At 35.2% G+C, this 115343-nt stretch carries 109 protein-coding genes and 1 other RNA gene (2 of these 110 only partly in view); 23 read left to right on the plus strand and 87 right to left on the minus strand.

Annotated elements, in window-relative coordinates; translation table 11 throughout:
• The 8 genes from H6W53_RS01595 to H6W53_RS01630 form a co-directional block, all read right to left on the minus strand.
• Positions 1-2738 carry the 5' portion of a multicopper oxidase domain-containing protein gene (locus tag H6W53_RS01595; RefSeq protein WP_228457733.1) on the minus strand. It extends 52 nt beyond the left edge of the window, so the window shows 2738 of its 2790 coding nt (coding positions 1-2738); its start codon is at positions 2736-2738; its stop codon lies beyond the left edge, outside the window.
• A 276-nt stretch (positions 2739-3014) separates the two neighbouring features.
• On the minus strand, positions 3015-3488 hold the full coding sequence (locus H6W53_RS01600; protein ID WP_185204598.1) for a DUF3347 domain-containing protein: 474 nt from the start codon (positions 3486-3488) through the stop codon (positions 3015-3017).
• A gap of 100 nt (positions 3489-3588) precedes the next feature.
• Positions 3589-3966 (minus strand): HYC_CC_PP family protein, encoded by a 378-nt coding sequence (locus H6W53_RS01605; RefSeq protein WP_185204599.1) that lies wholly within the window; start codon positions 3964-3966, stop codon positions 3589-3591.
• Between the two features lie 107 nt (positions 3967-4073).
• Positions 4074-6320, minus strand: coding sequence for a TonB-dependent receptor plug domain-containing protein (locus tag H6W53_RS01610; RefSeq protein ID WP_076390179.1), 2247 nt, complete (start codon positions 6318-6320; stop codon positions 4074-4076).
• A 235-nt stretch (positions 6321-6555) separates the two neighbouring features.
• The gene (gene kdsA / locus H6W53_RS01615) at positions 6556-7365 is read right to left on the minus strand and encodes a 3-deoxy-8-phosphooctulonate synthase (RefSeq protein ID WP_185204600.1); all 810 of its coding nucleotides are present in this window, start codon (positions 7363-7365) and stop codon (positions 6556-6558) included.
• Positions 7366-7475: 110 nt separating this feature from the next.
• Complete coding sequence (locus H6W53_RS01620; protein WP_185204601.1) at positions 7476-7820, minus strand: hypothetical protein; 345 nt, start codon at positions 7818-7820, stop codon at positions 7476-7478.
• Positions 7820-8344, minus strand: a complete 525-nt coding sequence (locus tag H6W53_RS01625) for a DUF1697 domain-containing protein (protein ID WP_087710245.1) — start codon at positions 8342-8344, stop codon at positions 7820-7822. The genes H6W53_RS01620 and H6W53_RS01625 overlap by 1 nt, the downstream gene beginning before the upstream one ends.
• A 112-nt stretch (positions 8345-8456) precedes the next feature.
• Positions 8457-9944 (minus strand): hypothetical protein, encoded by a 1488-nt coding sequence (locus H6W53_RS01630; protein WP_185204602.1) that lies wholly within the window; start codon positions 9942-9944, stop codon positions 8457-8459.
• A 214-nt stretch (positions 9945-10158) separates the two neighbouring features.
• On the opposite strand from H6W53_RS01630, the gene H6W53_RS01635 reads away from it, so the two are divergent.
• Entirely contained in the window at positions 10159-10926 is a 768-nt protein-coding gene (locus H6W53_RS01635; protein ID WP_185204603.1) for a hypothetical protein, read from the plus strand.
• A gap of 34 nt (positions 10927-10960) precedes the next feature.
• On the opposite strand, the gene H6W53_RS01640 is transcribed toward H6W53_RS01635, so the two are convergent.
• On the minus strand, positions 10961-14446 hold the full coding sequence (locus tag H6W53_RS01640; protein WP_185204604.1) for a DUF2723 domain-containing protein: 3486 nt from the start codon (positions 14444-14446) through the stop codon (positions 10961-10963).
• A gap of 222 nt (positions 14447-14668) precedes the next feature.
• Between H6W53_RS01640 and H6W53_RS01645 the strand changes: the two genes are divergently transcribed.
• From H6W53_RS01645 to H6W53_RS01655, 3 genes are all read left to right on the plus strand, one after another.
• Entirely contained in the window at positions 14669-15706 is a 1038-nt protein-coding gene (locus tag H6W53_RS01645) for a PLP-dependent cysteine synthase family protein (RefSeq protein ID WP_185204605.1), read from the plus strand.
• 72 nt (positions 15707-15778) lie between these two features.
• A complete protein-coding gene (locus H6W53_RS01650) occupies positions 15779-17053 on the plus strand; it encodes an aminotransferase class I/II-fold pyridoxal phosphate-dependent enzyme (protein ID WP_185204606.1) in 1275 nt (424 codons plus the stop codon).
• Between the two features lie 116 nt (positions 17054-17169).
• A complete protein-coding gene (locus H6W53_RS01655) occupies positions 17170-19365 on the plus strand; it encodes a B12-binding domain-containing radical SAM protein (RefSeq protein WP_185204607.1) in 2196 nt (731 codons plus the stop codon).
• 158 nt (positions 19366-19523) lie between these two features.
• Here H6W53_RS01655 and H6W53_RS01660 read toward each other — a convergent pair whose 3' ends face one another.
• The 3 genes from H6W53_RS01660 to atpD all read right to left on the minus strand — a co-directional run bounded on the left by H6W53_RS01660 (position 19524) and on the right by atpD (position 22300).
• Positions 19524-20345, minus strand: a complete 822-nt coding sequence (locus H6W53_RS01660) for a hypothetical protein (protein WP_185204608.1) — start codon at positions 20343-20345, stop codon at positions 19524-19526.
• An 80-nt stretch (positions 20346-20425) separates the two neighbouring features.
• Positions 20426-20707 carry a FoF1 ATP synthase subunit delta/epsilon gene (locus H6W53_RS01665; RefSeq protein WP_076390168.1) on the minus strand — a complete coding sequence of 94 codons (282 nt, stop codon included), beginning with the start codon at positions 20705-20707 and terminating at the stop codon, positions 20426-20428.
• A gap of 84 nt (positions 20708-20791) precedes the next feature.
• Positions 20792-22300, minus strand: a complete 1509-nt coding sequence (atpD, locus tag H6W53_RS01670; RefSeq protein ID WP_185204609.1) for a F0F1 ATP synthase subunit beta — start codon at positions 22298-22300, stop codon at positions 20792-20794.
• 205 nt (positions 22301-22505) lie between these two features.
• On the opposite strand from atpD, the gene H6W53_RS01675 reads away from it, so the two are divergent.
• Positions 22506-23426 (plus strand): bifunctional riboflavin kinase/FAD synthetase, encoded by a 921-nt coding sequence (locus H6W53_RS01675; protein WP_185204610.1) that lies wholly within the window; start codon positions 22506-22508, stop codon positions 23424-23426.
• Here H6W53_RS01675 and H6W53_RS01680 read toward each other — a convergent pair.
• Positions 23423-23776 (minus strand): MmcQ/YjbR family DNA-binding protein, encoded by a 354-nt coding sequence (locus H6W53_RS01680; protein ID WP_185204611.1) that lies wholly within the window; start codon positions 23774-23776, stop codon positions 23423-23425. The genes H6W53_RS01675 and H6W53_RS01680 overlap by 4 nt on opposite strands.
• A 94-nt stretch (positions 23777-23870) precedes the next feature.
• Between H6W53_RS01680 and H6W53_RS01685 the strand changes: the two genes are divergently transcribed.
• Complete coding sequence (locus H6W53_RS01685; protein ID WP_185204612.1) at positions 23871-24527, plus strand: NAD(P)H-binding protein; 657 nt, start codon at positions 23871-23873, stop codon at positions 24525-24527.
• 73 nt (positions 24528-24600) lie between these two features.
• Here H6W53_RS01685 and H6W53_RS01690 read toward each other — a convergent pair whose 3' ends face one another.
• The 13 genes from H6W53_RS01690 to H6W53_RS01750 all read right to left on the minus strand — a co-directional run bounded on the left by H6W53_RS01690 (position 24601) and on the right by H6W53_RS01750 (position 35658).
• A complete protein-coding gene (locus H6W53_RS01690; protein WP_185204613.1) occupies positions 24601-25395 on the minus strand; it encodes a tetratricopeptide repeat protein in 795 nt (264 codons plus the stop codon).
• Positions 25396-25456: 61 nt separating this feature from the next.
• Positions 25457-26035 carry a glutathione peroxidase gene (locus tag H6W53_RS01695; protein WP_185204614.1) on the minus strand — a complete coding sequence of 193 codons (579 nt, stop codon included), beginning with the start codon at positions 26033-26035 and terminating at the stop codon, positions 25457-25459.
• A gap of 21 nt (positions 26036-26056) precedes the next feature.
• Positions 26057-26719, minus strand: coding sequence for a histidine kinase (locus tag H6W53_RS01700; protein WP_076390160.1), 663 nt, complete (start codon positions 26717-26719; stop codon positions 26057-26059).
• A gap of 90 nt (positions 26720-26809) precedes the next feature.
• On the minus strand, positions 26810-27532 hold the full coding sequence (kdsB, locus tag H6W53_RS01705) for a 3-deoxy-manno-octulosonate cytidylyltransferase (RefSeq protein ID WP_185204615.1): 723 nt from the start codon (positions 27530-27532) through the stop codon (positions 26810-26812).
• A gap of 16 nt (positions 27533-27548) precedes the next feature.
• Positions 27549-28100 (minus strand): hypothetical protein, encoded by a 552-nt coding sequence (locus H6W53_RS01710; RefSeq protein WP_185204616.1) that lies wholly within the window; start codon positions 28098-28100, stop codon positions 27549-27551.
• Positions 28101-28205: 105 nt separating this feature from the next.
• Entirely contained in the window at positions 28206-29459 is a 1254-nt protein-coding gene (locus H6W53_RS01715; RefSeq protein ID WP_116099159.1) for a pyridoxal phosphate-dependent aminotransferase, read from the minus strand.
• A gap of 20 nt (positions 29460-29479) precedes the next feature.
• The gene (locus tag H6W53_RS01720; RefSeq protein WP_185204617.1) at positions 29480-30388 is read right to left on the minus strand and encodes a hypothetical protein; all 909 of its coding nucleotides are present in this window, start codon (positions 30386-30388) and stop codon (positions 29480-29482) included.
• 15 nt (positions 30389-30403) lie between these two features.
• Positions 30404-32119, minus strand: a complete 1716-nt coding sequence (locus tag H6W53_RS01725) for a phospho-sugar mutase (RefSeq protein ID WP_185204618.1) — start codon at positions 32117-32119, stop codon at positions 30404-30406.
• 77 nt (positions 32120-32196) lie between these two features.
• A complete protein-coding gene (locus H6W53_RS01730) occupies positions 32197-32553 on the minus strand; it encodes a four helix bundle protein (RefSeq protein WP_185204619.1) in 357 nt (118 codons plus the stop codon).
• 73 nt (positions 32554-32626) lie between these two features.
• Positions 32627-33328, minus strand: a complete 702-nt coding sequence (locus H6W53_RS01735; RefSeq protein WP_185204620.1) for a GIN domain-containing protein — start codon at positions 33326-33328, stop codon at positions 32627-32629.
• A gap of 6 nt (positions 33329-33334) precedes the next feature.
• On the minus strand, positions 33335-34063 hold the full coding sequence (locus H6W53_RS01740) for a DUF3667 domain-containing protein (protein WP_185204621.1): 729 nt from the start codon (positions 34061-34063) through the stop codon (positions 33335-33337).
• Positions 34064-34090: 27 nt separating this feature from the next.
• Positions 34091-35041, minus strand: a complete 951-nt coding sequence (locus H6W53_RS01745) for a glycosyltransferase family 2 protein (protein ID WP_185204622.1) — start codon at positions 35039-35041, stop codon at positions 34091-34093.
• 17 nt (positions 35042-35058) lie between these two features.
• Positions 35059-35658, minus strand: coding sequence for a DUF4199 domain-containing protein (locus H6W53_RS01750; RefSeq protein ID WP_185204623.1), 600 nt, complete (start codon positions 35656-35658; stop codon positions 35059-35061).
• Between the two features lie 131 nt (positions 35659-35789).
• Here H6W53_RS01750 and ffs point away from each other — a divergent pair.
• Positions 35790-35887: signal recognition particle sRNA small type (ffs, locus tag H6W53_RS01755), an RNA gene on the plus strand.
• 105 nt (positions 35888-35992) lie between these two features.
• Here ffs and H6W53_RS01760 read toward each other — a convergent pair.
• From H6W53_RS01760 to gyrA, 6 genes are all read right to left on the minus strand, one after another.
• Positions 35993-36679: a metal-dependent hydrolase gene (locus H6W53_RS01760; protein WP_185204624.1), complete on the minus strand. Its 687-nt coding sequence runs from the start codon at positions 36677-36679 to the stop codon at positions 35993-35995.
• A 29-nt stretch (positions 36680-36708) separates the two neighbouring features.
• Positions 36709-36990, minus strand: a complete 282-nt coding sequence (locus H6W53_RS01765; RefSeq protein ID WP_185204625.1) for a hypothetical protein — start codon at positions 36988-36990, stop codon at positions 36709-36711.
• Positions 36991-36999: 9 nt separating this feature from the next.
• Complete coding sequence (gene menA / locus H6W53_RS01770) at positions 37000-37929, minus strand: 1,4-dihydroxy-2-naphthoate octaprenyltransferase (protein ID WP_185204626.1); 930 nt, start codon at positions 37927-37929, stop codon at positions 37000-37002.
• 72 nt (positions 37930-38001) lie between these two features.
• On the minus strand, positions 38002-38838 hold the full coding sequence (locus H6W53_RS01775; RefSeq protein WP_076390536.1) for a 1,4-dihydroxy-2-naphthoyl-CoA synthase: 837 nt from the start codon (positions 38836-38838) through the stop codon (positions 38002-38004).
• 623 nt (positions 38839-39461) lie between these two features.
• Positions 39462-40499: a tetratricopeptide repeat protein gene (locus H6W53_RS01780; protein WP_087710290.1), complete on the minus strand. Its 1038-nt coding sequence runs from the start codon at positions 40497-40499 to the stop codon at positions 39462-39464.
• Between the two features lie 33 nt (positions 40500-40532).
• On the minus strand, positions 40533-43124 hold the full coding sequence (gene gyrA, locus H6W53_RS01785) for a DNA gyrase subunit A (protein ID WP_185204627.1): 2592 nt from the start codon (positions 43122-43124) through the stop codon (positions 40533-40535).
• Between the two features lie 147 nt (positions 43125-43271).
• Here gyrA and H6W53_RS01790 point away from each other — a divergent pair, with 147 nt between their 5' ends.
• Positions 43272-43586, plus strand: coding sequence for a DUF4286 family protein (locus H6W53_RS01790; RefSeq protein ID WP_185204628.1), 315 nt, complete (start codon positions 43272-43274; stop codon positions 43584-43586).
• 198 nt (positions 43587-43784) lie between these two features.
• Here H6W53_RS01790 and H6W53_RS01795 read toward each other — a convergent pair whose 3' ends face one another.
• The 8 genes from H6W53_RS01795 to uvrA form a co-directional block, all read right to left on the minus strand.
• Positions 43785-44081: a hypothetical protein gene (locus H6W53_RS01795; protein WP_185204629.1), complete on the minus strand. Its 297-nt coding sequence runs from the start codon at positions 44079-44081 to the stop codon at positions 43785-43787.
• Between the two features lie 107 nt (positions 44082-44188).
• Positions 44189-44683: a GNAT family N-acetyltransferase gene (locus H6W53_RS01800; protein WP_185204630.1), complete on the minus strand. Its 495-nt coding sequence runs from the start codon at positions 44681-44683 to the stop codon at positions 44189-44191.
• 2 nt (positions 44684-44685) lie between these two features.
• Positions 44686-45183, minus strand: a complete 498-nt coding sequence (locus tag H6W53_RS01805; RefSeq protein ID WP_185204631.1) for a DUF421 domain-containing protein — start codon at positions 45181-45183, stop codon at positions 44686-44688.
• A gap of 394 nt (positions 45184-45577) precedes the next feature.
• Positions 45578-45712, minus strand: a complete 135-nt coding sequence (locus H6W53_RS01810) for a bacteriocin-like protein (RefSeq protein ID WP_087710302.1) — start codon at positions 45710-45712, stop codon at positions 45578-45580.
• A 146-nt stretch (positions 45713-45858) separates the two neighbouring features.
• Positions 45859-46263 carry a hypothetical protein gene (locus H6W53_RS01815; protein ID WP_185204632.1) on the minus strand — a complete coding sequence of 135 codons (405 nt, stop codon included), beginning with the start codon at positions 46261-46263 and terminating at the stop codon, positions 45859-45861.
• Between the two features lie 186 nt (positions 46264-46449).
• Positions 46450-47430, minus strand: coding sequence for an HNH endonuclease (locus H6W53_RS01820; RefSeq protein ID WP_185204633.1), 981 nt, complete (start codon positions 47428-47430; stop codon positions 46450-46452).
• Entirely contained in the window at positions 47430-49961 is a 2532-nt protein-coding gene (locus H6W53_RS01825; protein WP_185204634.1) for a hypothetical protein, read from the minus strand. Before H6W53_RS01825 ends, H6W53_RS01820 begins: the two co-directional genes overlap by 1 nt.
• 77 nt (positions 49962-50038) lie before the next feature.
• Positions 50039-52870, minus strand: coding sequence for an excinuclease ABC subunit UvrA (uvrA, locus tag H6W53_RS01830; RefSeq protein ID WP_185204635.1), 2832 nt, complete (start codon positions 52868-52870; stop codon positions 50039-50041).
• Between the two features lie 529 nt (positions 52871-53399).
• Between uvrA and H6W53_RS01835 the strand changes: the two genes are divergently transcribed.
• The 3 genes from H6W53_RS01835 (at position 53400) to H6W53_RS01845 (ending at position 55925) form a co-directional block, all read left to right on the plus strand.
• Complete coding sequence (locus H6W53_RS01835) at positions 53400-53972, plus strand: Crp/Fnr family transcriptional regulator (RefSeq protein WP_087710313.1); 573 nt, start codon at positions 53400-53402, stop codon at positions 53970-53972.
• Positions 53973-54922: 950 nt separating this feature from the next.
• Positions 54923-55603: a type 1 glutamine amidotransferase domain-containing protein gene (locus H6W53_RS01840; protein WP_185204636.1), complete on the plus strand. Its 681-nt coding sequence runs from the start codon at positions 54923-54925 to the stop codon at positions 55601-55603.
• Between the two features lie 22 nt (positions 55604-55625).
• Entirely contained in the window at positions 55626-55925 is a 300-nt protein-coding gene (locus H6W53_RS01845) for a putative quinol monooxygenase (RefSeq protein ID WP_185204637.1), read from the plus strand.
• 476 nt (positions 55926-56401) lie between these two features.
• Here the strand turns inward: H6W53_RS01845 and H6W53_RS01850 are convergent, their stop codons facing one another.
• The 4 genes from H6W53_RS01850 to H6W53_RS01865 form a co-directional block, all read right to left on the minus strand.
• Complete coding sequence (locus H6W53_RS01850; RefSeq protein ID WP_185204638.1) at positions 56402-58276, minus strand: type VI secretion system baseplate subunit TssF; 1875 nt, start codon at positions 58274-58276, stop codon at positions 56402-56404.
• A gap of 24 nt (positions 58277-58300) precedes the next feature.
• Positions 58301-58741 (minus strand): GPW/gp25 family protein, encoded by a 441-nt coding sequence (locus H6W53_RS01855; RefSeq protein WP_185204639.1) that lies wholly within the window; start codon positions 58739-58741, stop codon positions 58301-58303.
• 900 nt (positions 58742-59641) lie between these two features.
• A complete protein-coding gene (locus tag H6W53_RS01860; protein WP_185204640.1) occupies positions 59642-59977 on the minus strand; it encodes a hypothetical protein in 336 nt (111 codons plus the stop codon).
• 4 nt (positions 59978-59981) lie between these two features.
• On the minus strand, positions 59982-61397 hold the full coding sequence (locus H6W53_RS01865; RefSeq protein WP_185204641.1) for an APC family permease: 1416 nt from the start codon (positions 61395-61397) through the stop codon (positions 59982-59984).
• Positions 61398-61859: 462 nt separating this feature from the next.
• Here H6W53_RS01865 and H6W53_RS01870 point away from each other — a divergent pair, with 462 nt between their 5' ends.
• Entirely contained in the window at positions 61860-62366 is a 507-nt protein-coding gene (locus H6W53_RS01870) for a DUF4920 domain-containing protein (RefSeq protein WP_087710325.1), read from the plus strand.
• 109 nt (positions 62367-62475) lie between these two features.
• Here H6W53_RS01870 and H6W53_RS01875 read toward each other — a convergent pair whose 3' ends face one another.
• Entirely contained in the window at positions 62476-63585 is a 1110-nt protein-coding gene (locus tag H6W53_RS01875) for a M14 family zinc carboxypeptidase (protein ID WP_185204642.1), read from the minus strand.
• 824 nt (positions 63586-64409) lie between these two features.
• Here H6W53_RS01875 and H6W53_RS01880 point away from each other — a divergent pair.
• Positions 64410-64955: a helix-turn-helix domain-containing protein gene (locus H6W53_RS01880; RefSeq protein ID WP_185204643.1), complete on the plus strand. Its 546-nt coding sequence runs from the start codon at positions 64410-64412 to the stop codon at positions 64953-64955.
• Positions 64956-65060: 105 nt separating this feature from the next.
• Here H6W53_RS01880 and H6W53_RS01885 read toward each other — a convergent pair whose 3' ends face one another.
• From H6W53_RS01885 to H6W53_RS02055, 35 genes are all read right to left on the minus strand, one after another.
• Positions 65061-66233 (minus strand): proline dehydrogenase family protein, encoded by a 1173-nt coding sequence (locus tag H6W53_RS01885; RefSeq protein ID WP_108410153.1) that lies wholly within the window; start codon positions 66231-66233, stop codon positions 65061-65063.
• 65 nt (positions 66234-66298) lie between these two features.
• Positions 66299-67228, minus strand: a complete 930-nt coding sequence (locus H6W53_RS01890) for a UbiA family prenyltransferase (RefSeq protein WP_185204644.1) — start codon at positions 67226-67228, stop codon at positions 66299-66301.
• 12 nt (positions 67229-67240) lie between these two features.
• Positions 67241-68167: a mevalonate kinase gene (locus tag H6W53_RS01895; protein ID WP_076390124.1), complete on the minus strand. Its 927-nt coding sequence runs from the start codon at positions 68165-68167 to the stop codon at positions 67241-67243.
• A gap of 236 nt (positions 68168-68403) precedes the next feature.
• A complete protein-coding gene (locus H6W53_RS01900) occupies positions 68404-70575 on the minus strand; it encodes a T9SS type A sorting domain-containing protein (RefSeq protein WP_185204645.1) in 2172 nt (723 codons plus the stop codon).
• A gap of 195 nt (positions 70576-70770) precedes the next feature.
• Positions 70771-72300 (minus strand): MFS transporter, encoded by a 1530-nt coding sequence (locus H6W53_RS01905; protein WP_185204646.1) that lies wholly within the window; start codon positions 72298-72300, stop codon positions 70771-70773.
• Positions 72301-72748: 448 nt separating this feature from the next.
• Entirely contained in the window at positions 72749-73930 is a 1182-nt protein-coding gene (locus tag H6W53_RS01910; protein WP_185204647.1) for an acetyl-CoA C-acyltransferase, read from the minus strand.
• Between the two features lie 57 nt (positions 73931-73987).
• On the minus strand, positions 73988-74419 hold the full coding sequence (locus tag H6W53_RS01915) for a hypothetical protein (RefSeq protein ID WP_116099199.1): 432 nt from the start codon (positions 74417-74419) through the stop codon (positions 73988-73990).
• 7 nt (positions 74420-74426) lie between these two features.
• The gene (locus tag H6W53_RS01920) at positions 74427-74816 is read right to left on the minus strand and encodes a hypothetical protein (RefSeq protein ID WP_185204648.1); all 390 of its coding nucleotides are present in this window, start codon (positions 74814-74816) and stop codon (positions 74427-74429) included.
• Positions 74817-74888: 72 nt separating this feature from the next.
• Entirely contained in the window at positions 74889-75974 is a 1086-nt protein-coding gene (locus H6W53_RS01925) for a coiled-coil domain-containing protein (protein WP_185204649.1), read from the minus strand.
• 80 nt (positions 75975-76054) lie between these two features.
• Positions 76055-76762: a hypothetical protein gene (locus H6W53_RS01930; RefSeq protein WP_185204650.1), complete on the minus strand. Its 708-nt coding sequence runs from the start codon at positions 76760-76762 to the stop codon at positions 76055-76057.
• Complete coding sequence (locus tag H6W53_RS01935; RefSeq protein WP_185204651.1) at positions 76740-77285, minus strand: RNA polymerase sigma factor; 546 nt, start codon at positions 77283-77285, stop codon at positions 76740-76742. Before H6W53_RS01935 ends, H6W53_RS01930 begins: the two co-directional genes overlap by 23 nt.
• 115 nt (positions 77286-77400) lie before the next feature.
• Positions 77401-78783, minus strand: coding sequence for a nucleoside permease (locus tag H6W53_RS01940; protein ID WP_185204652.1), 1383 nt, complete (start codon positions 78781-78783; stop codon positions 77401-77403).
• A gap of 22 nt (positions 78784-78805) precedes the next feature.
• The gene (locus H6W53_RS01945; RefSeq protein WP_087710346.1) at positions 78806-79405 is read right to left on the minus strand and encodes a bifunctional nuclease family protein; all 600 of its coding nucleotides are present in this window, start codon (positions 79403-79405) and stop codon (positions 78806-78808) included.
• 189 nt (positions 79406-79594) lie between these two features.
• Complete coding sequence (locus tag H6W53_RS01950; RefSeq protein WP_185204653.1) at positions 79595-80542, minus strand: electron transfer flavoprotein subunit alpha/FixB family protein; 948 nt, start codon at positions 80540-80542, stop codon at positions 79595-79597.
• Positions 80543-80624: 82 nt separating this feature from the next.
• Entirely contained in the window at positions 80625-81371 is a 747-nt protein-coding gene (locus H6W53_RS01955) for an electron transfer flavoprotein subunit beta/FixA family protein (RefSeq protein ID WP_116099204.1), read from the minus strand.
• A 184-nt stretch (positions 81372-81555) separates the two neighbouring features.
• Complete coding sequence (locus H6W53_RS01960; protein ID WP_185204654.1) at positions 81556-82263, minus strand: SDR family oxidoreductase; 708 nt, start codon at positions 82261-82263, stop codon at positions 81556-81558.
• A 140-nt stretch (positions 82264-82403) separates the two neighbouring features.
• A complete protein-coding gene (locus H6W53_RS01965) occupies positions 82404-83321 on the minus strand; it encodes a T9SS-dependent choice-of-anchor J family protein (RefSeq protein WP_185204655.1) in 918 nt (305 codons plus the stop codon).
• A 160-nt stretch (positions 83322-83481) separates the two neighbouring features.
• Positions 83482-83835, minus strand: a complete 354-nt coding sequence (locus H6W53_RS01970; protein ID WP_185204656.1) for a T9SS type A sorting domain-containing protein — start codon at positions 83833-83835, stop codon at positions 83482-83484.
• Positions 83836-83964: 129 nt separating this feature from the next.
• On the minus strand, positions 83965-85344 hold the full coding sequence (locus H6W53_RS01975; RefSeq protein WP_185204657.1) for a dipeptidase: 1380 nt from the start codon (positions 85342-85344) through the stop codon (positions 83965-83967).
• Positions 85345-85634: 290 nt separating this feature from the next.
• Entirely contained in the window at positions 85635-85907 is a 273-nt protein-coding gene (locus H6W53_RS01980; protein WP_108410379.1) for a hypothetical protein, read from the minus strand.
• 117 nt (positions 85908-86024) lie between these two features.
• Positions 86025-87173, minus strand: a complete 1149-nt coding sequence (locus H6W53_RS01985) for a THUMP-like domain-containing protein (RefSeq protein ID WP_185204658.1) — start codon at positions 87171-87173, stop codon at positions 86025-86027.
• Positions 87174-87179: 6 nt separating this feature from the next.
• Positions 87180-87620, minus strand: coding sequence for a DinB family protein (locus H6W53_RS01990; protein WP_185204659.1), 441 nt, complete (start codon positions 87618-87620; stop codon positions 87180-87182).
• Between the two features lie 82 nt (positions 87621-87702).
• Entirely contained in the window at positions 87703-88854 is a 1152-nt protein-coding gene (locus H6W53_RS01995) for a methylmalonyl-CoA mutase family protein (RefSeq protein WP_185204660.1), read from the minus strand.
• 170 nt (positions 88855-89024) lie between these two features.
• Positions 89025-89378: an FtsB family cell division protein gene (locus H6W53_RS02000; protein WP_076390069.1), complete on the minus strand. Its 354-nt coding sequence runs from the start codon at positions 89376-89378 to the stop codon at positions 89025-89027.
• Between the two features lie 2 nt (positions 89379-89380).
• Complete coding sequence (udk, locus tag H6W53_RS02005; protein WP_076390068.1) at positions 89381-89995, minus strand: uridine kinase; 615 nt, start codon at positions 89993-89995, stop codon at positions 89381-89383.
• Between the two features lie 129 nt (positions 89996-90124).
• Entirely contained in the window at positions 90125-91963 is a 1839-nt protein-coding gene (locus H6W53_RS02010; protein WP_185204661.1) for a T9SS type A sorting domain-containing protein, read from the minus strand.
• Between the two features lie 130 nt (positions 91964-92093).
• Positions 92094-92399, minus strand: coding sequence for an ATP-dependent Clp protease adaptor ClpS (locus H6W53_RS02015; RefSeq protein ID WP_185204662.1), 306 nt, complete (start codon positions 92397-92399; stop codon positions 92094-92096).
• 21 nt (positions 92400-92420) lie between these two features.
• Positions 92421-93779 carry a hemolysin family protein gene (locus H6W53_RS02020; RefSeq protein ID WP_076390065.1) on the minus strand — a complete coding sequence of 453 codons (1359 nt, stop codon included), beginning with the start codon at positions 93777-93779 and terminating at the stop codon, positions 92421-92423.
• A 102-nt stretch (positions 93780-93881) separates the two neighbouring features.
• The gene (gene atpG / locus H6W53_RS02025; protein WP_185204663.1) at positions 93882-94745 is read right to left on the minus strand and encodes an ATP synthase F1 subunit gamma; all 864 of its coding nucleotides are present in this window, start codon (positions 94743-94745) and stop codon (positions 93882-93884) included.
• An 85-nt stretch (positions 94746-94830) separates the two neighbouring features.
• The gene (atpA, locus tag H6W53_RS02030) at positions 94831-96408 is read right to left on the minus strand and encodes a F0F1 ATP synthase subunit alpha (protein WP_185204664.1); all 1578 of its coding nucleotides are present in this window, start codon (positions 96406-96408) and stop codon (positions 94831-94833) included.
• A gap of 27 nt (positions 96409-96435) precedes the next feature.
• Positions 96436-96975: an ATP synthase F1 subunit delta gene (gene atpH / locus H6W53_RS02035; RefSeq protein ID WP_185204665.1), complete on the minus strand. Its 540-nt coding sequence runs from the start codon at positions 96973-96975 to the stop codon at positions 96436-96438.
• A 2-nt stretch (positions 96976-96977) separates the two neighbouring features.
• Positions 96978-97475, minus strand: coding sequence for a F0F1 ATP synthase subunit B (locus H6W53_RS02040; protein WP_185204666.1), 498 nt, complete (start codon positions 97473-97475; stop codon positions 96978-96980).
• A gap of 88 nt (positions 97476-97563) precedes the next feature.
• The gene (gene atpE / locus H6W53_RS02045) at positions 97564-97755 is read right to left on the minus strand and encodes an ATP synthase F0 subunit C (RefSeq protein WP_027384648.1); all 192 of its coding nucleotides are present in this window, start codon (positions 97753-97755) and stop codon (positions 97564-97566) included.
• Between the two features lie 44 nt (positions 97756-97799).
• On the minus strand, positions 97800-98903 hold the full coding sequence (atpB, locus tag H6W53_RS02050) for a F0F1 ATP synthase subunit A (RefSeq protein ID WP_185204667.1): 1104 nt from the start codon (positions 98901-98903) through the stop codon (positions 97800-97802).
• A gap of 53 nt (positions 98904-98956) precedes the next feature.
• The gene (locus H6W53_RS02055; protein WP_185204668.1) at positions 98957-99100 is read right to left on the minus strand and encodes a hypothetical protein; all 144 of its coding nucleotides are present in this window, start codon (positions 99098-99100) and stop codon (positions 98957-98959) included.
• A gap of 431 nt (positions 99101-99531) precedes the next feature.
• On the opposite strand from H6W53_RS02055, the gene ffh reads away from it, so the two are divergent.
• Together ffh and H6W53_RS02065 are read left to right on the plus strand one after the other, a co-directional pair.
• Positions 99532-100893, plus strand: a complete 1362-nt coding sequence (gene ffh, locus H6W53_RS02060) for a signal recognition particle protein (protein WP_100375478.1) — start codon at positions 99532-99534, stop codon at positions 100891-100893.
• A 32-nt stretch (positions 100894-100925) separates the two neighbouring features.
• A complete protein-coding gene (locus tag H6W53_RS02065; protein ID WP_076390057.1) occupies positions 100926-101192 on the plus strand; it encodes a TM2 domain-containing protein in 267 nt (88 codons plus the stop codon).
• Positions 101193-101270: 78 nt separating this feature from the next.
• Here H6W53_RS02065 and H6W53_RS02070 read toward each other — a convergent pair whose 3' ends face one another.
• The 5 genes from H6W53_RS02070 to H6W53_RS02090 all read right to left on the minus strand — a co-directional run bounded on the left by H6W53_RS02070 (position 101271) and on the right by H6W53_RS02090 (position 105197).
• Entirely contained in the window at positions 101271-101894 is a 624-nt protein-coding gene (locus tag H6W53_RS02070; RefSeq protein ID WP_185204669.1) for an outer membrane protein, read from the minus strand.
• Positions 101895-101981: 87 nt separating this feature from the next.
• The gene (locus H6W53_RS02075; RefSeq protein ID WP_116098899.1) at positions 101982-102590 is read right to left on the minus strand and encodes an outer membrane protein; all 609 of its coding nucleotides are present in this window, start codon (positions 102588-102590) and stop codon (positions 101982-101984) included.
• A 212-nt stretch (positions 102591-102802) separates the two neighbouring features.
• The gene (locus H6W53_RS02080; protein ID WP_087710386.1) at positions 102803-103312 is read right to left on the minus strand and encodes a hypothetical protein; all 510 of its coding nucleotides are present in this window, start codon (positions 103310-103312) and stop codon (positions 102803-102805) included.
• A gap of 113 nt (positions 103313-103425) precedes the next feature.
• Positions 103426-104097: a porin family protein gene (locus H6W53_RS02085; RefSeq protein WP_116098898.1), complete on the minus strand. Its 672-nt coding sequence runs from the start codon at positions 104095-104097 to the stop codon at positions 103426-103428.
• A gap of 140 nt (positions 104098-104237) precedes the next feature.
• Positions 104238-105197 carry a PhoH family protein gene (locus H6W53_RS02090; protein WP_087710390.1) on the minus strand — a complete coding sequence of 320 codons (960 nt, stop codon included), beginning with the start codon at positions 105195-105197 and terminating at the stop codon, positions 104238-104240.
• A 135-nt stretch (positions 105198-105332) separates the two neighbouring features.
• Here H6W53_RS02090 and H6W53_RS02095 point away from each other — a divergent pair, with 135 nt between their 5' ends.
• Complete coding sequence (locus H6W53_RS02095) at positions 105333-106160, plus strand: S-adenosyl-l-methionine hydroxide adenosyltransferase family protein (RefSeq protein WP_185204670.1); 828 nt, start codon at positions 105333-105335, stop codon at positions 106158-106160.
• Between the two features lie 63 nt (positions 106161-106223).
• Positions 106224-107534, plus strand: a complete 1311-nt coding sequence (locus H6W53_RS02100; RefSeq protein WP_185204671.1) for a dihydrolipoamide acetyltransferase family protein — start codon at positions 106224-106226, stop codon at positions 107532-107534.
• A 111-nt stretch (positions 107535-107645) separates the two neighbouring features.
• Here the strand turns inward: H6W53_RS02100 and H6W53_RS02105 are convergent, their stop codons facing one another.
• Positions 107646-108566, minus strand: a complete 921-nt coding sequence (locus H6W53_RS02105) for a hypothetical protein (protein WP_185204672.1) — start codon at positions 108564-108566, stop codon at positions 107646-107648.
• 395 nt (positions 108567-108961) lie between these two features.
• Here H6W53_RS02105 and H6W53_RS02110 point away from each other — a divergent pair, with 395 nt between their 5' ends.
• The 5 genes from H6W53_RS02110 to rplI all read left to right on the plus strand — a co-directional run bounded on the left by H6W53_RS02110 (position 108962) and on the right by rplI (position 112473).
• Positions 108962-109585, plus strand: coding sequence for a hypothetical protein (locus tag H6W53_RS02110; RefSeq protein WP_185204673.1), 624 nt, complete (start codon positions 108962-108964; stop codon positions 109583-109585).
• Between the two features lie 40 nt (positions 109586-109625).
• Positions 109626-110984, plus strand: a complete 1359-nt coding sequence (locus H6W53_RS02115; RefSeq protein ID WP_185204674.1) for a chloride channel protein — start codon at positions 109626-109628, stop codon at positions 110982-110984.
• Positions 110985-111155: 171 nt separating this feature from the next.
• The gene (gene rpsF, locus H6W53_RS02120) at positions 111156-111497 is read left to right on the plus strand and encodes a 30S ribosomal protein S6 (protein WP_029293501.1); all 342 of its coding nucleotides are present in this window, start codon (positions 111156-111158) and stop codon (positions 111495-111497) included.
• 30 nt (positions 111498-111527) lie between these two features.
• Positions 111528-111830, plus strand: a complete 303-nt coding sequence (gene rpsR, locus H6W53_RS02125; protein WP_002979091.1) for a 30S ribosomal protein S18 — start codon at positions 111528-111530, stop codon at positions 111828-111830.
• A gap of 133 nt (positions 111831-111963) precedes the next feature.
• Positions 111964-112473, plus strand: a complete 510-nt coding sequence (rplI, locus tag H6W53_RS02130) for a 50S ribosomal protein L9 (RefSeq protein ID WP_185204675.1) — start codon at positions 111964-111966, stop codon at positions 112471-112473.
• Between the two features lie 678 nt (positions 112474-113151).
• Here the strand turns inward: rplI and H6W53_RS02135 are convergent.
• Positions 113152-113955, minus strand: a complete 804-nt coding sequence (locus H6W53_RS02135) for a helix-turn-helix domain-containing protein (protein ID WP_185204676.1) — start codon at positions 113953-113955, stop codon at positions 113152-113154.
• Positions 113956-114149: 194 nt separating this feature from the next.
• On the opposite strand from H6W53_RS02135, the gene H6W53_RS02140 reads away from it, so the two are divergent.
• Positions 114150-115343 carry the 5' portion of a TolC family protein gene (locus H6W53_RS02140; protein WP_194304434.1) on the plus strand. The gene runs 87 nt beyond the window's last position, so only the first 1194 of its 1281 coding nucleotides appear in the window; its start codon is at positions 114150-114152; the stop codon falls past the right edge of the window.

A 115343-nucleotide genomic window follows, 5' to 3' on the forward strand; every position in this document is an offset into this window, starting at 1 on the left:
CCGGAAACAGAAAGCCATTTCTGTAAAATATAGCGCAAACCTGTATTGAATTCGCCATCAGAATTAACCGTAAAATTTCCGCGAAGCCTTCTTGAAAGCGGGATATCTTCTCTGCTAAACTCCAGTAAAACCTTTCCGTTCTGGTCTACACTTGCATCCGCTGTAATGAGCATCGGCAAAAGATACTGCATTCCGACCGTAAATGCACCCTGAGTTTTGGAAGCTTTCCGCTGTCCGAACCATGTTTTTTTACCCTGAAAATCCATTCCCATTTCTTCTGCCATTTTTCGTTCCATAATTTCATGATTTTTCTGAATTCTGAAACCCACGTAAGGAATTGCCCACTGGAATTTCCCTAAAAATCTGCCGACTTTAAAATTACCGTCAAAATGATTGAAATCCCAGTTCGAATGAAATTCATTTAAATTTGCCCATCTCGGTCCGAACATCGTCATGGTTTCTGCATGTATTTTATTGCTGTTAAGATTAAGCATTGCCATTGAGCTTATCATCCTGTTATCTTTCAGAAAATTTTTCCAAGCCAGTTTTCTGTCGGGTAGTTGTGGATTCGGTTTAGAATTTTCATAGCTGAAAATTCTTCCCATTCCCGCCATCATATGATACAGAATGTGGCAGTGGAAAAACCAGTCGCCATCCTGATTGGCAGCAAATTCAATCGTATTGGTTTCCATCGGCATGATGTCTACCACATTTTTCAGCGGAGAATATTCACCTTTTGAGTTGATTAATCTGAAATCATGTCCGTGAAGATGCATCGGATGGCGCATCATCGAATTGTTATACATTGTAATCCTCAGAATTTCTCCTTTTTTGACTAAAATTTTATCGGTTTCCGTCACCGTTTTATTATCTAAAGTCCAGAGATAATGATTCATATTTCCTTCCAAAGTAAATTTCAGTTCGCGGACGTTTTCTGTCGGAAGAATGGTTTTCTCAGGAGACTTCAATAAATTATAATACAGTCTTTTAATTGATTTTTCTTCCTTCATTTCCATCGAATGACCGGAATGCTCTTCGTTTTCCTCTTGGGTTTTGATGCCCATCATCTCATTCATGTGCTTCATGGTCATTTTTCGTTGACTTTCAGAAAGTTCGGGGTACATCACTTCGTTCATATCCATCATCTGATTGCCCATCGTCATGTTCATCGGCTTCATATTTCCGCTCATTTCCATCATTCCGTTCATCATTTTCATGCCTTCAAAAAGCTTTAACCGTGGTAAATTTGGAGCTTCAATTTTTTCCCCTGAACCCAGCCAAAGCGAAGCATGACCAATTCTGTCCTCCGAAGTTGCCCTAAATTCAAAACTTTTATTTTCCGGGATGGTGACTTCAATATCATACGTTTCAGAAACTCCCACAATCAGTCGGTCGACTTCTACCGGAACCACATCGTTTCCGTCATTTCCTACTACTTTTATCTGTCCGCCTCCGAAATTCAGCCAGAAATAAGTGGATGAACCTCCATTTGCCACTCTCAGCCGAACTTTATCGCCAGCTTTCAAACTTGAATAGTCAGAACTTGGCTGTCCATTGATGAGAAATTTATCGTAGAAAACATCACTTACATCCATAGCTTCCATCCTTTTCCATTCATTCAGCACTTTTGTTCTGAAGTTTCCTGATTTTATAGCTTCCCAGTAACTCTGCACAGCATTTTTCTTAATGGCATACCAATCTGTATTCGCCATATGAAGTCTTCTTGCAATCTGCATCGGATTTTCATCACTCCAATCGCCGAGTAAAACAGGGATTTCCTGAGTATAATTTACTTTTGGCTCTCCTTCTCGTTTCTGAAAGACTAAAATTCCGTTCATCCCGATCTGTTCCTGCAAACTTTCATGAGAATGATACCAATATGTTCCGTTTTGGGAAACTTTAAATTTATACAGATGCGTTTCTCCCGGTTTTACTGGTTTTGTTGTTAAATACGGAACTCCGTCATGTTCATTCGGTAAAATTACGCCGTGCCAGTGAAATCCTGTGTTTTCTTTGAGCATATTGTGAAGATAAATTTCGGCAGTATCGCCTTCCGTAAAATATAAAGTCGGAGCCTGTAATTTTCCGTTGACAGCAATTGCTCTGCGGTTTTTTCCTGTAAAATTTACGATTGTATCTTTGACATATAAATCATAACGAACTGTTTTTCCTCCAAAACTTACTCTGCCGTTTTCCGAATTTCTTTTTAACTCAGAGTTATCAGATTTTGGTTTCGGATCAGATTGATGCTGTGAATGATTTTCAATTTCTATCAGATCCATTCCGCATTTCGGACATTTTCCGGTTTTGTCTGAAATGATTTCCGGATGCATCGGACAGGTATATTTTTGAGACTGAGATTGGGTTTTAGAATGAGACTTTGACTGTGTTAAAACTTTAGTCTCAGATGTATTTAAAACAGGTTTAGAAACATTTGATTTATAAGCTTTGTCTGCCTTTTTAGAATCATTCTTTTTCTCAATCTTAGCCTTACTCTTATTATTAATTTCTTTTGATTTTATTTCTGTTTTCTGTGCAAATTTTCCCTCCGGCTTTGAAATAGTCTTCGGTTTTACAGCAACTACTTTTTTCCTTAAAGTCATTCCGCATTTCGGGCAGTCTTCCGGTTTTGAAGAAACGATTTCAGGATGCATCGGACAAGTGAAATAGGTTTTTATAACCTGTGAAAAACTGAAAACAGAGAATAAAAACAGCAGAAATATTATTATCTTTTTCATAATATTTCGAAGTTTTTTTAAATTGTATAGCCTGAATTAAATTTTAAAAACTTTCATTTTGAGCAAAACGATGTGAAGTAGAAAATCTAAAATCACTTAATTTTTAACGTAAAGCTCGCAAAGATTTTGTTGAAATTATTGAGAATATTTTTAAGTTCACAAAGGCGTTTCACTTAACTAAGATCTCAAATTTTTGGAATACCCTCCAAATCAATATATTAAAGTAAATTTTAATTTAAGCTATACAACTTATTATATTATAATAAAATAAGAATATTATTTAATTGTTGTATTTACATTTCCGCAGGAAAGCATAGATTTTCCGTAGTAAGGATTTACAATCTTGGATTCATCACTCAGCCAGCTTCCATCCGCCATCGGACAATACTGAACATAAACCGGATTTTCAGAAACTTTGAATTCTTTTGCCAGAGCGATCATATTATCGGAAAGATTCATAAATGTTTCTCTTTGTGTACTGATGTTTCTTGCTTCAGAAATTACAGTAGCATCTTTTCTTAGAATATTTAAATTTCCTTCCGAAACCTGTTTGTAATCAATTGTAGAAGCTGTTTTAATGAATTCCGTAGCTGCTTTTGATGTTTTATCGGCATCGTCTGAAGCCAAAGCAGATTTTATAGCAATATATTTCTGATATAGTTTTGTAACCTGTACGTCTTTTTTAGATTGCGCTGAAATTGAAATAATTGAGAATAATGAGAATATTGCTGTAATGATATATTTTTTCATTGTTTTAAATTTTAGAATTAATTTTTAAGAAAGAATTGGTAAATTGATCGCGTAAAGCGACAAGCCGTGTCGTTCGTAAAGATCAAACGACTGACAGATTTTAAATTCTAAAATTACAATGACTGATAAAGATCGGAACGGAGCGTTTTTCCGGCGGCGCATTGATCTGAATCTGAGTAAATTTTGTAGCTGAAAAAGAATGATCTACGAAGAAAAAAACGTTTTTGTGAACATCATGAATCTGCTTTAAAAAATCAATTTTAAGAAAATCTGACTTTTGAGAATCATCAACTTTTACGATTTTGATCTCGGTTTTGCAGCAGTTCTTTTTGGTTTTTACGCCACATTTGTTGCAGACATCATCCACTTTCTGACTGATGGAAGCCAGTTCATTCATGCAATAATGAACACTGAAAACCGCTCCGGAAGAAAAACCGAAGTAGAATACAGAGAACAGTATGGCAAGAATCTTTTTCACTGAAACAAAGTTAAAAATATGAAGACAACCTTCGTTATAAAATTCTGTAAAGATGTTATAAAATTCAGGAAATAAAAAAACTCCCGAAAAATTTCAGGAGTCTGTATTTATTTTATTCTAAATTCAAGTTTTACATTGAAGAAACGCCCTGTTAAACGTACAGGAACGGGATACATCAGATTGGTATTCGCATCGGTAATCCACTGATTGGAAACTGTATTTCTGATATTGAAGGCATTGAAAACCTGAACGCCCAAAGTTAGTTCATCAAAATTTCCCCAAAAACCATATGCCTGATTTTTTTCTTTCGGATCAATAAAGGCGTAAGAAAGTCCTAAATCTACTCTTTTATAAGATGGCAATGTCTTTTGATAGGAATATCCTGCGAGATAATCTATTTTTCTGTTTTCATCCAGAACAATCGGCGATCCTGTAGGCAATCCCATCGCATAGGTTAACGTAAGATTGACGCGCATTTTCGGGAATCTCGGCATATAATCCTGATAGAACATCGCAAATCTTAACCTTTGATCCGTTGGTCTCGGAATGTCTCCTCTCCCATCAATATTTTCATACACTCGGGCATAACTTGCCGATAACCATGAATCCACTCCGGGAACAAATTCTCCGAACAATCTGGTATCAATTCCGTATGCGTATCCTGAAGCATTATTTTTTCCGGAGTAACGAATTCTCACGTTGTCCATGAAATACGGAATCAGATCATTCATTTTCTTGTAGTACAATTCCGTGGTCAGTTTAAACGGTCTGTCATACATCTGGAATTCGTAATCATTCGCAAGAATTGCCTGAATAGACCTCTGGGATTTTATATTTGAATTAAAATTTCCGTCTAAGTCTTTGATTTCCTTGTAAAAAGGAGCCTGATAATAGATACCTCCGGAAAGCCTGAACAACATATCGGTATCCCAATCCGGCTTGATTGCAAACTGAGCTCTCGGAGAGAAAATAGTTTCGTTATTGAAACTCCAGTGCGAAACTCTTGCTCCGGCGTTTACAAACACTTTATTGCTTCCCCAGAAAAATTTCTGAGAATACTGGGCGTAAGCAGACATTCTTGTCGGCTGAATATCATTTTTCCCTGCAATGCTGTAATATAATTTTAAATCCGGCGGATTTCTGGGATCTAAAAGTGCGGAAATCGGCGTGCTGTATCCCGCAGAATCTACCAGTTTCCATTCGTTGGTAAGATCTTTCAGGTTTTCTTTTTCATATTTAAATCCGACTTCAATATCTGTATTTACGTTAGGCGAAAAACGGGTTCTGAACTGCGTTCCGTATGTTTTTACATATAAATCATTTCGTGCATGCTCTATTTGTCCGCCAGTATCGTATGAAGTAACGGGTTCTCCCGTGATCGGATCAAAAGTCTGTAAAACGTAAGCCGAAGCAATGGTATAATATTCTCTTTCACGGTTTTGGTAGGCAAAAGCGTCTAAAGTAAATCTCCATTTATCGGATGGCTTATAATTCAGGGAGAATGTTCCCATCATATTTTTATACTTATCGTCTTCACGGCCACCGTAATTTACTGTTAAATTAATCGGTTGCTGTAAAGATCCGAAGTCTACACTCCTTGCTTTCGGGATCATTTCGTAATCATTCTTGGAATAATATCCGATGAATGAAGCCGTAAATTTCGGACTGAAATGATAATTCAGATACGTCTGAAAATCCATGTATTTCGGATTGAAGTCTGTATCTTCTTTTAGGGTATTAAGAACAAGGTTGGTATTTCTGTATCTTCCTGAAAATAAGGCGGTAAATTTCCTGTTTCCTTCTTTGTCTTTTCCGACAGCAAAACCGGTGGATAATCTTCCTCCGATTAAACTTCCTTCTCCGGAAACTTCAAATTTTTCAGGTTCACGGTAATAGATATTTAAAGCAGATGACATTTTATCACCGTATCTCGGCTCGAAACCTCCGGCTGAGAAATTGACGGTGGAAACCATATCGGGATTGATGATGCTTAACCCTTCCTGCTGAGAATTTCTGATGAGGAATGGTCTGTAAATTTCGATATCATTAATATAGATCAGGTTTTCGTCATAGTTTCCGCCACGAACCATATATTGTGAAGAAAGCTCCGTATTTGAGTTTACGGAAGGTAAAGTCTTAAGGATTCCTTCGATCCCACCGGAAATACTCGCCACATTCTGAGCATCTTTTGCCGAAATTTTTACGGCGGTGATGTCATTGGTTTTTCCTGTTACTTTTTTCTGGAAAACTACTTCTTCAATAGTTGCGGTCTTCATTGTATCCTTCTTCTTCTTTACCTGAGAGAATACTAATGCAGGAACCATAAGGCTCAATGGTAAAACTAGTTTTTTCAAAAGAAATGCTTTAAAATTTCAAACGTGAATATATAAATTTTATTTTAACTTATTTAAACTTTATTTAACATTTCTTATCTGAAGTTTTTTGAAGATTTGTATCTGTTTCTGTCCTTGAAATACAGACTGCAATCCTAGCCCCGATTGTAATGAAAATCCTTTTTTGCAAAAAAAGATTGTAATGGAAAGCGGGAAAGAGCTTCAAATAAAAAATAAAAGTTTTAACAGAATTTAATTATAAAATTGCTTCCCGAACTCTGGTTAGTTTTTGCAGTAAATCTTCCAGAAGATCCAGTCTCAACATATTGGCTCCGTCGGACAAAGCGGTTTCGGGAGTGGGATGCGTTTCGATGAAAATTCCGTCTGCGCCGACTGCGATTCCGGCTTTTGCGATGGTCTCAATAAGATCCGGTCTTCCTCCTGTAACTCCTGAACTTTGATTCGGCTGTTGCAGGGAATGCGTAACATCCAGAATGACAGGTGCATAGTTTCTCATGGTTGGAATTCCTCTGTAATCTACCACCAAATCTGTGTAACCAAAGGTATTTCCTCTTTCAATGATCGCCACTTTCTGATTGTCTGAGTCTGTAATTTTTTCAACGGCAAATTTCATGGATTCCGGAGAAAGAAACTGTCCTTTTTTTAAGGTGACACATTTTCCTGTTTGTGCTGCGGCAACCAAAAGGTCTGTCTGGCGAACCAAAAACGCAGGAATCTGCAACACATCTACATATTGCGCCGCCAAAGCTGCGTGCTCGTTTTCGTGAATATCTGTTGTTGTGGGGATATTGAATGTTTCTCCTACTTTTTTAAGGATTTCCAGAGATTTTTCTTCTCCGATTGTGGTAAAAGAGTCTACTCTGCTTCGGTTGGCTTTTTTAAAACTTCCTTTAAAAATGTAGGGAATATTATATTTATTGGTTAATTCCACCACTTTTTCGGCAATTTTCAGCGCCATATCTTCGCCTTCTATGATGCAGGGACCGGCAATTAAGAAAAAGTTTTTGGAATCTTTGTGATGAATATTATCTAAATACTGAATCATTTTATTTTTAATTAAAAAGTTCAGTAAAAATAGGGAGAAAGTTCGGAAATCCGAAATTATTTGGCGGGTTTTGCTACGCTTCCCCAAAAGATTTATTAAAGCAAATTATTTTAGGAATACCTAAAAATATCCTGCATTAAGGCCGTGAAAAATATGGTTACAAATGTTGCCATCAGTAAAAATAAAAGATGATAGATCCAGTAATTATTTTTCTTCAGAATTTTGATAATGATCCAGTGAACAAGAAAAAGTAATAAATAATATCCGGTAATAGTTACGATGCCTTCAATAATAAAACTTTTTCCTTCAAACAAAGAAATGATGATTGAAATTGTAATGACAATACCTAAACTTATCAAAAATCTCTTTCCGATTTTTGAGCTTTCAGGATAGACGAAATAAAAGAAATTGGCTAAAGCAAAAATTATCAGAAAGTAAACTATACCTGTAAGCATTAAAATTTCTTTAAAATCTTCTCAAAAGTATTAATATTTCTGCTTGTAAACTGGTCTTTCATGCTTTTTTTACCTAAAATTTTCCCGAAAGCAGAATCTAAAGTATTTCCTTTCGGAACCTGCCAATAAAAGATGTTATTGACGATTTTAGCGATTTCATTTTCTGTTTTTGAAGCGCTTTCGAATTCCTTGATTAAACTATTTTCGACACCATCATTCGTTACGAAAGCATAGATATGGAGATCATCATTTTTTTCAAAGGGATTTCCGTTCCAAAACTGTTCTGTTTCCTCCTGAGATTTGATGAACAGATAAGCTTCGTAAGAAAAATGTTCTGACATTGCCTTTTCGAGGATTGTCTTTAATTCATCGGCTTTTTTATCGGAGGAAAAAACAATATTTCCTGATGCTAAAATTGAAATAACGTCATTCATTCCTGCATTATTGAAAACCTGACAGACTTCCGCCATTTTCATATTGGTTCCTTTTACGTTGACGCCACGGAGAAATGCACAGTATTTCATAGTTTTAGTTGTTTTAGTGTATTAGAGCTTGAGGGTTTTGGAGTTGATGAGTCTTTACAATAAACTTTAAACTTCCTGCATCCTTACTTCTATCTTCCAGCAAAATCTAAAATTAATCAATTCTTTCGTATAAATTATAATCCGTTCCGGAGGGTTTTAAAATATAAATCTTTTCTAAAATCTTATTATCACTTTTCAGATGATCCTTTACACGGAATTCTTTAATCAGTTTATAATGAATTTTCAGATACTCAGCATTTTTAGATTTAAAAAGATCATCGTAAGAAAGTAGATATTTGGGCTTTCTGTTTTTCACGGTATTGATCCAGAAATTCGGCTTGTCTTTTTTAATTTCTTCCTGTACTTTTTTATCGACCAAACCTACTTCATCGATGGTTTTTAACCCTGAAAAATACGGAACATACCCTGCAGGTTCAAGGAAAATCCATTGATTTTTGTCTTTTTCGTACTGATTTAAAAATGTTCCGATTGTTCTTCTGTAATTCCATTCTCCGTTTCCTGTAGCAATTGAGTGCACCGTCTGGAAAGCCAGCATTGGAATGATATAAATGACAATTAATAAGGACAGCCAAAGATTTCTTTTTACTTTTTGCTCCAAAATAAAAATTACAACCGGAACGAAAAGTAAAATCTGCGGCACCCAGTAATACCAGTCGAAAAGACTTTTTTGGGAAATAAAAATAAGCTGTTTTACCCATCCGAAAATAAAGATCATCCACAAAAATACATTTCTTCTGTCTCTTTGTCTTACCAAATAAATGAAGCTTAGCAATTCGAAAATCAGCAGTAAAACAGTCAGTGGATTGAAGTCTCCGGGAAGTTTCAGCATTCCCCAGAAGTTTCCGAAGTTCAGCCAGAAATATTCTGCATTTTGCTGGAATGTAAAGTTTTTATCATATGCCAATTTTTTAGCAATAATGGTATTGTTAACCAACTCTCCAAAGTAGAACCAGTTGAAAGCCAAGACCACTGAAATTCCTAAAATACCACCTAAAATATAGCTCCATCTTATTTTTTTATTCCACAAAAGATCGATTAAAAATACAATTCCTAAAAATATAATTGTATCAATTCTTGTGAACAAAATAAGGATCGGCAAAACAATGAAAGCCCATTTTTTTCCTTTATGAAAGCCATAATACAGCAATGCCATTTCCAGTAAGAAAAGAATTCCGTACTCCATTCCGAGGATGGAAATTTTGATTGCCGGAGGTAAAATTCCGATTAAAAAGATAAAAATAGCTTTGTGCCATACATTTTTTAAAACCAGATGCGAAAGCAATAAACTTCCTATGGTAAAAAGTATTGAGTTAAAAACAAGAAGCGGTTCTATAAAATTTTCTTTTCCGAAAATTAAATTAAACAGATACGAAACAAAAACATAAAGATGCGTTGTAGAAGCAGATATCTTTGTATCGCCGTTGAAGCCGATCACTCCGTAATCCAGAAGGTTTTGTGCAACTCTCCACGTAATGAAAGCATCTTCCTGAATATAATTTGTAAGTAAAAATAAAAGTTTAAAAACGACTGTAAAAATTACAGCATACACCGGGATTTTGTTATTTCTCGTCTCTACCATTGTGCTTCTTTGATATCGCAAATATAATCTTAAAATTTCTGAATCCCAATATATAAAAAAAACGGAACCGAAGTTCCGTTTTAAGTTTTGTTATTATTGCGTTGCTTTAATAATCGAATTGGTGTTTCCGTATATAAATCATTAACAAATATCTTTTTACTACATTTAGTGAAAATTAATTAAATTAAAAATAATTATCGTAATTATTAAAACCATGGAAGATATTGAACTTACAAATAGACTTGAGAAATTTGATTTATTTTTTAATAATAATAAAGTAAAAGTTGAAGAACTTTTCCAATCTTGGTATTTCAACAGAGAAAATTGCCAGATGTTTATTGATAATTCAAAACATAAAAATTTAGGATTTAAAACAGTTGATATCTATGAAGCGAAAAAACATTTGAAATTAATAGAATTGTATAAATTTATTGCCTCAAATGATTATAAATTTTATCTTGAATGGGAGTATAAGAAACGTGATTATTTTTTTTCATCACATAAAGAAAATTTTATTGAAAAATATAATCGAATACTTCAAACTTTAGAAATCTGTAATCAAACTTTAAATTCTCTTAATATTGATCAGAATTTTGACACATTATATAATGACTTTTATGGAAAAAGATTTTTTATGAAAGAAATATTTAAAGAAATATTTTTAAAATATGGAATCTCACTAACAGAAAATGCTTTAAAAGTTATTTTTGGGAGATTCCGATATCATAATAATAAGACAATTGATGCAATTCAAATAATTACTTATAAAACACATTTTTACAAACCCCTTTCAAAACAATTTGATATTTCTATTAATTATGCTCGGGGTATTTTTAGTATTTTTTTCATGAGAGCATCAGGTTTATTAAATGAGAATAATAACTATATTAATTACAGTAAAGAAATTCCAAATTTTCATGATCCTTTTTTACAGGAAAAGAAGATAATAAAAATTTTTGCTAAAGCATGTTTATTAAAATAAAAACGGAACCGAAGTTCCGTTTTAAGTTTTGTTATTATTGCGTTGCTTTAATAATTGAATTGGTGATCTGTGCCTCTTTTTCTTTGGTGTAAGTGGAATCAAAAGGTTCCATTACATCGAAAAGATACTGGTAAAAAGGAGTGATCTTCTGTACCTGCTCAGATTCCTTCATCGCTTTTTCTTTGCCCATTTCTTTAAGATTTTCTACAAAAGTGTTGAATTTCTTATCAATCGGCTCGATGGATTTTATCAGATAATCATACGCTTTATCTTTCTTTCCAATCTTCGAGTAAGCATCTGTAACGGCAGAAATGACTAAAGAATATTCCATTGGTTTTGTTCTGATCTGTCTTTTCAGATAACTCTGGTCAGATTTGCTCAGACTCATGTAATAATCGTATTCTTCAAATATTCCTTTTTTCAGAACTTCAGCAAGCTGCAATCCTTTTTTCTCCTGTCCTGCCACAATGTATCCGTAAACCATTGAGCTTAGAGAACGAGGATCGTTGTATTTTTCAGCAGGAATTTCTTTAGAAGCTAAATCCAATAGTTCCAGTGCTTTTCCTTTTTGCCCCATCGTTGCCAAAGCTGCTGCAGCTCTGCTTGCGGAAGATCTGTAGCTCATGATGTTGGAAGTGGCTGTTTCGTCAAAGTGCGTATTTAAATTCTTGAAGTTACCCCATCTGAAATTTTTAACCACGTTGTAAAGAGAATTGGCATCTACTCTTCCCATATCTCCGCCTTGTGATGGTGGAGTATGAATTGGAACCAATCTGTAACTGAAACCATCAAACTGAAGATACTCGTCTAAGAAGAAAATATTTTCGCTGTCGTAGATTCCTCCTGAAGAGAAGTTGATTGGTCTTTTCCAGTCGAAATGTGCCAAAACATCAAGTAAAATTAAATTGTTTTTATACAGCGTATTTCCTTTATATGTAATCATGATCTGATTAACTGTTTCCGGAAGATCTGCTGCTTTAATAATTCCTGATTTTACTGCATTTTCTTTATTTACCGGTAAAATGAATTTGTTTACAGGTAAGATATTGTATTTCTCGAATTTCTCTTCCCCGAAATACATTTTAAGAAGTTCGTTTTTCGCGGGAGAAGTATATTTCAGGAAGCTGATTGCTTCTTTCATCGTCATAGAATCCTGAGTAAGATATTTTCTGAATTCCGCAAATTCCGTTGGAGGTGCTCCCTGTTCTTTTAACATTGAGAAAAGTCCCTGCCAGTCTTCCTTCTTCATCATATAGATCTGGTCGTTTACACCGTCTCTGTAATCATCATGCGTTAAAACTCCCGGAACCGGAGCAGCATTGTACGTTCTTCTTTTAATCTGATCGATATTCCAAGGTGTGGAAGCTAATGTAAAGTTAACTACTTTTACATCATCTCTGAAGTTTTCAGTCTCCTGAATTGCCCAAACCGGATAGGTGTCGTTATCTCCGTAAACGAAAACAATGTCGTTTTTAGGCAGAGATTTCAATACAGAATATCCGTAATCATAAGAAGTATATCTGTCGTGTCTGTTATGTACATTATAATTCTGGAAGCCCATCATGAAAGGAACTCCAAGAAGAACCACTCCTGCAACAATGTTTGCTGCATTCGATTTTATTTTAGACTGTAAGAACCAAAGAATTGCTCCGGCTCCCAATCCGATCCAGATGGCAAAAACGTAGAACGAACCTACCATTGCATAATCTCTTTCTCTTGGTTCGAAAGGTTTTACTCCGGTATAGAAAACGATTCCCACACTCATCAATACAAAGATTGAAAGCATTGCATAGAATCTTCCGAAATCTCTGTTAAGCTGGAAAAAGAATCCGATTAATCCTAAAATTAAAGGTAAAAAGAAGAATTTTACGGTACTTTCATTTTTAAATTTCGCAGGCATTTTTTCCTGATTTCCCCATAAAGCATCATCAATGAAAGAAATTCCTGAGATCCAGTTTCCTCTTGTGCTTTCCATATTACCTTCAAGATCATTCTGGCGACCTACGTAATTCCACATCAGATATCTTACAAAATAATAACCGTTCTGGAATGTGATGAAATAATCCATATTCTGAGCCAGAGAAGGCTTCTGAACATTGATTAAGTTATAAGGTTTTACTTTTAAATAGTCTGCAGCCGTGATAGATCCGTCTTCATATTTCTTTCTTAATTCGTCGAAAATCTGCTTTGCTTCAGGGCTGTCTGCAACATCTTCATTACTGTAATTAAAGGTGAAATCCGGCGCACCGTACATTGAAATGTAGTTAGCCATTACATCTTTGTCTTCATTGAACATTCTAGGCATAAAACCTACGTGTGCTTTATTGAAAACATAATTGAATCGGTCTCCTGTTTTTCTGTACGTTCCTGTTTTCTCGTCTTTTTCGTAGATTTCTCCCGTTTTCACAGTATTAAAACTTCCGTCTTCTTTTTTCTCAATTCCGTTTGCATCTAAGAAAGCGGTATAATTCTGACCATAAATTGTAGGCCAGTCTCCGTATTGTTCTCTGTTATAATAATCCAGCATTCCGATGGCGTTGTCCGGATCATTAAGGTTCATTGGAGGATTTGCGTTTGCTCTGATAGGAATTACCATCCAGCATGAAAAACCGATCATCATGAAAACAATGGATAAAGCAATTGTCTGATAAACATTTTTCTTCATCTTTCCAGCGTAAGAGATCAGGAAGTAACAGATGACAACCATTAAAACAAAAGCAGCAATAGTTCCGGAATGGAAAGGAAGACCTAAACCGTTCACGAAGAAAATCTCAAGTTTCCCGAACATCGTCATGATCAATGGGAAAATCCCTTTAAAAACGATTGCTAAAATTACCAGCGTAATCACATTTGCCCAAAGAAAATTCTTCCAGGTAAAAGTGTAGTTTCTCGCGTAGTACACAAGACAGATCGCAGGAATTGCCAACATACACATCATGTGAACCCCTACTGAAAGCCCTAAAATGAAGAAGATTAAAATAATCCATCTCTCGCTGTCCTTCGCCTGATATTCATTCTCCCATTTGGTAATTAACCAGACCAAAAGTGCGATAAACATAGATGCCATTGAGTAAACTTCCCCTTCTACCGCAGAGAACCAGAAGGTATCTGAAAAGGTGAAGCATAACGCTCCTACAACTCCTGCAAAAAGAATAGAAATCTCCTGATGTTTTGTAATCTCATCAAAATCTTTGTTTAAAAGTCTTCTTACGAAATGGGTAATTGTCCAGAACAAAAACAAGATCGTAAACGCACTAAACAATGCAGACATCGCGTTGATCACGATAGAATAATTTTCGCCCTTCCCTAAAGCAAAAATGGCTGCCACAGCACCCACAATCTGGAATAAAGCCGCTCCCGGAGCGTGCGTTACTTCAAGTTTTACCGCCGAGGAAATATACTCGCCACAATCCCAAAAACTGAAATTCGGTTCTATGGTGGACAAGTACGTGAAAAATGCAATGACGAAAACTACCCATCCGAGAACGGTGTTCCATTGCTTAAAAGTCCAATTTTTCATAGTATTAAATCAATTACGCGAAAATAAGGCTTTTATATGATTTTAGACGGTTTTTAACAAAATTTAAAGATTTTGGCTCGCTTTTTGAAAACTTTCATCTTTAGATAGTAACAGAAAACAATTTTTTATCTATTTTAGAGGTTAGAAATCAAACAAAAGTTTAGAAATAAATTTATTTTTTTGTATTTTTGCCGTCAGATTTTTATTGAAAAATAACAAATAATGAGTAATGTTTACGATAATATACTTGGCCTAATAGGAAATACTCCTATGGTGAAGCTTAACACTGTGACGAAAGATATTCCTGCAACCGTTTATGCCAAGTTAGAATCATATAATCCTGGACATTCCACAAAAGATAGAATCGCACTTCATATTATAGAAAACGCTGAGAAAAAAGGTTTATTAAAAGAAGATTCCGTAGTGGTAGAAACTACTTCAGGAAATACAGGATTCTCTATTGCCATGGTTTGTATCATCAAGGGATATAAATGTATTCTTGCGGTAAGTGACAAGACCAAGCCTGAAAAAATAGCCTACTTAAAGGCTTTAGGAGCTACTGTTTATATCTGTCCCGCGAATGTTCCCGCAGATGATCCGAGATCTTATTATGAAGTAGCCAAAAGAATTGCTTCAGAAACTCCAAATTCCGTTTATATCAACCAATATTTCAACGAGTTGAATATTGATGCGCATTATCAGACTACAGGTCCTGAAATCTGGGAACAGACTCAGGGAAAGATAACTCACCTGTTTGCGTGTACAGGAACAGGGGGAACTCTATCAGGTTCAGCAAAATTTTTAAAAGAGAAAAATCCGGATATTAAAATCATTGGTGTGGATGCAGACGGATCTATCCTGAAAAGCTACCACGAAACCGGAGAAATCCACAAAGAAGATGTTCATCCTTATCAGATTGAAGGAATGGGAAAAAATTTAATTCCTTCTGCCCTTCTTTTCGACAAAGTAGATGAATTTGTAAGAGTAAACGACGAAATGTCTGCTTACAGAACCCGTGAAATCGCTTTGAAAGAAGCAATTATGGGAGGTTATACAACAGGAGCCGTTACACAGGCTTTAATGCAATATGCGCAATCTCATGAATTTTCTGAAAATGATTTGGTTGTTTTAATTTATCCGGATCACGGTTCAAGATATATTACTAAAGTATACAGTGATAAATGGATGGCTGAACAGGGTTTTGTAAACAACTGTGTGCACAACTACGATGAAGTTTTTAAAACTGAATTCATTAAATAAGGACGAAAAATTTATACAAATCAAGCCTTTTTGTAACCGCAAAAGGCTTTTTTACTTAAAATATTAATAAAAATGTTGGATATTTTTGACAGAATAAAAGAAAATCCAGGACCTCTTGGACAATTTGCAGATTATGGTGAAGGGTATTTCATTTTCCCCAGATTAGAAGGACCTATCGGACCGAGAATGCAGTTTCAGGGAAGAGAAGTTATTTTCTGGAGTGCTAATGATTATTTAGGAATGTGTAATCATCCTGAAGTTCTGGAGGCTGATGCAAAAGCGGCTGCAGAATTCGGAATGTTTTATCCGATGGGTGCAAGAGCAATGTCGGGAGAAACTGAGCAGCATTTGCAGTTAGAAAGAGAACTGGCTGATTTTGTTCAGAAAGAATCTGCATATTTATTAAATTTCGGTTATCAGGGAATGGTTTCTACCATTGATGCTTTGGTGGGTAGAAATGATGTAATTGTTTATGATGTTGATTCTCACGCTTGTATCGTAGACGGTGTAAGACTTCACGCAGGAAAAAGATTTACGTACAGACACAACGATATTGCAAGTCTTGAAAAAAATCTTGAAAGAGCTACCAAAGTAGCGCAAGAAACAGGAGGTGGAATTTTAGTGATTACCGAAGGTGTTTTCGGAATGAGAGGACAGCAGGGTAAATTAAAAGAAATCTGTGAATTAAAATCAAAATACAAATTCAGACTTTTAGTTGATGATGCACACGGATTCGGAACTCTTGGAAAAACAGGAGCCGGAGCCGGTGAAGAACAGGGTTGTCAGGATCAGATCGATGTTTACTTCTCTACTTTTGCTAAATCTATGGCAGGTTTTGGAGCATTCATCGCGGGTGATAAAGAAATTATCAGATATCTGAAATTCAATTTAAGATCTCAGATTTTTGCTAAATCTTTAACGATGCCAATGGTAATCGGAGGTTTAAAAAGACTGGAACTGTTGAGAACAAGACCGGAAATCAAAGCAAAACTTTGGGAAAATACGCATAAATTACAGAATGGTCTTAAAGAAAGAGGCTTCAACATTGGTGATACAAATACTTGTGTAACTCCGGTGATGATGCAGGGAACTCCGGTGGAAGCAACACTTTTGGTGAAAGATCTAAGAGAAATCTACGGAATCTTTACTTCGGTAGTGGTCTATCCTGTAATTCCGAAAGGAATGATTTTATTAAGATTAATTCCTACAGCTTCTCATACCGATGCTGAAATTAATGAAACTCTTGCTGCGTTTGAAGCCATTCACGACAAACTGGTAAGTGGCTATTACAAAGAGCAGGAACAAAAACTGTTGGCAGAACAAGGTTTAAGTTTCAAAGAAATTTAATCTGAATATAAAATAAATTTAAGAACCACTGACATTCGATCAGTGGTTTTTGTTTTAAAACCTATCATAAATTTTCAAAATCTGAATATTTAAAATAACTTTGCAAAAATTTTCTCTTGAAAGATCTACTTCTCATTACTCCGCCTTTCACACAGCTCAACACGCCTTATCCTGCAACAGCTTATATTAAAGGTTTTCTGAATACCAAAAATATTTCCAGCTTTCAGACAGATTTGGGAATTGAGGTCATTTTGGAATTATTTTCGAAAGACGGACTTCAGAAAATTTTTAATCAGGAAATTGAGCTTCATATCATTTCAGAAAATGCTCAAAGAATTTACGTTTTAAAAGAAGAGTATATCAAAACGATCGATCAGGTTATTGCTTTTTTGCAGGGTAAAACCCCAACATTGGCAAGACAAATCTGTTCGATGAACTTTCTTCCGGAAGCCTCCCGATTCAATCAGCTTGATGATATGGAATTTGCTTTCGGAAATATGGGACTTCAGGATAAAGCCAAACATTTGGCGACTCTATATTTAGAAGATCTTTCGGATTATATTGTTGAAAATATTGATCCTGATTTTGGATTCAGCCGTTATGCGGAAAGATTAGGAAAAAGTGCCAATTCTTTTGATGAACTTTATTCTAAAATTTGCGGCGAAGCTACTTTTATAGATAATTTTACTTTAAAAATTCTTCATGAAAAATTAGAGTTTGTTCAGCCAAAACTGATTTGTTTTTCCATTCCTTTTCCCGGAAATTTATATTCTGCTTTTCGTTGCGCGAAATATATCAAAGAACATTATCCGCACATTAAAACTGCAATGGGCGGCGGATTTCCGAATACTGAACTCAGAGAATTAAAAGATAAAAGAGTTTTTGAGTTTTTTGATTTTATTACTTTGGATGATGGAGAACTTCCAATTGAATTACTTTATGAAAATATTTGTCATTCTGAACAAAGTGAAGAATCTCAGTTCAAAAGAACTTTTTTACTTGAAAACGGAGAAGTTACTTATAAAAATAATTCCACAAGACACGATTATAAGCAAGCCGATATCGGAACTCCCGATTATACAGATTTACAATTAGATAAATACATTTCGGTAATTGAAATTGCCAATCCGATGCACAGTTTATGGAGTGACGGAAGATGGAATAAGCTCACAATGGCACATGGATGTTATTGGGGTAAATGTACTTTTTGCGATATTTCTTTAGATTATATTAAAATTTACGAACCGATTTCAGCTAAAATTCTGGTTGACAGAATGGAAGAGTTGATCCGGACAACTGGAGAAACAGGATTTCATTTTGTAGATGAAGCGGCTCCTCCTGCATTGATGCGTGAAGTTGCTTTAGAAATCTTAAGAAGAAATTTAGTCGTAACGTGGTGGACGAATATTCGTTTTGAAAAAAGTTTCACCAAAGATCTGTGTTTTCTTTTAAAACTTTCCGGTTGTGTTGCTGTTTCAGGTGGACTGGAAGTTGCGAGTGACCGACTTTTGAAATTGATTGACAAAGGAATTTCTGTGGAACAGGTTGCTAAAGTGACAAGAAATTTTACAGAAGCCGGAATTATGATTCATGCTTATTTGATGTATGGCTATCCTACTCAAACTATTCAGGAAACAGTGGATTCTTTGGAAATGGTTCGTCAGCTTTTCGAGATGGGAATTTTACAAAGCGGATTCTGGCATCAGTTCGCTATGACGGCTCATTCACCGGTGGGTTTACATCCTGAAGAATTTGGCGTTACTCCGATTAAGCAGGAAATTCTATTTGCGAACAACGATGTTGATTTTACAGACAAAACTGGAATCGATCATGGAAAGTTCAGCTTCGGTTTGAAAAAATCTCTGTTCAATTATATGCACGGAATCAATTTCGAACTTCCTCTTCAGGAATGGTTTGATTTTAAAATTCCGAGAACGACCGTTCATCCGGATTATATTCATGACTGTCTTCTGGAAGATGATGATTTTGTTTTTAAAGGAAATTCTAAAGTTCTATTTTTAGCCAAAAATGTAATCGCTGAGAATCGCGTAAAAAATAAAAAGAAATATATTTATACGTACACGAAAATTACAGCGCACTTAAAAACCAATGTTGTGAGTGTAGATTTAGAGCAGGAACACGCAGAATGGCTTATGAAAATGTTTGGTGAACATCCAATTGAAAATTTAAAAAAGCCAACTCTGCAACAATTGAAAACTCAATTCGAAGAAAATTTTGAAGATTTTGAATTATTCTGGTTTTCTAAACCGATGCAGCAATTGAAAGAGAATGGAGTGATTTTGAGTTTGTAGATTAAAAAAATCTCAGGCTTAAATTATTTACAAGTTCTAACCAGAAAAATGAAATAGGAAAAGCTTCAAAAAAATATGAAGCTTTTTTATATTTTGGCTAAAACCAATTGAATTTTTATTAAACTAAATGGGCTGAAGCCCGTTCCTATTGATGATTTTTACTTTTGAACACCGTCTTTTGTGACTTCACCCACAACTACTTTTTCCTGAATTTTAATAAAATTCGGATCCATAATGGCCATTCTTTCGGCAATAGCTTTGTAGGTTGGGAATTTTAAAATCGATGCCCTTCCGGACATTTCGCGGTACAGAGTAAAGATTTTTCCTCCGGCAGTTTTAATCTGTTTAGTTGTTGTGATGTATTTTCCGATGTATTTGCTGTTCGCATCATAAATTTCAATATCAACAAAAGTTTTATCCGTGATGGTATCATCAGAACCAAAACTTGCCGGTAAATTAGTGAAATAACCGACTGGTTTTCCGTTACTTAAAATTTCACCTACATTATTGACCGTAATATTTAATTTATCAATTTTAGTTCGGATGGTATAAGCATCTTTTGTTTTGGTATCTAGCTTCCTTTTAGGTGAATTTTTAAAAAGCTCGTCTAGGTTTTTGATGTTGATCCCTCTTTCATCAATGATCTTCAGACTTTTAACACAAGTGTAAGCTGCCGATTTTTCTTCCCCAGAAAATGCAGATGGCGAAATATAGTCCAGATCGAGCGTTTTGTCCTGATTATAAATTCTTTTAAGCTTAATGTAACTGTCGCGTACAGAATCCACTACACTTTTATCTACAAATTCGATGGTATAAATCGGAGTTTCTTTAAGATCCATAAAAGTATATATTCCTCCTTTATAAGACAGTTTTGCGACATGAATTCCTTCAAGATCCACAATTCCTCTTTTAATTTTAACCGTCTGAGCATTGAAAAGCAACCCGAAAACTGAAAATAAAATAATTAAAAATCCCTTCATAAAACCAAATTCATACAAAAATAAAAAAAGTGTAACGAATTGTTACACTTTCTTGAAAATATATTTAGCTTTTCATTTAATTATTCACAAAGGATAATTCCTTTATTATGATTAAATTCTACAACACCGCTTTTGATAGGATAAGAAAAAACTGAATCTTTCTCATTTTCTTTCGTAAAATATTTGGAATAAGCTTCATCGATAGATTTAGCATATAATTTTACTTTACCACCGATTAAAGAAGAAACAATTCCTGCGTGGTTTTGCATGATGTGGAATTCACCATTTTTTCCCGGCAGTAAAACTGAGTCTACTTCTCCTTCAAAAACTACGTATTCTGGTGTTAAAATTTTTATATTCATTTTTATGAAATTATAGATTATAGATTTTAAATTATAAATTATTGAAATTCAATCTAAAATCTAAAATTTAACATTTAAAATTTCTTAAGCGTTATCAGCTAACATTTTTTGTCCTGCTTCGATTGCTTCTTCGATAGTTCCTTTCAGGTTGAAAGCAGCTTCCGGCAAGTGATCCAATTCACCATCGATGATCATGTTGAATCCTTTAATGGTATCTTTGATGTCTACCAAAGATCCAGGAATACCTGTAAACTGTTCTGCTACGTGGAAAGGCTGAGAAAGGAATCTCTGAACTTTTCTTGCACGGTAAACAACAGATTTGTCTTCTTCAGAAAGTTCTTCCATACCAAGGATCGCGATGATATCCTGAAGCGCTTTGTATCTCTGAAGGATTTCTTTTACTCTCTGTGCACAGTTATAATGTTCTTCACCAATAATTTCAGGAGCAAGGATTCTTGAAGTAGAAGCCAATGGATCTACCGCAGGATAAATACCCAATGAAGCAATTTTTCTGTCTAGTACCGTTGTAGCATCCAAGTGAGCAAACGTAGTTGCAGGAGCCGGGTCAGTTAAGTCATCCGCAGGTACGTAAACCGCCTGCACTGAAGTAATTGAACCATTTTTAGTTGAAGTAATTCTTTCCTGCATCGCTCCCATCTCAGAAGCAAGTGTCGGTTGGTAACCTACCGCAGATGGCATACGACCTAAAAGTGCAGACACCTCAGAACCAGCCTGTGTAAAACGGAAGATATTGTCTACGAAGAAAAGTACGTCTCTACCCTGTCCGCTTTCTCCGCCGTCTCTGTAGTATTCAGCTAATGTAAGACCGGAAAGTGCTACTCTCGCTCTTGCACCAGGTGGCTCGTTCATCTGTCCGAAAACGAATGCTGCTTTAGAATCTTTCATTGCTTCTAAATCTACTTTAGAAAGATCCCAACCTCCGTTTTCCATAGAGTGCATGAAATCTTCACCATACTTGATGATTCCAGATTCCAACATCTCTCTCAAAAGGTCATTTCCTTCTCTCGTTCTTTCACCTACTCCGGCAAAAACTGAAAGACCTCCGTGTCCTTTTGCAATATTGTTAATCAACTCCTGAATCAATACGGTTTTACCTACGCCCGCACCACCGAACAAACCAATTTTACCTCCTTTTGCGTAAGGCTCGATAAGGTCGATTACTTTGATACCAGTAAATAAAACTTCTGCAGAAGTTGAAAGCTGATCAAATTTCGGAGCTGGTCTGTGAATTGGCAGACCACCTTCGTTAGATATATTTTGAAGTCCGTCGATAGCATCACCAACAACGTTGAATAGTCTTCCGTTTACAGCCTCACCGATTGGCATCATAATAGGATTTCCGTATCCGATTACGTCCTGCCCTCTTTTAAGACCGTCAGTAGCATCCATTGCGATACATCTTACTGTATCTTCGCCAATATGCTGTTCTACCTCTAAAACTACTTTTTCACCGTTTTCTTTTGTAATTTCTAACGCGTCATAGATCGCTGGAACTGCTTCCACATCACTGAAGACAACGTCGATTACCGGACCAATAATTTGAGAAATTTTACCTTTAATTTGGTTTGCCATTGCTAAATTTTTTCTTGGTGCAAATATAATGATTCTTCATAAACCTGCAATTGGTAAAAAACAGATTTTTATCATATCTTTTTATAAGTCTAAAAAACTGTTCGTTTAGCAATATACCAATAAGTATAGATTAAAATATTGGCAAACTGTTATATTGATACTTTGTTACATTATTTCCTATATTTGCAGTCAAAATTTTTCCGGTTTGAAAGTTTTCAAAAATTTTAAAGATTATACCTCTCAGAAGCCATTAGCATTGTCTTTAGGAATGTTCGACGGGGTTCATCTTGGGCATAAAAGTATTATTGATGAATTAATTAACGTAGGTTCACAGAACGATCTGGAAACTGCAGTCCTTACTTTCTGGCCACATCCGAGATTTGTTTTTAATCCTGATGAAAATCTTAAACTTCTGAATACGTTGGAAGAAAAAAAATTTCTGATGGAAAAATACAATATTGAGAATTTATTTCTAAAAGAATTTGATGAAGAATTCAGAAATTTAACCGGAGAAGAATTTGTCCGCCAGATTTTAATTGAAAAACTGAATGTAAAATATCTGATCATCGGTTACGATCATTCTTTCGGAAAAAATAAAAGCGGAAATTTTGAACTGCTTCAGAAACTTTCCAAGGAACTGGATTTTGAAGTTGAACAGATGGAAGCCATTAATATTCATGAAAATAACATCAGTTCTACAAAAATCCGCAATGCACTTTCTTCAGGAAATATTAAAGAAGCCAATGAAATGTTGGGATACTCCTACTCTGTTTCTGGAACAGTGGTTCACGGGAAAAAAATAGGAAGAACAATAGGTTATCCCACCGCCAATATCGAAACGGAATCCATTAAACTTTTGCCTAAAAAAGGAGCTTATATTGTTGAAGTTTTTGTTAAAAACCAACAGTATAAAGGTATGTTAAGCGTTGGAACCAATCCGACCGTAAATGGCGAAAAACTTACTGTGGAAGTTTATATCCTTGATTTTGATGGTGATATTTACGATGAAAAAATTACCGTAAAATTCAGAGATTTTCTTCACGATGAAATTAAATTTGAAGGGCTTGAAAAATTAATTGAAAGATTAGATGAAGATAAAAGATTGACGGAAGGGTATAATTTTTAACTGTTTAAAATTTCTTCTTTAACTTTTTTCGTCAAAGATTTAAAGACCAGTTCATACGACTGATCGATCATTTTCAAAATTAAATCTTTTCTTAAACCGTCTATAACCACAGAGTTCCAATGGGTTTTGTTCATGTGATAAGCGCCCGTAATCTGAGGATGCTGCTCGCGAAGTTCTGCGCTCCATTCCGGATCGGTTTTTACATTGATTCCGAGAGGCTGTCTTTCAAGACCCATCAATAAAAATACTTTCGTTCCTACTTTTAGTACAAGGGTTTCATTATCAAAAGGAAAACTTTCGGTTACTCCTTTTTTCGATAAACAATAGTCCAGAATTTCGTTAGCGTCCATGCAGATTGGTTTAAAAATTGAGAGTTCAATATTATTAAAATTTTGTAAATTTAGTAGGGAAATTCTTCAATTATTAATTAAAATCAAATTCTTTATGAAAGCTTTAGTTATCGGCGCAACAGGTGCTACAGGAAAAGACCTTGTAAATCAGTTACTTCAGGATAAAGATTTTGAAGAAGTAAATATTTTTGTGAGAAAACCTCTTGAAATTGAAAATGATAAACTTAAGGTGCATATTGTAAATTTTGAAAAACCTGAAGAATGGAAAGGTGAAGTAAAAGGTGATGTTGCATTTTCCTGTCTCGGAACAACTCTAAAAGCAGCCGGAAGCAAGGGGGCACAGAGAAAAGTAGATTTTGATTACCAGTACGAATTTGCAAAAGCAGCCAAAGAAAATAATGTAGACGATTACATTTTGGTTTCTGCTTACGGAGCGAATCCAAAATCTAAAATTTTCTATTCTAAAATGAAGGGAGAATTGGAAGATGCTGTAAAACAGTTACATTTCAACAAGATTACTATTTTCAAACCCGGAATGCTTGAAAGGAAAGATTCCGACAGAGCTGGTGAAGTTTTGGGAAGCCGTATTATTAAATTTGCCAATAAATTAGGACTGTTGGAAAGTCAGAAACCTTTACCGACAGATGTTCTGGCAAAAGCAATGATTAATTCTTCCAAGATTAAAAGCAATGGATATTCCAGTATAAAATTGGGAAATATTTTTTGTTTTGCGGAAAAGAGCAATGATTAACTTTTGATTTCGACTCTATTTAACTATATTTTAACCAAATAGAGCCGAATACATTTTGAATCAGTTATACAAATTAACCAAACTCTGAATTTAACTTTTTTCTGATTTCCGGAACTACAACTTTATCTTTAACCTTATCATAAGTTTTTTGAGCTTTTTTGATAAGTTTTTCGTCATTTTTACTTTTGCCTACTTTTATCAGTGCAAGAGCATATAAAGAAAGATATCCGTCATCTTTTTTATATGTTGGGTAAACGTCTTCAAGGTACGGTAAAGCTACATCGTAGTTTTCTTTTAAGGTATACAACATTCCGTACATATAAATAACATCATCCTTAACTTTTCCTGAAGTATTGTATAAATTTTCGGCTTGCTTCAGATTTTTTAACCCATTATCATAATCTCCCATAACAATAGAAGTATTGCCAATTCCGTAATAGCCTTCAGGATTCTCGGGGAAATATTTTATCATTTCCTCATACTTTTGTCTAGCCTTATCCACCTTTCCGAATTTCATAAATTCTATTGCTAAATTCTGTTTGAAAATCGGAGCCTTATTTTGAGCGAGGCTATCTGCAACATAATATAAAGTAAGTGCTTCTTTGTGCATTTCCTGCAGTCTGAAAAAATATCCAGCCATAAAATAAGCATCACAGTATTTAGGATCTTTTTCTACTATTTTCAGAAGTAATGCCGTGACTCCTCCATAATACTGAGGATATTTTAATCCTAAAAAAGCGGTCTCAAAGTTCTTTTTAGAATCTGCATGTTCCGGAGTGCAGTAATTCATTTTACCGGAAAAATAAAAATCCTGTGAAAATGTTTTAACTGAAAAAATCAGAATAAAAATGGTTAGTAGTTTTTTCATAAATTTTAAAAATAAAAAAAGTGGATCAAAATCCACTTTACAAAAATATATTTTTTTGATGTTATTTCAAATATTTCGTAATCGCTTCGTCCGTTGGTTTTGTTGTACTTACGAAAGAATCGATTAGTTTTCCGTTTTCATCTACCAAAAATTTGGTGAAATTCCAAAGGATCGTTGTATTTTTTACTCCATTTAAATCTTTTTCCGTTAAATATTGGAAGATTGGAGCTGTGTCGCTTCCTTTTACTGAAACTTTGGCAGCCATTGGAAATGTTACACCGTAATTTTTCTGGCAGAAAGCTCCGATTTCTTTATTACTTCCCGGTTCCTGACCTCCGAAATTGTTGGCAGGAAATCCTACCACGACCAATTTGTCTTTATACTCTTCAGCAACTTTTTCAAGATCAGCATATTGAGGAGTGAATCCACATTCTGAAGCAGTATTTACAATAAGGATTTTCTTTCCTTTAAAATCTGCAAAATTAATCTGCTTTCCTTCTTCCAAGGCATCAACCTTGAAGTCGTATATTGATTTTCCCATAAGTTCTTTGGTTTTGGCTTTATATTCTTCACTTTTTTTCTGAGCGCAGCTGTTGAAAAATGCAACAACTGATAAGAACATTAAAAATAACTTTTTCATAACTCAATTTTATTATCTGATTTAAAATTTAAATGTATTGGCAGGAAATACCTTATTAATATCAATCCTGTTGATGAGCATTACGTAATCTCCGTCTTTCTTTGCACTGGAAGATTCTATCCTGAAAGGCATGGATAAATTTCCGACTTTTTTATAATCTGAATACGATAAAGTTTCATCTTTTTTTACTTCTTTCAGCAACATATAGTTTTTTGTGTCAAAATAATAGATGTTTTTGTTAACATTTTTCGTTAATTCCACTTTATGACAGTAAATATTTCCTACCACTTCTTTGCCTAAATATTTCGCCTCAAAACCTTTATTTTCCCAGTCTATGAAATCATTATCAAAGCTTTCTGCGACATATCCTGCATATTCCTGAACTTTGTTGGTCGCATAATTCATGGCATATCCTTTTGATCCGTCGTAGCCTTCAATGGCTGTATCTTTTCCGCTAATGGTAATGACGGTTTTGGTAAGATTCGGACGCTGCTGATAAATTTTGATAGGATATTCATCCTTGATTCCCAGAATAACTCTTCCCTGCAGCAATACTGAATTTAATAGTTTCCAATTGGTTAATCCTCCGGATAATTCAATGTTTTTATCAATAATTTCTTTGGCGGTCTGCGCAAAAAAGGACTGTGAAATAATCAGGACGAATACTAAAAGTAACTTCTTCATTAATTTTATTTTATCAATTCAAATATAAGGCTTTTTTAATTTGAAAAATTGAAAATGAAGCAATTTGAAAATGTGAATTACATCACGCTTTTAAATTAATCTTCTTGCTTTTTCAAGATCTTCCGGCGTATCTATTCCTACGCCAACGAAATTGGTTTCTATCATCTTGATTTTCATGCCATATTCGAGATAGCGGATGCATTCTATCTTTTCTGAAATCTCCAAAGGTTTCATTTCCAGTTTTGAGAACTGGATCAAAGCGTGCTTTCTGAAGGCATAGACTCCAATATGTTTAAAATAATCAACATTATACGAAATTTCACGATGGAACGGAATCACAGAACGGCTGAAATACAATGCAAAACCATTGTTGTCGGTAATTACTTTCACGTTATTCGGATTCTCAATCTCTTCTCTTTCAGTGAGTTTTATTTTCAATGAAGCCAAAGAAATCTCGTGATTGTCATCCTGATGAAAAACTTCAATTAATTGTTGTAAAGGTTCTAATTTCAGGAAAGGTTCATCTCCCTGAACATTAATCACGATATCACAGTCGATATTCTGCACCGCTTCGGCAATACGGTCGCTTCCGGTTTCATGTTGACCGGTCATTACGGCTTTTCCACCATTCTGAATGATTTCATCAAAAATAATTTCAGAATCTGTTGCCACAAAAACTTCATCAAAAAGACCTGTTTCTACAACATTCTGATAAGTGGTTGTGATAACGGTTTTATCTCCAAGCAACTGCATCAGTTTCGCCGGAAAACGGCTTGCTTCGTATCGTGCGGGAATAACTGCGATAATTTTCATTGATATTGTGATAAATTTAGTTTAAGTAATTAGCTAAAAAAATAATTCCGTAGATCCATGAAATGTAAAGAAACGAATAAAAAAATCCGAAACCGAAACTTTTCAAAAGATTTCCTCTGCAATGTTTTGAATTTTTAAATACCAACCGCAAAGCACGGAAAAAAATCCAGTACAGCATGGCTGCAAACAGTAGAATAACAACCCAGAAAAAGACCCCCAGAATATACAGGAGAAAAGTAAAAAGTATGGTAATAATCAACCACAAAATAATTGAAAGAATAATTTCTCCTATTCCATCGCCTACATCAGGCGGATCGAATTCAAAACCATCTAGTAACGGCATTTTATCTGCTGCCGTTTTCACTCTTTTTTTATTCAGAATATTTCCTACATTTTCTTTAAGCTTCAAGCCAAAATACAAACCTAAACTGATAAAAAGAAAAAAGGCAACGGCTAAAATTGAAGTTGATAAAATAGAGTTCTGAAACAAAGATCTGTGAGAACCAACTCCGGAAATCCAGACACTTAAAACCACTAAAATAACAATTCCTAATGTGGAGTAGCTCAAAAATTGAGTTTCGAGAAAGTATCTTTTAGGTAATCTCATTAAGGCTATAAGTCAAAAAAAGCTTCGCAAAGTATATTCACGAAGCTGTTTATTATATTTAATATTTTATTTTAAAGCATTTAAAGCATTTTCCAGTTTTGGCATCATCACTTCAATTTCATCGATTGCCAAACCTCCTACAGAAGCTCTGAACCAAGGTTCTGATTTTTCTTCTCCGAAAGCAGAGAACGGAACCAAAGCAACACCTGCTTCATTGATTAAATAGAATACGAGATCAGAAGAGTTTTCAATCACCGTTCCGTCCGGTTTTGTTTTTCCTATATAATCTAATTTAATGGTAAGATAAAGCGCTCCCATTGGCTCGATGCTGTCAACAGAAAGTCCTTTTCCTTTCAAATCCTGAATTCCGCCGTGAAGTACTTTCAGGCTTGCTTCCAGTTTACCTTTAAAATCTTCAACAAATTCATTCACGTCCTCAGGATTTTCGTAATATTTTGCTGTTGCTTCCTGTTCTGGTTTTGGTGCCCAAGCTCCAACGTGCGTTAAAAGAGCTTTCATTTTGTCCATGATATGAACCGGACCAAATCCCCATCCTACACGAACTCCTGTTGCGGCAAGACATTTTGAAATACCGTCGATATACACCGTAAATTCTTTCATTTCAGGGAAAAGAGAAACCGGATCTACGTGTTCTGCCCCAAAAGTAAGGTTAGAATAAATCTGGTCGTACATTAAATATAGAGGCTTTTCGTCTTCACCTCTTTTCTTATTTTCCGCTAAAACCAGTTCGCAGATTTCTGCAAGCTGATCTTTTGTAAACATGGTTCCGGTAGGATTCAAAGGTGAACAAAGTGCCAATAAAACTGCTCCTTCCAGATGTGGTCTAAGATCATCTGCAGTCGGAAGGAAATTGTTTTCCGGAGTGGTTTTTACTTCTACGGCATTGGCAGAAGTAAGGTAAGCGTAATGATTATTGTTCCAGGACGGAATCGGATACACTACTTTATCCCCTTCGTCCACGATTGTTTTGTATACCGCATAGATCAAAGGTCTTGAACCTGCCGTAATTAAAATATCGTTGGGAGAATAATCTAAATTCCATCTGGTTTTTAAATCTTTGGAAACTTCTTTTCTTAAAGATAAAAGTCCGTTTGCTGGCGGATAATTTGTCAGATTATTCTGATATGCTTTCTGAATTTCTTCCTTCAATTTTGCCGGAATCGGATAAATATTAGAATTTAAATCACCAATCGTAAGATTCGCGATTTCTGCTCCTTTTGCCTTTAAATCATTTACTTCATTACCAATTTTTACAATTTCAGAACCAATCAGGTTCGCCGCTAATTTTGAAACTTTCACTTTATTTTATTTAAATTTATTTAATATTCTCTTCTAATATTTATTTTTCTTACAATTTCTTCTTCAGGAACTTTTGCATCCAGAAGGCTGATTAATTCTTTTGCCTTTTTAGCTACAGCAGAATTCGGATATTTCTTTATGATCCTATTGAATTCTTTCCTGTTTTCGTCATATATCGTTCCATCCAAAAACTCGTAAGTTGGTGTATTCTCCATACCGAATAAATAATCATACAAATAATTATTGTATATTTCTTTTACTCTGGAAATCAATGAACTTTTAGGATATTTTTTTATAAAATTTTCCCAGAAAACAGTTCTTTCTCCTAACTCTTTCCATGAAATTACCAATCCTGCATCCGCCGAATAAAGACCTTCGCTTTCTTTCGCTAACTGCCCGATATACGTATTATAATCCGGAGTTACTTTGTCTTTAAATACAGAAAAATAATGATCCGGAACCGAATGTATTTCGGTATATCCTTCTCCTACTTCTGTAAATTCAAGATCAGCTTTCTTCAGTTCGGCAATCAGTTTCTTTATATTTTCAGGAAACTTGTAACTGTTGCTTTCGGAATCATAATAATTCACATATTCTTCAAGGATCTTATTCAGACTTTCGCTTAAACAGTCTGTATATTTTTCACGAATCCTGATATAATCTTCGTATAATTTATCATTCTGTTCAGGTGAATTCTGAGTAATTTCTTTTTCAGTTTTCTGCTGATACCACTGAAAAGCTGAAATATAATCTTCCGTCTTGTTCTTGGAAGAACAGACAGTATCAATAGGCTTAAACGAATCCTCTTTTGTTTCTGCTTTTGAAACGGTGTTTTTTTCTATCTTTCCTACAGAAGTTTTTGGGGCTTCTTTTTTGCAGGAAAAAATAAAAATCAACAGAATAAAAGCCGCTAAAATTCTTTTTATCATGAAGATCGAATGAAATTAATCTAATTTCAAATCCTTTCTTACTTCTTCTATTTTTGCTTCTAAAGATTTCAATTTATCTCTGAAATCTGCTTCAGAAGTAATAGAATCTTTTACAGAAATATAAAATTTAATCTTCGGTTCTGTTCCGGAAGGTCTTACGCAGACTTTGGTTCCGTCCTGAGTGTAATAAATCAATACATTCGATTTCGGAATATCGTTCATTACTTGCTTCTCACCTTTTGAAACAATGAAATTAGTCTGTTCTTTAAAGTCTTTTACCTCTTCAACCAATGAACCAGCCAATTCTTTTGGAGGATTTTCACGGAAGTTTTTCATCATATTCTGGATTTCTTCTGCTCCGTCTCTTCCTTTTCTTACCAGATTTACCAATCCTTCATAATACATTCCCAATTCCTGATAAATTTCAATCATGTATTGGTACATCGTTCTTCCGTTGGCTTTACACCACGCTGCAATTTCGCAGGCTAAAACAATACTTCCGCAAGAATCTTTATCACGTACGAAATCTCCGGTCATGAAACCGAAACTTTCTTCGCCCCCGCAAACGAATTTTTCTTTTCCTTCGAAATCACGGATCATTTTTCCGATCCATTTAAATCCGGTTAATCCGACTTTACAATCTACACCAAATCTCTGTGCAATATCAAAGAAAATATCTGAAGTTACGATCGTAGAACCGATGAATTCTTTTCCTGTGATTCTGTCCTGCTTTCTCCATTCGTTTAAAATATAGTACGTAAGGATCGTATTGGTCTGGTTTCCATTCAATAATTCAATTTCACCGTCAAGATTTCTTACTGCAATCCCCAGTCTGTCACCATCCGGATCTGTTCCGATTACGATATCTGCATTGGTAATTTTCGCCAGATCCATTGCCATTTCCAAAGCGGCCGGTTCTTCCGGATTCGGAGAATCTACCGTTGAGAAATTTCCGCTTGGGATCATTTGTTCTCTTACAAGATCAATTTTTTTGAAACCTGCCTTTTCCAATGCCTTCGGAACGGTTGTATAGGTTGTTCCGTGAATGGATGTGAAAACGATGTTTAAATTTTCTTTTCCAACATTCTGATAGGTAGAATTTTCGATACATGCATCAATATACACATCATCCTGCTCTTCCCCGATCCATTCGATTAAATCATCATTTCCGTTGAATTTAATTTCCTCAAATTTCACAGAATAAACTTCATTGATGATTGCTTCATCGTGTGGCGGAACAATCTGCGCTCCGTCATTCCAGTATACTTTGTAACCGTTATATTCCGGCGGGTTATGGGAAGCCGTTAAAACAATTCCTCCGTGACATTTTTTATTTCTCACGGTAAAAGACAATTCAGGAGTCGGTCTGTGATCTTTGAAAAGCAATACTTTAATTCCGTTCGCCGTTAAAACATCAGCCACCAGTTTTCCGAATTCTTTCGAGTTATTTCTTACGTCATAAGCAATTGCCACTTTAATTTCTTCTCCCTGAAACTGCTTTAACATATAATTTGCAAGTCCCTGTGTTGCCTGACCTAAAGTATATTTATTTAAACGGTTGGTTCCGACACCCATAATTCCCCTCATTCCTCCTGTTCCGAATTCCAATTCTCTGTAAAAAGAGTCTTCCAGATCAGGCGAATTGCTGTTGATTAATTCCTGAACAGCGTTTCTTGTTTCCTCATCAAATGTTTCCCCAAGCCATAGTTTTGCTTTTTCTAATGTTGTCATATTTGTATGTTTTTTTAGCTGGACGCTGGAAGTTGGAAGCCGGAAGTCTATTCACGGCATAAGGCTTCCAGCCTTTATTATTCTTTTATTTGGTTTCTAAAAGCTATTATCTGATTCATAAGATTATAGCTCTCATTATATAATTTATTAAAATCCTCTTCTGAAATATAATTTCTATTCTTTGCTTTATAAAGACAGGTTACTGTTTCTGCTAATGAACGGATTGAATATCCCAAAAATTTCCTAAACTCTGCTTTAGACTGTAAAATACTCCCTTCAGAAATATTTAATGCAACTGAATCAGAAGCTCTTCTGATTTGAGAAGTTAAATTAAAGGCTTCGTCTTTAGGAAATTGCAAAGTAAGCTGAAAAATACTTTCTCCAAACTCCATTGATTTTTGCCAAATAATTAACTTTTCAAATTTAAAACTCATTTGTATTATGTTGATTAACAGATTGAAAATTCAAATCCTCTAAACTTCCATCATCCAGCCTCCAACTTCCTACTTAGTCTAATTTCTTATTTTCCACTCTCGTACTTTTATCAATTTTAAAAGCTCTAATTGGATCATTATAATACACAAATTTTGCTGTATTCTGAATATGTCCTTTTAAGGAATCTTTTACATTCACTTCGGCGTAATTTCCGTTTTTAGAATCGATATTCAGGTTTTCAATTTTCCAGTAAGGAGCGATTAAACTTGCTGTATCAGATACTTTAATGACAGCATCTTTGGTTTGCCCCAGAAAATTGGCTCTGCTTCGGTTCATCATTTCCACTTCTGCCCTTCTTGTATTTACCGAACCCATAAATGTAGCATAATTTTTTAAATTAAGCTTAAAATTATCGGTCTTAATTTCGCTCGAAATGTTCATTTCTACAGAATCCGAAGCGATAACTTTTTCAAGATTGTATTTTGAATAGATTGTTACATTATAAAAATCAACTCCTTCTGTTCCTCGTTTTTCTCTGATGGTTAAGGTTTTATCTTTTACATCCACCTCAAGATTATCGGCGACATTAGGATAGGTTTCGATTTCTATAAAATTTTTGTTTCCTCTTGCATAAAACACACGGAATTTTCCTTCCAGATCGAGGTTTACAAATTCTGAAACATCTACGTCCTTCCTTTCAATATTCCCTTTCGGGGAAACTTTTCCGCAGGAAACCGCAGAAGCTATTATGATGATTAAAAGTATTTTTTTCATTTTAAATTATAGGAATTTTTCAATAAACAACATTAAAAAAAGAACTTCTGAAAGAACTAATATGTAAAATACGAGAAGTCTCCAAGCCAACCCTGCCCAAGAGTATCTTTTCCTGAATGCATTTATATAAACGAATGCAAGAAAGAAAATAAATGCAGTTTCCAAAACCCTGTCAATACCATCAGAAATTCCTGAAAGAGGTTTGTAAGTTCCCATGATACTGATGAGATCATCCGTGAGAAAAAAAACAAGAATCCCGATTAAACTTATAGTAGCAATTACAAAATGTTCTGCAAGATTAAACTTTATTTTTTTGAAGACAATCCACCCATTACAGGCAAGAATAGGAATCAGAAGCAATAATGTTGCTTTTGAATATTTTGTGAAAAAATCTATGGTTTTAGAATCTTCTGCTTTTAGATCTATTTTAGCAGTATCAACATACAGATGAAAGGCTATAACGTTAAACCCAAAAAGAATAAGCAACAGCGAAATAAAATTATAATACCTTATTCTTTTTCCGCTGATGTAATTGGTTGCGGTTATTCCGGGTCTTATTAAAATTTCTTTCAACGTATTCAAAAACCTTGCTTCGACATGCCATATAGAGCCTAAAACATCATTTTTGATGAATAAAACCGGAGTTATTCTCGCCGTGTCAGATTTCTGTCCGCAATGAGCACAATACTCATCGGAAAGAGAATGACCACAGTTCAGACAGCGCTTTTTATTCATATTAAATGATTACATCTATTTTTTCCGTTAAATTACTTCGTCAATATTATAATTTTTATGTTCTCTGTTGGTTCTTATGATCATTTCGCCTAAAAATCCTGCAATAAAAAGCAGGGTTCCCATAATCATCATGGTTAAAGCGATAAAAAACCAAGGATTATTGGTAATTAAATGACCATAAATTCCTCTTGCCACATCAATCAGCTTTGAAACACCCAGCCAAAGTGCAGAGAGAAAACCAAAGATAAACATTAAAGTTCCTACCGCTCCGAAGAAATGCATCGGTCTTCCTCCAAAACGACTGACAAACCAAAGCGTTACTAAATCCAGAAATCCTCTGATAAACCTTTCGGTTCCGAATTTTGAAGTTCCGTAAGGTCTCGCCTGATGCTGTACTTCTTTTTCTGTAATTCTTCTGAATCCTGCATTTGCTGCCAAAACCGGAATGTAACGGTGCATATCTCCGTAAACATCAATAGATTTTACGACCTGCTTTTTGTAAGCTTTCAGTCCGCAGTTGAAATCGTGAAGATAAACACCGGAAACTTTTCTGGCTGCGGCATTGAATAGTTTCGATGGTACGTTTTTCGTCATTACATTATCGAAACGCTTCTTTTTCCAGCCGGAAACAATGTCGTAATTATCCTGAACAACCATATTGTAAAGTTCAGGGATTTCCTCCGGAAAATCCTGTAAATCAGCATCCATGGTAATGATGACATCGCCGTTTGTTCTTTCAAAGGCAGCATGAAGCGCCTGAGATTTTCCGTAATTTTTAGAAAATTTAATTCCGTGGATCTGAGGATGCTGTACTTTCAGATTCTCGATAATGCTCCACGAAAGATCCGTACTTCCATCGTCCACAAACCAGATTTCATAAGATAAACTGTTTGATTTACAAACGCTATCAATCCTTGAAAAAAGCTCTTCAAGAGAGGCTTCCTCATTCAGTAACGGAATAACTATAGATAAATTCATTTAATTTTAATAAAAAATTATTCTTGATTTTGTTCTTCCTGATAGATTGTTTTTGTTCTGAAAAACGCTCCGAAAAACACTGACAAAACTACGTAAAATATAAGAATTGCCGCAAAATATCCTGAAAAATGACTTGCAGTAAGCATATCTTTTCCTTTCACCGCCTCCGGAGAGAAGCTTGGAAGCCTTTCTTTGTACTTTTTATCCAGTTCATCAATGTCTTTCTGGTGCTTTAAAACTTTTCTTGCAGAATAATATTCTTTATCCATTTCCGCTTTCTGTCTTGTCACATACTGATAATTCAGCAGTTTTTTCGCGTCTGTATCTACAAAATTTAAGAAAGCATAAATACTGAAAATGGATAAAATTCCTCCGATAAACATGGGAACGAAAGCTCTTTTAAATGCTTCTTTGAAGCTCACCGTTCTGTGGCTGCTCCAGTACGATTTCACCGACCAGAACGCAGCTCCGGCATACAGAATCGGTAAAACGAAAGCGTTGGCTTTCAATGAAATATCAAAATAATTAACTCCTGAAAAGAAGTAATACACCACGAAAAAAACAATCATCGTAGCGCCAAACAGTAAAATTCCTAATGTGGAAGGGCTCTTCGTCATATCTAATTTTTTTGAAAATTTTTGAAAAATTATTGGTCTGAATTTCAGCAAACTACCTCTGCAAGCCAATTTTTTCCATTAATTTTCTTTAATAAAGTTTTGAGTTTTGCAAAATATTCCTACCTTTGCAACGGCAAGTCCTAAACAACCAGCTCCTGAGAATCCTCCAGGGTGGGAACGCAGCAAAGGTAATCGGTCGTAGCGGTGTGATTTAGGTAGCTTGCCATTTTTTATTGGTTTAAGTTGAAGAGAGGTAATTTGATAATTATCTTTTTTTGTTTTTATATACTTCAACATTTTGATTTCTGTTTTCAAATTACCTCCCAACATTTATTTAAAATTCGAACGTCTCTCCCAGTTTTGGTAAAACAAGTTCTACATTTTTATCTTCAAAATGCTTTAATGCACTTTCATGATTAATTTCAATAGCAGGGAAAGTATCAAAATGACATCCGATCACTTTTGGAGTTTTTAATAATTCTGATGCTGCAAATGCTGCCTTTCTCGGGCACATTGTGTAGTGACTTCCAATCGGAAGGATGGAAAGGTCTAAATTACCGTATAACCTTGGAAACAGTTCCATATCTGCCATTACTCCGGTGTCTCCTGCCATATAAAGGTTTTTACCTTCAGGAAGCCTGAAAATATAGCCTACAGGAACGCCTCCATAACTTCCGTCCGGAAACGAACTTGTATGATGAGCCGGAACCATAGAAATTTTAAGATCATCGATTTTTGCTGACCCTCCTAAGTTGACATCGTCTGTATTTTTTGCATTTTTGAAATAACCGCAGATTTCGGGAACTGCAATGACGGTTGCTTCAGGATGGTGTTGTAAAACTTCTTCTACATCCGCAATGTGATCTCCATGAGCGTGCGTTAATAAAATATAATCGATCTTCTGTGCAGAAATATCGAATCCAGATTCTGCTTTTTTATAGTTGTAGAATGGATCTGATAAGATTGTTTTGTCTTTGTACGTGAACAAAAAGCAATTTTGTCCTAAGTATTGTATTTTCATTTTAATTTATTTAAAAATTATATTTTGATTTAGTCTGAAATTGTTGAATTAAATAAAATCTGAAATATCATGAAGCCCGTAAGCATCAAGATAAAAATCTGGATAATAAGGAATTCCTTTATCAGCTTTATTTTTCCTGCTAAAAAAAGCACCGCCATAACCGCGTTTGCCAAAACAGCAATCAGGATTAAAAATGGCAGAAAGGCAATCTCTGAGAGTGACGCCCCGTCCTGCATTTCATTAATTAAACTGTAAATTATAATGAATGCTGCTGCTACGGATAAACAGGAGGTAATTTTTAAAGCGGTCATATTATTATTTTAACCAAACAGATTAAGTCCTGCAGCAGTAAGAGCTGCAATCATAAACGTCATGATTCCTACCTGTTTCAGGAAAGGATCCAGTTCTCTGGGATTTTTTACGGTCATAATCTTTCTTCTGATTTTCATCAAAGGAATCATTAAGATCATGACAATAAACACTTTGTAATTCTGCGTCTGGAAAAAACCATTGACTCCTAAGAACAACAAAATTAAAATCAGAGGAAGCTGTAAAAGAATCATTTCATAAATCATTGCATTTTTGAAACCGATTCTCAGTGCAAAACTGTTTTTCCCTGATTGTTTATCGCTTTCAATGTCTCTCATATTGTTCAGGTTCAGAACAGCCATGCTCATCATTCCGATTGCGGTTCCGGGCAATAACATATCCCAACTGAACGATTTGGTAAACAGGAAATAACTTCCGCAGACAGAAACCAGACCGAAGAAAATAAATACAAAAATATCTCCCAATCCCATGTATCCGTAAGGTTTTTTACCCACCGTATAACCAATTGCGGCTAAAATGCTCAAGATTCCCAAACCGATGAATATGTAAAATTCATTCATATAATCGGGAATAAACGCCACATATAAAAGGGCTACTGTTGCTATAAATGATAAAACGGAGAAAAGAATAACTGCATTTCTCATCTGTTTTGCCGTAATTTTTCCTGAGGCTACTGCTCTTGCTTCTGCTTCTGTTGCTCTTTTGGCATCGGTTCCTTTAATTCCGTCTCCGTAATCATTGGCGTAATTAGAAAGGATCTGATATAATAATGTTACGACTAATGCCAAAGCAAAAATTCTCCAGTCCCAAATTTTACCTTCACCATAAAGCCTCCATTTTGCAATGAAAGCTCCCATAATAATTCCGCTGAGCGACAACGGCAACGTTCTAAGCCTTGCGGCTTTTATCCAATCTTTCATAATGTATAAGTAGTGAGTAATTGGTAATAAGTAATGTTCTTATTGCTCATTACTCATTGCCAATTACTTGTGTTAAGATATCCATTGATCGTCTCCGAAATTCGGTTTTCTTTTTTCGAGGAATGCATTTCTTCCTTCTTTTGCTTCTTCTGTCATGTACGCCAAACGTGTTGCTTCACCTGCGAAAACCTGCTGCCCAACCATTCCGTCGTCTGTAAGGTTCATGGCAAATTTCAGCATTCTGATGGAAGTCGGAGATTTTGCAAGAATTTCCTGTGCCCATTCATAAGCTGTATCTTCCAGTTCTGCATGAGGAACCACTTTATTTACCATTCCCATTTCGAAAGCTTCCTGAGCTGAATAATTTCTGCCTAAAAAGAAAATTTCACGGGCTTTTTTCTGCCCTACCATTTTTGCAAGATAAGCAGATCCGTAACCACCGTCGAAACTGGTAACATCGGCATCAGTTTGTTTGAAAATTGCGTGTTCTTCACTCGCTAAAGTTAAATCGCAAACCACATGAAGCGAGTGTCCTCCACCAACAGCCCAACCCGGAACTACCGCGATTACGACTTTTGGCATAAAACGGATGAGACGCTGAACTTCAAGAATATTTAAACGGTGCCTTCCGTCTTCTCCTACATATCCCTGATGTCCTCTTGCTTTCTGATCTCCACCGCTGCAAAATGCCCAGCCTCCGTCTTTCGGACTTGGTCCTTCTCCTGAAAGCAGGACAACTCCAATTTTAGGATCTTCATAAGCGTCGTAAAAAGCATCGTATAATTCTGAAGTTGTTTTTGGTCTGAAAGCGTTACGAACTTCCGGTCTGTTGAAAGCAATTCTTGCTACCCCATTACATTTTTTGTATGTAATATCTTCGTATTCTTTGGCGGTTTTCCACTCAATCATTTTTGTAAAAATTTTTCTCAAAGATACGGAATTGCAGAGAATTTTAACATTGATTTTTGATGATAATCGTTGGAATTTTGGTTCTAATATTAGCTGTTTTTGATGCTTGAAATTATTTTAACCTGAGTTCGGGATAAGTCTTATTAAACGCAAGGTTAAACAAAGAGATTCAATTATCAGGAATTAAGCTTTTAAGATATACAAAGGCGTAAAACTTATCAAAGTAATACTATTTTTGTCTTTTTTAAATAAACGAAGTGCCTTTGTTTAGCTTACCAACTTTCAATAAGTAGAAAAATCTTTTGTTTTTCTTTGCGATAAATTAGTATAATGCGATAAATCGACTATTTAAATTTATTTCTTATCCGAACTAAGGTTAATATTATATACTTTTTGGCTGAAAAAATTGAATAATGCTGAATATTTGAAAACTAACTTTATTTCAATACAAAACCCAATTTTTTTTGAGGATTAAATTTGGGCAATAGAATAAGATTCTTCAATACGCTTCGCTTCTTTCAGAATGACAGAATATTACTAAAGCAAGAAAATATTTGTTTCTATTGAATAAAAAAACCGAAACAAAGATGTTCCGGTTTATACTTAATTGTAAGTATCTGAAATTATTTAGCAGGCTGTTTTGCTGCCAATTCAGCTTCTTTAGCTTTCATTTCATTATACTTGGCTGTATTTTTAGATGTATTATACACATCCTTCATTACCTGAACCGCTGTAATATCGTTTGGTAATGCCTGAAGCCATTTTTCCCCGTAAGGAATTGCTTTTGTAAACCTTTCTTTTCTTGCTTCAATTAATTTTGTAGCATCGTCCGGTTTTGTTTTTCTTAATGCATTGATTTCAGATACAGCTTTTTCATCGTCTCCGATTACTGTGTATACTAAATTCTGATAAGCATTAGCAAAATCAGGCTTTAACTCGATTGCTTTCTGGAAAGATGCGATGGCTTCTGTTGACATTGCAGGATCTTTTGCCTGAAGAACTCCTAAATTGTACCAGTTGGTCGCATCATTAGGGTTTTTAGCCAATTGTTCCTTTAAATTCGCCATGAATTTTTCTGTATTTCCGGATGCATACAGCGCACTTCCCTGATATTCTTTCAGTTTAGAGCTGTTTGGAAATTTAGCAAGTCCTTTTTCAATTAATGCTAAAGCTTCATCATTTTTCTTTGCATTGATTAATAAAGTGGCTAAAGTTTCATATAAATCCTGCTCAACACTTGGAGACTGTTCCGTTTTAAAATCTGAATAGTCTTTTGATGATGTTTTCTTTAATAATTCCCAGGTATTTTTATCATAACTGGCAACCTGACCTGTTTTGTTGTCTTTTGCCGTATAAGTGGTTTCAACACCTGTATAACCGGAACTGATCAAATCTGTATATATTTTTGTAGCCTGAGGAATATCGTTTGCCAAAGCATAGTTCAATCCTGAGTAATACATATATACTTTATTGTCCTGTCCGTTAGCTTTCAACAGGTTGTAAACTTCCATAAATTTAGGAGCCGCTGCTGCATAGTTTTTCGCGTTGTAAGCGTCCATGGCAACTTTATTAGCTTCCTGAAGTTTAGCGTTAGTATCTTCTTTTTGTCCAAAAACAAAAGCAGATGCCACGATAGCTATCCCTAAAATTAGCTTTTTCATAATCACTATTTTATATTAATTGTACAATATTAATTATTCTTCCGAATCAGAATTCTCAGTTTCCTCTGCCGGATTTTCATTTTCAGCTTGAGGAGCATCTGTATTGTCTTCCTGGTTATCAAATAGCGTTCCTACAACCCCTTCCTCATTTTCTTCAGATTCTTCTTCTACTTCTTTATCCATTTCTACTTTTGCAATCGCAGCAATTTCGTCATTCTTTTTAAGATTAATCAGTCTTACGCCCTGTGTATTTCTACCCATCACTCTCATTTCGTCCATTCCCATTCTGATGGCAACTCCCGATTTGTTAATGATCATCAATCCGTCTTCATCTGTTACATTCTGAATGGCAATAAGATTTCCTGTCTTTTCAGTGATATTCAGCGTGATAACTCCTTTTCCTCCTCTGTTGGTAATTCTGTAATCTTCTACCGCAGTTCTTTTTCCGTATCCTTTTTCAGATACCACAAGCACTGTTTCTTTCTCCACATCATTTACAACAATCATACCGATTGCTTCATCGTCTTCTTCCATTGCAATACCACGAACTCCGATAGATCCTCTTCCTACTTCTCTTACTTTTTCTTCTGGGAAACGGATACATTTACCGTTTTTCGTAGCAATCATGATCTGCGAAGTACCGTTCGTTAAATAAGCACCTAACAATTGGTCATTGTCTCTGATCTCAATTGCATTCACCCCATTTACTCTAGGTCTTGAGTATGCTTCCAGCGAAGTTTTCTTAATGGTTCCGTTTTTCGTTACCATCACAACGCTCATCTGGTTTACATATTCAGAATCTTTTAAGTTGTTGGTTCTGATGTAAGCTTTGATCTTATCGTCCGGTTCAATGTTAATTAAGTTCTGTACCGCTCTTCCTTTAGCCGTTTTGGAGCCTTCCGGAATTTCAAATACTCTTAACCAGTAACATCTTCCTTTTTCTGTAAAGAAGAGCATATATTGGTGGTTGGTTGCCGAAACAATATATTCAAGGAAATCTGCATCTCTTGTAGTTGCGGCTTTGTTTCCTACACCACCTCTGCTCTGGATTTTGTATTCTGATAATGAAGTTCTCTTAATGTATCCTGCGTGGGAAATGGTAAGAACCACAGATTCATTCGGGATGATATCTTCGATAGACATTTCACCACCTGAATAATCGATTTCGGTTCTTCTTTCATCGCCGTATTTTTCTTTTACTTCAGTTAATTCATCCTTGATGATCTGGAATCTTCTTGGTTCGTTTGCCAGAATATCTTCCAAATCTGCAATTTCTTTCATAATTGCATCATATTCATCACGGATCTTGTCAAGCTCCATTCCTGTTAAACGGGCAAGACGTAAATCTAGAATTGCCTGAGCCTGAATTTCGGAAAGCTCAAAAGCTTCGATCAATCCTTCTTTCGCAGCCTGCGGATTGGCAGAGTGACGGATGATTGAAATCGCTTTATCTAAAGAATCCTGAGAACCGATCACTTTCATGAAACCTTCAAGAATGTGCGCTCTTTCTTTAGCTTTTCTAAGCTCAAACTGAGTTCTTCTTACAATAACCTCATGTCTGTGCTCTACGAAATGATGAATAATGTCTTTTAAGTTAAGCTGCTCCGGTCTTCCGTGAACCAATGCAATATTGTTTACACTGAAAGAGGTTTGAAGTGCTGTATATTTATAAAGTAAGTTCAGAACAACATTCGGGATCGCATCATTTTTAAGTTCATAAACAATACGAAGTCCTCTTCTGTCCGATTCGTCTCTGATTTCGTAAATTCCCGGAATTTTTTCTTCTTTTACCAGTTCCGCAGTTCTTGCAATCATCTCCGCTTTGTTTACCTGATAAGGCACTTCGTTTACGATGATTGCATTTCTGTTTCCGATTTCTTCAAAAGCTACTTTTGCTCTCAGAACTACTCTGCCGCGACCTGTATGGAACGCATCTCTAACGCCGTCGTATCCGTAGATAATTCCCCCTGTAGGAAAATCCGGAGCTATGATGTGATGCATGAGTTCATCAATAGTAATTTCTCTGTTGTCGATATAAGCGCAGATTGCGTCTACAGCTTCTGATAAATTGTGCGGAGCCATATTCGTCGCCATACCTACTGCGATACCGGAAGTTCCGTTTACTAAAAGATTCGGAATTTTTGAAGGTAAAACTGTTGGTTCCTGTAAACTGTCGTCGAAGTTATTCTGAAAATCTACCGTTTCCTTATCCAGATCCGAAAGAACCTCATCGGAGATTTTTTTCAGTCTTGCCTCGGTGTAACGCATTGCTGCAGGCGGATCTCCATCCATGGAACCGAAGTTACCCTGTCCGTCTACCTGCGGATAACGCAAGCTCCAGTCCTGAGCCATTCTTACCATTGCATAGTATACAGAGTAGTCTCCGTGCGGGTGATATTTACCTAAAACGTCTCCAACAATTCTCGCAGATTTTAAATACTTTCGATTAGAAAAAACCCCTAGTCCATACATACCGTAAAGTACTCTTCTATGAACGGGTTTCAAGCCATCTCTTACATCCGGCAACGCTCTGGAAACGATAACCGACATCGAATAATCGATATAAGATGACTTCATTTCATCAACAATGTTGATAGGAATCAGTCTTTCTCCTTCTTTTTGCATAAACAATTTTATTATAATGATAGTCAGACCCTTAGATATACGTCTGAAAATTATTTTTTTTGTATTTTTATTAACGGGCTAATTTACGAAAAATTTGCCGATTTTTGCGGTAAAATTTATCTACAGAATCTTAAAAATTCATAAAATATGAGCATATTAAGCATAACGTTCCACTGCACAAAAAATAATCTTGAAGCCTGGGAAAATTATATGGATGAAACCCTGGTTTTAATGACGGAAAATCTGATGGACGTTAACCAATATATTCTTTCTGAAGTACACAGCGATTATATTGAAGAGGGAAAAAATTATAATCTCCTTCTTATTTTTGATAATGATGAGCTGAGAGAAGATTTCATCAAAAGCGAAATGGAAAATATTGCTGAAAGAATTGAATCAAAATTCGGACAGGAAGTTATGATTTTCAATACTTTTCTGAATCCTAAGAAATCGAGGCTTTAAAAGGTTGAGATTTAGATTTAGATTTAATAAAAAAAAAGGCTGTATTACTATCATTACAGCCTTTTTTATGTATATTATCAAAACTCTTTTTTAATGGATTTGCTTTCAAAAATCAAATGTGTAAGAGAATGAACGATTTGTCAAAGCTTAACATCTGTAAAATAAAAAAGCACTGAAAGTTTTCAATGCTTATATCTTTTATAAATTAACAATAACAACAGGTCTGCTGTGATAGACTCTCTGCGGTCTTGGAGCATAATATACCCTTCTTGCAGGTCTGTAATAATGTTTTTTATAATAACGTCTCGGTGGTTTGTGATACACTACCGTTCTGTAGTAAGTTCTTTTTGGTCCGTGATAATAATGTTTTTTTGGACCGTGTCCATAACCATGTCCTCTTCCGTGACCATGACCTCTCTGTAAAGGAGCAGCATTGTACAGGACAAAGGAAAAAACAATTAGGAATATTCCCAAAATTTTAGTCAGCATCTTCATAAATATATATTTTTCAAATTACGATATGAAAAATTACAATCCAAATGCCAATAATTAATTATTATTACTTTTATGTGAATATTTAAGAAACTTTAGTATTTTTTATGTTAAAATACATTCTCACTTCTTCTTTCAAGCATAATAACATCTTTCCACTCACCATTAAGCTTTCCTATTTTCTTTCTTGTTCCTACAATCCGGAAGCCATTATTCTGATGCGCTTTCAGAGCGCCTTCGTTTTCCGGAAATATGTTTACCTGCAGCGTCCAGAAGCCGTGATCTTCGCTGTCGAGAATCATCTTTTTTAGCAAAACAGAGCCTAATCCTTTTCCCTGATAATCATTATCGAAATACACACTTACTTCAGCAACGCCTTTGTAGCTTTCTCTTTTGCTTACGGGTTTCAGGGCGCACCAGCCAACAACTTCGTTGTTTTCATTTTCCAAAACCCAGCGACAGTCATTATAATAATCCATATTCCATGCTTCGGCAGTCGGAACGGTTGTTTCGAAGGTCGATTTTCCGCCTTCGATTCCCTGTCTGAAAATTTCTAAAACTCTGGCTTCATCTTTCGGAAGCATTTCTCTAAGCTCGTAGTTCATGGCTAATGATATTTTCGTTTGTTTTTTATTTTAATTCTGGAATAATGAGTCTGCTTGCTTTTGTTATCCTCGGAAACCACGCTGATGTTTCCATCCACTTCCAATACCGCAATTCCTCCCACACCATGTTCTCTCACGGCTTCTTCCAGTTCATCGGAAGTTATTTTTACTTTGTTTAGCGCTTTTTCGTCTACTACTCCATCTTTAATAAGGATAACGGGATCTTCTTCCATGAAGCTTTTAAAAGCAGGACTTCTGAACATGAATCTTTTTAAGGTAAAATTAGCCGCAAAAAGAACCAGAGCAGCAATTAAACCACCCTGAAGCGAAGTATCCTGTCCTACCATAGCGTTCTGGACAGCGTTGGAAATCAGGAGCAGCAGAACAACATCTCCCGCGTTAAGCTGCGAAAGCTGATTTTTCCCGAAAACACGGATTCCGATCACCATGAAAAGATAAACACAGAGCGAACGCAGAACGATATCTAAAATAGGATTCACAACAGTTTTTATTATACTATCAAATGTATAAATTTTTACCGTCTGTTTGAGAAGCTGGAAATAAAAAGTTTAGATTTACTCAAAGGGCATTTGCTGAAGCTGTTAAAACAAAAAGGTAGAAAACTTTATGAAATTTATATGTTTAGAAATTTTATCGCAAGATGTTCGGCGTTCCGTAGGAACGCTATCTTAAGAACGTTCATTTTACAAGTCTTTTGAAGAACAAAAATTGCTCGATTAAAAAAATCAATGAGTGAACAGTTTATGCTGAGTTTGCCGAAGTACCGTTGCGAACAAAAAATATTTTCAATGATTTCAAAATAACTTTTGCGAACTTCGTGTTAAAAATTTTTGAAGCATAAAAAAACCGCCTTCTAAAAAGCGGTCTGAATTGTTAAGGACATTGTGAAATCTGAGCTTCACTGCAAACAAGCTTGTTGATTCTTTCGCAGAAAACGCAGTATTGTTTTGGCTGTCCGCCGTTTACCGATTTCAAATCTGTCTTGCTTAGCTTCTTCAAATTTTTCATATTGTTTTAATTTTGTCTGATTCAAATATATAACGAATATTTTTCTTAGTTATTACAACTTTACGTTTAAAATTTTCATTATTTACACCTAAAATAAAAAAGCCATACAGAATTTGTATGGCTCAGTATAAAAGATTTTATGAATGTTATCTGTTGTCTATCTGTACGGTAACTGGCATTACATAAGTATAGGCAATGGTATTTTGATCTTGGTTTAGCTTTTTCTGCTTCACCTTTAAATTGGTCAGTACATTTTCGATTTCTTTACTTACATTCTTACAATCACCTGTTGAATGAACATTAACAATTTTTCCGCTTTCTGTGATATTAAATTTTACTTCTGAATTCACAACGCCATGTTTGTACTCATAATTGGTAAAGTCAAAATTATTTAACAACTCTTTTCTAATATCTGTAAAAGCATCATTTTTATTAAGCTTGATTTCCTGAATTAAATTACTGTTTTTGACCTGTGCTTTTGTATTTGATGTAAAAACTCCAATTCCAAATATAAATAAGGATGCAATAAATATCTGAATTTTATTTTTCATAACTCTTTGGTTTTAAATGTTATATTAAACTTATTTACTATTTCTTTACCAAAGATATATAAAATAATTTACAATAATTTCACATTGAGTTAACATTGAGTTAACATTGTAATTTAAACTATTGATTTTCAGATGAATAAAATTTTAAAATTTTTGAAAATTTAATATTGGGAAGAGAAATTTAGTTTAAAAACTCTTTTTGAGCTCTTCAATAATGTCATGCTTGAATTTTGAAAAAGGTCGTTTATGGTAATCATCTTCGTTGGTTTCAATACCAAAAATCATGCGATAAGCTTCTTCTTGTGATAAATTTAAACTTTCAAAAGTTTTATTGCAAAGAATGTCTAAATAGTTTTTGGAGTATTTGTAGCGTAAATCTAAGAGATCTCTCAATTCTTTGTCTGAATGTACATTGTAGATTTTTTCTAAATGCAAATCTGAAAATGTTTTTTCAATTTTTTCTTTAGAAGCTTTATCATTTGTTGAAATATTTATTTTTACATTGTTTTCAATAAAATTCTTTTTTCTAAAGCTGAAAGTAAATTTTTTCTCTTCATCAGAAAAGGAATAAGGATGCAAGTGACTTTTTAGTGTAAAATTGTTATCTAATTTCTTTTTATTACAGTTTCCACAAATAGGAATTAAATTATAAAAACTTAAAGCCAAAAGGGGATATTTACTTTGACTAAAAAAATGATCATATTCTGCTCTTGCAGTTTTCTCATTTGTATTTCCTATTGTTTTTACATAATTTCTATTACAATAAATACAAGTATGAATGTCTAGTAATTCTGCTAAAAAATAATTATTACTTACATATTGTCTGTAGTTAAAAACTCTTTTTAAATTCAATATTTTTTCATGATATTTTGTGCAGTAACTTTTTTCATTTTCTTTTAATGCTGTATAAGCAAAATATTCACTCTCTTCAAAATTAGTTATATAATTGTTCATAAATTCACTATTTATTTCAATTAATCTTTTTGGTTTTGAAGTAATAATCTCTTTTATTTTTTCTTTTGTTAGACCTATTTTATTGATTAAATTATTTTTCTCTATATCGTCTATATATATATTACCATCTTTCCTTATTCTAGGAAAGATTTTGTTTTTAATCTCATTATAATACAATAAAGCTTTGGTATCTGAATATAATATATTAAGCATTATCTTATATTTTCAAGTTTTTCTAATTCTTCTTCAATTTCACGTTTTCTATTTTCTAAAATTTCTTTTTTTAACCAATAAGATGTAGCTTCATTATACATTTCTTCTAATTTTGATTTTAATAATGGCTCATCGATCAATTGAATTATTTTGAAGTTTTCCTTAAAATTTTTATTTTCATCTTTTTCATCTTTTAAAATTTCTTCAATATCATTGTATTTTTTTGTAAGCTCTTCATTATTTTGATTATCACTATTATTGAATTCTAATATTTTAATTTCATCTTTAATTTCTGTGATTTTATTCAGCCAGTCTATCGTTTTCTCAATCTTTCCTTTCGCAAAATCACCTATCAAACCATCTCCAATGAAAAAGCTATCTGCTAATAAATCTGTGATGTTTGCCGCAAAAGTATTTTTATCTTTAAATTCTGCTGGTTTCCCTTCTTCTAAAAACAATACATTCTGCTTTGGAATATCGGATAAGATAAACGGTGAGTGCGTAATAAATTGAACGTTTATATTTTGAATATTTTTTAATTGGATGCTTTTTAATTGAAACAATAGATTATTTATAAATTGTCTCTGCATTTCGGGATGTGCGTACAATTCTATTTCATCTAAAATTATGTTGATATTTTTATATTGTATTAAATTGTGATTTACAGAATCTAAATTATGCAAATGATACATCAAAGAACTTATGGTATAAATTTGTTGTTTTTCTCCTGAACTTAAATAATCAAACCTACTTCCATTTTCAAAAATAAAACTGCATTTTAAAAATGAAGGAGGTGCTAATTCTTCAGATGTTAAAGAATCATTTTTTATTTTTTTCTTCATCTTATTTCTTACTTCCGAAATCTCCTCACCCGATAAAGAAAATGTATTTAAAGTCTCTGAATCTCCATAACTCTCAGAATCATTATAAGTATATAAATCATCTCTTAAAAAATTAAATGCCTGTCTCAATTTTAACGTAATATGGCTTCTATCTTCAACAAGTTTTTCTATAAAGTCTTTATATTGTATTACAAAAAGACGGCTATCTCCATGGTTTATTAAATTGTATTTTTTTTCATTATTTAATCTGTTTAATTGTATAACATCTTCTTCTACCTGACCTATAATTCCATTTTCTTCTCTCAGTTTTTCAAAATCAAGAATAGCATCTATATCATCATTAATTAATCCTTTCGATTGAAAATCTTCTTGAATTTCCTTTATTTTTTTGAGTTCAGAATTACTTAATTGATCATAACCATATCTGAAACGATAGGAATTGTCCATACCATTTTTTTCATTAGAATTCCCTTCAATATAAATACTCTTATAATCCTTATATTTTTTTAAATCTTCATCATTTATTTTTTTATCTTTTATAAGATTATCTACTTCGTATTTTTGCTTTTGATATTCTTTTAATTTTTTTTCATTTAAACCCAAAGGTATTTTTATAAGATGTTTTTTTGAATAAATTTCATATCTCTCTAAAATATTAATTATCTTTTTAACTAAATAGTTTACACAATTACTATCCCAATCTTCTTTTGTATACTCATATATTTCACCCTTAAAATATTTTTCATACAAAGGCTTAATTAATACTTTAATAAATTTTTCATCAATACCTAATCCCATATGTCTTCTTAAATTCCTCAATATATTAGGATCAACTTTTACTGAAGATCTAAAAAAGTAATCTTCCAAATCTATTTTTTTTGTTATAAATTCAATTTTCTTTATTTTGGAAGCTAGATATAGTTCATAGCCTTCTATAGAAAAAACATTCCCTAAAAGTCTAGAAAGAGTTAAATAAGTATCACTGTTTATATCTATAATTCCTCTATTCCTAAATGGATTGATAACTACGGGCATTTGGTAAGCATCATTTTTATGAAATACATTATCTAAATTAAATCCCTTAAAATCTTTTGAGTTAAATGCGTGTAAAGAATAATTAAATATTAATGTGTAAAAGAATAGATGTGAAAAATCGGATTTATTAAATTCTTTATTTTCTTCATTTAATTTGAAAACAGAATCACCTTTTTTAAATCTACTATAAACTAAATCATTTTCAGATTTTTTTAGGGATGATAATTTTCCAATTTTCAAACAAAAAATAATATCATTTCCAATTTCATAAAATATTTCAGAATTAACTAAAATTTTCCTACTTTGTTTTGGAATAAAATCGAATTTTTCAGACAACATATACAAAAACTCCAAAATCTTTTCCACCAAAGCACTTTTTCCGCTTCCGTTTTTACCAACAATTGCAGAGATATTTACATTTACTTTTTTATTTTTATTATTTGGTTCATTAAAAGAATACAAATTTACCTCTTGGGTGTTATTGTGTTTAATGCTTTTAACTTCTAAAGCTGTATTTCCAATAATTTCAGTTGTAGCATTTTCATCAGAATAAAAAGTGTAGTTATTGTAGAATTTATATATAAAATTGGTTTGTAGGTTTTTTAAAGTAGTTCCTTCATTAAAAAAGCGTATAGCTAATAATTTAAAGCTCATGTTTATTCGTTTTCCCCAAAAGTAAATAAAAAAACCGCAACATACATTGCGGTTTTCCATAAGATATTTATATAATTTTACTCCAGTTCCCTCTTCAAAAACTTCCCCGTCAAACTCTTCTTCGACTTCACAATTTCCTCGGGCGTTCCCTGCGCAACGATCTGTCCGCCGTGTTTTCCTCCTTCCGGACCAACGTCGATGATATGATCGGCTAACTTGATCACATCCATATTATGCTCGATGATGATGAAGGAATTTCCTAATTCCACCAACTGGTTAATCGCATCCATTAAGATTTTTACGTCTTCAAAATGCAGTCCTGTTGTGGGTTCGTCGAGAATGTATAAGGTGTTTCCGGTCTGTCTTTTTGCCAGTTCTGTGGCTAACTTAATACGCTGCGCTTCTCCTCCCGAAAGTGTGGTCGATTGCTGTCCCAACGTAATATAACCCAAACCGACGTCCTGCAACGTTTTCACCTTCGCAAAAATCTTCGGAATCGGCTGGAAAAATTCCACTGCTTCATCAATCGTCATATCCAGCACATCGGAAATCGATTTTCCTTTGTAACGCACTTCAAGAGTTTCCCTGTTGAAACGTTTTCCGTTGCAGGTTTCACAGTGAACGTACACATCCGGCAAAAAGTTCATTTCAATTACTTTCAAACCGCCTCCCTGACAAGTTTCGCATCTTCCGCCTTTTACGTTGAAAGAGAATCTTCCCGGTTTATAACCTCGGATCTTACTTTCCGGCAATTCCGCAAACAGATTTCGGATGTCGGTAAACATTCCGGTGTAGGTTGCAGGATTTGAGCGCGGTGTTCTTCCGATCGGAGTCTGGTCTACATCTACAATTTTATCGATGTGTTCAAGACCTTCAATTTTTTTGTACGGCAAAGGTTCCTGAACCGCCCTGTAAAAATGTTTATTTAAAATCGGATACAATGTTCCGTTGATAAGCGACGATTTTCCGCTTCCTGAAATCCCCGAAACCACGACCAGTTTTCCCAGAGGAATATCAAGTGTCACGTTTTTCAGGTTATTTCCGCTTGCTCCTTTTAAAACGATATTTTTTCCGTTTCCTTTACGTCTTTCCGCAGGAACTTCAATTTTTCTTTTTCCGTTAATATACTGCGCCGTAATTGTATCTGCTTTTACCAGATCTTTTGGTTTTCCCTGCCACAGAATTTCTCCGCCAAATTTTCCGGCTCTCGGACCGATATCCAAAACCTCATCGGCTTCCAGAATCATGTCTTTATCATGCTCTACCACCAGAACAGAATTTCCGATATCCCGAAGATTCTTTAAAGAATTAATCAATCTTTCATTGTCTCTCTGGTGCAAACCAATGGAAGGCTCGTCTAAAATATAGAGAACATTCACCAATTGAGAGCCGATCTGTGTAGCCAGACGAATTCTCTGAGATTCTCCACCCGAAAGCGTTTTTGAACTTCTGCTCAGGCTTAAATAATCTAAACCAACGTCTAATAAGAATTGCAGCCTTGTTTCAATTTCCTTTAAAATTTCATGCGCAATGATGGCATTTTTCTCAGAAAATTTATCCTTAACATCAGCAAGCCAGTCCTTTAAATCAATTAAACTTAAAGCATTAACTTCCGCAATATTCTTTCCGTCGATTTTAAAGCTTAAACTCGAAGGCTGAAGACGGGTTCCTTTACATTCAGGACAGGTTTCTTCCGTGGTAAAATGTCTTTCCAGCAGAATCGCTTCATAAGATTCCCTTTCTTCGATAATTTCTTCCATGAAAGGAATCAGACCGTCAAAGCTGATCTTGATTTTCTTGGTAATTCCGGCGTATTTTAAATCTTTGTTGAATTCTTTATGACAGCCATTATAAATATAGTCTAACGCTTCTTCCGGAATGTCCTGAATCGGAGTTGCCATTCCCAATCCGAAAATTTCCAAGATATTTTTGATCTGAGAAAGTACCCATTTATTAGACTTCAAGTCTTCCAAAGGCAATAAACCTCCCTGATTGATGGATAACTTCGGATTTTCAACAAAATAATCTGTATTGATTTTCTTGATGGTTCCCAAACCTTTACAGCTCGGGCAGCTTCCTTTCGGAGAGTTGAAAGAAAACGTATTCGGTTCCGGCAGAGCCAGTGAATGACCGGTTTCGGCATCCATTAAATTTTTAGAAAAATATTCGATGTCCTTCGTTCCCAGTTTCTGAATTCCGATCAGTCCCTCTCCCATTTCCATCGCCGTACGAAGAGATTTTTCCATTCTCGCTTCGGAAGCAGATTCCCCGATAATCCAGCGGTCAATGACGATGTCGATATCGTGGGTTTTATAACGGTCGAGTTTCAGATCATATTCAATATCCTGCAGTTCGCCGTCTATTCTTGCCTGTCCGTATCCTTTTTTTGCCATCTGCACAAAAAGTTCGTGATAATGTCCCTTTCTGGATCTTACCACAGGCGCCATCAACATGATTTTTTCGCCTTTATAATTTTCTTTGATGGTTTCTAAGATTTGTTCTTCCGTATAGCTTACCAGTTTTTTTCCTGTCGTTTGAGAATAGGCATCGGAAACTCTGGCAAATAAAAGACGAAGGAAATCGTACAGTTCCGTTACGGTTCCTACCGTAGAACGCGGATTTTTGTTGGTGGTTTTCTGTTCGATGGCAATTACAGGAGACAATCCTTCTATTTTATCGACATCGGGACGCTCCAGACCTCCCAAAAACTGTCTTGCGTACGCAGAAAACGTTTCGATATAACGGCGCTGCCCTTCCGCAAAAATCGTATCAAAAGCCAATGACGATTTTCCGCTTCCCGAAAGTCCTGTAATCACGACCAGTTCGTTGCGTGGAATTTTTACATTGATGTTTTTAAGATTATGTTCGCGTGCGCCGTAAACTTCTATATATTCTGTTGATTTACTCATAATTTGGGGTGATTTTACCTGAAAATCACGATGTGCAAAATTACGGAAATTTTGGCAATTTTCAGTGTTAAAAAGTGTTAGTTTATCCTTACAAAAATGATGCGAAATTATTCGGAAGCCATTTGTTTTTTAAATGGTCTTAGAAAATTATTATGACAACTGTACCACAAAAAATTTACTCTTCATGAATCTTTGATTACTTATTGTAATTTTCACAATAAAAGATCAGTCTTTTTAAAGCAAAACTTGTTTAAATTAATTTCAGAATTAACCGCAAAAGGGACAAAAGATCATGTTAAAGCGAATTTATGTAATAATCAAAGCGCTCAAAAGAATAAAAATCAAGAATTTTTAAAAACTATGGTGAGCTTTTTCATTGATAATGATCAACTTTAAATAAAAAATTTAGTAGATCTTTTGTGGCTTTTGCGGTTAAATAAAAGTTTAAACAGACTTGCAGTTTCTGTATTGGAAATTCAAGCAGATTCTTCAGAATTTTAATTACATTTACACCGGATAAAGCATTATCATGAACCGACTGCGAGAACATATCGAAGCCATTACACCGCTTACAGACGAAGAGTTTGAATATGTCAAAACTTTTTTCACTTTAAGAAAAGTCCGTAAAAACCAGTTCCTGATTCATGACGGAGACGAAGTTAAATATGAATTTCTTGTTCTTGACGGAATTTATAAAGTCTATTATATTGATGAAAACGGCAAAGAACATATTCTTCAGTTTGCCAAAAAAAACTGGTGGATGTCCGATTATATCGGATTTTTTAAACAGCAAAATTCCAAAATGTTTATCGAATGCCTGAAAGAAGGTGAAGTGGTAAGTCTTACCCTTGAAGGAAGAAATAAACTCGCAGCAGATCTTCACAAGATGGATCATTTTTTCAGAATTAAATTAACGAACGGTTATATTGCGCTTCAACAGAGAATTATGATGCTTTTGTCGGGAACACCGCAACAGCGTTACGAAGAATTTGTAAGATTATATCCTGATCTGATTTCGGAAGTTCCTAAAAAATATGTCGCAGAATATCTCGGCGTAAGCAGGGAAACTTTAAGCAGGCTGTATTCTAATACCAATAAATAGTTTTTAAATTTTTCACTCAGCAAAATTTTTAATAATCATGTCATTCTGATTGAAATTTTGCGAAGCATTATGAAAGGAAGAATCTTTTTGATAATCTCCCGCAGATTACGCAGATTACGCAGATTATGCAGATTTTTTTCAATGCAAAATTGTTTATCATTTCTCAAATGCATTTACAGTATTTTTGTCATCCTGAAAGGATCTTAACAATAATGGTTATAAAAGACTCTTCGACAGGCTCAGAGTGACACCGCGAATACTAAACGAAAGATAAAACAATAAATAATTGTTAACAATTCTTTTCAATCAGCAAAATTTTTAACGAGTCATGTCATTCTGATTGAAATTTTGCGAAGCATTATGAAAGGAAGAATCTTTTTGATAATCTCCCGCAGATTGTACAGATTACGCAGATTTTTTTTCAATCTAAAATTTTTTATCCTTTCTCAAATGCATTTCCAGCATTTTTGTTATCCTGAAAGGATCTTAACAATAATGGTTATAAAAGACTCTTCGACAGGCTCAGAGTGACATCGCGAATACGAAATAAAAGACAAATTAAGAATCTTTTTAAACACTAATGTCACTAATTTTTTGCACAAAGAGTACCAATATATTAAAGACTAGATTAAAGACAGACTTGATGCATATTGTTTCAGATATTGAAAGGAATAACTTCCGCCATAGCCCCGATTGTAGAGAAAATCCCGCAATGGAGCGGCGGAGCGAAGCGGAGCCGCGCAATGAGGAATTGTAACGGAAAGCGGGAAAAAGCTCCCAATAAAATATAAAAAACAATAGAATAAAATGCAGAAGTGTGATTTGGATCACACTTTTTTTGTGACTTCAGTCCTTCGAACGAAGCATTGGATCGGCATATATTTGCTGTAGAAATTCAGGTAATTTCAAAAAGATCAAACAAATATTTTTAACAAACAAAATTGAATGTCATGAATCCAAAAGTATTAATCGTTGTATCCAACGCGAATTCTATCGGTCCGAACAATAAAAGAACAGGAACTTTCCTGCCTGAAGTAGCGCATCCTTATGCAGAATTTGAAAATGCAGGTTACCAGATCGATTTTGCCAGCTTAACCGGTGAGTCTCCGTTTCTGGACGGATTAAATTTAGCAGATGATCCGGAGAACCTAAAATTTTTAACGGGAAAAGGCTGGGAAGATATGCACAGTGCAAAAAAACTGTCTGAGGTAAACACTTCCGGTTACGATGCCGTGTTTGTTCCGGGAGGTCTAGCTCCGATGGTGGATATGGCGGAAGCGCCGGAACTTAAAAAAGTACTTGCCGATTTTTATGAAAGCAACCGTGTTGTGGGAGCGGTTTGTCATGGTCCCGTTTCGCTTCTGAATGTAAAATTAAGCGATGGAAGTTATCTGGTGAATGGTAAGAATATTGCTGCATTTACCACTGCGGAAGAAGAGAGTTATGCAAAAGCGGATGTTGCTTTTGATCTTCAGACTGCCTTAACGGAGCAGGGTGCGATTTTCCATGCAGCAGAACCATGGTCTGCCAACAGCATTGCCGACGGAAATATCGTGACCGGACAAAATCCGGCTTCTGCAAAAGGTGTAGGAGAAAAAATAGTGGCTCTTTTGGAAGCGAAAAACGCTTAATTTAGCTTTAAATTTAATAAGAATGGATCAGAAAGCAGTATATATCTGTGCCAAATGGCAGGTAAAAGAAGGAAAACTGGATGCCGTTCTGCAGTTGGCACAACAGGCAGCAGAAAAAAGTTCACAGGAAGAAGGAAATCTTTTCTATAAAGTACATCAAAGCCAATCTGACGATCATACTTTGGTATTGTTTGAAGGGTATAAAAATGCCGATGCAGTGGAATTCCATAAAAATTCTGAGCATTACCAGAAAGTTGTAGCCGAACAGATTGTTCCTTTACTGGAAAACAGAGAGGTGATTCTTATGGATCAGTTATTTTAAACAATAGTTTTTTTTAATAAGTTTCGGGCAAACCTTTGGTTTGCCCGAAATTTTTATTATTTAACCTGAGTTCGGGATAAGTCTTCTTAAACGCAATAAACAAAGAGATTCAATTATCAGGAATTCACCTTTTAAGATATACAAAGGCGTAAAATTGATCAAAGTAATATCATTTTTGTCTTTTTTAAATAAACGAAGTGCCTTTGTTTAGCTTACCAACTTTCAATAAGTAAAAAAAATCTTTTGTTTTTCTTTGCGATAAAATAATACAACATTATAAATCAATTATTTAAATTTATTTCTTATCCCGAACTGAGGTTATTTAGCTGGAGATCCTTCGACAAGTTCAGGATGACAGGATTCTAATACTCACTGCTTTTATATTCCTTCAAATAAATATGCTGAAGATTTCGCCAAGTCATCCTAAGATCGTCTGAGAATTCATCCATTTTTATTGAGAATATCCTAAACAATCACTAAAAATCCAAATCTTCATTCGTTACTTTTACCAGATATTCAATTCCGTCGATGGCTTTGGAAATAATCTGATTCCTTAAAACATTCGCCATATTTTCCCAGTAAGCTCTTCCGTAGAAAGAATAATTCTGCGGAATGATCTCTACCTCAACCGTTCGGATGAAACCTTCTTTCGGTTTATTGCTGATCATGGTTCCTCGCGTCACTTTCACCTCTTTCAGCTCGTCTTTAAGAACCATTCGGCAATAGTTTTTCACATCTTCCAGAGAAATGATCTTGTCTCTTGTGGTTAAAGCATATTTATAAGCCTGAATACTGTCGGTTCCCTTCTGTTCTTCCGCTCCGCCGATCGTTTCCGTTAAAAGAACCAGCGTCTGTGATTTCAACTGATTGGAAAGTTCCGTTCCGGGACGCATATGATTGGCTAATGTAGAATGCGTGATCCAGAATGAAGCATAGGTATGATCTGTCTTATCAACAGGCTCCATAATCACATAGTTCAGCTCCTGTTTAATGCTTCGTTTGGCATTGTTTACCTTCTGAACCATGGATTTCATTTTGTCGGACATTTCGCTAAGAACGCCTTTCACGTTATCCCGGTTCAGTAAAGAGAAAGCTGCAATTTCGTCTCTAGTGAGTTCCAGAACATTGGCTATCATATCAACAGCATTCCGGTTCGTAAAACGCTCCATTCCTCCCTTTCTTACGGTGTATAAACCTTTTCGGAGATCGTCATTCGGGGTGAAAGGAATTTCGGTGTATTTTCTTCCGTCACCATCCTGGACCTCATCTACATACAGAAAATGTTCGCCTTCATCCGTTACGAGAGGAATATTATTTCCCATGATGTCTAAGCTGTATTCCGTTTTTTTCCAGCCGCGGTTATAGATCGGGAAAGCATTCAAAACAAAAGAAAAATTATCCAGAATTTCAGCAGAAAATTGCGGCGGAAATTCGAAAGTAAGCCACAGATAACGTTTTCCGTCGATATATTTTGTAATTTCTTCTTTATAATCTACATAACTGAGATTTTCGGGAAGCTGTCCCGGTTCTGAAAATAATGAGGTTGAAAGTCCGGAAATCTCAATGAATTTATGATGATACACACTTTTAATATCTTCAATAATTTTATTCTGAATAGACTGTTCGCGAAACATCTGCTCATATCCTTCTGCCTGATTGTTTTTGTAATAAGTTAAACCTTCTTTTACAAATAACGGATTTCCGTTGGACGAAACTGTGATATAAGGCAATAATTTATAGGTAAAATCAAGATGTTCGAAAGCAGGATTTGAGCAGTAAATGCTCACATTTTTAGGAAAAGTTTCGTTTGAGTATTTTGAAACATCAATTCCGATGGTCACTTTACGGTAATCTTCCGGTCTTCCCTGAAATCTTGCAATGGGAATTTTATTCAGCCGGTCATCAATTCCGTAGCAGGTATTTCCTACAAACATGATGGCGGTCTGTATTTTGTTGATTCTTATATTTCCGATTGGCGTAAAAGGAATATTAATCTGCTTGTCCGATTCTGATTTTATGGTGGAAGTCATCTGTTTTTTAAAGAAAAACTCGGTATGCTCCAATAAAATTTCCGACGGTTCATAAGGTTGCGTAAACGCAATCGCATGAGACGGAATCGGATGTGTATAAATGGAAGGCGTTAATAATTTTGCCAGTTTTTCTAAAATTCTGGCGTTAACGGTCTGTATTTCGTTGTTCGCTTTGAATACTTCCGTGCTGAATGCATCAATTAATAATTTAACGAACGGATCAAGAGATTGCGGGCTTTTCAATCCCCAGACTTTTGTGGCATTCTGAAGCATCCTCGCTTTTACGGATTCTTTGGAATAAATATTCTGTTCTAAATTCATAGGATTTGGTGGTGGTTATAGAATTTAATCAATCGACATCGGACTCAGGAAAAGTTCTGTAGAAAAGCTGAAACGTTCTCCGGAATGCTCCATTTTGGCATTGATGGCGATTTTTACCTTTTTTTTGATTTCGGTATGTTCTTTTGTGTCGTAGCTGTGTTCCACGATCTGGATGTGTGCATCGATTTGTGGCTGAACGATTCTGGGTTCGTATTCCTGAATCTGCCTTTTGAGACTTCTGATGAAAACGGCTTCCCAGACTGCGCTTGTAATGCCGTTATCGAATTCAAGGTTCCAGACGTCGTTTCCGTAATTTTCATCGTATCTGTTTTCGCCTTTTTTGGTGGTGATGAGCAGCATAATATTGTGCGCGATGCTTTCTCCCATGTCGCAGGTTTCTATGCTTCCTCCTTCCGTCATTAAAGTCGACGGAACAAAAGGCATTCTGTAATTTGGTGTGTCCATGATTTCTCCTTCTTAATTTTTTACTTCATAGAACTTAATTCTTTGAAAGATACTACCAAATTAATCATTTTTAAGGAAAAAAATGAGATAATATTATTGATTGTTGTTTAAATTTTTCTTTTTTAATGCAGCATTGGCTTGAGATTACATGAATTAATAAAAGATCAAACAGATTTTTGATTTTTAAACCACCCCGTCAAAAATTTCGTTGAAATTTTTGACACCCCTCCGAAGGAGGGGAATTTTTAGAACCTTAGAATTTAAGGATCAGTTGTCTACAATATTCATGTACGATGGTTTCAAATAAATTGTGGGAGACTTCCGGAAAACTCCGGAGGTTTAAAACAGAATTGTTTGTAACCAACGGAGAAGTTCTGTGGTTTCCTGCAAACTGTGGGATACTTCCGGAGAGGTCTGGAGATTTAAAACAGGGTTGTTTGTAATCAACGGAGAAGTTTTGTAGTTTCCTGCAAACTGCGGGAGAATTCCGGAGAACTCCGGAGATTTAAAACAGGATTGTTTGTAATCAACGGAGAAGTTCTGTGGTTTCCTGCAAACTGCGGGAGACTTCCGGAGAACTCCGGAGATTTAAAACAGGGTTGTTTGTAATCAACGGAGAAATTCAGTGATTTTAAATATTTTTAAAGATTTCGGGATTTCTAAACCACCCCGTCAAAAATTTTATTAAAATTTTTGCCACCCCTCCAGAGGAGGGGAATCTTTCGGGACTTCTGATTTATTTTCCTGTTTTTGATGGATTTAGTGGACAAAAATTGAAATTATACAGAAAAATCCTAGCCCAGATTGCAATGAAAATCCTTTTTGGAAAAAAGATTGTAATGGAAAGCTGGAAAAAGCTCCAAAAAAAAGCTGCCCAACTTTGCGAACAACTTTATAAAATTATTTCATTTTGGCAAGACGGATATACTTTATATCACATTCTTTAAAGTGCCAGTACGGATTCATTGCATTGCCCGAATTTTGAATATAAATGGTGTCGCGATCATACATAGAACTGATATGTCCATAATCAAGGTAAGTCACTGTATCTTCTTTATATACCTTAATCTTTCCCTTTAATCGGATCTTATTGTTGATTCTTAATTCATAGTTTTTTTGAGGATTTATACTGATCTCCATTTTACACTTCTTTTCTACCGCAAAATAATTTCCGCTAATTTTCTGAGAAAATAAATTCAGTGACAGAAAGAAAAATCCTATAGATAAATATTTCAAAATTTTATTTTTCAGTTTTTTTATTCATATTAATTAAATAATACACGGGAAGTCCGAGTAAAACCATGAGAAAACCGGGCCATGTATATTGCTGTTTGTAGATGAGCAATAAGATACAGAAACCTGTCCCGATCAATAAATAAATAATCGGAGTCACCGGATACAGCCATGTTTTGTAAGGTCTTTCCAGATCCGGCTGTTTTATTCTCAGGTAAATAACGCCGAAAACGGTAATCATGTAAAATAAAACAATGACGAAAGAGATCATATCCAGCAAATTTCCGTACTGTCCGCTCAGACATAAAATGGAAGCCCAGATTCCCTGCATCCAGAGTGCATTTGCGGGCACATTGTTTTTGTTGTTCTGCTCTGCCTGTCTGAAAAACATTCCGTCTTTTGCCATCGTCTGAAACACTCTTGCTCCGGCTAAGATCAGTCCGTTATTGCATCCGAACGTTGAGATCATGACCAAAACCGCAATAATTGCCGTTCCTGCATTTCCGAAAATGAAGTGTGAAGCAGCCACCGCTACCCTGTCGTTTTCCGCAAAAGCAATGGAATCTCTGTCTAAAGCATTCAGGTAAACGTAATTGACGGCGATGTACAAAATCATAACGGCAGATGTTCCGTAGATCATGGATTTTACCACATTTTTCTTTGGATTTTCAATTTCTCCGGAAACGAAGGTTACACTTTCCCAGGCTACCGAACTGAAAACGGAGCCTACCATTGCGGCAGCAATTCCGCCCAGTAAAGTCATTCCTCCGATGGGTTCCCAGCCTTCTTTCAGAAAATTTCCTGAAATGTCTTTTTTAAGGTTGCTGAAAGCATCATACCCAAAACTGAAATTATCCGATAAATGCGAAATATCCACCAGAATAAATCCTGTAGCAATAAGTCCCAGTAACGCTATGATTTTGGATCCTGTAAAGATATTCTGTAATAATTTTCCGCTTTCAACGCCTCTTGTGTTGAGCTGGGTTAATAAAATGATAGTAGCAATTGCTAAAATCTGGATCCATGTAATTTTAAATTCGCCACTCTGGAAAATCGGAGCTGCATCATTTAAAGCGGGAACGAGATAGGCTGTAAATTTCCCGAAAGCCATGGCAACGGCAGCAATTGTTCCTGTCTGAATGACCGTAAACAATCCCCATCCATACAAAAAGCCCATTTTTCTTCCGAAAATTTCTTTAAGATAAGTGTATTGTCCTCCTGCTTTTGGAAACATCGCCGAAAGTTCTCCGTAACTGATGGCAGCTGCAACGGTCATGACTCCTGTAATAATCCAAACCACGATTACCCAGAATCCTGAGCCAAGATTCCGCATCATATCTGCGGCAACAATAAAAATTCCGCTTCCGATCATGGATCCCATTACCAGCATAATGGCATCCCAAAGTTTTAGTTTTTTCTGCATAATTGATTGTAGATTCCAAATATAAATATTTATAGGATTATTTTCTGTTTTATTTAATATTCGCCGGATTTTTCTATGAAATGATATTCAACGCAATGACCACAAGGTTTTTATTAAAATAACATTAATTATTTTTGGTTCGCAAGGGCGTTTCACTCAGCAAATGATAGCAAAATTATATTTTGAAAACAATTTTTAGACACCTTAATTTCAATACATTATCACATAAAAAAAATTAAATAATCAATTATATATTTTTATCATTCGCTGAGTGAAACGACATTTCGAACGGAATTTCTTCAAAATTGATCCAAATCTTTGCGAACCCCGTGTTAAAAATACAAAACAAAGCTGGTCTTAAGAAAATACATTCAAATTCTGAAAGATTGAACCTGTTTTTTATCAAATTTTTAATGTTTGCCGTTCAGAATTTTATTATTACTTTTGAAAAAAATAATTCAAATGAAATTCAAAGCGATATTATTTGCTGTAGCCGTGAGTGCTTCGTCTTTAGCTTTTGCACAGGAAACAAAAAAATTCGGACCTCCTGCAGGAAATGCTCTTGTAGGTGATGTTTACGGTGGCGGAGTTGCTTCAAATGTAGAATCTAAAGCAATCTCCGTAGATAAGCTGAGCAAAAAGCTTAAAAAAGATAAAAAAGTAGAAAACGTTGCCGTAAAAGGAAAGGTAACAGACGTTTGCGATAAAAAAGGATGTTGGTTAACGATCCAGACAGAAGATAACTCTCAGTTTTTTGTAAAAATGAAGGATTATGCATTCTTTGTTCCTACTGCTTTAAAAGGTAAAACTGTTGTTCTGGACGGAACTGCGGAAAGAAAAATAACTTCTGTAGACGAACAGAAACATTATGCAGAAGATGCTAAAAAGCCTCAGTCTGAAATCGATGCGATCAAAACTCCGAAAGAAGAGATCAGATTTGTAGCCAACGGAATTAAAGTCATAAACTAATTTCTGTTTTAATGAAATAAAGGATCTGTAATTGTACAGACTTCCTTTCTGAATGAACAGTCTATTTATATAAAACAAAAGCGGAATATTGATTCCGCTTTTTTTATTTTCAGTCTTCTATTGTAAAATTGACTTCTGCATCCAACTTTGGATATTTTGTTTCTGAGACAAATTTCTTTCCGGTACAGTCGATTTCGAGCCAGCCTTTTTTCTTCTTTACATCTCCCACTTCCATGACAAAAGGAATGAATGAGATTTCATCTTTTACTTCTTCTTTTATTTCACGGTACTGAACCGCTACGTCTAAAATACATTCATGATCTGTATTCAGCTTCACATTTCTGTAAATGATATCGTAATGTGTTTCCCTGTTTTCCGGAATTTCGAGATAGGTTTCCCAACCTGTTGTTTCGGAATTTAATTCTGAAATCGCTTTTAACGCATAATATAAAGCAACCGTGTAATATTTTCGGGTTCCCTTTCTGGTGTAGTCGTCTACAAAATGTCCGCCTTCAAATAAGATAGTCGGCATTCCTGCTTTTATAAAATTATCGCCTGTGGAAGTCGGATAAAATTCATCAGAATATCTTCCGATCTGATTCGGGATTAATTCTTTCAGATGCTGATAAACTTCTGCAATTACCGCCATGCATTTTTTCCGGTTTTCGGTTACGGTTCTTTCAACATTTTCTGAGGGAGCCAAAAAAGACAACGTTGTCGGATGAATTCCGTCTGTTGTAAAAATTGTTCTCTGCTCATGAAGATTCAGCGCATAATCATATTTTTTTGAAGCCACCGTATTTTTTAAGAATTTGATCTCTTTACTGGCCTCGTTATGAAAGTCCCTGTTCAGATCGATATCGGCTGCATTTAATCTTGTCCATTTTTCGGATCCGTCGGGATTTAGCATAAAAATAAAATCAAGCTGAATTTTGCTGAACAATTCTTCTTTCAATTCCGGAGCTTTATCTAAAGACACGAGCAAATCGAGCATCGCGTGTGTTGCGTTGGATTCATTGCCGTGCATTTGTGACCAGGCAAGAATATTAATATTTCCTGTTCCGACTGTTAACTTATAAATCGGTTTTTCTAAATAAGACGTTCCGATCTGTTTTATATAATCACTGAGATTAGTCTGTAGGTAAGAAAATAATTTTTCAGGGGAAATATAGCGATTTGGGAAATTTGGATTTTGTAAATAGATCTGTTCGAAGTTCATATAAATAGTTTACAATAGTCAAATTTAAGGCTTTTTTATGGAAAAATTAAATTTTACATTTGTGAAATAATTAAACAATTGGTTGTGACAAAATGTCTGTTGATAAAATTGTGGATTGATAATAATTTAATTATTATATTTTAAATAACTCAATTTCAGTAATTTATAAAGTTTAATTAAATAAATATTTGAATATTACTTTAAGTAGTAAAAGTCTTTGTTTTAAAGAAATATGAGGAAATTTGTTAAACAAAACTATTGTTGAAAACTTTGAATAAAACACTGTATACAAATGTAAATCATCGGAAAATACAGTCTTCTACTAAATTATTTCTGTTTTTAATTTCAGAAATTTAATCTGGTAAATCTTAAAAAATATCAATAACCATATTTTACATTAAAATAATACAAAACCCAGTCCAAAAGCGTTTAAAAGCTGTATTTTACAAAAGTAAAACGTTCATTTTACCCTATTATAAAGCATTTATCTGTTATTTTAAGTACATTATCTGTATTTGATGATACAGTGTATTAAACCGCAACAAAATTATGTTTATTACATCAATAATGGTGTTTATATGAACATAACTTATCAATAAGTTATCGACGTTTTCAGCAAAATTTTATTGATTTTAATGATTTAACTGTGGATAAACTTTTGTAAAATTTAGAATTGGATTTTTATCAATTGATTATAATGCTGATTTTTAGATGTTTGCTAAGTTTACAAATGTAGTTTATTTTAATTTACATTTGTTTATTATATCGATTTGCATTTGTAAATTTATTTATTTACATTTGTAACACGTTTTAAGAATGGTTTTATGAGTCTAAACGAGAGAATTTCAAAAGTTATCGAATATTCTAATCTTTCTTCTTCGGAGTTTGCAGATGAAATTGAAGTACAGCGATCTTCTATTTCCCACATTACTTCCGGAAGAAATAAGCCGTCGCTCGAGTTTATCATTAAAATAAAATCGCGCTTTCCTGAAATTCTTTGGGACTGGCTGATTACGGGTGAAGGTGAAATGCTGAAATCTGAGCTTCCCGACTCGGACATTCCTGAACTGGAAGAAGAAAGCTATGAAGAAGAGAAACCAAGAACAACTTCTCTCCCCGATCTTTTTACGATGGTAAATAATGATGAAAGTTTTGGCAGTGAAGAAACAGAAATAGAACCGCCAAAAATGGATCGTCAGGAATCGTTTATATCGGATCAAAGTAAAGCTCACGAGAAAATATCGGATTCTCAGCGATTAGAAAAAAGTAATGATGAAATTATTGCTCAAGCTATTGAAAATCAGAAAAATAAGATTAAAAGAATCGTCATTTTCTACGAAAACGGAAAATTTGAAAGTTTTGAGCCTTAAATGATCTTTAAAACCGTTCATTTTTCAAAATTTCAATCAACTTATATTTAGATCATAAAAAAGCCTCACAAAATATTGTAAGGCTTAGAAATTTATCTTTAAAATTTATCTGCTTGCTTTTCTTCTTTCGAGTTCCTTTTTAATCAGCCCCAGTTCACGACCGGTTTGCCCCGCAACAGAAGTATTTTCCTGTGCTCTTCTGGTAAGATATGGCACAACGTCTTTTACAGGTCCGTAAGGAAGGTATTTTGCCGCATTATAGCCTTTATCTGACAGATAGAACGTAATATTGTCGCTCATCCCGTAAAGCTGCCCGAAATAGATATGAGGATTTCCGTTTTCCAGTCCTTTAGCTTTCATTTTATCCATGACAAGCTCTGAAGAAATTTCATTGTGGGTTCCGAAAAATGCCGAAACTTTGTCTAAATGATTCATAACGAAATCAATTCCTGCATTGTAATTTTTGTCGGAAGCATCTTTTGTCGGCTGAATAGGATCTGCATAGCCTTTTTCTGCGGCTCTTGCTCTTTCTTTTTCCATATAGGCTCCGCGAACGATTTTATACCCGATAAAATAACCTTTTTCTCTCGCGCGCTGAAGATGCGCTTCCATATACTCCAGTCTTCCGGTTCTGTACATCTGAATGGTATTCCATACAATCGGCTTTTCCTGATTGTATTTCTCCATCATCTCTTCGCAAAGATGGTCTGCTGCATCCTGCATCCAGGTTTCTTCGGCATCCACCATTACTTTTTTGTCGTGTTCGTGGCAAAGTTTACAGACTTCATCAAACCTTTTTACCACTCTATCCCATTCTTCTTTCTGGCTTGTTGTGAGTTCAGCATTTTTTCCGACAGCCTCGTACAAATCAATTCTTCCGAAAGCTGTAGGTTTAAAAACGATAAACGGAATTGCCGGATTTCCTACAGAAAATCTTACGATATCTTTGATCTCTTTGCAAACCGCATCAAAAGTTTCTTCGTCTTCCTTACCTTCAATAGAATAATCGAAAATACTTCCGACTCCTCTTCTGAACAGTTGTTTCACTACCTTCATACTTTCTTCACGGGTTTCACCTCCGCAAAACTGCTCAAACAAAGTGTTTTTTACAATTCCGGTAACGAAAGGAAAACTATTATGAACGGTGAAATTAAGAACAGAAGTTCCAATTTTTGTAAGAGAAGGCTGCTCAATCATTTTGAACATCCAATACGCTTTTCTTAACTGTGCATCGGATTTATCCGCAAATGCGACTTTAGTATCGTTAAAAATGGGCATTACTTTTTATTAATTTAAGGTTCTGCAAAGGTAAGAAAAGGATCAGGTTTTATAAAGAAAATTTTTTATAATTTACCTTCCAGCCCGTTCAGAAGCATTGCGATTATCCCAATAAAAACCCAAATTCTGAGAATATTAAGCGTGACGAAATTGCTTTTTCTTGTATGATTTAAAATAAGGTAAACACAAAGGATGAAAATAAATAATCCGGCAGTAAAATAATACGCCATGAATCCTGCAATTCCTGTTTTCATGATCAGCTTCATGGATACTGCCATGGTAATGATAAGCAGAGAAACGATAATTGTTTTGGTATTCCTGCTTTTAAAATAATTGGGAATTGTTGTGTATCCAAACGCTTTATCAACGCTTTTTGTTAACGTATCTTTTACAATATCAATGCATAAAAGAATCAGAAAAAGAAAAACCGCCATGAGTAAAACTTTCTTCGAAAAGGTTTCATAATACACCATCATTCCGAAAAAAGGATATAATGTAAGGCTTACAAAAGTGAGGTTGTTTAATACTAAAATCCGGCTGAGTTTATGGCTGTAAAACCACATAAAGAACTGATAAACTACAAAAAACGCAAAAACATTATGCGAAATCATCCATGCAACTCCCAAAGAAATTACGCTTAAAACGAGGTAAGCATAGAGAAAATATTTCTGCTTAATGAAACTCTGAATCCTCGTTCTGAAAGGCTTTACAACATGATCTTTTTCGAAATCGTAAAACTGGTTGATAATTCCTCCGGCAAGAATCGTAAGAACCGTACAGAAAATAATCCCGTGAACTTTAAAATCGAATACGAATTTTCTGAAATTTTCATCCTGATTAAAGAGGAAAAATGTTGAAACATAGAGGGCGAAAATCAGCAGGACGGCAACAAAAAAGCGAGCTCCCAAAAGAAAGCCCACGAATTGTGAAAATCTGTAAAAAAAAGATTTTTGAATATAATTTCTCTGTTGGAAAGTTTCTTTTTCAGAATTCATTCACAACAATTTTTAGAATCTGTAAATCACTTCTTTATGGAAGCCATCAAGCATTTTTTCTGCTTTTTCGTAATCTTTGGTGAAACCTAAAATATAACCACCTCCGCCGCTTCCGCAGAGTTTTAAATAATATGCATTGGAATCCAGTCCTTTTTTCCAGACATTAAATAAACTTTCGGGAATCATCGGACGAAAATGTTCATACGCCCAGTGAGAAAGCTTTTTCAGATTTCTGAAAAACGGATTCATGTCTTTTTTAAGGAATGCATCAATACAAGCATTGTTGTAACGGATAAATTCTTCTTTCAGGGTTTTTCTGAAACCTTCGGTCTTCATTTTTTCAAAGAAAATCTGAACCATCGGTCCTGTTTCTCCCGTCATTCCGGAGTCGATTAAAAATATTGCCCCTTTTCCGGCTTCGCTTTCAGGAATGGCAACTTTATCTACACTTTCTTTGCTTTCGATAAGAATCGGAAGATTCATATAACAGATAAGAGGATCAATTCCTGAGCTTTTTCCGTGGAAATAGCTTTCCATTAAGCCAAAAACTGTTCGAAGACTTTTCAGTTCATCTTTTGAAATATTTTCAGGCTCATGCTTGGAAACAGAATATCTTTCGAAAATTGCGGCAACCAAAGCACCGGAACTTCCTACTCCATATCCCTGAGGAATATTGCTGTCGAAAAATAATCCTTCAGAAATTTCTTCTTTAAACTTTGAAACATTAAGCTCAAAAGTTTCAGGAAGTGCTAAATTCTGCAGGTAATCTGCGTATTTTTTAAGATGATCATTGGATTTTTTTTCAAATTCGGAATCCAGTGAAGAGAACTTGAGGGTACCTTTATAGAAGCTATAAGGTAATGTCAAACCTTGGGAATCTTCTATGATTCCGTATTCTCCGAACAAAAGAATTTTTGCGTAAAATAATGGGTTTGTCATTTATTTAAATAAATTTTTTTGCAAATTTAATACTATTCTTGTGAATATAAGCAAATCCCGCGCCGAATTCTAACAAATTTTAACAGCAAAATATTCTTAAATTTTAATTAAATCTAAAATCAGGATTCCTATTACTATAAATATACAAAAAAAGCCTGAAAAAATCAGGCTTTTTTACATTATATTTAAAAACTGTCTGTCCGCAGTTTATTATTAAAGAATGAAGAAGCTTAAAATTACTGCTTAATCAGCTTTTTGGTAATTTTCTGTTTTTCTGTTTCTACCGTTACCACATAGTTTCCTGTCTGCATGGAAGAAATAGTCACATCATGTTTATTGCCTTTTAATGAAGATTCAGATTTAATTAATCTTCCTGCTTCATCATAAATCTTGAATGATTTTAAAGCATCTTTTGAAGAAATTGTAATGATGTTTCTTGCCGGATTCGGATAAATATTGACAGTATTGTCTTTCGTATTTACATCTTCCACCGCCAAAACCGCACAGGAGAAGTTTGCTTTCCAGCCAATGTCATTCACTGCAGGATCAGACACGAATCTTACCGTAATTGCACCGGAAGGATGGGTAGATGTAAATGTTCCCGGTAAAGCAGTTCCTGTTAAACCATTTCCATTCGCAAACAAAGGAGAACTTGTAGAAGGACCGTTATAAATATACATAAAATCATAATCCTGCTCAAGACCGAATTCTGTAAAATTCATCGTTAAAGCTCCTGAACTTGGGTAAAAAGTTTTCACAATAGTCTGGCTGTCTCCGTAGTTGGAAGTGGTTCCACCTGTGTCTGTAAACTGCGCTCCGTCGCACCAGTCTCCATCTGTTAAAAACATCTGTGTTCTCTGGTATCCTGCAGAACAGTTTGTTCCTACTGATAAAAGATAGTAGGTTGCGGGCTGAAGATTTGCCAAACTTAAAGATTGTGTAGAAGTTGTTCCGTTAGTAACAATGGTACCGTCATATTTCGTCAGTCTGTATTTCCATGAAGCAGATGTGGCATCGGTAAATGCTGCGTTTGCTGAAATCTGTGTAATGTTGGAAACAGAAAGTGAAGTCACCGTTGTAGAACATGCCGTTGTACAATTCATTCCTAAACAAGGTTTGGATTCTACTGTATTTCTGATCAAAGCTGCCGGTTGAGGACCGAAACCGTTTGCAAAATTAATTCCTACTCCTGAAACTAAGTGACAGTAACTCATGATGGTTCCTTTCACTGTAGAAGAAGGAATAGGTCCTGTTGCACAGGTTCCTTCAGGGTAACCAGCCTGTGTTCCGCATCCGTCGATTGCTGTTGAATTTCCGTTCCACGCACACGCATGAGTATGAGGCGAACCTAAACTGTGCCCCATTTCGTGAGTCATCGCCTCGATGGTCCAGGAATAGACAGGAACATTATTATATGTTTGTGAAGCTCCGGAATAAGCATGTCTGTTTGTTGTACAAAGAGAATTGATGTAAGCAACACTTGTTGTAGAGGGCTGATTGACCAAATGAGCCAGATCACCGTTAAAAGTCTGCCTGTTGGTTCTGAAACTTGCCAGATTCGCATTTGGTGTTCCTGTATAAGGATCTGCCGTTGTCCATACGTAAATTTCGTTTAAAGCGATTTTGATATCATCATTGCTGTAAAGCGTTGAGATATTGTTATGGATTGCGGTTAACCAATTCGCTGTGGTGGTTGTATTAGATCCGTTGTTTGTGTAAGGTGTGTAGCAAACTTCGTAATAAATTCTTACGCAGTTTTGCGTCATGACCTTTCCTGTTGTTTTCTTGGCATCCGGATCGAAAGATATTTTTTGATTGTGATTATCCGTTAATTCATCCACGCCGCAGACAAAAGGATTTAATCCTGTAAGTTTTGAATCTGAATAGCTTACAAAGTCTGTAGAATTTTTAACTTTTCCGAGAATTACATTTCCCAGTTCGGGGGTGGAAGCCACTCCTACCACATCGTCTTCAAAAAAGCTGAACGCTACTATCGACTGATTGTCTCCTTTTACAATTCCCTGATAATATGCTCCGGGTGTATAATCTACGATTTCGCCTTTATTGGTGGTCACTTTAAAATCGTTTGTAAATATCTGATTTTTGTATAGTTCCAGGGTAATTAATCTGCCATCGAAAGGAAAAGAAATTTCGAGATATTCGGGTTTTTCCTGAACTAACTTTTTAAGCTGTTTCGCATCAATATTCAGCACAGAAATATCGGTTGCCGCTCTTTTGTATTCGGCAAGTTTTTCTGAATTTTTCTTGATGGTGAATAAATCGAACTTTTCAAAGTTCTTCTTTTGGGTATGGTATTCCGAGACTTTTTGGGCTACAGGTCTCATGTTTTGGGAGAAGCCAAAAACCGCAGACTGCAAAATACAGAGAGTTAGAAATTTCTTAATCATTTTAACGACTTATTAGATTTGCAAATAAACAAAAAAAATCAAAGCACAGTGAATAAATAATAATATTTTCACATTTTTTAATTGTTAAAAGTAATGAAAAATTTAATTATCCCATAAAATATATAATTTCTCATGATGATAAAATAAAAAAGACGCTTTATCAGCGCCTTAAGTTTTTTAAAAATATAATTTCAATTATTTTTTCTGGGTATTGAGCTTCAAAAATCGTATTAAAATTAATCCGACAAAGAAAAACAATGCCATTGAAAATGCTGCGAACCTCATTCCTGAAGCAGAAGGCAGCATAACATCAATTTTAGCAAAAATGGCTCTTAAAGAATCATATTTATCGATAAATAAAGCAAAAACAAATGTTCCCACGATGATGGCAATTTTTTCCAGAACATCGTAAAAACTGAAAAATGTTGTGTTTTCCATTGAGTTTTCCGGTAAAAGTTTGGAATAGGTAGATCTGGACATTGCCTGAAGTCCTCCCATTACCAAACCAACCACAGCAGCTACACCATAAAACTGATATTCTACTGTAGGGTTTTCTTTGTTAAGGAAATATGCCCAGATGCAGGCAACGATCCAAAGAATAATAGCAATGGTGATGACATTTTTGTTTCCGATTTTTCTGGATAATCTTGAGAATATTACGGCTCCGATGATGGCTTCAATCTGAATGACCAAGAGTGTTCCGATCAGTTTATCCTGCGGAAGATTGATCTCACTTTTACCAAACAGGGTTGCCATCAGGAAAATGGTCTGCATTCCTACGCTGTAAAAAAAGAAGCTGGAAAGGAAAAATTTCAGGTTTCTATCTTTGAAAAGACCTTTTCCTACTTTAAACAATTCATGAAAGCTTTCTTTGGCAATATCTTTATAGAAGCTTAAATTGTCTTTTAAAACTTCGAAGAACCCACCCTGTTCTTTATGTCTTTTGAAGATGTTTTTATAGTTTAAAAGGACTAAGTCTTTCGGAAGTTTTTCTTTCACATCCCCGAACTGAGGCAAATGTTTGAAGGTATACTGAGAAAAACCGAACCACCATGCTCCGGTTAATAAAAAGCTGATTCTTGTGAAAAGTAACTGTTGTGCAGCGCCTTTTGCAAAAACCTGAATTAAAAGTAAACAGATTATTACCAAAACTACCGATCCGATATATCCGTAAACGTATCCTTTTGCGGAAAGTGCATCCTGTTTGTCTCTTGTCGCAATGTCCGGTAAAAAGGAGTTGTAAAATACCAGACTTCCCCAAAATCCGACACTTGCGGTAATGCTGAAGAGTAATCCTAAGAATACGTTGTGCATTCCTGTAAACATTGCCAATCCCATGCAGGAAGTTGCTCCAAGATAGCAGAAGAACTGAAGGAAGGATTTTTTGTTCCCGATCGTATCTGCCAAAGAAGATAAAAACGGAGATAATAAAACCACTACAAAGAAGGAAATCGTTAAGGAATATCCGTACACAGCATCGGGTTGATATTCTTTTCCGAAGATCTTAATCATGTGTCTTACAGGGACATCAATCCAGGATTTTGTTTCCGCCACATATTCTTTCTTTTCGTACGCTGTGGTAAGAATAGAATAGTAAATAGGGAAAATAGTAGAGGTAATTACCAAAGAATAAACGGAGTTTGCCCAGTCATAAACCGCCCAGGCTTTCATGATCTTTGGATTATTCTTTATATTTTGAGTTTGCAGATTCTCAATTTCAGACATTTCAAATAAATATTAATAAACACAAAAATAGCAAAACCGCTGAATATTCGGAGGTTTTTATTTTGTTTGGAGGAAATTTTATTATTCCGTTAAAGTTGGAGTGTGTAAAATGGTTTTTCCTCATACGCAATTTATCCGAAATGATTCCTGTTGTGTCTGACTATTTTTCGGACGAAAAAACGTTCTACATCAATTAGGCATTGTATTTTTTTAATTGAGTTTGATTTTTAAAAGTTTTTTAATCTTTCAAATGATTTTTACCGATAATTTCTATGGATGGCTGGAATTTTAGCCCCGATTGAAGCATTTGTCTGAGCTCATTTTGGGATTCGGCGGCGGCTTTTGCCGCCGCCGAATCCCAAAATAGCGAGTGCGGAAAGCGGGAAAAAGCTCCAAAAAAAAATCCGAAAGTAAAACTTCCGGATTCTGAATGTATCAATATAAATGATTATTGCATATTTTCGATAACGATTGCAGAAGCACCGCCACCTCCGTTACAGATTGCAGCGGCACCGTATTTACCGTTGTTCTGCTTCAAAACGTTAATGAGAGTCACAATTATTCTTGATCCTGAACTTCCAAGAGGGTGACCAATTGCCACGGCTCCACCGTTCACATTTACTTTAGAAGCATCCAGCCCTAAGATTTTGTTGTTTGCCAAACCTACAACAGAGAAAGCTTCGTTGAATTCGAAGAAATCGATGTCTGTAAGCTCTAAACCTGCTTTTTTAAGCGCAATGGGTAAAGCTTTTGAAGGTGCTGTTGTAAAATCTTCAGGAGCCTGTGCTGCATCTGCGTAAGAAACGATTCTTGCCAAAGGCTTAAGTCCCAGTTCCTCCATTTTTTCTTTAGAAACAAGGATTAAAGCAGAAGCTCCGTCGTTTAATGTAGAAGCGTTTGCTGCCGTTACTGTTCCTTCTTCTTTTTTGAATACTGTAGGAAGTGAAGGAATTCTGTCGAAATTTACGGTTTTATATTCTTCATCTTCTGCAAAAACGATTGGATCTCCTTTTCTCTGAGGAATTTCCACAGGAACAACCTCATCAGCGAATTTACCTTCAGACCAGGCTTTTGCCGCTCTTTTGTAAGATTCTATGGCGAAATTATCCTGCTCTTCTCTTGAAATGCTGTAATCTGTTGCGCATTTTTCTGCACAAACTCCCATGTGAACTTTGTTGTAAACGTCAGTAAGTCCGTCCAGAACCATTCCGTCCTGCATTTTTACATCGCCTAATTTTGTTGCGTTTCTCGCGTTGTAGTAATGTGGAACTGAGGACATGTTTTCCATCCCTCCTGCAACAATTACGTCTGCATCTCCTGCTTTAATTGCCTGTGCCGCCATGGAAACTGCTTTCATTCCGGATGCGCAAACTTTATTTACCGTGGTAGAAGGTGTTTCGTTTGAAAGCCCTGCTCCCAAAGCAACCTGACGCGCCGGAGCCTGTCCTTCTCCCGCCTGTAAAACGTTCCCCATATAGATTTCCTGAACCTGCTTAGGATCCATACCGATTTTGTCTAATGCTCCTTTTACAGCAACTGCTCCCAGTTTAGTTGCAGGAACTGCTGATAAACTTCCCAAAAAACTTCCCATCGGAGTTCTTACTGCGGAAACGATGAATACTTCTTTCATTTTTTATAATTCTATTTTTTTACGTTTAGTTGAAGCCGAACCGGATGATTCGTCTGTTTATTTTTTATTTTCTTTTACTTTTACCAAGACAAAATCGTAGGTATCGTTCTCGAATTTTGACTGGATTTTTACATAATTATCCTGCGTGGCAAGGACTTTATTGCTTAAAACATCGCCAACTTTTATGGGATGTTCTTTTTCACTTTTTTCAACAACGACTAATTTATAATCGCAGTCTCCTACAAAAACCATGGATAATTTTATAAAATCTTTACCGTCGTTATAATATTCGGTCTGTATATTATCTTTTACGGTCATGTACCAAAGATTGGGAGGATAATTCATTCTAAAGAATTTTCCTTCTTTGATGTTGGCACATTTTGCAGGATTGTCAACAGGTTTATTTTTTGCTGTTACCTTCGTCTGTGCATTTACGTAAGATGCACCAAGAAAAAATACTCCGATCGAAAATATTTTAAAAAAATTCATACGTGAATTATGCTTTTACTTTATTATTTTTAACCAAAATGATCATGAATGCTCCTAAAAATTCTAATATCCAGCCCCATTTTAACTTTACAATTCCTGCCAGTTTATCCTGCCAGGATTTAAACGGCATAAAGCTGAAGTAATCTGAAGCCTGAAATTTTACAGCGATGAGTGTAAAAATAAACAGGACGACTAAAAGAACTCCAAAAATCTTCGAAACTTTTGCGTTATTGTTTGCAATACCAAACAGGGCTCCTGCCGACAAAATCCAACAGATTATTGCCAGAGAATGATCGAGCTTCCAATAGTTCCAGTTTCCGATGATGGGAACGTGAACAAGCGGCAGAAAACTTCCTGCAACCACCAATATCAATCCTAATAACTGAATATTTTTCATATTTCTTAAAGTGCCAAAATACAAAAAAAAACACACTTCAAAAAGTGTGTTTTTCTATGATGAAGATTCATATTAAAAATTGATATATAACAGCTCCAATCCTATCTGAACGCCATATTTATTATTAATTTTTGCCTGATCGTTAAATATGGGTGTGAAATCTTTTTTCACGAAAATATTAAGCGGACCGTATCCTAAAGACAATTTGCCCCCAAAAAGAAAAGCATTAACAGCGTCCGGAATGTTTTCTCTGTATTTTACGCGGTTGTTCTCTTCATTCTTGTAAATGATATAGTTTTGGGTAAGAAATCTTACGCCTCCGTAAACGCCTGCACTGATTCTGAAATTTCCTTTGGAATTATCCAGCATTTTTTCATTGTTTTCTACGGTATATTTAGGATTTAAGACAAATACAAAATCAATCGGAACCAGAAAATAGTGATTTTTGAGATATGATTTTTTTAAACTTCCTTCGGCGAAAGTATTAAAATCGGAAATAAAAAGTTCATTGTTATGCTGTGTGAAAATTTTTGGTTTTTCCGGAGATAAAGGATCTGCACGATATCCTAAACCGATACGGTAGAATACAGGAGAAACCAAAGAGCCGAGTTGTCTTGTTATCCTGAGTTCCATCTGCGTTGACATAGAATTTCCTAATCTTATCTCAGACTCCTTATTGCCTATTGTAAGGGAAGATGATGATTTGGTAAGATTCATCAAGCTGAAACCGATATTGAAATCAGTAGTACGTAAAAGGTCTTTTTTTGTTTTATTCCCAGAGGTGTTCAGCGTGAGAAGTGCATTATTTTGAGCTAAAACTTCAATAGACTGTTTTCCGGATCTTCCCATCACAACATCTTTCACAATGCCTTTGGTTGCATTTTCCAGCTCTTCTTTCTGGCTGTTTATTTTTTCGTTGATGATTTCTTCGTATTTCGTCGCGATTTCCTTTCTCTGCTTCTGCTTTTCATCAGTGCTTATTTTGTTTTCTCTGTAGCTTTTATCCAGATCATCCAGCTCCATATTCATTTTAGACTTTTCTGCTACTACAATGCTGTCCACTTTTTTGGAATAGTTTCGTAATTCCGGTCTTACTTCCTGTGAAAAAGCATAAGAAAAAGCAAAAAGAGCAGTCATTAGGGCAAATTTAATTTTCATGTATTTTCTTTTATTTTTAGACAATATTTTACTGCTGTTCATAAAGAAGAACAGTAATTTTTATTTTAAAGTATTAGAATCTATTTTGTGTCTTTGTAGACCGTTACGCCAAGAACTGTTACATTATCCACTTTCTGAAAGACTTTATTGATATTAAAAACTCCGAATTTGCGATCATCTTTTTTCGCTTCTTCTCTGGTTTTATCAAATTCTCTTCCCATAAGCAGTTCATCAGCATTAATATAGCCTGATTTTGTTTTCTTTACATCGGCGATCGCGGGAAAAATTATATTTTCGCTTTTAATTTTGTCGGGGTTAATGTCGATAGTTCTCTGTTGCGTAACTGCAATTTCTTCAATTACAGGACTCGAAATTTTTTGAATTTTGACTTCTTTTTTTGAATTTAAAACCTCAGCCGAATTCGTTTCTGGATTTTTTAAAACAGCTTTTACCGTATTTTCCTGATTGTTTTTTTGTTCCTCAGAAGCGACAGATTGTTTTTCAAATTCCGGATTTATGGGATTTACCGCATTTTCAAGACGCTGTTTTACAATATAGTCGGTTTTTTGATGGTCAAAGTTATTTTTGTTTTTAAAATAAATAATTGTTCCTACAGAAACCATCAACAAGATAATGGCTGCATATTTCCACCATCCGGAAGACTGTTTTGAAGCATTTTCAGGATTTTCATCCAGCTTCTGATCCAATCTGTCCCAAAGATCGGCGGAAGGCTTTATTTCAAGCTTCTCGTACTCGGATTTTAAATTATTTAACGTATTGTTTTTCATTTTGCTTCTGTTTTAAAAAATCTGCAATCCATTTTTTAGATTTGCTCAGCTGGCTTTTGCTGGTGCCTTCAGAAATATTCAGTATTTCTGCTATTTCATGATGCTTTTTTTCTTCAAAAACATAGAGATTGAAAATCAATCGGTATCCATCGGGCATTTTTGAAAAAATTTCCTCCATATTAAGCTCCTCCATCTCTTCTTCCCAGTCTTCCTCAACATTTCCGATTTCGCTGATCTCAACATCCGTGTAAAGGATATTTCTGTTTTTCCTGATAAAATTAATCGAGTTATTCACTACGATTTTCCTCAGCCAGAACTGAAAGCTTTTCCATTCTCTGCATTCCTCTATTTTAGAAAAACAAGTGAAAAAAGAATTCATTAAAATATCTTCCGCATCATGAAGGTTATTCACATAAGAATTTGCTATGGCAAGCATTTTCGCCGAAAACATTTCGTACAGAGCTTTCTGCCCTCTCCGATCCTGCTTTTTTGCCAGTTTAAAATTCTCTTCTAAATTCTTCATTAATTAGTTTCTGTTTATAAGACGAGATATTTTTGAAAGGGTTGCCTGAATATCAAAAAAAATTGCACTTTTTTTGAAAGTGCAATTTAATATACTCGTTATCAATACGATAAAATTAATGTTTGATATCTGATGTCTGAATAGGGGTATGCTTGTGTCTGAACAGAACAGCAAATAAAAGAGCTAAAACCAACGCATAGACTGCGAAAGAAAGCCAGATATTATGCCAGTCTTTTACCATTACAATAGAAGATAACGTTCCGTCCGGATTTACCGCAGAATTGAAACTCTTTTGCAGAATTCCTAAAAAAGTCTGGTTGTCCGGTGTTGTTTCAAGATAATTTGCCAGTGAAGAAGCTGTAGTAAATTTGTGGGTGAAGAATTTATCAATTGCCCAGCCTGCAGCATAACTTCCGAAAACAGCTCCGAAACCATTCGTCATCATCATGAATAATCCCTGAGCCGAAGAACGGATCTTTTTATCGGTGGTGGTTTCCACAAAAAGTGATCCTGAAATATTAAAGAAATCGAAGGCCATTCCGTACACCACGCAGGAAAGAATGATTAAACCTAAACCATATCCTTCCGGAACTCCATACGCAAAGAAACCAAATCTTAAAACCCAGGCAAACATTGAAATCAACATTACTTTTTTAATTCCGTATCGCTTTAAAAAGAAAGGAATCGCCAAAATAAACAAAGTTTCAGAAACTTGAGAAATGGACATAATAATGGTAGATCTTTTCACAACGAAAGAGTCTGCATATTTCGGAAAATGTTCAAATTCACTCAGGAATACGTCTCCGTAAGCATTAGTAAGCTGTAAAGCCGCGCCCAAAAGCATGGAAAATAAGAAAAACAAAGCTGTCTTGTAATCTTTGAACAGTTTAAAAGCATTTAAGCCTAATTGCTCCGACAATGGTGCTTCTTTGTCTATTAATTTTTGTGGAGGACATTTTGGTAATGTTAAAGCGTAAATTCCTAAGAATACAGCAACGGCTCCTGCAATATAAAACTGTCCTTCCGTAGCTTTGTTTCCTGTAAGATTGGTAATCCACATGGCTACAATAAAACCAATAGTTCCCCAAACACGGATAGGAGGAAAATCTTTTACCACATCCAACTCACTATTTTTAAGAATAGTATAAGATATTGAATTGGCTAATGCAATTGTAGGCATATAAAAGCACATGGCAACAAGCATTACCGTGAAGAAAGAACCGGGATCCGCCGAGTGAGGCAGAATGAAAAGCACAATACCGTATAAAATGTGTAACGCTGAAAAAATCCTTTCTGCGTTTACCCAACGGTCGGCAATGATTCCGGTGATGGTCGGCATAAAAATGGAAGCAATTCCCATGGTTCCGAAAACAGCACCAAACTGCGCTCCGTCCCAATGTTTTGTACCGAACCAAAAATTAGCCATCGTAATCAGCCAAGCTCCCCAAACGAAGAACTGCAGAAAACTTAAGATGGTCAGTCGTAATTTTAAGTTCATAAGTCAGTATAAATAATCTCTTTTAGTCAATTTTTTTCTTTCTCCTCCTGATTTCTTCCTGAATTTCAAGAGCAGTATCGTAATCTTCTTCTTTCACCGCTTCATCCAATAACTTCTGCAATTCTTCCATTGAAATGGATTTCAGATTATCTTCTGCCTGAACGGTTTCGGAAAATGACTGCTCTTCTTTGGATACATCTTCCAGTTCCAGAAGAATTCCTGCTTCGTTCAGCACCTGTTGTGTGGTAAAAATAGGCGCATCAAAACGCACTGCCATTGCTACCGCATCGGAAGTTCTTGCATCTAAGATAAGCTCTTCGTCGGTTGCCTTATTTTTAAAGTTGATATTTGAGAAGAAAACGCCGTCTACAATCTGATAGATGATAACGGATACAAGTTCGTAATTTGCAGAATGTATAAATTTTGTAAATAAATCGTGTGTAAGAGGACGAGGGGGATGAATGTCTTTCTCAAGCCCCAAAGAAATGGATTGTGCCTCAAAATTCCCTATAACAACAGGTAATTTAATATGTGTTTCCTCATGTTCCAATAATAGTGCGTACGCCCCGGATTGTGTCTGGCTGTACGATATCCCGCGTATAATTAACTGTTTATAATCCATAGCTACAAATATAGATTAATTTTTCAAAGTTTTTTTTACTTTTTAGACAAAAATAAAAGCCCGAAATGGGCTTTTATATGCGAATTGTGAATTAATGACATTGCCAATTTTACTTTGTAAGTGAATTTTTCGAGATATCCATTAAAAATTTATATCTGAAATAATTGACAATTATCAATTCACTATTTTTTATCCTTTAAGAGCTTTAATTTTTTCTGTTAATGCAGGGATAATCTGGAAAGCGTCTCCTACTACCCCATAATCTGCTGATTTGAAGAATGGTGCTTCAGGATCGCTGTTGATTGCAACGATTGTTTTAGAAGAGTTTACTCCCGCCAAATGCTGAATTGCTCCGGAAATACCGATGGCAATATAAAGATTTGGAGAGATTGCTTTACCTGTTTGTCCTACGTGTTCTGAGTGAGGTCTCCATCCGATGTCTGAAACCGGCTTGGAACAAGCTGTAGCTGCACCCAAAACGTTTGCAAGATCTTCTACCATTCCCCAGTTTTCAGGACCTTTCATTCCTCTTCCTGCTGAAACAACGACTTCCGCTTCTTTAAGATCTAATTTTCCTGAACTCTGCTCGTGAGAGATTACTTTGGTATCTTCATTTGCAACAGACAGATTTTTTACTTCTTCTGAACCTGAAACTGCATTTTCCTTCACTCCGAAAGCGTTTTGAGAAACCGTTACAATAACTCCGTTTCCTTCTGCTTTTGCATGCATAAATCCTTTTCCTGAAAAAGCTCTTCTTTTCACCTGAAACGGAGAAAGACTTTCAGGAGCTTCCAGTACATTAGTGATTAAAGAATGTCCGTTCATTACTGCCAACATCGGGGCAATGGAAGAAGCATCTGTTGTATGAGGGAAAACGATGATATTTCCGTTTGCCACTTCACTTACCGCCTGAGCGTAAGCTTTAGCGGAGAAACTTTTAAGACCTTCGTCTTTGATGTTGATTACGTTTGATGCTCCATATTTATATAATAGATCTGAAGAATCTGTAGGGTTTACAGAGATTGCCGTTACGGTATCTCCTGCCTGATCTGCAACAGCTTTAGCATAAGAAACTGCTTCAAAAGCCGCTTTTTTGTAAACTCCGTTTATATTTTCTGCGTATACGAATACTGCCATTTTTTGAATTTTAAAAAATTAAAGGTTTAGGTTTAGGCTAAGATTTAGAATTTAAATCTAAAACTCAGTCTTAGCCTCAATATTAGATAACTTTCGCTTCTTCGTGAAGTAATCTTACCAATTCATCCAGATTATCAGGAGAAACCAGTTTTACAGCAGCTCTTGGCGGAACGCTGTCATAAGAAACTCCCTGAACTTTCACCTCAGAAGAAGTAGGTTCCACTACCTGCAAAGGTTTTGTTCTTGCAGACATAATTCCTCTCATGTTCGGAATAATTAAGTCTTTTTCGTCCACCAATCCTTTCTGACCCGCGATTACAGCCGGCAATTTTACAGAAATGGTTTCTTTACCTCCTTCAATTTCTCTTACTGCAGTAGCTTCGCTTCCGTTTACGTCAAGTCCTACAGATGCGTTTACGAAAGGCTGGTTCAATAACTGAGCTACCATTCCCGGAACAGAACCTCCGTTATAATCGATCGATTCTTTACCGCAAAGGATTAAATCGTATCCCCCGTTTTGTGCAACGGCAGCAATCTCTTTAGCTGTAGAGAAACTGTCTTTAGGATCAAGATTTACTCTTACGGCATCGTTTGCCCCGATTGCCAAAGCTTTTCTTACAACAGGCTCTGTAGAAACATCTCCTACGTTGATTACCGTTACTGTTGCCCCCTGAGATTCCTGTAATTTTATTGCTTTTGTTAACGCAAATTCGTCAAGAGGATTAATTACCCACTGAATTCCGTTTTTGTCGAATGCAGATTTATCCGCTGTAAAGTTAATTTTGGAAGTAGTATCCGGAACACTACTTATACAAACTAATATTTTCATATGTTGTTCTTATTGTTTTAATGGTCAGATGAAACTTTTCGGTTCCATGTGTACTATTTTATATGCTTCAATAAAATTTAAAGTTTCTTTAAATTTCAGTTAAATTATGTTTCGCTAATATAAATAAAAAATATATTATGCATGCATAGTACTTATTATTTTACTATTCAATGCATTAAAGTCATTATTTAGCGGGTTTTGTTGCCCGAAATTCGATCTTACTCGGTAAAACTCTCGGGTTCATTTTTAAAATATCCAAAACCAGATTCCCCATATCTTCGGGCTGGATCTTCCATGCGTCTTTTTCCGAAGGAGTATTTCCGTTGAAATGCGTGGCTACAGAACCCGGCATAATTACCGTAGATTTGATGTTGTATTTTCTTAAATCGATCATTGCAGCCTGTGTGAAACCTACTACGCCAAATTTTGAGGCATTGTAGCCCGTTCCGTTTTCGAAGAAATTCGCTCCCGCCAGACTTGAAACGGTGATGTAATATCCTTCTGTTTTTTTCAGTTCTTCCACGGAAGCTTTTAATGTGTAGAAAACACCTGTCAGATTTGTTTCAATCATATCATTCCATTCCTCAGCAGAAAGCTCATCCACAGGCTTAAAAATTCCCAAACCGGCATTTGCAATCACAAAATCGAGTCTGCCAAATTTCTCTTTTGTCTGTTGTACCGCTTTTTCTTCGTTTTCAAGAACTTTTACATCCGATACAATTCCCAGAACGTTTTCAGAAATCTGCTTTAAATCCTGTTCAGCTTTTTCCACATCTTCTTTTTTTCTTCCCGAAAATGCAACTGAAACTCCGTTTTCAAGTAAAATTCTGGCAATTCCGAAACCAATTCCCTTTGTTCCACCTGTGATGTATGCTACTTTATCTTTGATCATATTATTGCGAATTTAAGTTCTTAAAAATAACAAAAATGCTTTAAATAAAGTAATTTTTATTGCCTAACATTTGTCAGTTTATTAGATCAAATAAAAAAGCGCTCCGAGTAGAAGCGCTTTGAAAATAATATAGAATTTATTTATTTTTTGATGAATTTCTGGGAAATTTTATTTCCTTTGGATTCCATGCTGATGATGTATGATCCGGAATTGAGATGTTTTACATTTATCTTATCTCCTTCCACTTTTACCTCAACTTTTTTACCTGCAATGTCAAAAACTTCGATATTGCTGAATTTGTCTGCTGATTTGATGGATATGTAATCTGTTGTAGGGTTTGGATATACAGATATGCTTTTTTCATTTAAGGCAACATCATTGGTAGATAATGTAGGTCTGTCAATAGAAAAAGTATCGATTCCTATAAGATCCGAATTGCTTCCGCTTGGTCCTCCGTCTGTAACGTAATATCTAAAGGCAAATCTTACCGGAACCGGATTTGCACCTACTCCTGTAACGGTAAAGCTGTATTTGGTCCATGTTTTAGGATAAACAAAACCTGAAGCCAGATTTGGATTCACAGATACTCCTAAGTTGGTAAAAGATCCGACCGCGGAAGCTCCTGTTGTAGGAAGAACCGCACCGGCTGCCAATGCGTATCTCAGCTCCAGACGATCGGGATAATCTATCGTCCCGTCTGTTCCCTTTCTGGAATAAAAGCTCACAATATCTCCATCTTTTACGTCTATCGCATTTGTAAATAACCAGTTGCTGATTGTCCCCGCTCCTGATGTACTTGTGTAATTTACCAACGCAAAGGAATTGGCACCTCCTGCCTGTCCTACAGGAACAGTAGTGGTATTGCCGCTCCCGAACAGAGGATTTGTAAGAGGGGTCGCATAGTTTGCTTTTGTCCAGACCGAAGTGGTTACCGGACTGCTCTGATTAGAGGTTGTCCAATTTGTGAAAGCGGTATCAAAACCATAGCTGTAAATGTTGGTCTGCGCATTCATTGAGACCAGGCTCAGAATTGAGCCGAGTAGTAAAATTTTTCTCATATCATTAAAATTTAGTTTTATAAATATATTAATAATATTTTGAAAATAAAACAATTATATTTAAAACATAACACTGATACCACATTTTTAATGTATTATTTTAACTAAAACGGCTGCATTTATGATAATGCAGCCGTTTTTAATATAAACAATTTCTTTTCTATTCTTTAATCAGTTTTTTAGTAATTAAACCTTGATCTGTTTTAATTCCCAATACATAATTTCCCGTTGCCAAGCCGGAAATATTTACTTTATTACCCGTTAAAGAAAGATCGATTCTTTTTCCGGAGAGATCATAAACGTATACTGAAAGTATTTTATTTTTACCTTCAATCGTTACAATATCTTTTGCAGGATTAGGATAGATGAAGATATCTTCTTTTGCTTTAGAAACTTCTTCTCTAGTCGCAAGAATTGTATTGTTGGAATAAGATAAATTAAAATTATCAATTGCCCAGTTATAAGCTACAGAATTTCCTGAAGCATTAATATTATAAGTACGGTATTGCCCCACATCCAAAGCCGGAATAGAAAGTATTCCGGAAGTAAAAAATTAGATTTCAATTAATTTATTAGCATGCTAAATATAAAAAAAAATCCCTTAGAAAAAAATCTAAGGGACTCATTTATTGATTGTTAAAATTTACTTGGAATAATTCTCGAAAAATAACGGAATACTTTCAATTCCTTTATAAAAATTGAATAATCCGTAATGTTCGTTTGGAGAATGGATGGCATCAGAATCTAATCCGAAGCCCATTAAAACGGATTTTGCTCCCAAAACCTGCTCAAACATAGCGGTAATCGGGATACTGCCTCCTCCTCTGTATGGAAGTACTTCTTTTCCGAAGGCAGATTCCATTGCCTGTTTTGCTGCCAAAAATTCTTTGGTATCGGTTGGTAAAACATAAGGCATTCCTCCATGATGCGGCGTTACTTTTACTTTTACATTTTGAGGAGCAATTTTTTCAAAATATTTTGTGAATTTTTCGGTGATTTCTTCCGGAGTCTGATAAGGAACCAGACGCATTGAGATCTTGGCAAAAGCTTTTGAAGGAATTACTGTTTTTGCTCCTTCTCCGATATAACCTCCCCAGATTCCGTTGCAATCTAATGTAGGACGGATAGATGTTCTTTCTAAAGTAGTATATCCTTTTTCTCCTTCCACACCGTTTAATCCGATAGATTTTTTGAATTCTTCAGGATTATCTTTCAGCTTGTTCATATCTGCTCTGTCTGAATCTGAAACGGTTTCCACATTATCATAGAATCCATCGATGGTAATATGTCCGTCTTCATCAATCAGATTTGCAATCATTCTAGACAGTACGTGGATCGGATTTGGAACTGCTCCTCCATAAAGCCCGGAATGCAGGTCTCTATTCGGACCTTCCACTTCTACTTCCACGTAGCTTAATCCTCTTAAACCTGTTGTTACCGTAGGCTGCTCGTTGCTGTAAATATGGGTATCTGAAATTAAAATACAGTCACAAGAAAGTTTTTCTTTGTTTTCATTCACCCAGTCTCCTAAACTTACCGAACCTACTTCTTCTTCTCCTTCTAAAATAAATTTAACATTACAAGGAAGCGCATTGGTTTTCATCATGGCTTCAAAAGCTTTAAGATGCATAAAGAACTGGCCTTTGTCGTCTGCCGAACCTCTTGCAAAGATGGCTCCTTCCGGATGAAGTTCTGTTTTTTCGATATACGGCTCGAATGGCGGTTTTGTCCATAGTTCCAACGGATCTGCAGGCTGAACATCATAATGTCCATATACTAAAACCGTCGGTAAATCTGTATTTAAAATTTTTTCTCCGTAAACGATAGGATATCCTTTGGTCTGGCAAACCTCCACGTTATCTGCTCCCGCATTTTTAAGATGTTCTGCCACGACTTCCGCACATTTTAAAACGTCATTTTTATACGCAGGATCTGCAGAAATGGAAGGAATTCTCAATAATTCAAATAATTCATCCACGAAACGCTGTTTGTTTTCGCTGATGTAATTTAATGTCTCTTGCATTGTAAAATATTATTTTGCTAAAAATAAAAAATTTGCTTTTCAGGAACAAACAAAAACGTATAATTTTCCTCAGGTCTGAAGTGTGTTGTCGAAAAATCTTAATCTGAATGGTATTTTATCCCTAAAATTGACTGACAGCCGTGATTGCAGCATTTGTCTGAGCTCATTTTCTGGTTTTCGGCGCGGCTTCGCCGCGCCGAAAACCAGAAAATAGCGAGTGCGGAAAGCGCGAAACAGCTCCTAAAAAAATCTCCCACATTGCTGCGGGAGATTTTATATTGTACTTTTAATTAGTGTTCAGCTTTTGGAGCTTCTTTAGCTTCGGCAGGTTTTGCAGTTGCTGTACTGTCTGTTTTTGGAGCTTCGGCTTCGTGCTTTTCTGCAGTTGCCTCTTCTGTATGCATTGTGGCAGCTTCGTGACCATGACCTTCACCTTGAGGATCGTCTGAATATCTTTCTGCTCCTTCTTCAAGTTTCAAGGTATTTTTGTTCCCTCCGGCCTGAATTTTCTTACAGCTTACAGCAACAGTAGCAAGAGCTAAACATATAACTAATTTTTTCATATGTAAAATTTATTTTTTTAAGATCAGCAGAATCATTTTGCATAGATTAACAAACACGATTCTTATTAATTTTTAATTGTCCAAAATTAAGGATTCCTATTTTTTTCGGCAACATTTTTATACTGATTTTAGTATAATTTTTCCTTTTTTGGATTGTGTAAAAATAAGATAATTTTCTCCACCGTCTTTTAAACTGTATTTCTTTTTTATTTCCTCAGGTTTTAACGGATAATTTTTGGAAATAATATTGAACTGACTTTTCTTTACAATCTGTTTAGCCTCAATAATTTCCATTTCCAAAATCCTTCCGGGAAAATCAGTTATCTTTTGATTTGACGTGTAAAGATGTGTATTGGGATGTAATTTTTTTAATTTGAATTTTTCTGAGATTACATTAAAAACTCCGGCTTTTAAAACCGAATTATTGGGAATGTAGATGTATTTTTCAGGTTCACCAAATTCTGCTGCTGCATTTTCTTCACTGCCAAAATCAAAGCTGAAATCTGCTTCATGACTTTCGAGGTTTACACAATGACAGATGATTTTGTCTGAATTTTGGTTTGACAGAAATACAACGACTTCTTTAACATCGTTTTTTAAGGCGATAATATCGATCCTGAAAAGGTTTGGTAAAACAGACATTAGATATTTCAGATCAATTAAGGGTGAAAGTTTTATCACGACCTCATTGGAGATATAAAGTAGTTTTTCCTGAATTTCAATAATATCAGGCGAAAGATCTTCGAGTAAAAAAACTTTATTTTTATTGTGGTCTCTTCGCGCAGGATCGAGATAGATTACATCGAAAGTTTCTGTATTTTCATGTAAAAAGTCTTCCAGCTTCTGGCTGATAAATTTTGCTTTCCTGCCTAAAACGTTCCAATTGTGTTCAACAATTGCCAAAAGCTCAGCATTTTGTTCCACCAAAGTTATTTCTTCGAAATTTTCTGATAAATAATAGGCATCAATTCCAAAACCGCTGGTTAAATCGATAAACTTTTTACCTTTTAAGATCTCAGATTTATACAATGCTGTTTTTTCGGAGGAAGACTGCTCTAAATTCAGTTGTGGCGGAAAAATAATTCCTTCTTTCAGCAGAAACGGAAATTTCTTCTGTGCAACCTGCTTTCCTTTGATCTGCTGAACAATTTCCTGTATGGAAACTTCCGGAAAAGGGGATTTTTTTAATAACAAAGAATGCAAATCTGCGTTTAGATTTGCATTGATAAATTGCTGAATTTCCTGATATAAAATTTCTTTTTTCAAAGTTTTTTATCTTTTATAAAAAATGTAATCCGCTAAAATAGGAGTAATTCCGCTTTGTTTCAATAACGAATTGATTTGTCCTCTGTGATAAGTGGAATGATTAATTGCCTGAAAAAGCATTTCGAAAACTGTGTTTTCAAATTTTATTCCTCTTGAATTCTGATATTCAATTTTTTGATCCGGATCAAATTTCTGAACAATTTCAAGGCTTTTATTAAAGTTTTGCTGATTAATTCCGTCTAAATTTTCAAAAGGATTAATTTGCCAAACCTCAAAAGATTTTTCATTTAAAATCCGGGAATTCCAAATTTGTTGGGCATTTAAAGTATGATTGATAAGACTGATTGCTTTTTCATCAACCTTTTCAAGATTTTCAGAAATAATTTTAATCATTTCTTTGTTGAAATGATAAGTATATTCGAATAAATCAACTAATTTTTCTTTCATACTAAGTTACAAATCAGATTCTTTTTTGAACAGCATTGTATCTGGTGATAATGGATCTATCTTTTCATGATATTTTCAAAAATTATTCAAACATTTCCGCCCAGCGAACGGCTTTAATTTCTTTTTCGCTGTATAATTCCTCAATAGACTTTTTAACGTCTAATTTCGGGTATAAATTAACGCCGATCAGCTTTATTTTTCCTTCTTCCACCCACTTCTGCTCTTCAATGGCGTGATCGTAGATTTTTTTCTGAATAGTTCCCTGCTTCAAAAGTTCGAGATAGCCTCCGTTCTCCTCTACTTCCACAAAAAATGCCCAAGATTTTTCCGCAATCTGCCGTGTAATATCTTCTACATAATAACTTCCGTTTGATGCATCTTCAAAAACATTGATAATGCTTTCATACGCAAGAACAATCTGCTGTTTGAAAGAAATTTCTTCTGAATTTTCCGTGCTTTTTTCTACCAGATAATTATTGCTGAAAACCGCATCTGCTCCACCGATCATAGCTGCTGCAAGCTCTAAAGTAGAGCGGATCAGGTTATTTTCATTATCGGAAACTGCTTTATTTCTCAGGGAAGTTTCTGCAAAAATGTAGGGAATTTCGTCCAGATCGTATTCTTTTGACAATTGATTGAAAACTATTTTAAAGGCTCTCAGTTTTGCCATTTCGAAGAAGTAGTTTCCACCGACTGCTATTCTGAAGATGAGTTTGTTTACAATTTCTGAACCGTAGATTTCTACAAGTTCTTTTGTTTTTGCCAAAGCAATTCCCAACTGCTGAAAAATAGCGGCTCCGGTATTCTGATGAAGGGAAATATCTACACAAATATGTCTTCTGAATTGTTTTGCGAGTAGTTCTTTTACCAACTGGTCATTAATTACAGCTTGTTTTTCATCAAAAACATCAATAAGTGAAAAGTATTGGTCTTCTTCTTTCGGACTGATGTGACCTGCGAGTTCCGCATTATTCACGAAAATGGTTTTCTGCTCGAGATTTTCTACATTTTGGTCTAAAATAAATGCAAAAACGTCTTCTTCTAAACTTTCATGATATTTTGCTACCAAATGGGTGCTTTCTTCAATTTTCGGCAGATTTACCAATGGTTTCTGCACAGCGTCGTAGAAAGGTTTTACCACAATTCCTTCCAGATTTTCTTTGGTAAGGATTGTATAAATATCGTCTGTTTTAAGCTGTTGTTTTACTAAATTTTCCCAGGCTGTATTTGACATAGTTTTTGTATGAATTTGTGAATGGTCAATAGTCAATCCGCTTTTATTCATCAATTTTCACTTGATTATAATCCTAACGCAAAGTTTTTTCCATGATGATAAATGACGAACAATCATTTTAAAATTTACTTGCGAAGCAAAATTCATTATTGACAATTCATTAAAAAAAATTATTTTTTCGCGTTTGCACTGTCAACTACCAGAATAAAAATTTCTTCATCCGGTTTTTTCATGAAGTAGTTTTCTCTTGCGTATTTTTCTTTTTCAGATTTGTTGTTCATCAGCTTTTTATAAAACGCATCGTTCTTTTCGTATTCGGTTTTATAGTATTGAAGCTGTTCTTCGTATTTGCTGATTTCGCCGTTCAGTTCATTGATGACAAGAAAGGAAGTTTTATCAAAGAAAATCATCCATACCAGAAACAGACAGATTGTAATGGTATATTTATTCAAAAAATATTTCTGAATAAGTTTGAATGTTTCAGACTTGGGCTGAATGTCTTTAATAAGCTTATTTTCTTTCATTTCTAGTGTTTTCTCAACGAGTTTTTAATAACGGTGGTTAAAAAATCTATCGCAACGGAATTCTGTCTCATATTCGGGATGATAAGATCCGCTTCATTTTTGGAAGGTTCAATAAATTCCTGATGCATCGGCTTTAATGTGGTCTGATAACGGTGCAGTACTTCATTAAGGTCTCTTCCTCTTTCCTGTGTATCTCTTCGTATCCTCCTGATCAGTCTTTCGTCTGAATCTGCGTGTACAAAAACTTTCAGATCAAATTCCTTCAATAATTCCTTGTTGGTAAGAACGAGAATTCCTTCTACTACCAATACATTTTTAGGTTCTACGGTAACGTGATCTCCTGTTCTTCCATGCGTTACAAAGCTGTAAATAGGCTGCTCAATGGATTCGTTATTTTTTAAAGCTTTTACATGTTTTATCAGAAGATCAAAATCGATGGATTTGGGATGGTCATAATTTAAGGCTTCTCTTTCTGCCAATGTAAGATTATGATTATCATGATAATAGTTATCCTGTGAAAGGATGTTCATTCCTTCGATGTCAAGCTGCTGAATGATCTTATCAACAACCGTAGTTTTGCCGGAGCCTGTACCTCCTGCAATTCCTATTACAAGCATTATTTTTGTTTCTTTATAGTTTTTACAAATATACTATTTTACTTGAATGCAAATAAAATAATGAAAGATGAATTTTAATCAAAAAAAATCCCATGCAAAACATCGGATTTTATATTCTTTACGGAAATTCTATTTTTTGATGAACTTTGTTGAGACTTCCAAGCCTTTTATTCTCAAAAGATAGTCTCCAATCTGTAAATGTGAAACATTGATTGTATTTTTTCCTTTGCCAATCGTAGTTTCCATTACTTTTCTGCCTTCCATATTATAGATTTCTGCCTTCTCGTCTTTATTAATTTTCATTGAAACCGTTAAAATATCTGAAACAGGATTCGGATATATGGCAATACTATTCTTTTTCTCTGCTTCATCTACTGCCAAAAGGCATGTGTAAGCCGGCAAAACATACCCTGCAGCGTTAAATTCCTGCGTCATCTGAACAATATCCGCACAGGTAAACCCAAAGGTTCCCAGCATATCGATTGCAGCCTGTCTTACGGCAATTGCAGCACTTTGCTGGTTCGTGCTTGAATTGGTCATGCTTATTCCTTCCAGAAATGCTCTGTCTGTCTTTGCTTTCCCTATTTTATCATAGATTCTCATAAGAGCGGATGCCCAAATCTGCCCTCTTGTATGAATTGATCCGGAACCGGGATATAATACTGTGTAATTGGTAATTCTTCCTGACCAATATTCGTTATGCCCGTCCCAACTGAACATCCAGTTGTACGCAGCGGAAGATGAAGGCCACTGATTGAGACTTCTGCTGTAGGATTGCGCCCAATAGTCTCCACAGCCTTCGCTTAATCCCTGAACCTGAGATAAGCTTCCATTCGTAAGCCAGTCGTGAATGCCGTGTCCCAATTCGTGCAAAACAACATCTGCATCTTCAGCATCGTCTACTCCGCCTTCTCCAAAAACAAGCTGTCCGTTGCTGTAATAAGAATTATCATCTCCATCTAAACCATGGGGATCAAACCATAAAATTCCTGCGTTTGTTAAGGGTTTACAATCAATATTCAATGTCTGGTTAATATAACGCAGGCTGTTATCAATATGCCAATAAGCATTGACCGCTTCAAATCCCTGATCGTTTCTGTTAAATAAAAACTGATTGGTTGACTGTGTAAAAAGTCCCGTCGACGGCGTTTCGAGATCTTTTATTTCTGCATAAGAACCTTTTAACTTATAAACTCCCGCTGTTAAATCCAATTCAGGGATTGTAACTAAAGTTCTGGCAGCATCCAGACTTGCATTTGTTGCGTCGTTATTATCTACATATTGTCCTGCATAGGCAACCTGCATTTTAGAAAGCGGATCCGGATTGAAAATATAACCAGTTCCGGAAACCAAAACTTTTTTAGCTTTAGTATTCTTTTTATTGGATTTCTTTTCAGGATTTTTTTCTTTTTCTTTATAGTAATATGCCACATCTTTCACACTTATGACTTCTCCAGTCTGTGCATCTATAATTGTTTCCCAGCTTCCCGGATTTTCGAAAGAACTCGTGAGAACACGATAGACTAATTTCGTATCTCCGGAATCTGTAAGGTATACATAAAGTTTTGTCTCTTCGTGGGTAATTCCTCCTTTCGTATGGGAAGCCTGATGAGCCTTTGCAAGTGCATCTGATGAGGCAAAAGATGGAATTACATTAATTTCTTTAATATCTTTTTTAAAACTTTCTGCAGAAGTATAGGATATTCCTCCGTTTTTATTGAAATGTACAACAAGTTCGGACTGAAAGACCGGAATTTCTTTCATCAGTTGTTGAAAACGCAGTGTTTCTCCCGAACTGCTTTTTCTTACAAAGTTTAATTTAAACTGGCTGAAATTCTGAACTCCAAGACTGTTAGAATTTTCCGTAATCCACTTTCTGGCGGATGATTCCAAAGATGATTCCTGACCCATTAACGCTGAACAAGATAAAATGCAGCCAAGAACCAATGAATTAATTTTTAGTTTCATGTAATGTTTTTATGATTTAATTAGCAAGATAACAAATATTCACAAAAACATGAATAAATTCTTAAAAAAATATTAAAAAAAATTAAAATTAGATGTAAAAAAGCTCCGTCAATAGTCAGAGCTGATCATTTTATACGATTTCGCTGGTTAATTCTCTTGAAAGCAATTTTTCGTGCATGGGCTTCAAAAGTTCCATTGATCCTGTTTTTACAGTACATTTGCCTTTAAAATGAACAAGAATTGTACATTGCTCGGCTTGCTCTAAGGTGTGTTTGCAAATCTCGATCAGACAATCAATAACATAATCAAATGTATGAACGTCATCGTTATGCAAAACCAATTTATAGACTTCATCGGTCTCATCCAATACGAGAACTTCTTCTTCGTACTGACGTTTCGGATCTTCGTAATCTTTTATACTGTTATAAAAAATCATGTTTAAATTGTTTACAATAGATTAAACTTCTCCTATTTTTTCGGCAAGATCACTAATGCTGTTGGGTTCTTCATATACCAACTCTACAAGCTCCACACTTTTATTGTTCATTTTAAGAATCTTGAAATGATAATTTTCCAGATCAAATTCCTGATTTTCTTCCGGAATATCTTCTAAAGCATGAAGAATAAAACCTGCGAGTGTATTGTACTCACTCTCTTCCGAAAGCGGTAATTTTTTAGGAATAAATTCATTAATTTCATCCAAAGGCTGTGTTGCCTGAACCCAATAAGTATTCTCCCCGATTTTATCTACAATTTTCTCTTCATCATCTTCTTCATCCTGAATTTCTCCTACCAATTCCTCTAAAATATCTTCAAGGGTAATAATTCCTTCTGTCCCTCCGAATTCATCAATAACAATTGCCAAATGCTGTTTTTTCTGCTGAAAAATTTTCAATAGGTCTGAAATCTTTTTACTTCCCACCACGAAAAATGCGTCACGCATCAATTCTTTCAGATCATCATGATTCAGCTCTCCTTTTCTTTTAACGAATTCTCTGATGATTTCTTTTGTATACAGGATACCAATTACATTATCAATAGAATCTACATACACCGGAATACGGGAATAACCGCTATCCATGATCGTGTTAATAATTTCATTGACATCTTCCTTAAAATCTATCGATGTAATATTCTGACGCGGAACCATGATCTGTTTTGCAGAATGATCTGTAAAATCAAATGCATTTTTAATGATCTCATAATTTTCCTCTTCAATTTCTCCACTGTCGGCAGATTGTTTTACCAAAAGCTGAAGCTCTTCGGTAGAGTGGATCTCATGTTCTGAAGCCGGATGAATTTTTACCAATCTTAAAAATGTATTAGACATTAAATTCATCAACCAGATAAAAGGCTTGAAAACCGTATAAAAAACTCTTAACGGAATTGCAGTCGCCATCGTAGTAGATTCTGATTTTCTGATGGCAATGGATTTCGGAATAAGCTCTCCGAAAACAATATGCATGATCGTAATGAGCACAAAACTTGTAATTACTGAAATTGAAGTGATGGTTGCCTGACTAAGATCAATACTAAGAGAATGGAAAATATTTTCTACAATATGGTGCAATGCGCTTTCTCCTACCCAACCTAAAGCCAGGGAAGCCAACGTAATACCAAGCTGTGTAGCCGAAAGATATTCATCAAGATGCTTGATGATATGCTCTGCCTGCTTTGCCATGGAGTTCCCCTCTGCGGCTTTTATCTGAATTTGGGAATAACGAACTTTAACAATTGAAAATTCTGCGGCTACAAAAAAGCCATTAAGTAAAACAAGTAATAAGGCCAGCAAAAGCCTGACTATGTCCGAGTCCATTTAGAAATTATATAAATTTAGTTCTACAAATATATACAAAATAAAAATAACAAAAAAAGCATCGTGATTTACGATGCTTTAATATTGTGTTAAAATAATTCTTTACGAATTTTTCAAGGCTTCTGCTCCGGAAACGATCTCTAAGATTTCGTTTGTAATGGCAGCCTGTCTTGCTTTGTTGTAGAAGATGACCAAATCGTTCTTCAAAGCCTGAGCGTTGTCTGTTGCTTTGTGCATCGCCGTCATTCTCGCTCCGTGTTCAGAAGCTACTGAATCCAGGATCGCTTTGAAAACCTGAGTCTTGATTGACTTAGGAATAAGGTTATCTAAGATTTCTTCTCTGTTTGGCTCAAAGATATAATCTGTTTCTACCTGAGATTCTGTATTTTCAGGCATTGAGATCGGAAGAAGCTGTTCTGTAGTTACTTCCTGAGTCGCTGCATTAACGAATTTATTATAAATTAAATAAACTTCATCAAATTTACCTTCTTTGAAGCTGCCCATTACTGCTTCTGCAATGTGAGCTACCGCATCGAAGTTCAGGTTATCATACACAGCACTTTCGTTTGCATACACCGTACGCGTTCTTCTTACAGCATCAAAAGCTTTTTTACCAACAGAAAGAACTTCCAAATCGTATTGAGATTTGTTTTGAAACTGTGCATTCAGTTCCTTAACGATGGAAGAGTTAAAAGCTCCGGCAAGACCTCTGTTTGAAGTAATAGCGATGAAAAGTATTCTTTTTACTTCTCTTTTCTGAGCGTAAACAGAAATCTGATCAGGATCTGAACTTGAATTTACATTTTGGATAAGTTCCTGTAATTTCTCAGAATAAGGTCTTAACATTACGATTGCATCCTGTGCTTTTTTAAGCTTCGCAGCGGAAACCATTTTCATAGCACGGGTAATTTGCATCGTAGATGAAATTGACGTAATTCTGCCTCGTATTTCTTTTAAGTTTGCCATATTGGGTTAGTTGTTGGTTGTCGGTTGTTGGTTGCTAGTTTTAGAAAATTCTGTCAACTATCAACCAAAAACCATCAACTAATTTTTAGTTATATTTTGCAGCTAGATCGTTAGCAGCCTGCTTAAGAACACTTGTAATTGAATCATCAATTTTTCCTGCTTTAATGGCAGCCATTGTATCCGGATGCTTAGATCTTAGGAATTCGATGTATTCTATCTGGAATTCTTTTACTTTTCTGATAGGAACGTTTCTCAATAAGTTCTCAGTTCCTGCGTAGATCATTGCAACCTGACTGTCTACCGGAAGTGGAGAGTTTACCGGCTGCTTAAGGATTTCTACGTTTCTTTCTCCTTTAGAGATTACCGCTAATGTAGCAGTATCAAGGTCTGAACCGAACTTAGCAAACGCTTCTAATTCTTTATACTGAGCCTGGTCTAATTTAAGCGTACCAGAAACTTTTTTCATTGATTTGATCTGAGCGTTACCTCCTACTCTGGATACAGAGATACCTACGTTAATCGCAGGACGAACCCCTGAGTTGAATAGATCAGACTCCAAGAAGATCTGTCCGTCTGTAATAGAGATTACGTTGGTAGGAATATACGCAGAAACGTCACCCGCCTGAGTTTCAATGATTGGAAGTGCCGTTAATGAACCTCCTCCTTTTACGATTGGTCTTAAAGACTCAGGTAAATCGTTCATCTGTCTTGCGATATTGTCATCCGCGATTACTTTCGCAGCTCTTTCCAATAATCTTGAGTGAAGATAGAAAACGTCTCCAGGATATGCCTCACGACCCGGTGGTCTTCTTAAAAGTAGAGAAAGCTCACGGTAAGCAACTGCCTGTTTAGATAAATCATCATAAACGATCAAAGCCGGTCTTCCGGTGTCTCTGAAGAACTCACCGATCGCCGCTCCTGCCATTGCAGAGTATACCTGCATAGGAACCGGATCCGATGCGTTAGCCGCAACGATTACCGTATATGCCAAAGCTCCTTTATCTGAAAGTGTTTTAACGATTTGTGCTACAGTAGACGCTTTTTGTCCGATAGCAACATATATACAATATACAGGGTTACCTGCATCAAAGAATTCTTTTTGGTTGATGATCGTATCGATCGCAACAGTAGTTTTACCTGTCTGTCTGTCACCGATGATAAGCTCTCTCTGTCCTCTTCCTACAGGGATCATAGAGTCGATTGCAACGATACCTGACTGTAAAGGTTCAGTTACCGGTTGTCTGTAAATAACTCCGGGAGCTTTTCTTTCCAATGGCATTTCGTATAAATCCCCAGTAATAGGACCTTTACCATCGATAGGGTTACCAAGAGTATCTACTACTCTTCCTAACATCCCTTCTCCTACTTTAATAGAAGAGATTCTGTTTGTTCTTCTTACTGTATCTCCTTCTTTTACTAATTTACTTTCACCAAGTAGCGCAACACCTACGTTGTCTTCTTCAAGGTTTAGTACAATACCTTCTACATCACTAGAAAATTTCACCAACTCTCCGTATTGTACGTTTTCTAACCCGTATACACGAGCAATACCATCACCGATGGTTAAAACTGTACCTACTTCCTCAACATTTGATTGAGTATCGAAGTTGGCCAATTGCTGTTTTAAGATCGCAGATACTTCTGCCGGATTTATTTCTGCCATTGTATGGTTGTTTTTTCTTTTTTTGAATTAATTTAAGCTAAAATCTTTTTTAACCTGATTAAGTTTAGACTTCACAGAAGCATCTATTTGCTGGTCTCCAACTCTTAAAATATAACCTCCTAAAATTTCAGGCTTTATATTCAACTGCAAATCAAAGTTTGCAGCGGTGTTAACAAGATTGGAATTTCTTAAAATTTCCTCGAGGTTTTCTTTTGAAAGCTGCGTCGCAGTAGTTACCGTTACCCTCTGTACTCCATTGATATCTTCAACTTTGTTGATAAACTCCTGAGCAATATTCTTCAACTGGTTTTCACGACCGTGCTTGATTACCAAAGTAATCAGGTTCTTTGAAGAAACGGATAAACCTTTGAAAATTTCGTTTGCTACTTCTACTTTATTTTTAGAATCGATGTAAGGTGTCATGAAGAATTTGTTTAAGTCTGCAGACTCTTTCATGATCTTTACTACATCTTTCATTTCAGAAAATACAGTAGCCGTTTGACCTGATTCGTTGGTGAAGTCAAGTAAACCTTGTGCGTATCTTTTAGCTACTTTAGATGTAAGCATTCTTAGTTAAGGTTTGATTTGTTTAAATAATTTTGAACTAATTCGTTTTGAGCTTCGCTATTGTCTAACTTCTGCTTAAGGATAGATTCTGCAATATTTACAGACAAAACACCGATCTGAGTTTTGATATCTGCCATAGCAGCATTTTTCTCAGCATTGATGGTTTGCTTAGCTGCTTCAATCATTTTATCTCCTTCTACTTTAGCAACATCTTTAGCTTCACCTACGATTTTATCTCTGATTTCTCTTGCTTCTTTAAGGATGGCATCTCTTTCGATTTTAGCTTCACGAATAATTCTTTCGTTATCCTCTTTTAAAGTTTCCATCTCTTTTCTTGCCAAAGTAGCCTGATTAAGAGCGTCAACAATAGAAGTTTCTCTATCATTAATAGATTTTAAAATAGGTTTCCAAGCGAATTTACCTAACAAGAATAACAATGCCAGAAAGATAACAGACTGGATAATAAATAATCCTGATGAAAACTGATGAATTAATTCCATTATATAAATGTATAAATAATTATTACTTTTTTTTAAAATTAACATTGTTGTAGCCAACCGCTACAACAATGTTTTGTTTTTTTTTAGCTTATGATGCGAATAACGCAGCGAAAGCAACACCTTCTACAAGTGCAGCTGCAATAAGCATTGCAGTTTGGATTTTTCCAGATTGCTCAGGTTGTCTAGCAATAGCTTCAAGAGCAGCAGCTCCGATTTTACCAAGACCGATACCTACACCAAGTACGATAAGACCTGCACCAATAATTCTAGGGATTTCCATAATATATAATTTTAAAAAATTTGTTTACTTTATTTTATTTTTAATTAGTGAGCTGCATGATGTTCATGTTCATGCTCCTCAACTGCCATTCCAATGAACAAAGCAGATAGCATTGTAAATATATAAGCCTGTAAGAACGCTACTAAAACTTCTAATAAATAGATAACTAATGTTAAGAAAGGAAATGCTACTCCTGCAATCCAGTTATTGAAAATATAAATTGAACCAATCAATGTCATCACCACAATGTGTCCTGCTGTCATGTTGGCAAAAAGTCGAATCATTAAAGCGAATGGCTTAGTCAAAGTTCCTAACAATTCAATTGGCAACATAATGAACTTCATTGGAACAGGAACTCCAGGCATCCAGAAAATATGTTTCCAATAATCTTTGTTCCCAGAAAATGTGGTAACTAAATAAGTAAGGATTGCCAAAAAGAACGTCATAGTAATATTACCTGTAACATTGATTCCGAATGGCATTAAACCTAACACATTCAAGAACAGTATAAAGAAAAATACTGTCAAAAGATAACCAATATATCTCTTATATTTATGTCCGATATTAGGGATCGCAATTTCGTCTCTTACAAAAATCACTAATGGCTCTAAGAATTTAGCGACACCGGTAGGAACCTGAGATTTTTTATAAGATCTTGCCATCGCAGTAAATAACAAAAACATAACAACCGCCACTAGGAAAATAATTAAAACACTTTTAGTGATTGAAAGATCTAAAGGCTTTTCATTTTCTGGATGTCCGTCTTTATCGAAAGATAATTTCCCAGCTGCATCAGTCTTATAAATTTTTTCGTGATGTAATTTATAATAAGATCCATCTACTTCTGTAGTTTCTCCATGCATAAATCCTTCTTTGCTATTACTCATAAAAGCATGGAATCCATTATCATAAAAAATAACAGGAAGAGGAAAACCGATGTGGTGACCTTCTTTATCCACCATCAATGTAAAGTCATGAGCATCCAATAAGTGATGATCGATGAACTCTTTGTTTTCTTTAGTTACTTTGTCTTTCTCTGAAAGCTCTGTAGTAGCAGGACCTGCCTTAGCAGTAGCCTCACCATGCTGTGCAGACACTAAGTTTAACACAAAAATACTGTAGAATAAAACTGCGAATTTCTTAAACATTGATAGGTTTTTTTCGTTGTGCAAAAATATAATATTTTTTTAAGTTTCAATAATTAATTTTCCTGTTTTTTATCATAATTAATCAGCCTGATCGCATAGTACGTAAGCAAGGCTGTAAGGATAAAATAAGGTACAATAAAATGATATTTGTAATCAGGAATTGTTTCTAAGTTTAATTTCTTTCTTATCAAATACATTAAACAAAATTTCAATAAAATCAAGCCAATAACCGAAAGCCCTAAAAACTGCGGAACTATTTTATTAATTAAAACAATTAGTGTAATCATCATCATAAACATTAGGCTTAAAAAAAGATAAAACTTAACAATTATGATTTCATCAAGATGGAAAACAAATTTCCATAATGAGAAATGAATTAAAAATGTTAAAAAAAACAATATTGTAACCAGAATATTTGGATTAGCTTTCATTTTAAATTTAATTTCTGCCTAACAGTTATTAGGTTGATTTTAATTAAACACAAAAATAGACTTTTTCTATCGGATTTTGATAACATTTGATTTTTATCATCTGATAAAATTTATTCCTTATATATAATATTACGTCGAAGACGGTTTTATATCCTAAAAATTTCCTTATTTTTGCAAACCTATAATTTACAATACATATGTTTAATAGTTTACAGGATAAATTAGACAAAGCGCTGCATAATATTTCAGGACGTGGAAAAATCACGGAAATCAACGTTGCGGAAACCGTAAAAGAAATTCGTAGAGCATTGGTGGATGCCGATGTTAATTATAAAGTTGCAAAAGATCTTACCAAAAGAGTTCAGGATAAAGCTTTAGGACAGGACGTTCTTACATCGCTTACTCCGGGACAGCTGATGACGAAAATCGTTCACGATGAGCTGGTAGATCTGATGGGTGGTTCTCAGGAAGGTATTAATCTTTCAGGAAAGCCTTCTGTAATTCTTATCGCTGGACTTCAGGGATCCGGTAAGACTACTTTCTCCGGAAAACTGGCAAATTATTTAAAAACAAAAAGAAATAAAAAACCTCTTTTGGTTGCGTGTGACGTTTATCGTCCGGCTGCGATCGATCAGCTTAAAGTTTTAGGCGGACAAATCGGGGTTCCGGTTTTCACGGAAGAAGGCTCTACAAATCCTTCCACAATTGCTGAAAACGCGATCAATTTTGCAAAATCAAACGGTCATGATGTTGTAATTGTGGATACTGCAGGTCGTTTGGCGATTGACGAGCAGATGATGAACGAAATTAAATCGGTTCATTATTTTATCAAGCCGAATGAAACGTTATTTGTTGTTGACTCAATGACCGGTCAGGATGCGGTAAATACGGCTAAAGCATTTAACGATGCTTTGAATTTTGACGGGGTTGTTTTAACGAAATTAGACGGTGATACTCGTGGTGGAGCCGCTTTAACGATCCGTTCTGTTGTTGAAAAGCCGATTAAATTTATTTCTACAGGAGAAAAAATGGAAGCTTTGGATCTTTTCTACCCGGAAAGGATGGCAGACAGAATCTTAGGAATGGGAGACGTTGTTTCCTTAGTAGAAAGAGCTCAAGAGCAATTTGATGAAGAGGAAGCGAAAAAACTTCACAAGAAAATCGCTAAAAACGAATTTGGATTTGATGATTTCCTAAAACAGATCAACCAGATCAAAAAGATGGGGAATATGAAGGATTTGATGGGGATGATTCCTGGTGTTGGAAAAGCAATTAAAGATGTTGAGATCAGCGATGATGCATTTAAACATATTGAAGCAATCATCTACTCTATGACTCCTGAAGAAAGAAGAAAACCTTCTATCATCAACACCCAGAGAAAAAACAGAATTGCAAAAGGGGCAGGAAGAAAAATTGAGGATGTTAACCAATTGATGAAGCAATTCGATCAGATGGGTAAAATGATGAAAATGATGCAGGGTCCTCAAGGAAAACAGATGATGCAGATGATGAGCAAAATGCCAAATATGCCTGGAATGGGCGGAATGTTCGGCAAATAAAACACAAAAAAAACGATTAAAAAATAATTATTATGGAACTTAACGAAAAACAAGGGAACTACAACCAACCTTACAAATCAGAAAAAAAAGTAACTGCTGGAATTTTAGCAATTCTTTTAGGAGGATTCGGAGTACACAAATTCTACTTAGGCTATACGAAAGCAGGAATTATACAACTTCTTTTAAGCCTTCTTTGCATCGGAGGTCTTATTGGATTAATTGAAGGGATCATCTACCTTACAAAATCTGATGAAGAATTTGACAGAACTTATGTTCAAAACCAAAAAGAATGGTTCTAAGACTTTAAGTTTTACAAATACAAAATCCGGCTCATATCTGAACCGGATTTTTTGTTTATCGTAATGAAAGAAATTGAATTATTTATCAGATTTCTGAGCCTTAGCTTTGATGAAATAAGAGAAACCTAAGTTTACCCCGAAAGTATTTACTCTGTTCTTAAATTCAGTACCGAAATAAGTTTCTTTGTTCGAGAACTGATCGAAAGATACTCCTAAGTTAATCCCTAAAGACTGAGTTGCCATATAAGTAACTCCTCCTTTCACTTTCCAAGCTAAACCATCAGCAGTATAATCTGTTGAAGTTCCTGAAATAGTTTCTTTTGTTTTGCTTGAAGCATAACCAATACCCGCTACCAAAAAAGGAACCACTTTGCTGCTGTTCGCAAAATAATAAGTTACAGTTGGCATTACAGAAAAGCTGGAAACAGTATTTTTATCACCGCTATCTTTTGTTGTAACACTTGTAAAACCTAAATCAATCCCAACAGCTAATTTATCAATTACAAAATAACCTAAAGATGGAGTTACAGCGAAAGTGCTTACTTTAACACCGTCATACGTTTCACCGTTTACCTTAGTTTTAGTTTCCATATTGTTGAAACCAATTCCTGTGTTTCCGCTGATTACCCAGTCTCCTTTAGTCATCTGAGCGTTAGATAATCCGAAAAATGCGATTGCACCAGCTAATAATAGTTTTTTCATAGTTATAAAATTTATTTTTAAAAGATTTTTAAAAGATTAAAAAGTCCCAAGAAAACTCAGGACTTTTTAGTTTATATGCTTTGTTTATTATTTTGCGAAAACATATTTTACACCGATTCCAACAGAAGCCAAATCAAGACCGAAGTTGTAGTTATCTACACTTTTAGCATTCTTGTATTTGAAGTTGCTGTATCCGAATTCTCCGATAGTAGCCTCGATAGTCCAGTTTTTGTTTAAGAAATAATCTAAACCTGGCTTCACAGCAACACCGAAAGAATTGAATTTCTCTTCTGTAGTAGTTGTTGCGTTTGCAAAAGTAGTCTCACGCTTATCGTTTCCGAAAGCCATTGGTACTGAAAGCTGACCGAAGATGTAGAATTTCTCACCTAAAGTCCAGTATTTTCTTGCAAAAGGCTCTACTACAAATGCAGAAAGAGTGTTTTTAGTTGTAGTAACAGCACCTTCGTTTTTTGCTACGCTTGAAGCATAACCTACACCAACTCCAACTGCTACGTTTGTTCCAACGAAATGTCCGATTGTAGGAACTAATGTTAAATCACTAGTTTTGATATTTGTATTGTTATCTTCGCTTGCAGCAAAATTTAAAGTTCCTGATACATATGTAGTTCCTTTAGCGATTTGCGCATTAGATAAACCGAAAAGTGCAATAGCACCTGCTAATAATACCTTTTTCATTTTTTTAATAATTTTAATACTTTCTGACGGCAAATTTACAGTGACGGCTGTGAATATTAAAATTTGTTAATGTGATTAATATCATCGGTATTTTTTAGCAATTTTCAACAATAAAAGCTATTAAATAAAGGCTTTTAGCGTTTTCACAATTTTTTGAATAAAAAAACTCCAATTTTGCAATCGGAGTTCATTATAGTTGATTTTAAAAAATTTTACTTCAGGAAGAAATTTACCCCGAAATTCACCGCTCCGAAGTTAAATCTGTCGTCACCGTACCAATAAGGACCACGACCTTTGTATTTACTGCTTACACTCTGAAATCCTAAATACAGTTCTGTATTCTTCATCTGATATCCTACTCTCGGCGCTACATACAATCCGCTGTTGATATAGTTTCTGGTAGAAATTCCTGCTCCAAGATCCAATCCTACAAACAAAGGAATCTTGTTAAATCTGTATTTTCCGGAAACAGCAATAGGAACAAAACCAAAATCATCTACATTATCTTTTCCGAAAAAGTGTGAATATCCTGTAGCAGCACCAATATCAAGACCTTTAGTAATGTTCCACATATATGCTGCATCCAATCCCAGAGTTACACTTGCCGCATCGGATGCATCTCCAAGCGGAGCACCTACATGAGCTCCCAGTCTGAAACCTTCCTGAGCCTGCGTAAGACCTCCCAGAAATGCAAAAGCACCTAATAATAATAGTTTTTTCATTTTAATAATTTTAAATTTTGAATTTTCTAATGATAAAAATGTGGTAGCATTTTATACAGAAAAAAAGCAGTACAAATTCTGTACCGCTTTAATTTTTTTATGAGAATAAATTCTTAGTTCCCTCCGAATTTGAATCCTACTCCAACCTGTAAAAAGCTGTTAGTTAACTTTTCTCCGTTTGAAGCGTCTTTTGCCAAATTAGATACTCCCATATTGTATCTTGCATCAAAGAATAATCCGTTCTCCAGCATATATTCAGCACCAAGGAATGGAGCAATATTCAAAGTATTTAACTGATCTTTGATATCCACTTCATCGCTGCTGTTGATTTCGAATCCCGGAATAACACCGCCTAATCCTAAATCTGCAGAATATTTTTGTTTAGCAGAAAGGATAACTCCAAAACTTGCACCTGCAGAAACCGAAAGACCTTCAGTAATGAAATATTTAGCAGAAACAGGAATCAATAAAGTATGGTAAGTCTGTTTTGCCTTAACATTGAAAAAGTTGGTAGGATCACTAGGATCAACTTCTGCAATATTCAGTTTCCCTCCAAGTTGAGAATATAAAAGTTCCCCCTGTAAACCAAACCTGTCGCTTACTTTATATTCTGCAATACCTCCGATGTAAAAAGTATGTAACGGATCTGATGTTTCAGAATCTGAGTTGTCTTTAAGCTTAAGAGTTGAATAAGAATATCCTGCTTTAGGTCCGAATCTGAATTCCTGAGCTTTTGCGCTCAATCCCATAACAGCGACTGCTGTCAAAAGAAATAATTTCTTCATAGTTAATAGTTTTTTTATTAATCAGTCGCAAAAATAACACTTTTTTTTAAATATCAAAATGATTACAATAAAGTGTTTAAAAAATAAAAAACAGATCAACACCTGTTAATCTGCTTTTCAATTATATTATGATAAATTGTTTAATCGTTTCGCTGTCTTTTTTCCTCATCATTGTAGGCAAGAATAATTTTTCTTACAACAGGGTGTCTTACTACATCCTCTTCTGTTAAATGAACAAATCCGATTTCTTTTACATCCTTCAGAATTCTCATGGCTTCCTTTAATCCGGATTGCTGTTTCGGAGGTAAATCCACCTGACTCGGATCTCCGGTGATGATAAATTTAGCATTCATCCCCATTCTCGTTAAAAACATTTTCATTTGGGAATGTGTTGTATTTTGAGCTTCATCCAGAATTACAAAGGCATCATCCAGAGTTCTTCCTCTCATAAACGCTAAAGGAGCCACTTCAATCACTTTCTTTTCTATAAAACCTTCCAGTTTTTCATGCGGAATCATGTCGCGTAACGCATCATACAAAGGCTGTAAGTACGGATCCAGCTTTTCTTTAAGATCGCCCGGTAAAAACCCTAAGCTCTCCCCTGCTTCAACGGCAGGTCTTGTTAAAACAATTCTTTTAACGGTTTTATCCCTCAAAGCTTTTGCCGCCAAAGCCACACTCGTATACGTCTTTCCCGTTCCGGCAGGTCCAATCGCAAAAACCATATCTTTTTTCTCGGTTTCCTTAACCAGTTTTTTAAGATTGGTGGTTTTGGCTTTGATGATTTTACCGTTAACACCTTTTACAATGATATCCTGATCGAAAACAAGCTGCTTTTCGTTTTCATCTTTAATATTCAGAAGATTTTCAACATCTTTCAGGTCTATAGAATTATTTTTTGAAATAAAATTGACAATATCATCGAGCTTTTTCTTAAAAATGTCCAAAGCTTCCTGATTGCCCATCGCAAAAATATAGTGATCTCTTCCAGTGATTTTAAGAGTGGGAAAAGTAGATTTTATAAGGTTGAAAAATTGGTTGTTTACTCCGTAGAAGATTTTCGCATCGATATCCTCAAGATCATATGTCAATTCAAACATGCAGTATTATTATTAATTTTAGATTTTAAATTTAAAGCTTTTTTTGAAATTTATATCAAATTCTTTTCCATAATTTTTCCGGCATTCCTTTTATTTTAGATAAATTTGCATTTCTATCATTCTATACAACCATCAATGTCAATTATAACCCTCACTTCAGATTTCGGAAATTTGGATTACAGAGTCGCCGCTGTAAAAGGGAGCATTCTTTCTCTGAATCAGAAGGTTAATATTGTTGATATTAGTCACGAAATACAGGCTTTTAACCTTATACAGACCTCTTACATCGTAAGAAATGCATACAAACATTTTCCGAAAGGCACCATACATATTGTTTCCGTAGACAGTTTTCATAACAGAAACAGGAAAAATATTTTATATAAATCCGACGGACATTACTTTCTGGCGGCGGATAACGGCGTTTTAAGTTTAATCTTTTTTGATATTAAACCTGAAGCGATCTATGAAATCACTTTGAACAACCGTTTCGACGATATCGTTAATTTTACTTCTACGGACGTTTTTGTTCCTGCAGCCGTTCATCTGGCAAACGGAGGACTTCCCGAAGTAATCGGCAGAAAAATAGACTCTGCAAAACAGCTTCTGTTTCCGAAACCTGTTTACAATGAATCCGAAAAGATGATCATCGGAGAAGTTACCTACATTGATAATTTCGGAAATATAATCTCAAATATTAATAAAGATTTTTTTGAAACCATCTCAAAAGGATACGAAAGTTTCACGATAAAATTCAGAAACTTAGCACTTTCAAGAGTCTTTTCGAGTCATACGGAAGTGGTTTCGGACTGGGATCGGGAAACAGAATTTCACGGGCAGTCTGCTGCAATCTTCAATGACAGTCAGCTTTTGGAGCTTACCATCTACAAAGGAAGCAGAAAAAACGGGGCAAAATCCCTGTTTGGACTTAACGTGGGCGAAAATATTTACATTGAATTTTTCTAAAATTTAATATTTCATAAAAAAATCGATTTTTTTTATATATTTGTCAAAATCTAAAAATTAAAAATGGCAGAATACAAATTATTGCTTCCGTCCATGGGAGAAGGTGTTATGGAAGCGACAATTATCTCCTGGTTGTTCAACGAAGGTGATAGCGTAAAAGAGGATGATTCCGTAGTAGAAATTGCAACAGATAAGGTAGATTCAGACGTTCCGACACCCGTTTCGGGGAAAATCGTAAAGATTTTGAAACAGAAAGACGAAGTTGCAAAAGTAGGTGAAGCCATTGCTATTTTAGAAATTGAAGGAGAAGGCGGAAACACTGCTTCTGAAGAAGTAAAAACGGAAACTCCGGCGGCTGCTCCGGACGCGGAAATATTAAAAACCATTGAAGAGCCTTTAAAAGTAGCTGCTTCAACAGAGTTTTCGGGAGACCTTTATCTTTCACCGCTTGTAAAATCTATCGCACAGCAGGAAAATATTTCTGAAACCGAACTTAAAACCATCAAAGGAAGCGGTCTGGAAGGAAGAATTACCAAAGAAGATATTTTAGCGTACGTTAAAAACAGAGGAAACCAGCCAGTTCAACAGGCAGCTCCGGTACAAACTGCACCTGCTCCACAACCGGTTGCGACTTCAGCTCCGGCTGCTACGATTACCGCTGCTGCAGGTGATGAGATCATTCCAATGGACAGAATGAGAAAAATTATCGCTGAAAATATGGTAAAAGCGAAGCAGATTGCTCCGCACGTAACTTCTTTCATCGAAACAGACGTTACGAACGTTGTAAAATGGAGAAATAAAAACAAATCTCTTTTTGAAAAACGTGAAGGTGAAAAACTGACGTTCATGCCGATTTTCGTGAAAGCAGTTGTAAAAGCGATTCAGGATTTCCCTATGATCAACGTGTCAATCAGCGGAGAAAACATCATCAAAAAGAAAAACATCAACATCGGTATGGCAACAGCTTTACCGGATGGAAACCTTATCGTTCCTGTTATCAAAAACGCAGATCAGTTATCACTTTCAGGATTGGCAAAAGCGATCAACGATTTAGCGTACAGAGCAAGAAACAAAAAATTAAGACCTGAAGACACTCAGGGTGCAACATATACAATTTCTAACGTAGGAAGCTTCGGAAACTTAATGGGAACTCCGATTATTCCTCAGCCTCAGGTTGCAATTTTAGCAATCGGAGCTATAGTTAAAAAACCAGCCGTTCTTGAAACTCCGGACGGAGATGTAATCGCTATCAGAAACTTAATGTTTATGTCTCACTCATACGACCACAGAGTTGTAGACGGTTCTTTAGGCGGAATGATGCTAAAACATGTTCATGATTACCTTGAAAACTGGGATCTGAATACGGAAATATAATTTATAAATGATGAATGATAAGTGATGTAATTGTCATATTAAGCTTATCAAAATATCTTTACAATATAAAGCCTTCGATTTTTTTCGGAGGTTTTTTATTAGCAATATTTCTTATTGATTAGATTCTAACTCGTATTTTATTTCAGTATCTAACTTGAAATTTTCTTTTTGATTGGACAGATAAATACTTTTCAGACTGTCATTTTTATCAAGATCAATGTGTAGATCAAAATGATCTGTAGATTTGTTTTTTAAAATTTCATATAGCTGATCAGGATCTAGATCTATTTTCATTCTTAAAACTGGCGCAAAAAAATATTCTTCCGACTTAGGTTTCATTCCGGCATTTTTAGTGACTTTAAGATCAATTTTATCAAAGGGGCGTATTGTAAGAGGTCTATTTTCATACAAAAACGTTCTGTTTATGAGTGTATCTGCTGAGTAAGATGAATTTGATAAATAATTATAAGTCACGGGACTAAATTCTATTCCTGAAAACTCGGAGCCGCTTTTTATAGTAAGATATGGGGTAATTTTTATTTTATTCTGAGCAAAGAATACTGCGACATCTCTATTTACATCTTTATTAAACCAAGGCTTTAAAACTGCAGTTCCCCTAAGTTTTTGTGTTACTTTATAGTTAGCTTTTACAGCAAATACTCCATGTTTTCCAAAGGTAAGCCCAAAATTTTCGCTATTTTCAATGTTTTTCCTGACAAGGTCATCATCAATTTCTCCATTGAATTCATAAAATTTGTTGTCCTCAAAACAGAACCAAAGCAAATGAAGTTTTTTAGGCAGAAGTTTTTCATTTACCGATAAATGATTTTCCCCATTGGGAATATTAATAGTATCATCTTTGTTTATGAACATATTTTCCAGAAGTACTGTATTTATATCCTCTTCGTTTTCAACATAAATATAATAATCTGATCTGTCAAATCTTTTATAGGCAGTTTCATTCAAAAAAATTCCGATAATTAATCCTCCAATAAGAATTAATAAAATGATATTCCAAATTTTAATAGCCATTTATATGCGCTTTAGCCAATCCTGATAACAATACTAAAAACAAGCTGTAAATAATAAGAAAAATAAACATACAAATAAGAATTATAACGTACACCGTTCTGATTTCTTTACCTGTTGTTACTGCAGAACTTATAAGAATAATTAGCATATTAATGATTATCAGATAAATATAATTATTTAAAAATTCATTTGATAAAAAATCATAACGCTGTAAAAACAGAATATGCGAAAGGAGAAAAAACATAAAAACCAATATCACATTTGTAGAAGTTTTTTTCAGTAGCTGATCTCTATTTTTATAAATATTCATCACGTTTTTATAAACTTTTTCCCGTTTTTGTGTAAATCTACTCATTAATATTTAAATTTAAAACAATTTTAAAAACCTTCTCACCGTGGAACTGGATTTCAGAAAACTCAATGTTAAAAAACTTTTCGACTTTTCAAAAGAAGAAGAAAATCTGATTTTCGAGGTTTATGACAACCTTTTTGAAATTTACGATATTGCCGTTATTGAAATTAAAGACTCCCCTTTTCATGAATTTAATTCCGGTGAAGAAATACCGCTTTTTGCTCCCAAAATAGGCTATTTCATTACTGATAAAAACAGACAAAATTCTTTTTATCTCTTTATCGTCAGCAAAATAGGAACCAACGCAAAAGGAGCACGCACAACAACTTCGTACGACAGTCTGCAAATCTGGGGAATGAAAAAATTAAGCGATGATTTTGGATTTATTTCAGTCAACAGAAAGAAATGGGCAGATAAAATTGCAGGAATATTCAGCAGCTCTACTGTTAATTTTAAAGACCGTGATTTTAAAGATTTTTATGTTTTGGGAAGCGATCCTTTTAAAACCCAATCCTTTTTAAACTCCGGAAGAAAAGAAGTTATAAAATCATTTCCTGATGAAGATTTTAAGCTGGAAATTAAAAACGACTTATTAAGCTTCGCCTTGCCTAAAGAACTTTCCGTACAAAATGCTTTAATGGTTTCAAAATTTTTAGAAGAAATATAAATTCCTTATTTTTATCATCAATCTTGCGACAAACCATTTAATGCTGAAAATAATAGTCATCATCCGAAGATCTCTAAAAAAATCTTTCGACAACATCCGAAACGAACAACTGAAGTACAATCTGCTTCAGGCAATTCCTTTTTGGATCGGCTCTGTGATTACGGGATTTGTAGCGGTGATGTATGCCAAAATTTTTGCATGGGGAGAAAATCTTCTGCATTTTATTCTGGATTGGCATTCGTGGATGATCTTCATAATTGCCCCGATTGGTTTTGTCGTATCGTGGTGGCTCGTAAAAGAATTTGCCCCGAATGCAAAAGGAAGCGGAATTCCTCAGGTGATGGCAGCCGTAGAATTAGCCAACCCGAAAGAACATAAAAAGATCCGAAGTTTACTAAGCTTAAAAATTATTGTTTTTAAAATTCTTTCTTCTGTTATTCTGGTCATCGGAGGCGGTGCAGTCGGTCGCGAAGGTCCTACGATTCAGATTGCAGGTTCTGTTTTCAGAAAAGTAAACGAATACCTTCCCGAATGGTGGCCGAAAATTTCAAAGAAAAATATGATTATGACGGGTGCAGCAGCGGGACTCGCAGCGGCTTTCAACACACCTTTAGGCGGAATTGTTTTCGCTGTGGAAGAACTTTCCAAAACCCATATCAATTACTTTAAAACCGCTCTGTTTACCGCAGTTATCATTGCGGGTTTAACGGCGCAGACTTTGGCAGGTTCTTACCTGTATTTGGGATATCCAAAAACAAACGACGTTTCTTTAATGGTCATGTTTCCCATTATTTTAGTAGGCGGAATTGCCGGAATTTTAGCCAGTCAGCTCTCCGTAACTATGCTGAAAATGAATGACTGGAAAAAAAGAAAACTTAAAACAGACCGTGCGAACGTAGCATTTTTAATTTTCTGCGCTCTAATTATAGCTTCTATCGCTTTTTTTATTAACCGGGAAATATTGGGTTCCGGAAAAGAAATCATGGAACGCGTTCTTTTTACTTCAGAAAAACATGAAGACTGGTACGTTCCGGTTTTAAGAATGTTGGGTCCTGCCCTTTCCTTCACTTCCGGCGGTGCCGGAGGAATTTTTGCCCCTGCTTTAACAGCCGGAGCAAGTATTGGTTCTGTAATTTCAGGATTCATTCATTTAAGCCCGAATGAAACCAATGTTGTTGTTTTGGCAGGAATGGTTGCTTTTTTAACGGGAATTACAAGAGCACCTTTTACATCGGCAATCATCGTTCTGGAAATGACCGACAGACATTCTTTAATATTTCATCTTATGTTAGCCGGAATGGTGTCTTCCATTGCCTCCATTTTGGTAAGCCGACATTCTTTATACGATGTCATCAAAGTGAATTTTTTAACGGAGATCAGAAAAGACGATAGTATTTAGAGTTCAGGGTTTGAGGTTTAAAGTTCATTTATAAAAAACAACAATCAAAAACCGTGAACTGACAACAATTCACCACCAACAATTTTTCAGAAACATTTGCTCTCGTATTGCATATTACAAATATATTCTCTACTTTTGCACCTCGAAATAATTAACAAATTTTTTAACATTATGAACAATTACGAAACTGTTTTCATTTTAACTCCCGTTCTATCTGATGCACAGGTGGAGGAAGCAGTGAAAAAATTCGAAGATCTTATTAAAGAAAAGAACTGCGAAATCGTTGCTAAAGAAAACTGGGGATTAAAAAAATTAGCTTACCCGATCCAATTGAAAAAGAACGGATTCTACACTTTAATCGAGTTTAAAGGTGAAGGTTCTGTAGTTGCTGATTTAGAATTGGCATTCAAGCGTGACGAAAGAGTAATCCGTTACCTTACTACAAAACTAGACAAACACGCTGTTGACTATGCTGTAACTAGAAGAGCAAAAGTAAAAGCAGCTAAAGCTTAATTATTAACCCTATTTTTAAAAGACAAGACAATGGCAATAGACGAAATGGCTAAACAAGCCTCAGCTGGAGGAGAATCTGAAGTAAAATTCCTTACTCCGCTTGATATCAATACAAAATCTGAAAAGAAATATTGTAGATTCAAAAAATACGGAATTAAGCACGTAGATTACAAAGATGCTGATTTCTTATTACAGTTCGTAAACGAGCAAGGTAAAATCTTACCAAGAAGATACACAGGAACTTCTTTAAAATACCAAAGAAAAGTTTCTGCTGCAATCAAAAGAGCAAGACACTTGGCGTTACTACCATACGTAGCTGACTTACTGAAATAAAAAAAAATGCAATTAGCCATTAGCTTCTCGCTTTTGGCTTTTTGTTGCTGAATTAATTTATAAATTCTAACGATGTGAAGAGTAAGCCGGAATATAAACCCCGGAACTCCAAACTCAAAAACGGACAACAACAATGAACATTATTCTAAAAAAAGACGTAGAAAACTTAGGTCTTGAATTCGACACAGTAAGCGTAAAGCCTGGTTATGCAAGAAACTTCTTAATTCCTCAAGGGTATGCTTTATTAGCTACTCCTAAAAACATCGCAGCTTTAGAAGCTACTTTGGAGGCTAGAAAAGAAGAAGAAGCTAAATTGGTTGCTGCTGCAAACGCTGTAGTAGAGCAATTAAAGAAAACTTCTATCACAATCCCTGCAAAAGTTGGTACTGGTGATAAATTATTCGGTTCTATCAACAATGCAGATCTTGCTGAAGCTTTAGGAAAAGCAGGGGTATCTGTAGATAAAAAATACATCAAAATTCCTGGAAATACCATCAAGAGAACTGGTAAATTCTCAGCTCTTGTTAGACTTCACAGAAACGTTGAGTACAACTACGAATTCGATGTTGTATCTGATGCTCCGGTTGAAGCTCCGAAAGCAGCTCCTGCTAAAAAAGAAGAAGCATCTTCTGAAGAAGCTTAATCAAGACGAGATTTTCTCAACATATAAACCACTTCAACTGAAGTGGTTTTTTTGCGTCCCTACGACAGACTGAAGGTCTGCGAACGCAGTTCTGAAGCGACGAAGCAATCTTTCACAAATCAACACATCTGTCATTTCGACGAAGGAGAAATCTACCCTCAAACAGAATATCTCTATATTTTTTCAGGAGCTATTTCCCGCTTTCCATTGCAATCTTTTTTTTCAAAAAAGGATTTTCATTACAATCGGGGCTAAAATTCCCCTCATCAATAATACTGATACGTTTTCACAACACTTACCTCTCTGAAAATAAAGAATGAAGCAGAAATTGAATTATCCTAAGTTCGGAATAAGTCTTCTTAAACGCAAGGTTAAACAAAGAGATTCAATTATCAGGAATTCAGCTTTTAAGATATACAAAGGTGTAAAATTGATCAAAGTAATACCATTTTGTCTTTTTTAAATAAACGAAGTGCCTTTGTTTAGCTTAAAAAATTTCAATAAATAAAATAAATAAATTCTTTTGTTTTTCTTTGCGATAAATTAAGGTTAATTAATATTTTCATGAAAAAACTTGTATCATTAGTATTTAGAAAAAACACAAAAACCCTCCCACTCTCCAACTCTAACACTCTCCAACTCTACCACTCTCAAACCCTACAACTCTCCAACCCAAAATCACTCCTCTCCCTTCAGCTTCTGAAGATAATCCGTCGGAGCAACCCCAATTACCTTTTTAAAAATATTACTGAAAGAAGACAAACTATTGTATCCCACCATCATCGCGATCTCGTACATATTGTACTTCCCTTCCAGCATCAGTTCCAGAGAGCGGGTAATTCTCAGCGCACGTAAAAAACGGACGTAATTCATGCCCAGAATTTCTTTAAACTTTCGGGAAAGCGTTCTTGTACTCATCCCGAATTCTTTTGCCGTAGATTCTATACTTAAAGGCTTTTCCAGATTCGCATGAATGTACTGTGCCACCTTCAGAAGCATTTCGTCATTCGGAAAAGGATGCTGAACCGGAAATGCAAGTTTCTTATCCCTTTTTTCAGGTAAAATTCCTTTTAATGCTTTAAGAAAATCATATTTTACTCCGTCATTCTTTGTGATTTTCCCATCCCAGTCTTTAGTGTACAAAATCATCTCCCGAAGAAGATGACTTACCGAATAAATATTAATTTCATCAAAAAAGCCATTTTCATTTTCTTCTTTTTTAAAATAAAAATTATACAGATCTACTTTCGGACTGGTAGAAAAAATGTAATGCGGTGTTCCGGCAGGAATCCACATAAAACATCTTGCCGGTAAATACCAGTGTTTCAGATCGGTGAAAATATGCACGATTCCGCCTTCTGCATACACCAACTGAGCCGAACTGTGATAATGGATTTCGGTTTTCACCTTTCCGGTAAGCACATGATAAACGTAAAATTCCGAATCTGCTTCTTCTACTGCTTTAAAGTGACTTTCGTTCATTCAATAAAGGTAAAGAGAAAATTTCAATATGGCGTAAATGAGCAAATCTTTTTCTGTTTTCACAAATCATGTCGGAAGCTGCACCGCGTAAATTTGCAGAGTCAAAAACAATTCAGCAAAAAATCTTAACTATATTTATGAAAATGATATCATACGCAAACAGATATCAGTGGTTTGCGTTGTGCCTATTACTTATGAGTAATTTATTACAGGCACAGATAACCGATTATCAACATCTTACCCTGCAAAAAGCAATAGAGATCGGATTAATTCAAAACAAAAAAATAAAAATCAGCCATTTAAAAGAGGATATGTCCGAAACCAGAGAGAAAGATCTGAAAATGGAAAAGCTTCCCGATGTAGAATTCCACACAAGCTACAATCAGGTCACCAATCTTTTTCAGCATGAAGACGGCGTGTTTGCAAAAGCCACAAAGTACAACATTATCAACGGAATGTACGATTTTACGCTTTCGGCTTCCATTCCGGTTTATATGGGCGGAAAAATTAAAAATACCGAAAAAAAAGCCGCCATTGATACTGAAATTTCATCTCTTAAAACCCATCTGAATGAAAGACAGCTAAAAATAGAAATTATCACCGCCTTTCTCCAGATTCATCATTTGAAAGAACAGCAAGGTTTAATTAATGATAAAATGAAAGAAGATTCCGTGAACATCAAACAAGTGAAAGCGCTGAAAGCAAACGGCGTGGTTACGGCAAATGAAGTTCTGAGAACCTATTTACAGCTCTCTAACCATAAAATGAGCCGGACAGAACTGGATAACGATATTCAGATTGCAGAACACAAGCTGAAAACGATGCTTTCCCTTCCGGAAAATCAGGAAATGCATGTGGAAACGGAAGATTTAATTTCTGAAAACGCAGAAATCCCTTACATCAATGAATTAACGGAAACCGCTTTACATAAAAACGAATCTGTGGAAATTGCCAATAAAAATCTCACTCTTAAAGAACTGGATCAGAAAATTACCAAAGCGAATTATTTACCGAAAATTACCGCAGGCGGAGAATACTTTTTAAAATATCCCAATATGATGTTTTTTCCGCCCGAACCTTATGCGTACCGTTTGGGAATGATCGGTATCCATCTTACCTATCCCATCGAAAATCTGTATAAAAACAAATACAAAATGCAGGAAACAAAAGAAAATATAACTCTTGCCCAATTGCAGATCGAAGAAAACGAAGAAAATATCCGGCACGAAGTGTATGAAGCTTTCAAAAAATTCGAAGAAACGGAAGAAAAGGTAAAAATCGCAGAAGAAGCCATTAATCAGGCAAAAGAAAATTACAGGATCGTAAAGACCAAATATGCGAATAAGCTAAGTTTAATCACCGAACTCATTGATGCAGACAATGCCTAT

Origin of the sequence: Chryseobacterium sp. C3, assembly GCF_014218905.1 — a bacterium.
GTDB lineage: Bacteria > Bacteroidota > Bacteroidia > Flavobacteriales > Weeksellaceae > Chryseobacterium > Chryseobacterium mucoviscidosis.

Excerpts from the sequence above, each read along its gene's own strand:
- H6W53_RS01600 (WP_185204598.1), bottom strand. The coding sequence starts at position 3,488 with ATGAAAAAATATATCATTACAGCAATATTCTCATTATTCTCAATTATT.
- kdsA (WP_185204600.1), bottom strand. The coding sequence starts at position 7,365 with ATGATTCAGTATTTAGATAATATTCATCACAAAGATTCCAAAAACTTT.
- H6W53_RS01620 (WP_185204601.1), bottom strand. The coding sequence starts at position 7,820 with ATGCTTACAGGTATAGTTTACTTTCTGATAATTTTTGCTTTAGCCAAT.
- H6W53_RS01625 (WP_087710245.1), bottom strand. The coding sequence starts at position 8,344 with ATGAAATACTGTGCATTTCTCCGTGGCGTCAACGTAAAAGGAACCAAT.
- H6W53_RS01630 (WP_185204602.1), bottom strand. The coding sequence starts at position 9,944 with ATGGTAGAGACGAGAAATAACAAAATCCCGGTGTATGCTGTAATTTTT.
- H6W53_RS01635 (WP_185204603.1), top strand. The coding sequence starts at position 10,159 with ATGGAAGATATTGAACTTACAAATAGACTTGAGAAATTTGATTTATTT.
- H6W53_RS01640 (WP_185204604.1), bottom strand. The coding sequence starts at position 14,446 with ATGAAAAATTGGACTTTTAAGCAATGGAACACCGTTCTCGGATGGGTA.
- H6W53_RS01645 (WP_185204605.1), top strand. The coding sequence starts at position 14,669 with ATGAGTAATGTTTACGATAATATACTTGGCCTAATAGGAAATACTCCT.
- H6W53_RS01650 (WP_185204606.1), top strand. The coding sequence starts at position 15,779 with ATGTTGGATATTTTTGACAGAATAAAAGAAAATCCAGGACCTCTTGGA.
- H6W53_RS01660 (WP_185204608.1), bottom strand. The coding sequence starts at position 20,345 with ATGAAGGGATTTTTAATTATTTTATTTTCAGTTTTCGGGTTGCTTTTC.
- H6W53_RS01665 (WP_076390168.1), bottom strand. The coding sequence starts at position 20,707 with ATGAATATAAAAATTTTAACACCAGAATACGTAGTTTTTGAAGGAGAA.
- atpD (WP_185204609.1), bottom strand. The coding sequence starts at position 22,300 with ATGGCAAACCAAATTAAAGGTAAAATTTCTCAAATTATTGGTCCGGTA.
- H6W53_RS01680 (WP_185204611.1), bottom strand. The coding sequence starts at position 23,776 with ATGGACGCTAACGAAATTCTGGACTATTGTTTATCGAAAAAAGGAGTA.
- H6W53_RS01685 (WP_185204612.1), top strand. The coding sequence starts at position 23,871 with ATGAAAGCTTTAGTTATCGGCGCAACAGGTGCTACAGGAAAAGACCTT.
- H6W53_RS01690 (WP_185204613.1), bottom strand. The coding sequence starts at position 25,395 with ATGAAAAAACTACTAACCATTTTTATTCTGATTTTTTCAGTTAAAACA.
- H6W53_RS01695 (WP_185204614.1), bottom strand. The coding sequence starts at position 26,035 with ATGAAAAAGTTATTTTTAATGTTCTTATCAGTTGTTGCATTTTTCAAC.
- H6W53_RS01700 (WP_076390160.1), bottom strand. The coding sequence starts at position 26,719 with ATGAAGAAGTTACTTTTAGTATTCGTCCTGATTATTTCACAGTCCTTT.
- kdsB (WP_185204615.1), bottom strand. The coding sequence starts at position 27,532 with ATGAAAATTATCGCAGTTATTCCCGCACGATACGAAGCAAGCCGTTTT.
- H6W53_RS01720 (WP_185204617.1), bottom strand. The coding sequence starts at position 30,388 with ATGATAAAAAGAATTTTAGCGGCTTTTATTCTGTTGATTTTTATTTTT.
- H6W53_RS01725 (WP_185204618.1), bottom strand. The coding sequence starts at position 32,119 with ATGACAACATTAGAAAAAGCAAAACTATGGCTTGGGGAAACATTTGAT.
- H6W53_RS01730 (WP_185204619.1), bottom strand. The coding sequence starts at position 32,553 with ATGAGTTTTAAATTTGAAAAGTTAATTATTTGGCAAAAATCAATGGAG.
- H6W53_RS01735 (WP_185204620.1), bottom strand. The coding sequence starts at position 33,328 with ATGAAAAAAATACTTTTAATCATCATAATAGCTTCTGCGGTTTCCTGC.
- H6W53_RS01740 (WP_185204621.1), bottom strand. The coding sequence starts at position 34,063 with ATGAATAAAAAGCGCTGTCTGAACTGTGGTCATTCTCTTTCCGATGAG.
- H6W53_RS01745 (WP_185204622.1), bottom strand. The coding sequence starts at position 35,041 with ATGAATTTATCTATAGTTATTCCGTTACTGAATGAGGAAGCCTCTCTT.
- H6W53_RS01750 (WP_185204623.1), bottom strand. The coding sequence starts at position 35,658 with ATGACGAAGAGCCCTTCCACATTAGGAATTTTACTGTTTGGCGCTACG.
- H6W53_RS01760 (WP_185204624.1), bottom strand. The coding sequence starts at position 36,679 with ATGAAAATACAATACTTAGGACAAAATTGCTTTTTGTTCACGTACAAA.
- H6W53_RS01765 (WP_185204625.1), bottom strand. The coding sequence starts at position 36,990 with ATGACCGCTTTAAAAATTACCTCCTGTTTATCCGTAGCAGCAGCATTC.
- menA (WP_185204626.1), bottom strand. The coding sequence starts at position 37,929 with ATGAAAGATTGGATAAAAGCCGCAAGGCTTAGAACGTTGCCGTTGTCG.
- H6W53_RS01775 (WP_076390536.1), bottom strand. The coding sequence starts at position 38,838 with ATGATTGAGTGGAAAACCGCCAAAGAATACGAAGATATTACATACAAA.
- H6W53_RS01780 (WP_087710290.1), bottom strand. The coding sequence starts at position 40,499 with ATGAAAAAGCTAATTTTAGGGATAGCTATCGTGGCATCTGCTTTTGTT.
- gyrA (WP_185204627.1), bottom strand. The coding sequence starts at position 43,124 with ATGCAAAAAGAAGGAGAAAGACTGATTCCTATCAACATTGTTGATGAA.
- H6W53_RS01790 (WP_185204628.1), top strand. The coding sequence starts at position 43,272 with ATGAGCATATTAAGCATAACGTTCCACTGCACAAAAAATAATCTTGAA.
- H6W53_RS01795 (WP_185204629.1), bottom strand. The coding sequence starts at position 44,081 with ATGAAGATGCTGACTAAAATTTTGGGAATATTCCTAATTGTTTTTTCC.
- H6W53_RS01800 (WP_185204630.1), bottom strand. The coding sequence starts at position 44,683 with ATGAACTACGAGCTTAGAGAAATGCTTCCGAAAGATGAAGCCAGAGTT.
- H6W53_RS01810 (WP_087710302.1), bottom strand. The coding sequence starts at position 45,712 with ATGAAAAATTTGAAGAAGCTAAGCAAGACAGATTTGAAATCGGTAAAC.
- H6W53_RS01815 (WP_185204632.1), bottom strand. The coding sequence starts at position 46,263 with ATGAAAAATAAAATTCAGATATTTATTGCATCCTTATTTATATTTGGA.
- H6W53_RS01820 (WP_185204633.1), bottom strand. The coding sequence starts at position 47,430 with ATGCTTAATATATTATATTCAGATACCAAAGCTTTATTGTATTATAAT.
- H6W53_RS01825 (WP_185204634.1), bottom strand. The coding sequence starts at position 49,961 with ATGAGCTTTAAATTATTAGCTATACGCTTTTTTAATGAAGGAACTACT.
- uvrA (WP_185204635.1), bottom strand. The coding sequence starts at position 52,870 with ATGAGTAAATCAACAGAATATATAGAAGTTTACGGCGCACGCGAACAT.
- H6W53_RS01835 (WP_087710313.1), top strand. The coding sequence starts at position 53,400 with ATGAACCGACTGCGAGAACATATCGAAGCCATTACACCGCTTACAGAC.
- H6W53_RS01840 (WP_185204636.1), top strand. The coding sequence starts at position 54,923 with ATGAATCCAAAAGTATTAATCGTTGTATCCAACGCGAATTCTATCGGT.
- H6W53_RS01845 (WP_185204637.1), top strand. The coding sequence starts at position 55,626 with ATGGATCAGAAAGCAGTATATATCTGTGCCAAATGGCAGGTAAAAGAA.
- H6W53_RS01850 (WP_185204638.1), bottom strand. The coding sequence starts at position 58,276 with ATGAATTTAGAACAGAATATTTATTCCAAAGAATCCGTAAAAGCGAGG.
- H6W53_RS01855 (WP_185204639.1), bottom strand. The coding sequence starts at position 58,741 with ATGGACACACCAAATTACAGAATGCCTTTTGTTCCGTCGACTTTAATG.
- H6W53_RS01865 (WP_185204641.1), bottom strand. The coding sequence starts at position 61,397 with ATGCAGAAAAAACTAAAACTTTGGGATGCCATTATGCTGGTAATGGGA.
- H6W53_RS01870 (WP_087710325.1), top strand. The coding sequence starts at position 61,860 with ATGAAATTCAAAGCGATATTATTTGCTGTAGCCGTGAGTGCTTCGTCT.
- H6W53_RS01875 (WP_185204642.1), bottom strand. The coding sequence starts at position 63,585 with ATGAACTTCGAACAGATCTATTTACAAAATCCAAATTTCCCAAATCGC.
- H6W53_RS01880 (WP_185204643.1), top strand. The coding sequence starts at position 64,410 with ATGAGTCTAAACGAGAGAATTTCAAAAGTTATCGAATATTCTAATCTT.
- H6W53_RS01885 (WP_108410153.1), bottom strand. The coding sequence starts at position 66,233 with ATGCCCATTTTTAACGATACTAAAGTCGCATTTGCGGATAAATCCGAT.
- H6W53_RS01890 (WP_185204644.1), bottom strand. The coding sequence starts at position 67,228 with ATGAATTCTGAAAAAGAAACTTTCCAACAGAGAAATTATATTCAAAAA.
- H6W53_RS01895 (WP_076390124.1), bottom strand. The coding sequence starts at position 68,167 with ATGACAAACCCATTATTTTACGCAAAAATTCTTTTGTTCGGAGAATAC.
- H6W53_RS01900 (WP_185204645.1), bottom strand. The coding sequence starts at position 70,575 with ATGATTAAGAAATTTCTAACTCTCTGTATTTTGCAGTCTGCGGTTTTT.
- H6W53_RS01905 (WP_185204646.1), bottom strand. The coding sequence starts at position 72,300 with ATGTCTGAAATTGAGAATCTGCAAACTCAAAATATAAAGAATAATCCA.
- H6W53_RS01910 (WP_185204647.1), bottom strand. The coding sequence starts at position 73,930 with ATGAAAGAAGTATTCATCGTTTCCGCAGTAAGAACTCCGATGGGAAGT.
- H6W53_RS01915 (WP_116099199.1), bottom strand. The coding sequence starts at position 74,419 with ATGAATTTTTTTAAAATATTTTCGATCGGAGTATTTTTTCTTGGTGCA.
- H6W53_RS01920 (WP_185204648.1), bottom strand. The coding sequence starts at position 74,816 with ATGAAAAATATTCAGTTATTAGGATTGATATTGGTGGTTGCAGGAAGT.
- H6W53_RS01925 (WP_185204649.1), bottom strand. The coding sequence starts at position 75,974 with ATGAAAATTAAATTTGCCCTAATGACTGCTCTTTTTGCTTTTTCTTAT.
- H6W53_RS01930 (WP_185204650.1), bottom strand. The coding sequence starts at position 76,762 with ATGAAAAACAATACGTTAAATAATTTAAAATCCGAGTACGAGAAGCTT.
- H6W53_RS01935 (WP_185204651.1), bottom strand. The coding sequence starts at position 77,285 with ATGAAGAATTTAGAAGAGAATTTTAAACTGGCAAAAAAGCAGGATCGG.
- H6W53_RS01940 (WP_185204652.1), bottom strand. The coding sequence starts at position 78,783 with ATGAACTTAAAATTACGACTGACCATCTTAAGTTTTCTGCAGTTCTTC.
- H6W53_RS01945 (WP_087710346.1), bottom strand. The coding sequence starts at position 79,405 with ATGGATTATAAACAGTTAATTATACGCGGGATATCGTACAGCCAGACA.
- H6W53_RS01950 (WP_185204653.1), bottom strand. The coding sequence starts at position 80,542 with ATGGCAGTATTCGTATACGCAGAAAATATAAACGGAGTTTACAAAAAA.
- H6W53_RS01955 (WP_116099204.1), bottom strand. The coding sequence starts at position 81,371 with ATGAAAATATTAGTTTGTATAAGTAGTGTTCCGGATACTACTTCCAAA.
- H6W53_RS01960 (WP_185204654.1), bottom strand. The coding sequence starts at position 82,263 with ATGATCAAAGATAAAGTAGCATACATCACAGGTGGAACAAAGGGAATT.
- H6W53_RS01965 (WP_185204655.1), bottom strand. The coding sequence starts at position 83,321 with ATGAGAAAAATTTTACTACTCGGCTCAATTCTGAGCCTGGTCTCAATG.
- H6W53_RS01975 (WP_185204657.1), bottom strand. The coding sequence starts at position 85,344 with ATGCAAGAGACATTAAATTACATCAGCGAAAACAAACAGCGTTTCGTG.
- H6W53_RS01980 (WP_108410379.1), bottom strand. The coding sequence starts at position 85,907 with ATGAAAAAATTAGTTATATGTTTAGCTCTTGCTACTGTTGCTGTAAGC.
- H6W53_RS01990 (WP_185204659.1), bottom strand. The coding sequence starts at position 87,620 with ATGAAAGAAAAATTAGTTGATTTATTCGAATATACTTATCATTTCAAC.
- H6W53_RS01995 (WP_185204660.1), bottom strand. The coding sequence starts at position 88,854 with ATGTCAAATACAGCCTGGGAAAATTTAGTAAAACAACAGCTTAAAACA.
- H6W53_RS02000 (WP_076390069.1), bottom strand. The coding sequence starts at position 89,378 with ATGAAAGAAAATAAGCTTATTAAAGACATTCAGCCCAAGTCTGAAACA.
- udk (WP_076390068.1), bottom strand. The coding sequence starts at position 89,995 with ATGCTTGTAATAGGAATTGCAGGAGGTACAGGCTCCGGCAAAACTACG.
- H6W53_RS02010 (WP_185204661.1), bottom strand. The coding sequence starts at position 91,963 with ATGAAACTAAAAATTAATTCATTGGTTCTTGGCTGCATTTTATCTTGT.
- H6W53_RS02015 (WP_185204662.1), bottom strand. The coding sequence starts at position 92,399 with ATGATTTTTTATAACAGTATAAAAGATTACGAAGATCCGAAACGTCAG.
- H6W53_RS02020 (WP_076390065.1), bottom strand. The coding sequence starts at position 93,779 with ATGGACTCGGACATAGTCAGGCTTTTGCTGGCCTTATTACTTGTTTTA.
- atpG (WP_185204663.1), bottom strand. The coding sequence starts at position 94,745 with ATGGCAAACTTAAAAGAAATACGAGGCAGAATTACGTCAATTTCATCT.
- atpA (WP_185204664.1), bottom strand. The coding sequence starts at position 96,408 with ATGGCAGAAATAAATCCGGCAGAAGTATCTGCGATCTTAAAACAGCAA.
- atpH (WP_185204665.1), bottom strand. The coding sequence starts at position 96,975 with ATGCTTACATCTAAAGTAGCTAAAAGATACGCACAAGGTTTACTTGAC.
- H6W53_RS02040 (WP_185204666.1), bottom strand. The coding sequence starts at position 97,475 with ATGGAATTAATTCATCAGTTTTCATCAGGATTATTTATTATCCAGTCT.
- atpE (WP_027384648.1), bottom strand. The coding sequence starts at position 97,755 with ATGGAAATCCCTAGAATTATTGGTGCAGGTCTTATCGTACTTGGTGTA.
- atpB (WP_185204667.1), bottom strand. The coding sequence starts at position 98,903 with ATGTTTAAGAAATTCGCAGTTTTATTCTACAGTATTTTTGTGTTAAAC.
- H6W53_RS02055 (WP_185204668.1), bottom strand. The coding sequence starts at position 99,100 with ATGTATTTGATAAGAAAGAAATTAAACTTAGAAACAATTCCTGATTAC.
- ffh (WP_100375478.1), top strand. The coding sequence starts at position 99,532 with ATGTTTAATAGTTTACAGGATAAATTAGACAAAGCGCTGCATAATATT.
- H6W53_RS02065 (WP_076390057.1), top strand. The coding sequence starts at position 100,926 with ATGGAACTTAACGAAAAACAAGGGAACTACAACCAACCTTACAAATCA.
- H6W53_RS02070 (WP_185204669.1), bottom strand. The coding sequence starts at position 101,894 with ATGAAAAAACTATTATTAGCTGGTGCAATCGCATTTTTCGGATTATCT.
- H6W53_RS02075 (WP_116098899.1), bottom strand. The coding sequence starts at position 102,590 with ATGAAAAAGGTATTATTAGCAGGTGCTATTGCACTTTTCGGTTTATCT.
- H6W53_RS02080 (WP_087710386.1), bottom strand. The coding sequence starts at position 103,312 with ATGAAAAAACTATTATTATTAGGTGCTTTTGCATTTCTGGGAGGTCTT.
- H6W53_RS02085 (WP_116098898.1), bottom strand. The coding sequence starts at position 104,097 with ATGAAGAAATTATTTCTTTTGACAGCAGTCGCTGTTATGGGATTGAGC.
- H6W53_RS02090 (WP_087710390.1), bottom strand. The coding sequence starts at position 105,197 with ATGTTTGAATTGACATATGATCTTGAGGATATCGATGCGAAAATCTTC.
- H6W53_RS02095 (WP_185204670.1), top strand. The coding sequence starts at position 105,333 with ATGTCAATTATAACCCTCACTTCAGATTTCGGAAATTTGGATTACAGA.
- H6W53_RS02100 (WP_185204671.1), top strand. The coding sequence starts at position 106,224 with ATGGCAGAATACAAATTATTGCTTCCGTCCATGGGAGAAGGTGTTATG.
- H6W53_RS02105 (WP_185204672.1), bottom strand. The coding sequence starts at position 108,566 with ATGGCTATTAAAATTTGGAATATCATTTTATTAATTCTTATTGGAGGA.
- H6W53_RS02115 (WP_185204674.1), top strand. The coding sequence starts at position 109,626 with ATGCTGAAAATAATAGTCATCATCCGAAGATCTCTAAAAAAATCTTTC.
- rpsF (WP_029293501.1), top strand. The coding sequence starts at position 111,156 with ATGAACAATTACGAAACTGTTTTCATTTTAACTCCCGTTCTATCTGAT.
- rpsR (WP_002979091.1), top strand. The coding sequence starts at position 111,528 with ATGGCAATAGACGAAATGGCTAAACAAGCCTCAGCTGGAGGAGAATCT.
- rplI (WP_185204675.1), top strand. The coding sequence starts at position 111,964 with ATGAACATTATTCTAAAAAAAGACGTAGAAAACTTAGGTCTTGAATTC.
- H6W53_RS02135 (WP_185204676.1), bottom strand. The coding sequence starts at position 113,955 with ATGAACGAAAGTCACTTTAAAGCAGTAGAAGAAGCAGATTCGGAATTT.